This window comes from Sagittula sp. NFXS13 (assembly GCF_040148795.1).
In the GTDB taxonomy this organism is placed as follows: domain Bacteria; phylum Pseudomonadota; class Alphaproteobacteria; order Rhodobacterales; family Rhodobacteraceae; genus Sagittula; species Sagittula marina.
Genome location: NZ_JAGEMH010000004.1, coordinates 1 through 114,433, shown reverse-complemented (window position 1 = coordinate 114,433; position 114,433 = coordinate 1). Strand labels below are relative to the sequence as shown.

Genomic DNA, 114,433 nt, shown 5'->3' with positions numbered 1-114,433 from the left:
CCAAGGCAATGAAGCAACCTTAACGCAGGCGCGCAGCCGCGATGATTGGCCCATGCCGCGGGGATTGAAGCAGCACGACGACGGGCATATCACCGGGCACCGGAACTTCGGCTTCGAAGGTTCCCGTGCCGTCCCACCGCGCGGCCACATCCCAATCACGCACAATATGTGTATAATTGACTGTTTTTCCGGCATTCTCGCCGCGGCCTATCATGACCTCTTCGGCCGGATCGTACCGCACGACATGCACGTCGCAAGGGCGAACCTGTCCGTCACTGACGGCCCGAATACGCACCATGTCCCCAATGCGTTCCAAGGTGACATGCGCCTTGGGCGCGGCATCCTCGTGTGCTGCAATCAATGCCGAAACGGCCCCCGGACGTGACCCGACCACGTCTTCCATCCCGTTCACAACAATCTGCGGTGTGTAGATCATTTTCCACCCACCGGCCCGGGCATAGCCCCTTTGGCGCTTGGTGAACTTCGGCGATGCGAACCGGTCTTTCCAGCCGATATAATCCCAGTAATCAACGTGAAGCGCCAAGGCGATCACGTCATCGCGGGTGCCGATTTCTTCGAGCAGCGCATCCGCTGGCGGGCAGCTTGAACAGCCTTGCGAGGTGAACAATTCAACCACCACAGGGTTGTCGTCTTCGGCATGGGCGATGCCTGCCGGTAATCCGGCCAGCCCCATCCAGACAGCGGCCCCCAGTGTCAGAACTCTGTTCATCGCATCGCATCCCGCTCTTGCCCCGTCTTCAAACTGTTTATCTCCTGATATGTGATGAAACCAATCAATCATTTGCGAGAGCCTGTGACAAACCGGCTTTGGAAACGATATGAAAAATTGTGTACAACGGCATACAAAACGACGCAGCCCTCTTGAGTTGAACGCTGCCATGCGGCATTAGAGGTGCAAGACACCTAAATCCGTCCACCATCGGAGGCATCCAATGACCATTCAAGTCGGCAACGACAGCGCAAAGACGCGCAAGACGCTCGAAGCAGGCGGCCAAACCGTCGCCTATTACTCGATCCCCGCAGCAGAAGCCGCTGGCCTTGGCGATTTCTCCAAACTGCCCGCCGCCCTCAAGGTTGTGCTGGAGAACATGCTACGCTTCGAAGACGGTAAAACAGTGACACAGGACGACATCAAGGCGTTCTCTGACTGGGCAACCAATGGCGGCAAAGGCGACCGCGAGCTGGCCTACCGCCCTGCCCGCGTGTTGATGCAGGACTTCACCGGCGTTCCCGCCGTGGTTGACCTGGCCGCGATGCGCGACGGCATCAAAGCGCTCGGTGGCGACGCACAAAAGATCAACCCGCTGAACCCCGTGGATCTGGTCATCGACCACTCCGTGATGATCGACGAATTCGGCAATCCCCGCGCGTTCCAGATGAACGTCGACCGTGAATACGAGCGCAACATGGAGCGCTACGAGTTCCTCAAGTGGGGCCAGACCGCGTTCAACAACTTCCGCGTTGTGCCTCCGGGCACGGGCATCTGCCACCAGGTGAACCTGGAATATCTCGCGCAAACCGTCTGGACCGACACCGACCAGAATGGCGAAATGGTTGCCTACCCTGACACGCTTGTCGGCACTGACAGCCACACGACCATGGTCAACGGCGCAGCCGTTCTGGGCTGGGGCGTCGGCGGGATCGAAGCCGAAGCCGCCATGCTGGGACAGCCGATCTCCATGCTGATCCCCGAAGTCGTCGGCTTCAAACTGACCGGCGAAATGGTCGAAGGCACAACCGGAACCGACCTTGTCCTCAAGGTCGTCGAAATGCTGCGCGAGCACGGCGTTGTGTCCAAGTTCGTCGAATTCTACGGCGACGGCCTCGACAACCTGCCGCTGGCACAGCGGGCCACCATCGCGAACATGGCGCCGGAATACGGTGCAACCTGTGGTTTCTTCCCGATCGACGACGAGACGCTGCGCTACATGCACGTGTCCGGTCGTGAAGAGGACCGCATCGCACTGGTCGAAGCCTACGCCAAGGAAAACGGTTTCTGGCGCGGCGCGGACTACGATCCGATCTACTCCTCGACCCTCGAACTGGACATGGGCACCATCGTGCCCGCGATCTCCGGTCCGAAACGTCCGCAGGATTACATCGCGCTGGACAAGGCCGCGCCTGCTTTCGCTGAGTACATCAAAGGTGTCCGCAGCGGCGAAGACGCCTCTGCCGCGCAGGAGGTCACCTGGGAAGGTGAAGGCGGCCAGCCCGAACCGCGCGACATCCCCGGCGACGAAGGCAGCCACAAGCGCGGCTATGTGGAAACCGCTGACGGCAACTACCAGCTGCACGACGGCTCAATCGTGATCGCCTCGATCACGTCGTGCACCAACACCTCCAACCCCTACGTCATGATCGGCGCGGGCTTGGTGGCGAAGAAAGCGCACGAGCTGGGCCTGAACCGCAAACCTTGGGTGAAAACCTCGCTCGCACCGGGATCGCAGGTCGTGTCCGAGTATCTTGAGGCCGCTGGCCTGCAGGAGCACCTCGACGCCATCGGCTTTAACCTTGTGGGCTATGGCTGCACGACCTGTATCGGCAACTCCGGTCCGCTCGACGCCCCTATTTCCAAGGCAATCAACCAGTATGATCTGGTTGCGACCTCGGTTCTTTCGGGCAACCGCAACTTCGAAGGTCGTATTTCGCCTGACGTGCGCGCGAACTACTTGGCATCCCCGCCGCTGGTGGTGGCCTATTCGCTGGTCGGTGACATGAACGTCGACATCACCAAAGATGCGCTAGGTCAGGACAAAGACGGCAATGACGTCTACCTGAAAGACATCTGGCCTTCGAACGCCGAGATTGCAGCGCTGGTCGAAAAAACCGTTACGCGCGAAAGCTTCCAAGAGAAGTACGCCGACGTCTTCAAGGGCGACGAAAAATGGCAGGGCGTCGAAGTCAACGGCGGCGAAACCTACGACTGGCCAGCTGCTTCGACCTACGTTCAGAACCCGCCCTACTTCCAGGACATGGGCAAAGAGCCGGGCACCATCTCCAACATCGACGGCGCGCGTGTTCTGGCGATCCTGGGCGATATGGTCACAACCGACCACATCTCCCCCGCTGGCTCCTTCAAGGAAAGCACGCCTGCCGGTCAGTACCTGACAGAGCGTCAGGTGCCGGTGCGTGAGTTCAACTCCTACGGCTCTCGTCGTGGCAACCACGAAGTCATGATGCGGGGCACCTTCGCTAACATCCGCATCAAGAACGAGATGTTGAACGGCGTCGAAGGCGGCTACACCAAGGGCCCTGATGGCAAAGAGACCTCCATCTACGATGCTGCGATGGCCTATCAGGACCAAGGCACTCCCTTGGTTATCTTTGGCGGTGAACAGTACGGCGCGGGCTCCTCGCGTGACTGGGCGGCCAAAGGCACGGCGCTGCTTGGCGTCAAAGCGGTCGTGGCGGAGAGCTTTGAGCGGATCCACCGCTCCAACCTAGTTGGTATGGGCGTTATCCCGTTCGAATTCACCGGCGGCGACACCCGTAAATCGCTGGGCCTGAAAGGTGACGAAACCATCGACATCAAAGGTCTGGACGATGTGAAGCCAGGTCAGGAAACGCCTTGCACCATCACTTTTGCGGATGGCTCCACCAAGGAGATCACCCTGAAGTGCCGGATCGATACCGCCATCGAGGTGGAATACATCGAGCACGGTGGCGTTCTGCACTACGTCCTGCGCAATCTTGCCAAGGATGCGCCCGTCGCAGCGGAATAAAACACAGCGGCGGTTAACCCTGCCGAAACATTGCACTGAAAGCGCCCCTTCACGGGGCGCTTTTTTCTTGGCGTCTGTTTTGACGCTGGAACGGTCCGCGCCTTCGCCCCTCTTTTCAGTGCGGACCAAAGACGTTGGATCACGGCAGCCAGCAGAGAGTTGTTGCGCTGCCCGATCAGGCAATCGGTCTGGTTATCCTGACCTGCGCAAAGATAGCGGGATGCCCTAGGGTAACCTCATTAATCTTGCGTCGGCGGCACAGTGCCAGAATCAGATCACCAAGGCGACGATCCGCACAATTTTAGATCAACTCAATTTATAGACCACCACATTGCAAAAATAGCGACTTCCAAATGCCACCCCTTAGCCCCAAATCAAATGCACAGAGGCCGCAAAGGCCCTTCGGCAGAATCAGAGGCAGACACATGAAACTCATTACCTTGATCCAGGCGGGCGCACTCCTGATGCTCGCAGTTTTTGGCGCCTATGCGAGCACCGCTCAGAATGCGAGCCACCACTGCTCCGGCAGCCAGACCGAAGCCGTTTGCGAGTTATAAAGACAGCGCAACTGGAACCAAGAAGGGCGCCAAGGGCGCCCTTTAGTCTATCCTCATCAAGCTGATGTCACTCGCCTGCCAGCGCCTTTTGCAACTCAGGCAAAAATCTCTGCTCATAGTCCGACCCGACCAACGGCCCAACAAACTTGAACAGGACCATGCCCTCGCCATCCAGGATGAAAGTCTCTGGCGGGCCGGTCACGCCCCATTCAATCGCCGTGCGCCCTGCGGGATCAAACGCCACTGCCTGAAACGGATTACCGTCTTTCGCCAGATAGGACGTCGCATTGCCCGTCTGATCCTTGAGGTTCACCCCAAGGATGGGAATGCCGTCTTCCGCCATCTCCAGCAAGCGCGGATGTTCGGCACGGCACGGCGGGCACCACGATGCCCAGAAGTTCACCAACGTCACCTCGCCTGACGCCAACAGCTCTGGCGTGATGGCTGGATAGCCCTCTAGCGGGACATCGGTCATCGACGGCGCAGGCTTGCCCTCGAACATGCTTTCGAGATCGTTAGCGCCTTCCCGGCCCAATCCCATGTATGCCACCAGACCGAACGCCGCAAAAATCACCGGCGGCAAGATCATCAGCGGTGACACCTTAGCCATTGCGGCGGCCCTCCACATCGGCCAGCTCACGCTTGACCCGACGCGCACGAACAACGGACATGGCAACCAGCACGCCGATCAGCACCGAAGACACAACATAGGAGGACAGCACCTCCGTCGCATATTTCCCAAGCTCCGGCATCATGCCATCCGCTCCCTCATCAACAGTGCCCGCATGCGGCGGGCGCGAATTTCGGTCTGTGTCCGCAACAGCACCAGCGCAAGGAACAGCAAGGCAAATCCCGCCATGCAGATGAAAAGCGGCACCGCATATACGTTCGACACGCGCTCCGCCGTGTCACCGGCCAGCGCCCCCGCCCGCATCACTGATGCGCCTTGATGCAGCCCCTGGTTCCAGAAGTTGACCGCATAACGCGACAGTATCGCAAACACCGATCCCACGAGACACAGGATCGAGGTCAGGTCAGCGGCGGTGTCATCGTTTTCGATCGCGCCCCAAAGCGCCATGTAGCCGAGGTAGAACAGGAACAGGATCAGAAACGAGGTCAACCGAGGGTCCCACGCCCACCATGTCCCCCACATCGGCTGCCCCCAGATCGCGCCAGTCACCAGCGCAATCACGGTGAACAGGGCGCCCACCGGGGCCGCTGCGCGCGCCGCCAGAGCCGATACATGGTGCCGCCGGACTATCCAGATCAGGGAGGTCACCAACATCATCAGCCAGGCGTTGATCGCCATAAGCGCGGCCGGAACGTGCAGGTAGATGATCTTGACCGTCGCGCCCTGACGATAATCGTCCGGCGTAAAGAAAAAACCCCAGACCAGCCCCACCACCAAAGCGGTCAGAGACAGGCCAGACAGCCAAGGCAAAATCCTGTCGGCCGTGCGGACAAACTTTACCGGATTGGCATATTCCCAGATCGACGCCATGGTTTTTCCTACCCTCTTCCCCTGCCCCATACACCTCAAATATCGGTGAGACGCAATATGTTCGCCGCACCGCGCAGCCTGCCTTCAGGTCGGGGTTTACGCCGACATAGCCTATCGCAGATTGATACGCAGCACCGCCGCGCTGGCAAAGGGCAGAAGCGCAATCACACCAAAACTGATGCCAGCCAACATTGCCAAAGGTGTCGCCACAGCCAGCCCGTCGGCGCCGCGCCGCGCCACCTCTGCACCAAAGATCAGCGTAGGCACGTAGAGCGGCAGAACCAGAAGGCTCATCAACAGTCCGCCGCGTTTCAAGCCCACTGTCAGCGCCGCGCCGAAAGTGCCGATCACCGACAGCGCAGGCGTGCCGAGCAGCAAGCTGACCAGCACCCAAACGTAGCCCTCCAACGGCAGGCTCAGCAGCACGCCCAGCATCGGGGCGATAAAAACCAGCGGCAGTCCCGTGGTTATCCAATGCGCCAAGGCCTTGACGCTGACGACGCCCTCCATGGGCAATGGCGCGGTGGCCAGCAGGTCAAGCGAGCCATCTTCCCAATCCAAGGCCAGGATCCGGTCCAGCGACAGCAGGCAAGCCAGAAGCGCGCCGATCCACAGCACCCCCGGCGCAATCCGCGACAGCAGGTCGGTTTGCGGACCAACGCCAAAGGGCACGAGCACCGTTACGATCAGAAAGAACACCAGCCCAAGGCCAAAGCCTCCGCCCGCACGCACGGCCAAACGCAAATCGCGGAGCAGCAGGGCAATCATAGAAACGCCTCGTCTTCCAAAGCGGCGCGAGGACGGGCTTTGAACGGACCAACGTCAAGGACACCTGCCTCCAGCCCCAGATCTATATGTGTGGCCATCAGCGCGGAGCCACCACCCGACAAATGCGCGCGCACGGCGTCGGCGAACAGGCCCACCGAAACGGCGTCCAACGAGACTGTCGGTTCATCCAGCACCCAAACGGGTCGCCCTGTGACCATCAATCTTGCCAGCCCCAGCCGCCGTTTCTGACCCGCACTCAGAGATCCGGCAAGCCGGTCGCGCAATGCGGACAGATCGAAAGCTTGCACAGCATCCTCGATCCCACTTGTTCCAAAAACCGACGCCCAAAAGCTCAGGTTCTCCGTGACGGTCAGCATGGTTTTCAGCCCGTCGGCATGGGCCGCATACGCTATCCGTTCGCCGGCGCCCTCTAGCGTACCTTGCATCGGTGGCTGCAACCCCGCCACCGTGCGCAAGAGCGTTGTCTTACCTGCACCGTTGGGGCCGCGCAGCACCAAAGCCGCACCATCTTTCAATGTAAAATTGAGGCTTTCCAGCACCGGGATGCCACCGCGCGATACGGTCAGATCCTGTGCTGTCAGCATACCCGAGCGCGCCCGATCACACCGGCAGTGCGGCCAGCGCCACGCGCCGACCTTCGGAAATCAGTACATTATAGGTGCGGCAGGCAGCGGGAGAGTTCATCACTTCAACCCCCAGCCCCGCCTCTTCGAGCTGATGGCGCAGTTCGGTGGGCAAATGCGCAATCTCCGCACCTGTGCCCACGAACAGCACATCGACCTCACCGACAAAGCCCAACAGGCTGTCAGTGTCCTCCATACCGCCCCAGACGGCTTTGCCTTTGTCCCAAAGCAGCAGGGCGCCGTCATGGACCTCTCCCGCCACGCGGAAAAAGCCCGGCCCGTAGCCATCCACGGGCCGCGCATCGGTAAAGACGATCTCGTTCAGGCGCATCTGGTGCCTCCTTTTACGCGTCCACGTCGCCGAACTGGGTGCCCGCAGGACCAGGCTCATCGGGCTTGGTCCAGTCGCGCTTGACCCCGAGCTTCACTAGAAAGGTCGAAGCCACGAAGATCGACGAATAGGTGCCGACAAACACGCCCCAGATCATCGCAAAGACAAACCCACGGATCACGTCGCCGCCCAGCACAAACAGCGCAATCAGCGCGATAAGTGTGGTCAGAGAGGTCATGATTGTCCGGCTCATAGTCTCGTTGATGGACATGTTGAGAACCTCTTTGAGGTCCTTGGATTTATACTTGATCAGGTTCTCGCGCACACGGTCGAACACCACCACGGTATCGTTCAACGAATAGCCGACGATGGTCAAAAGCGCTGCGATGATGGCGAGGTCGAACTTGATCTGCAACTCGGAAAAGATCCCGATGGTCAGCGCCACATCGTGCACAAGGGCGACGACCGCCCCCACCGCGAACTGCCATTCGAACCTCAACCAGATGTAGATGAGCACCGCGCCAATGGCGAGCGCCACGGCAAGTGATGCGGTCTGGATCAACTCGCCGGAAACCTTGGGTCCGACTGATTCCACGGAAACAAACCGAATGTCTGGCGCGACTTCGGCCAATGCAGCCTCCGCGCTTTCGATGACCTCGGTGCTCACCGCTTCTTCGCCGTCCTGCGCACCGATGCGCACCATGGCAACGTTCTGGTCATCGCGGAAACTGGGGTCGAAGACCTCGGAAATCACGACATCGCCCATCCCAAGCGCGTCCAATGCGCTTCGGTATTCGCCCACATCCACCGGTGTCGAGGTTTCAGTTCGGATCGTTGTCCCGCCGCGAAAATCGATGCCATAGTTCAGCCCCTGCATAAAGAAGCTGATCAAAGCGATCACGACGAGCACCCCAGAAATACCCAGCCAAATGGTGGCCCGCTTGAAATAGTCCAGATTCAGATCGTCTTTTACCAGTCGCAAGCGCATATCAGACCTCAATCGTCTTGGGGCGGCGGCGTTCGAACCAGACCACGATCAACAGACGCGTGACAAAGATCGCCGTGAACACCGATGTGATGATGCCAAATCCCAGCGTGACCGCAAAGCCGCGCACAGGACCTGACCCCATAACGTACAGGATCACCGCCGTGATGAACGTGGTGATGTTAGCGTCGACAATAGCCGACAGGGCTTTTTCATAGCCAAGCTCAATGGCGCGGGCCGGACCTTTGGCAGTCTTCAGCTCTTCGCGGATACGCTCGAAAATCAGCACGTTGGCGTCCACCGCCATGCCGACCGTCAGCACGATACCTGCAATACCCGGCAGCGTCAGTGTCGCCCCGATCATCGACAACAGGCCAAACATCATCGCGACGTTCAAAATCAACGCAATGTTGGCAAACACGCCAAACAAGCCATAGCTCGCCAGCATGAAGATCAGCACAGCCGCGAATGCGACAATTGTCGCCATCTTGCCCGCGTCGATGCTGTCCTGGCCCAGTTCCGGGCCGATTGTCCGCTCTTCGAGGAAATCCAGACCCGCGGGCAATGCGCCTGCGCGCAACAGAACCGCAAGGTTGGTCGATTCCTCGATGGTGAAATCACCGGTGATGATACCCGCACCGCCGCCGATGTGGCTTTGGATCACAGGGGCGCTGATGACCTCATCGTCCAGCACGATGGCGAAAGGAGAGCCGATGTTGGCAGCCGTATATTCGCCAAACTTGCGTCCGCCAGAGCCATTGAACTGAAAACTCACCGACGGGCGACCGTTCTGGTCAAAGGTCGGCTGCGCGTTGGTCAGCTCTTCGCCGGTCACGACTGGAGATTGTTCAAGGATGTAAAACACACCCTCCTGGTCCAGCGAGGGCAGAATTTCATTTCCCGCTCCAGGAGCGTCGTTGGCGTTGCTCGCCCGGCCCACCACAGGCTGAAATGTCAGCTGCGCGGTTGTGCCGATGATGTCCTTGAGCTCGGCTGCGGAGCCGATACCCGGCACCTGGATCAGGATGCGATCCGCGCCTTGACGTTGGATCGTCGGCTCGCGGGTCCCCACCTCGTCAATACGGCGACGGATGATTTCCAGCGACTGCTGCATGGTGCGGTCATCCGTGGCCTGTTTTTCGGCCTCCGTCAGGGTGATGACCAATTCGTCGCCGTCGCCGCGCGCCTCGAAGTCATGGCTGCCCTGCCCGGTCAATGAAACAACCGGCTGGCGCAACGCGTTCACCAGTTCGATGGCGCGTTCCATGGCGTCGGGCTGCGACACCAGCCGCACGCGCAATTCGCCCTGGTCCACCGCAGCGGAATTCCAACGGATGGTGCCGATTTCGTCACGTTCGGCGCGCAGCACGCGCAGAACTTCGGGCCAAAGCGCTTCCATCCGGCTTTTGTAGACGTCTTCCATGCGCACTTCTGCCAGAAGATGCGCACCGCCGCGCAGATCGAGCCCGAGGTTCACCAGCCCCGATGGAAGGAACCCGGGCCAAAGCGCCTCGGCCTCGCGATTGGCGGTGGTGTCCGCGCCGCCCTCGATGGCCTTGACCGCATCGTTGTGGGTCTCAACTCGGGAATAGAACAGGTTCGGCATGGCCAAGAGCAGGCCCACCACGACGGTGAGCCAGATCAGCCAGCGCTTCCAGGCGTCGATCTGCAACATGATTTATCAGGCCTCGGCGGGTTCGGTCTTGGATTTCACCGTCGCGATGGTAGAGCGCATTAAACGCACTTTCACACCTTCGGCGATTTCCACTTCGACTTCGTTCTCGTCCTTGACCTTCATCACCTTGCCGATGATCCCGCCTTGCGTGACGATGATGTCGTTGCGGCGGATCGCTTCGATCATCGCCTTGTGCTGTTTCATCTTCTTCTGCTGCGGACGAATGAGAAGAAAGTACATGATGGCGAAAATCAGGGCCATCATCACAAAAGATGACATGGTTTGCTGGTCCATGGGATGCTCCTTGCTGGATCGGTCAAAACAGCGGGGCATCCCCCGCGAAAGTGGGCGATACCTATGCGTCCCTCGCGCCGGATGCAAGGCAGACGCCGCGCGTCGTGATGACATCTGTACCGGGCGCGCATGTGGACTATCGTGGGCAGCATGTTGCGCTGGTTGCTTTTGACTTTGATCGCCCTGCCCGCCCACGCCGATGATGCGGTCGGTCGGCTGAACATTGCAGGCTATCGCCAGCGTGAGATGTGCACCGCCACGCTGATCGCGCCAGACACGGCGCTGACCGCTGCGCACTGCGTGACGACCCCGGAGGATGGCTATCTCAAGCGGTTGGAGAATATGATTTTTGTTGCCGCATGGGACGGCGCCACCCACAAGGGCAGCGCGCGGATCGCCTCTGTCGAGGTACATCCGAAGGCCTATGAAGACGGTCGGTTCAACCTGCGCCATGATATCGCAGTGGTTCGGCTTTCAAACCGCCTGAAACCAGCGCCGATGCCCTTGGACCGGGGCGGTTTGCCCGGACCACTGACGCTGGTGGGCTACCAACGCTCCGCACCACACCGCCAATTGGAGACCGACTTTTGTTACGGCGACGAAAACTCCGGCCTCTGGCGGATCCGCTGTCGGGTGGAAAGCGGGCAATCCGGCGGGCCGGTTCTGTCTGGTGACGGTGCGACCCGCAAACTGGTCGCCGTCATCGCAGCCGTGGTTGAGGAGGAAGCACTGGTGGTCCCGATCGACAACTGGGTTCGCTCGCTCCTAACCGACTGATCGCCGCAGATCGCGGCGCATCAGGGAAACTCCGCCCCAAGGGCCGCGCCAAAGGAGGTCACAGCGACAAACCGTCCAGCACACGGATTGTGCCATTCATATCCCGCGCCAGAGAATTCGCAAAGATCACAGCGTCCTGACCTGCCACAGACACCACAACACCATCTTGTGTGTCGCGCAAATCTGCCTCTGGCGCGCTGCCGTCCGGGTTCAACAGGCTGGGATCATAGAGGAGAATCTCCAGCGTCTCGCCCCGGTCAAAATCTGTGATCGTGACCACCTCATCCTGTGGCTCATCCACGATAGCGGTAAAGAAATCGGTCGCACCATTGCCGCTCAGTGTGTCGCCGTCGTCACCGATCAACCAATCCGCGCCACCGCCGCCCGACACCCTGTCGGGTGCAAAGGGCGCATCCGGATGAAGGTCCACGGTGCTGACCGTGTCATTGCCCGCCCCGCCGTCGACCAGATTGGCCCCGCCGGTTGCCAGAATACGGTCGTTGCCACTCTCGCCATTGATCGTGTCATCATCCCAATCGGGGTTCACCAGACCGGCGGGTGTGCTGACGCTGTCTTGGTCCCAAGGGAAATCAGAGACAAAATCATCGCCGCCGCCCGCATTCACCAGATCGTCGCCGGAATGCGGCATGATCATCTGCGCCGATGCATCACCGTTGATAACATCGTCGTAATCGCTGCCCGCGATACTGTCGCCGTCTTCGATCACCTCTTCGCCCGGCTCGGGTACGTCTTCCATAACAGATTGAAGGGCCATCAGGACCGCCGCCCCAATGACCGCAAGCAGGCCAAACCCCATTGCAGTGCTCCTCGATTCCCGGTCTGCCTCATGTCGCCGGGCTATGGCGGAACCTTGCCAATCATTTGGAAAAATCCGGTTAAGTCGGAAACACAGCGTCGCGGATCCTCAAAAACAGCCAGCGCATCGCATCAGGCTGGCCCTACCGTCCTGCGAAAAGATCGGGCATAAGCAGGGCGACTCAATGACATCCATGGGAGAATGAGATGCACGACATCCGCGCCATCCGCGAGAACCCGGAAACCTGGGATGCGGCCCTCAGCCGCCGCGGCAAGGAGCCGATGTCTTCTTCCGTGCTCGCGCTGGACGAAGAGCGCCGCGCCGCCATCCTCGCCGCCGAGACTGCACAAGCGGATCAAAAAAAGGCCGCCAAGGAAGTCGGCGCGGCCAAGGCCTCCGGCAACGACGCTGAATTTGAGCGCCTGCGCGCGCTTGTTGGTGAGAAAAAAGCCGAAGTCTCCGAGATGCAGGAAAAGGCCAAGGCGCTCGACGCGCAGTTGACCGGCCTGCTGATGGGCATCGACAACCTGCCGCTGCCCGAGGTGCCGGAGGGTGCCGATGAAAACGACAATGTCGAGGTCAAGCGTTGGGGCGAACCGCGCGCCTTGGACTTCACGCCAAAGGAACACTACGATCTGGCCGGTGTGAAACCCGGTATGGATTTCGAAACCGCTGCCAAACTCTCGGGCGCGCGTTTTGTCGTCCTGCAAGGCGCCGTTGCCCGCATCAGCCGCGCCCTGACGCAGTTCATGCTCGACACGCATATCGATGACCACGGGCTGACCGAGACATGGACCCCCGTGCTGGTCCGCCCGGAAATGATGTACGGCACTGGCCAGTTGCCAAAGTTTGGCGAAGACAGCTACGAGACCACCAACGGATGGTGGCTGATCCCGACATCCGAGGTGACGCTCACCAACACCGTTAACGGCGAAACCCTGGATGAAGGCGACCTGCCCCGCCGCCTGACGGCCTATTCGCAGTGCTTCCGGTCCGAGGCAGGCTCCGCCGGACGGGACACCGCCGGGATGCTGCGCCAACACCAGTTCGAAAAGGTCGAGATGGTCACCATCTGTCATCCGGACGAGGCCATCGCCGAGCACGACCGCATGACTGGCTGCGCCGAGGCAATCCTGGAAAAGCTGGACTTGCCTTACCGCACAGTCGTGCTGTGCACCGGTGACATGGGCTTTGGCGCGCAAAAGACACACGACATCGAGGTCTGGCTGCCAGGCCAAAACAGCTACCGCGAGATTTCCTCTGTGTCCACCTGCGGACAATTTCAGGCGCGGCGTATGAACGCACGGTTCAAGCCCGCCGGCGGTGGCAAGCTGGGTTTCGTGGCCACTTTGAACGGCTCCGGTCTGGCGGTTGGGCGCTGTCTGATCGCGGTGCTGGAAAACGGGCAACAGGCGGACGGTTCCGTCGATCTTCCGGAGGCGCTGCACCCATACCTGGGCGGCAAAACCCGCCTCACCGCCGAAGGCACCCTCGCCTGACCACGATCCAGCCAAACGGGGCGCGACCAATCGCGGGGAACCGCAACCGCCTCGTTTCGTTGACAAGACATACGCCGTCGGATTGACTGATGCCGCGCCGCAGCCTGCCTGAATTCAGGCTTTCGGGAACCGGAGAACACCACATGACCAATCGCCTCTGGGCCTATCTGACGCTGCTTGCAACATTGGCCTTTCTCGGCTCCTATTTTATTGTACCGGGTTTCAACGGCTTTGAGCCGAGCCAATTTCCAAACCGCATCGAACACCCGCCTGTTCAACCGGCTGGCTACGCCTTCTCAATTTGGGGGCTGATCTACGTTTGGCTGTTCGTGGCGGCCGTAGTGGGTGCCGTACGGCGCGCCGATGATCCAGATTGGGCCGACTTCCGTCCTTGGATTACCCTCAGTCTGGCCATCGGGGCGACATGGTTGCCCGTGGCCTCCGTCTCTCCCTTGCTCTCCATTCCGGTGATCTTTGTTATGATGGCCGCCGCGCTGAAGGCGCTGTTTTCCGTGGGCGTCACCGACCGCTGGCTGCAACAAGCCCCGGTGGCCATCTATGCAGGATGGCTCACCGCTGCTGCTTTTGTCGGGCTGGGCGTGGTGATGGGCGGCTATGGCCTCCTGCCTCCGACGCCAGCGGCGCTTGTTTGCCTTGTTATGGCTTTGGCCGTGGCGTTGGTGGTGCAATACCGATTGCACCGCGCCCCGGAATATGGCGTCACCGTCATCTGGGCGCTGGTTGGCGTGATCGTACAAAACACCGGGCCGCTCAACGCCGCCGTGGCGGGTCTGAGCATCCTCGGCATCGTTGCCATTCTTGGCCTGCGCAGCACGGACACCGAATAACGCCCGTAGACGCTCTGCAGATGCGCACTGCACCTTTGCGTATCTGCAGTTGGACTGAGCGCGGAAACAGACCACCTTACTTGTCAGCAAAGACACTGACAGAGGTTCCCGATGTTTCCCGACGACTTCCTAGTGAACGACCGCTGGCCCGCCAAAGACCCCTCGGTCATCCAGCTTTATTCCTACCCCACGCCCAACGGCGTAAAAGTTTCCACCATGCTCGAAGAGACCGGCTTGCCCTACGAGCCGCACTTTGTGTCGCTCTCCGACGAGGACGTGCGCAGCCCGGAGTTCTTGTCGATCTCTCCGAACAACAAGATCCCCGCCATCGTTGATCCCAACGGTCCCAACGGCCCGGTGAGCCTGTTCGAAAGCGGCGCGATTCTGATCCACCTCGCCGAAAAGTCGGGGAAATTCCTGCCCTCTGGTGCAGACCGTCTGAAAGTCATCCAGTGGTTGATGTGGCAGATGGGTGGCCTTGGGCCGATGCTTGGCCAGCTTGGATACTTCCACGCTTTCAAAGGCAAAGAGATCGACGATCCGCGCCCCAAGGAGCGCTTCGTCAATGAGGCCCGTCGTCTTCTCGGCGTACTGGACAAGCGGCTCAACGGTCAGGAATGGGTGGCAGGAGATTACTCCATCGCCGATATGGCCATCGTGCCGTGGCTGGAAACCATCCACCGATTTTACGACGCCGCCGATTTGCTGGGGTGGGACAATTTCGAAAACCTCGAAGGGTACCGCCAGCGTTTCATGGCACGAGATGCCGTGAAAAAAGCATGGGATATCCCACACGTTCCAGAGTAACCGGCCCGCATTCCACGCAAAACAAAAAGGCAGCGCTCCCCATGAGCGCTGCCTTTTTTGATTTTCAGACCAAAGGCATCAGCCGCCCCTAGTCTTGTTTCTTTTGCAATTTGCCCAAGTGTTTGCCCAATGCGCCGGGCTTCTTCGGACGGCGCCCCTTGAACGGGTTCTTGTCAGACTGGCCGCGCATGTACAGCCGGATCGGCGTGCCCGGCATGTCGAAGTCCTCGCGCAGACCGTTCACAAGATAGCGCGAATAGCTCTCAGGCAGCTTGTCCGGGTGCGAACACATCACGACAAAGCCCGGCGGTCGCGTCTTCGCCTGTGTCATGTAACGCAGCTTGATACGCTTGCCTTGCGGCGCGGGCGGCGGGTGCCGGGTGATCATCGAGTCGAGCCAGCGGTTCAGCTGTCCGGTGGACACGCGGCGGTTCCAGGTCACATAGGCTTCGACGATGGCCTGTTGCAGCTTGTCCAGCCCCTTGCCCGTCCGGGCGGAGACGGTCACCAGCGGTGCACCGCGCAGCTGCGGCAGGACATGCTCGAACTGATCGCGCAGCCATTTGAGCTTTTCCTGCTTCTCGTCCTCGATGTCCCACTTGTTCACCGCAACGACAACAGCGCGGCCTTCGCGCTCGGCCAGGTCTGCGATCTTGAGATCCTGGGTCTCGAACGGGATCGCCGCGTCCAGCAAAACCACAACCACTTCGGCGAACTTTACCGCACGAACGCCGTCAGAGACTGAAAGCTTCTCAAGCTTTTCCTGAACCTTCGCACGACGCCGCATGCCGGCGGTGTCGAAGATGCGCACATGCGTGCCGTTCCACTCGTGGCTGAGCGAGATCGCATCGCGGGTGATCCCGGCCTCCGGGCCTGTCAGCAGGCGTTCCTCACCGATAATCTGGTTGATCAGAGTGGATTTGCCCGCGTTTGGACGGCCGACAACGGCGATCTGCAATGGCTTCTCTGCCGTGGGCATCTGGATGGCGTTTTCGTCCGCCGCCTCAGCCTCTTCCTCGGAAAGCGACACATCGGTGTCCGGCGCATCCGCCTCAGCACGTTCCTCGAACTCGGCGGCAAAGGGTTGCAGCACCGAATACAGGTCCGCTATGCCCTCACCATGCTCTGCCGACAGACGCAACGGCTCGCCCAGACCCAGCTCGTAAGCCTCGAAGACACCGGCTTCGGCGGCATTACCCTCGGCCTTGTTGGCGGCAAGGATCACATGCTTCGCGCGTTTGCGCAGAATCTCCGCAAACACACGGTCGTCAGGCAACAGCCCCGTGCGTGCGTCAACGATAAACAGGCAGATATCCGCCATGTCCACCGCACGTTCCGTCAGGCGGCGCATCCGCGCCGGCAGCGAATCGTCGGTTTCATTTTCCAGACCGGCGGTGTCGACGACGGTGAACCGCAAATCGCCGATCCGCGCGGCGCCTTCTCTCAGGTCGCGCGTCACACCCGGTTGGTCATCGACCAGCGCAATGCGACGCCCCACTAGGCGGTTGAAGAGGGTCGACTTGCCCACATTGGGGCGACCGACAATGGCGAGAGTGAAGGACATGCAATAGGGCTCCGCGGATCAAGCCGCGCATCTAGCGCATTTCGCGGCGCAGCGAAAGCCCCTCACGCAAGGGGCGTCGCTTTGCCAGATCAGCGCCAGGCGTGCAGCACGCCTTTCTTTGACACGACATACAGGGTGTTGTTGGCCACAACCGGGCGCGTGGTGGCGCCACCGGGCACCTCAAGCGTCGACAAAAGCGCGCCGCTGACCGGGTCAAAGGATCGGATGAACCCGTCAGAGCCTGCAACAAGCAGCCGTCCGCCAGCCATCACCGGGCCACGGTTGGCATATGCGGAATCGCGGCGCTTGTTGGGTTTGCGCGTCGGCTTGTAGCCCGGAAGCTCCACCTCCCAGATCGCCTCGCCAGAGGACGCGTCGAGGCGCACCAACTGGTTGCGATCCGACACAAAGAAAACCGAGTCGCCCGCTGGCCACAACGGCCCAAGCGCGCCGTAATCCGCCGTCCACAAGCGGTCGCCGGTGTAGACGCTCATCGCCGCAACGCTGCCTGCGTGATTGCCTGCATAGACGGTATCGCCCGCAATCAGCGGATCGCCGGTCACATCGTTCACCGCCGCTACGGCGACACCGTTGCGCCGCCCGAGCAGATCAGAACTCCACAACCGCAGGCCGCCTTTGCGGAACACCCCAGACACGCCACCGCTACCAAAGGAAAACACCACATGCTGATCGCCGATTGCTGGCGCAGGGGCACCGGCCACATTGTTGATGCTGCCCTGCCCTTCGGTCTGCCAACGAATACGGCCGTCCTCGGCTTCGATGGCCCAGCCTGTGGTGTCGCCGGAGACAACATAAACCAGCCCGTCGGCGTAACTCGGTGCGCCCGTGGCAGTGCCACCCAGCTTTTGCTCCCACAGCTCCGTGCCGGTGGCCGGATCAAGCGCCACGACCGACCCGAAGCCAGACGAAACGAACAGCGCATTGCCACCGCGCGCCAGACCGCCGCCCTGACCGGCACCGGCATTTTCGCGCGCTGGTGTCAGATCGACGGACCAGAGCGGCTGACCCGCGATAGAGGTCGCGCGCACCACGCTGTGCGAATCCATCGTGTAGATCACACCGTCAGCGATCACCGGGTCGGCGAGCAGACGGCTGCGGCGGGTGTCCCCGGTCCCGATGGATGTCGAGAACAACGGCTGCGGCGCTGCGGCCAAGGCTGCGTTGGTGACGCGAACCGAGGGGCTTACAGCACTTTGCCGCCAGTCTGTATTCGTCACGGCAGCGGGCAGCGACATGGCGCGCGCCTGGTTCACCACCTCGGAGCTATCGCCACCGGCGCGGGTCTGCAAAACGTCACGGACGTTCAGACGCTCACCCGCAAGGATCGGATCGTTGTTTCCGCAGCCTGCCAGCGCCAGAACGCTGACGCACGTCAGGATGAAAGCCTTGCGCTGCATCGTCTTACCTCTTCCAGCCCGTCAGACCGCTTTCGGCCTGTTCACTTTGGCTTTTCGCAGCGCCTGAAAGGCCGCGTCCAGCGCTGTACTCTTGCGTGTTGCCGCAGACCCTCAGGCCTGTTCCGGCAACTCGCCACCCAATGCCACAATCAACTGACTTGCGCGACGACGCAAGCCTGCGCTCACCTCCGCGTCAGAGATCACCGACTGCAACCGATCCACCGCGCCTTCACGGTCACCGGTTTCGATGTCGATCAAGGCCAGTTGCTCCACGGCCAGCAGCCGCAGCGGTTGACCAGCGACGGCCAGCGATTCAAAACCCGCGCGGCGGTCTTCGACCGACAGAACGTCTTTGCCCAATGCCAAGGCCTTGAAGCTGGCGATCTGGCGATAGATCTGCTCCGCCTCGGCGTCATTCGCCACGGTTTGCAAACGCGTGACCGCAGCCTCGATCTCTCCGGCCTCGGCCTGCGCTTCGGCGGCAAGCATTTCTGCAAGGACGCGGGACCCAACCGTTGGTGCGGTGATGGCGTCAAAGGCCTCGGCCTGCGCGGCGCTGTCCTCGGTCTCCATCGCCGCAAGAATCTGGTCGCCCAGCGCCTGCGCCTGCGCACGATCCTGAGCCTGCGCGTATTCGCGATAGGCAGTGCCGCCCACCAGGAGCAGCACGATCAGCACGGCAATCCAGCCATATTTGCGCATCGTCGCAAAAAGCCGGTCGCGTTTGACCTCTTCGGTCACCTCGTCGATAAAACTGTCGGTGTCGCTCACCTGAGCCCCCCTCGGAATTTTGCCCTCTCTTACAGGCTGACCGGTCCGTTGCCAACACCCGCCCAACAGCGCAATCCGCTTTCTGCCAAGAGGCTCTCAGCGACCATTTCCGGGGCACAACTGCCAAAATCTGTCAGGTAACCTGTCGCAAACAGCCGCTTTATATGCACGGCCTGCCCGTCACGCTTGCGTGACGCCTAGCAGCAGCCTAATAAACTGAACCAAGCAGTTCAATCCAATCCGCCTTCACGTGCGTATCTGATAGTAACTGGATTTATATAACAGACGGCCGCGATTTTGGCGGCGCGACAATCGGGAAGACTTTGAATGCGCATTGTATCGATCATCACCGCGATCATCGTTGCGGGGCTTTTGTACCTGCTTGTGATGGAACGTGAGACGCTCATGGCGTGGACGGGCGCAGAGGCTCCCGCCGAGACGGATGTGCCGGAGGAGGCGCAGGTCGATACAGCGACGGCCATACAAAATGTCACCGTCAACTCAGTGCGCGTCATGGCCCGCCGCTCCGTCGCGCAAGAGCTCGACAGTGCCGTCATCTTGCGGGGCGAGACGCAGGCTGTGCGTCAGGTCGAGGTGCGCGCCGAAACCTCTGGCAAGGTGGTCTCTGATCCGCTGCGCAACGGTACGCTGGTCGAGGCCGGGCAACTGCTGTGCGAAATCGATCCCGGTACTCGGGAGGTATCCAAACGCGAGGCTCTGGCGAAACTGGCAGAGGCAAAGGCCCTGTTGCCGGAATCCCGCGCCCGCCTGGCGGAGGCAAAGGCACAGGTTCCGGCCGCTGAGGCCGCTATTCTGGAAGCCGAAGCAAATATCCCCGCCGCAGAGGCCGCCCTTTCAGAAGCCCGCGCCGGGGTGCCCGCTGCCGAGGCCGCTCTGACCGAGGCAGAAGCCCGCGTGCCGGAGGTCGAATCCCGCCTGATCGAAGCCGAATCCCGCGTCCCCGAAGCCAAGGCGCGCCTGCGCGAAGCAGAAGCCGCCGTGCCCGCCGCGCAAGCCGCACTGGAAGAAGCACAATCGCGCGTTCCGGAGGCCGAAGCTCGGGTCCAACAGGCCGAAGCGCAGGTCCGCGAGGCCGAGATCAACCTCAACGCCTCGCAAAGCCTCGCCCGTGACGGCTTTACTGCGCAAACCCGGCTCGCCTCCGCCGAGGCCGCGTTCGAAACCGCAAAGGCGCAGGTGCAGACCGCACAGGCCGGGCTTCTGGCTGCGGCATCCGGCATCCAAGCCGCCAAAAGCAACGTCGAAACGGCCCGCGCCTCGGTCCAGGCCGCGCAATCCGGCATCCGTAACGCCGAGGCCGGTGTGATCGCCGCGCGCACCCAGATTGCGAATGCCAAGGCAGGCGTGCAAAGCGCCCGCAGCCAGATCGAAGGGGCGCGCGCCCGCGTGTCCTCCGCCCTCTCAGGCGTCGAAGGGGCGAAGACCGCCATCGCCTCGACCAAGTCGCAACTGGAAGGCGCGCAAGCCGGCGTGCAGGCTGCCATGACGGGCGAGGAAACCGCGCTCTCCGCCATTCAATCCGCCGAGGCAGGTGTCGCAGCTGCCGACACGGAAATTGATCGCCTGTCGATCCATGCACCTTTTGGCGGGCTTCTGGAAACCGATACCGCCGAGCTGGGCGCGCTGATGCAGCCCGGGTCCGCCTGCGCCACTGTCATCCAGCTGAACCCGGTGAAGATCGTCGCCTACGCCCCCGAAGCTTCCGTTGCGCGCATAGAGGTCGGCGCGCAGGCGGGCGCGCGCCTGGTGAGCGGACGCGAAGTCACTGGTGACGTCAGCTTTGTCTCCCGTTCTGCTGATCCGGCAACACGCACCTTCCGTGTGGAACTGGAGGTGCCGAACGAAGACCTTTCGATCCGGGACGGCCAAACCGCCGACATCGCCATTGAGGCTGAAGGCGCGCAGGCTCATCTGGTGCCGCAATCCGCACTGACGTTGAACGATGAGGGCGACCTTGGCCTGCGCACCGTCTCTGACACGGAAACCGCCGCCTTCATGCCCGTGACCGTCCTGCGCGACACACGACAAGGTGTCTGGGTCACCGGGCTGCCAGATACGGTCGACATCATCATCCTCGGTCAGGAATACGTCACCGACGGCGTGCCCCTTGCACCCAGCTTCGAGGAGGTCATTCAATGACCGGCATTATCGACTGGGCCGCCGCACGCGCCCGGATGGTCATCGCCTTCATCGTCTTGTCCTTGCTGGCAGGCGGCTGGGCTTACGCGACCCTCCCCAAAGAGGGCGAACCGGACATCGAGATCCCTGCGCTTTTCGTCTCTGTCCCTTTTCCCGGCATCTCTGCCTCCGACAGTGAAAAGCTGCTGGTCAAACCGATGGAAACCGAGCTGTCCGATCTGGACGGTCTGAAGTCCATGTCCGGCACTGCGTCCGAAGGCTATGCCGGTCTCGCACTGGAATTCGAATTCGGCTGGGACAAGACCAAGATCATCGCCGATGTACGCGACAGCATGAACAACGCCGAGGCCAAATTTCCCGAAGGCGCCGAGCAGTATTCCATCAACGAAATCAACTTTTCTGAATTTCCGATTCTGATCGTGAACCTCACCGGCCCGGTGCCGGAACGGACCATGGCACAGGTTGCCAAAGACCTGCAGGACCGCGTCGAATCCCTCGATAGCGTGCTGGAGGCCGGGATCGCCGGCAACCGCGACGAGATGGTCGAGGTCGTCATCGATCCGCTGCGGCTGGAAAGCTACAACATCACAGCGCTCGAACTGATCAATGTCGTTCAGAACAACAACCAGCTGATCGCCGCCGGTGAAATCGAAACTGACCAAGGCACCTTTGCGGTCAAAATCCCGGCCTCCTTCGAGGAAAGTCAGGACATCTACAACCTGCCGGTCAAAACCAACGGCCAGCGCACCGTGACCCTTGGTGAACTGGCCGAGATCCGCCTGACCTTCGAGGACCGCATCGGCACTGCCCGCTTCAATGGCGCGACCACTGTGGCGCTACAGGTGGTCAAACGCAAAGGGTTCAACATCATTGATACCGCCGACGCCGTACGCGCGGTGATCGCCGAGGCAGAGGCTGACTGGCCCGAAGAACTGCAAGCGGTGCTAGACGTCGGCGCATCGAACGATCAATCGCGTCAGGTGGCGTCGATGGTCTCGCAACTCGAAGGGTCGGTGCTGACCGCCATTGCCCTGGTGATGATCGTGGTGCTGGCCTCGCTTGGCCTGCGGCCCGCTTTGCTGGTGGGTTTTGCGATTCCGACCTCCTTCTTGCTGTGCTTTCTGCTGCTGGCGCTGATGGATGTGTCGGTGTCCAACATCGTGATGTTCGGCCTGATCCTTGCCGTGGGGATGCTGGTCGACGGGGCCATCGTGGTTGTCGAATACGCCGACAAGCGCATCGAAGAAGGCTCAGGCCCCATGCACGCCTATGTCGAGGCCGGGCACCGTATGTTCTGGCCCGTGGTATCGTCAACCGCGACCACACTCTGTGCCTTTTTGCCGATGCTGTTCTGGCCGGGGGTCGCAGGGCAATTCATGGGCATGTTGCCGGTCACGCTGATTTTCGTACTGTCCGCATCGCTGGTGGTGGCGCTGATCTACCTTCCCGTGATGGGCGGCGTCTCAGGCCGCTGGTCCCGGCAGATCCACACCATGGGCCAGGCTTTGCGCAAGGCCGCACCCTGGTGGCTGCGCATCGCCTTGGTCGCCGTGGCTCTGGTCGGCGTCTACACCGGCGCGATGATGGTTCTGAACCCGTCCTACATCGCCCCGACAGAGGCGACCGGCTTTGGCGCACGCTTGCCCGGCATCGTCATCTTCCTGCTGTTTGCCGTTCTGGCCTCTGTGTCGATGGACGCCGCCGCCCCCCAGCGCAAACCGCGCCGGATTCAAGGCAGCTATCGGCGCTCCGCCTTTGGGTCGTTCATGCATTTCATCGCGGGCAACCCGATCATGCCGCTGGTGACGATCGCTGGCGTCGTGGGCTTCGTGATCTTCACCTTTGGCTACTACGGGCAAAACAACAACGGCACAGAGTTCTTTGTCGACAGCGAGCCCGAGCAGGCCATTGTCTACGTGCGCGCACGGGGCAACCTGTCACTGTCCGAAAAGGACGCGATCGTAAAGCGGGCGGAGGACGTCGTCCTGTCGCATCCCGGCATCCTTAACGCCTTTGCTTTTGCCGGCGACGGCGGCCTGAACAACAACACCGGCGGGGCAGAAGCCCCCAAGGACACCATCGGTCAGGTCCAGCTTGAAACGATCCCCTGGGAAGATCGCGCCGATTACGCGGCCGCCCACCCCGACGAGGTGACGCTGGACGACCTGGACGGCGACACGATCATCACCGAGCTCACCGCGAAGCTGGAACAGATCCCGGGTATCGAGATCGAAATCCTCGCACAGGCGCGCGGCCCGGCGTCGGCGAAACCCGTTCATCTGCGTCTGAAAGGCGATAACTGGGACGATTTGATCACGGCCACGGCCGCCGCCCGCGCCAAGTTCGAGGACATGCCCGGCCTGACGCTGGTCGAGGACACGCGCCCCCTGCCCGGCATTGACTGGCAGATCGACGTGGACGTTGAAAAAGCCGGTCTTTATGGCGCGGACGTCGCCACAGTGGGGGGCATGGTGCAGCTTGTGACGCGGGGGATTCTGCTCGACACCATGCGCGTCGACAGCTCGGACGAAGAAATCGAAATCCGCGTGCGCCTGCCCGAGGACGACCGTGTGCTGTCCACGCTCGACACACTCAAGGTCCGCACAAACACCGGACTGATCCCGCTGTCGAACTTCATCACCCGCACGCCGGTGGAACAGCTGGCCGAGATCAATCGCATCGACCAGACCCGCTACTTCGACGTGAAGGCCGGCGTGGCCGACGGCATGGTCCGCTTCGACACGGGGACAGGAAAAGACGCCACGCTGATAGCCTATGGCCAGACTGAAAAGACGGGCGACAAGGTGTCCTTTACTCTGGGGGACAAGACCTATGCCGTAAGCCCTGCCGACTTGCCGGCCTTGCAAGCGGCCGAAGGCCTGCAAGCTGTCCCTGTCACCGCCAACGAACGCATCGCCGAAGTCGACAGATGGCTCGAAGGCAATCCGCTGCCCGTCGGGATCACAACCGAATGGACCGGCGACCAGGAGGATCAGGCGGAATCCCAGGCCTTTTTGCAGTCGGCCTTTGCCGGAGCGCTGGGGTTGATGTTCATCATCCTGCTGGCGCAGTTCAACTCCTTTTACAACTCGGTGCTGGTGTTGCTGGCTGTCATCATGTCGGTGGCCGGCGTGCTGTGGGGCATGTTGATCATGGGGCAGTCATTCTCGGTCATCATGACGGGGGTTGGCATCGTGGCGCTGGCGGGGATCGTGGTGAACAACAATATCGTTCTCATCGACACCTATCAGGAATACGAGCGCTACATGCCAAGGCTGGAAGCGATTGTGCGCACGGCAGAGGACCGCATTCGCCCGGTGCTGCTGACGACAATCACCACCATGGCGGGTCTGGCCCCGATGATGTTCGGCCTTTCGCTGGACTTCTTCGGCGGCGGCTATTCCGTCGACAGCCCCACGGCGCTTTGGTGGAAGAACCTTGCCACAGCGGTGGTCTTTGGCCTCGCCACGGCGACGATTCTGACGCTGGTTTTCACCCCATCCATGCTGGCGGTGCGCATCTGGGCCGCGACCTATGCCAAGTGGATCGCAACGCAGCTCGCACGCCTGTCCTTTGGCCGTGGATCACGCATCGCCCGCGACTGGGCGCTGGCTCGCGAAGCAAAGCGCATCAAGGCACCTGAAATATTGTGGGAAGAAATTGACCGCCCGTCCTCCCCGACGGAGGCACAAACGTTGCGCGCTGCGGAATAGCCCTGTGGTCTTGGCAAGCATGGATGGGGTGCTGCCTTCGGACAATTCGGGAAGCAAAGAAGCTGGCGACAGTGCTCGTCAAAGCCAAAAGCGATGCCTGTATTTTCTTTCAAAGGCCCGATTTCAGCGGGCTGAGGAGGACGTCTTTTTCAGCCTTTCCGCGCGGCAGCGGTTTGAGCAGTAGCGCACATCTTCCCAGACTTTCACCCACGCCTTGCGCCAAGTGAACGTACGCCCGCAGGTGGCGCAGGTCTTTTCCGGCAGATTCGATTTCTTCACACCACGTGGCACAGCCCACCCTCCGAATAGAAAACGGGCACGGACTCGCTCAGTCCATGCCCGTTTCCTGTACGTGCCAATAGTTCAAAAGGATCAGTCGACTTCACCAGCCGGGATGGCGTTGTCCGGTTCGGTCACTTCGATGCCGGGACCGACTTCAACCTGTGACTCCGCCTCTTCCGGCCCATCGGACGCAAAAAACAGATATCCAACAAAAATCAGAAGAATCACTGCCACAAAGCCGAGTACCAGTTTCATTCCGCCCAGCGCCCCTTTGTGACGGCGTTCCTGGGTTTTGATATTGGTGTCGGGTGCTGACATCTGTGTCTCCTCGGCGATGAACAAATTCATGCGGCGTGGTTGCCGCTGATTGGTTACAGGCCTAACACTTCAGCAACGGCGCGGGTTCCATCGTGTCACCAAAAAAGGAGCACACCATGAAGGATCAAGTCCCCACCGCCCCGGAGACAGTCTTCCTCAAGGACTACACCCCCTTCGGCTGGATCGTCGAGGCTGTGCACCTCACCTTTCGCCTGTCTCCCGACGCAACACGTGTCCTGGCAAGCATCCACTTTGCACCGAACCCTGATGCCCCGGCGCAGGATTTCTTTTTGCACGGCGAAGACCTGAAATTGATCGAAGCCAGGATCGACGGCGTGGCCATCACGCCAGAGGTCACCGCGCGCGGCCTTACGGCGCAAGTGCCTGCCGGCCGCTTCCTGTGGGAATCCGAGGTCGAGATAGCGCCTGCGCAGAACACCGCGCTTGAGGGCCTTTACATGTCGGGCGGCATGTATTGCACCCAATGCGAGGCAGAAGGCTTTCGCAAGATCACCTACTATCCCGACCGCCCGGACGTGATGGCCACCTTCACTGTCCGGATCGAAGGCAAGGAGCCGGTCAAGCTGTCGAACGGGGACCCCGGCGACACCGGCGACACGTTTGCCGAATGGCACGACCCCTGGCCCAAGCCTGCGTATCTGTTCGCGCTCGTCGCCGGAGATCTGGTGAACCATCCCGATCACTTTACCACTGTCTCCGGCAAGGATGTGGAGTTGAACATCTGGGTCCGGCCCGGCGACGAGGACAAATGCGCCTTTGGCATGGACGCGCTGAAAAAGTCGATGAAATGGGATGAGGACGTTTACGGACGCGAATACGATCTTGATATCTTCAACATTGTGGCCGTCGACGACTTCAACATGGGCGCAATGGAGAACAAGGGGCTCAATATCTTCAACTCGTCTTGTGTGCTCGCCTCCCCCGAGACCTCCACGGACGCAAACTTCGAGCGTATCGAGGCGATCATCGCCCATGAGTACTTTCACAACTGGACAGGCAATCGCATCACCTGCCGCGACTGGTTCCAACTGTGCCTGAAGGAGGGGCTGACCGTCTATCGTGACAGCCAGTTCACCTCTGATATGCGCTCTGCCCCGGTGAAACGGATCGAGGATGTGATGGTTCTGCGCGCGCGCCAGTTCCCGGAGGACCAAGGACCGCTGTCGCACCCCGTGCGCCCTGAAAGCTTTCAGGAAATCAACAACTTCTACACCGCAACCGTCTATGAGAAAGGCGCCGAAGTCATCGGCATGCTGAAGCTGCTGGTGGGCGACGAGGCCTACGGCACGGCGCTCGACCTCTACTTTGAACGCCACGACGGCGACGCCGCCACCATTGAGGACTGGCTGCGCGTGTTCGAGGATGCCACCGGCCGCGATTTGGCGCAGTTCAAGCTCTGGTATTCGCAATCCGGCACGCCCCGCGTTTCCGTCACCGAGGATTTCGCCGAGGGCAGCTATACTTTGACCTTCAAACAGCACTCCCCCGACACGCCGAACCAGACAGACAAGCAGCCGCAGGTCATTCCCATGGCTGTTGGCCTGCTGAACCCCAATGGGGATGAAGTCGTGCCCACGACTGTGCTGGAACTCACCGAAACCACGCAGAGTTTTACCTTTGACGGGTTGTCGGCAAAGCCTGTGCCCTCGCTGCTGCGCGGCTTCTCTGCCCCGATCGTGCTGGAACGGACCACAACCGCGCAGGAAAAGGCGTTCCTGCTGGCGCATGACACCGACAGCTTCAACCGTTGGGAAGCCAACCGCGACCTCTCCCGCGAATGCCTTCTGGCGATGATCCTAGACGGCGCGGGTCCAGACACCGCATGGCTCGACGGCTTGGAAAACGTGCTGCGCGACGAAAGCTTAGACCCTGCCTATCGCGCCCTGATGCTGGCCGGGCCAAGCAATTCCGAGATGGCGCAGGTGTTACACGAACGCGGCCACACTCCCGATCCCGATGCGATCTACAACGCGGGGGAAACCCTGTCGCAGTTCCGCGCCGAACGCTGGGTGGATCTCTTGCCGCGCCTTTCCGAGGAGGCGCGCGTCACCGCCCCCTACGCCCCCGACGCAGAGCAATCGGGAAAGCGCTCGCTTGGCTCCGCAGTGCTTTCGCTGCAAACACGTCTGGATGGTGGAAAGGCCGCACAGGCGCAATTCGAGAGCGCCGACAACATGACCCATCAACTGAGCGCCTTGGCGCAGCTGGTGCGCGCGGGCAAGGGCGACACCGCCCTCGCCGCCTTCTACGACCAATGGCAGAACGACCGCCTGGTGATCGACAAGTGGTTCGGCCTGCAAATCGCCGCCTTGCCCCCCGAACAGGCCGTGGCCCGCACCGAAGCCCTGACAAACCACAAGGATTTCACCATCAAGAACCCCAACCGCTTCCGCGCGACACTGGGGGCTCTGTCCGGGTATCATGCGGCCTTCCACCAAAAGGATGGCGCGGGTTACGCATTGGTGGCGGACAAGCTGATCGCGCTGGACGACTTGAACCCGCAAACGACGGCCCGCATGTGTTCTGTCTTCCAGACGTGGACTCGCTACGATACGGACCGACAGGCGCTGATCCGCACCCAGCTGGAGCGTATCAAGTCAAAGCCAAACCTGAGCCGCGACACAGATGAGATGGTAAGCCGTATCCTAGGCTGACACACCGACAGGAACGTGCCCGTCATGGCGCAGACCGTGCAGTGGGATACGGGTGATCCGAGTTGGTCTTGACCAAAGTGGCCGCGATGAATTTCATCGCGGCCACTTTTTGACACGCAAGGAAAAGCCACATATATGCGACGCCATTTCCTAGCACATACTTCGCGAACCGCCATTCAGGCAAAGTTCAATACTCTCGGCACCTCGGTAACACGCCGCGTTTTATCAACATGCTTGGTGGGACGCTCTCCGACCGATCCAGATGCGTAACACCCTCCATACCTTCAGTGCGGACTTGCCGCTGCTACCCGTAGCAGTTTAATTGGCCTCAGCTTTCAGGCGTGTTGCCACATGCCTGATGAGCTGTTGCCCAAGGAACAGGAGCGGGGATGACTGGACTTCTAATTGTGACCGGTGCCTCCGCAGGAATTGGCGCTGCCACCGCGCGCAATGCGGCCTTCAACGGGTGGTCGCGGATCGTGGTGCACTATGGTCAGGACAAGGCCGGAGCGGAGGACACCGCCGCCGTGGTCGAAAGCATGGGCGCGCGGGCCTATCTTTTTCAGGCTGACGTGACAAAGCCCAAGGCCGTCGCGCGCATGTTCGTGAAACTGGCCGAGATGAAGCCCGGGCGCGTCGGTCTGCTCAACAACGCTGGCATCGTTTCGCCGCCCGGATCGATCATGGATTTGACACCGGAGCGTGTCGAAAAGGTCTTTGCCGTCAACTGCTTTGGCGCGATCGAGGTGGCGCGCCAGACCGTTGGCCTGATACGGGACTGGGGAAAAGGCGGCGCCATCGTGAACATCTCAAGCGCGGCGGCTCGGCTCGGAGCGCCCGACATGTACATTGACTACGCAGCGACCAAAGGGGCCATTGATACCTTCACGCTTGGCCTCGCCGATGAACTCGCGCCTGAGGGCATCCGCGTGAACGGCATTCGCCCCGGCATTATCGATACCGGCATCCACGCCAAAGGCGGCGTGCCCGATCGACTCGAAAAGATTGGCAAATCACCCCCCATGGGCCGGCCCGGCACAGCAGATGAAATCGCCGAAGCCGCGCTCTGGCTGTTGTCGGAACGGGCATCTTACGTGACGCGCTCGGTCCTTGATGTCACAGGTGGGCGCTGATATCGCCTAGCCAAGACGCTGTTTTTCACTCTGCGCATGGTCGTCGGCTCGCAAAGTGTTATATATCTGTGCAACTGGACTTATGGCGGCGTGTCTGTCATGAAATCTTTAACAAAAATGTGATCTCGGCAGATATATGAAAGACCGCATAGACCCTTTGATCGAGGAACGCGCGCCCTGGTTCAACCGGGACACCGTGGCCGTTGCTGCGTGGCGCCGTATTCTGGAGCGTCTGTTGCAGTACCAGCGCACGCTCGACGTGGCGGGTGAGCTCGAACATATCAGCGCGCAGGATGGCTTTCGCCTGCTGGGTGACATTATTTACCGCGATGTGCAGATCACCGGATTGGACAACATCCCGCGTCAAGGTCCGGCCCTGATCGTGTCGAACCACCCCACCGGGCTGGCCGATGGCGTAATGTTGTACAATGCTTTGGCTGACATTCGCCCGGACGCCTACTTCTTCGCCAACAAGGACGTTGTGCGCGTTCTCCCACAGCTCGATGATATCGTTTGCCCGGTGGAATGGCGCAAGGAGCAACGCTCTCACGCCAAAACGCGTGAGACGATGGCCTACTGCCGCGACGCGGTGGAAAAGGGCCGGCTTGGGGTGATTTTCCCCTCCGGGCGCTTGGCCAAACGGCGTGGGCTGTCTCTGCATGAACGGCCCTGGATGGCCTCCGCTGCGATGATCGCGCGCAAGCTGGACCTGCCGGTGATCCCGGTCAACATCCGCGCGCGCAACTCGGCCATGTTCTACCTGTTCGATATCCTGCATCCCACGCTGCGAGACATATCCCTCTTCCACGAGACACTGAACAAAGCACGCCAGCCCTTCCGCATCACCATTGGTGAGCCGATTTCTCCCTCAGCACTGCCGGCAAAGTCCGAAGAGGGTATCGAAATGCTGCGACGCGCCACCTTGGCCTTGGGTGGGCCGAAGGCCCCGGCGGTGTCATTGCTGGACGCCACGCGCCGCCCCAGCTGGCGCAAAGCCTGATAAAACCCGAAAGGCCCCCGAATCGGGGGCCCTTTTGTAATCTGCGCCGCGTTCGACGATCAACTTTCAGATTGTGTGCTGATCACAGGGATCGCATCGTAGGCTTCCTGGAACTTTTCGATCTGCGGACCCAACGTTTGTGGCAAAAGCCGTTCCGCGTAGGCACGGGCGAGCACCGCAACTGGGCGCACCAATGGCCGAATATCTGCGAACTCCGCCATCTGGGCATTCTGCTTTTCCTGTTCGAAGCGCACCATCAGCCCCTCATCGCGGGCGACAGGACGCAGCGATTTGCCCAAGCCTTGGCAGTAGGACTGCGACTTCGTCCAGTTCATGATGTCCTGACGTTTGCGGCGCGAGTGGAATGGCCCCCAGTCAGCTGCCACACCACGCATGTTAGAGCTGACAACCTGATCGCGCTCCACCGTCACCGCCATGATTCGCAAAGCGCAGGACAGGTTATCCTCAGGATCTTTGAGGGCATTTCCGGACCGAGCCTTGCAGCCATAACCGCGCGCCGTCCCTGGCAGGATTTGCGTCAAACCATACCAAAGACCTCCGCCTCCGACGGCCGTGGGACGATGGGTGCTTTCATGCCACGCCACCGAAGAAATCAACCCAACCCAAAAGGCTTCGCGCTGTTCGCGGCTTGCGGTTGTATACGCAGGGCAGTAGTTATCGATATCCGCGGGTACGATATCGGGTAGATTGTGGGCATGGGATCGCAAGGCCTTGAGAGAGGCCATGGTCCAGCTTTTACGGCCGGGTTTTTCATCCCAGCGGGCTTCGGGCACCGTAAAACGGCGAGTGACGGGGCGCAACGAAACAGAGACCGCCTGGTCCGAAATGACTTCAGGCGCGTTTAACTCGGCCTGCATTGGCAACGGATTTGCATCCGCTGTCGACACGACCGACAATGTCCCGATGAGCGTGATAAGGGCAGCAACACGCAACATGACGCCGGGAACCTGCCTACAATTGTCGTAAAATTCAAGTCTGCCTTGATCGCCTGGTTGGCAGAGCCTTGCCGAACTATGGCGGAATACGGCGCATGGACCAGTGCCCTGCAGCGCCAGCGCCCCACATCCGCGGATGCCCAAGCCTCGCCGAACAATGAACGACGGCCGGTCGCTTGTTCTTCTAGAACGCGCCTTCTTTTGGTCCATTTGAGCAGCCAATGTGCAGCTCTGAAACTCTTTCAAACCACGTATATTCCATTGGCTTTTGTCATATTGTCCGCATTCGTAATTAGAGGAGCCCCATGAATCTGCATCGGCCCACAACGCCACATCCCGTCTTTGACCCTGCGCGCTTGGCCTTGGTCCGGAGTGCGGGTGAAAAGGCCGTTCCGCCTTTGCGCCCGCGTGTGGATATTCCGGTCCGCGACCCCTGCCCCGATGCCGAAGACCGCGCACGTCATCACAGCCGTGGGCGGTTTCTGGCCCGCCAGGAGGCTTGGGATCAGCTGGCCAAGGAGATGCGCGAAGCCGAATCGGCAAAGCTGCTCACCCCCGGGCTGGCCCCCGTGACCATGTGTTTGGCCGAAGGCGCGCGGTCCGATGTCTGCACTGCCGCCCGCAAGGCTGTCGCCCGCGGCGAACCGCAGCGGGTCGTGACCACGCTGCGCGCTTTCGAGGCCAGCCTCGCTGACGAAGACCCCGAAGACTTGCCTTTGCTCTATTACATCCTTGCCATGGCGCATGTGGAAACCGCCGGTGCCTGGCGCGGTGCATCTCCTGCGGCGAAGCTCGCGCAGCAACGGCGCAGCGCCTATGTCCAGCACATGCGCGCGGCTCAGGCGCTCGCTGACCGCTTCGATCCGTTCGAACATAACACGATCCTCTGGGCCGCGTTGCGCTGCGCGGTGCTGGAGGCCGACGCAAACCCTGCGTCACGGATGGCCGACGACTACGAAGATTTCATCGAAATGGATCCGCGCCTGCCCGCCTCCATGCGTGCCCTTGGCCGCAACGCACGTCCTCGCCGCTTTGGCAGTTGGGAGGTCTTGGAAAACGAGGCGCGTCGCGTGGCCATGCAAACCGCAGACGTCTGGGGCGTCGGTGGCTACACTTGGGTGTACATCGGCGCTTTGGAACGCGATGCCGGGGCCTTCCGCCGCCTCGACGCGGAACTCTTCATTGCAGGTTTACACGACGTTCTGGCGCGCTTTCCGACGCAGGACATGGCCAATCGGCTTGCGGCCTTCACCGGGCTGACGGTCGGCGGTCCCTCTGAACCCGGCTCCTCGCGTCGCCGCGTGGCGGACGCCCTTGGCTGGATCACACAAGACCACCTGCGCGAACTACACCCCGTCATCTGGGCCGAGGCGCCAACCCCCGGTCGCCCCCTGCCCGGCGACAGCACTCAGGACCCGTCCAAGCGGGGCCGCATCCGGGCGAACTCTGCGCTGGGGGAATTCTATGCGCCGGCATTGAACGCCGGCCGCCGATTGGTGTTCTCCGCTGACGGTGTGCGCATGTTGAAGGGCGACTGAGCCACGCGGACCTTGCCCCCGCGCCCCTCCTGAATTATTCCGCCTCTCAACTCTGCCCCTATCCGCCCGAGCCCGAGAGGACGTGCCATGCTGGACCTGACCTATGAGACCCCCAAGCCCAAGGTGATCGCGGGCGCGAAGCACGACTGGGAACTGGTGATCGGTATGGAGGTCCACGCCCAGATCGCCACCGAGGCCAAGCTGTTTTCCGGCGCATCGACAAAATTCGGTGCCGAGCCGAACTCCAACGTGTCTTTCGTCGACGCCGCCATGCCGGGGATGTTGCCGGTCATCAACGAATACTGCATCGAACAAGCGGTACGCACGGGTCTGGGTCTGAAGGCCGAGATCAATTTGAAGTCGGCGTTTGACCGTAAGAACTACTTCTACCCCGACCTGCCTCAGGGCTATCAAATCTCTCAACTTTATCACCCACTGGTGGGCGAAGGCGAAATTCTGGTGGATATGGAGCCGGGAATCGCGCGTCTGGTGCGCGTTGAACGCATTCACGTCGAACAGGATGCAGGCAAATCGATCCACGATATGGACCCGAACATGTCCTTCGTCGATCTCAACCGTACCGGTGTCGCGCTGATGGAGATCGTCTCCCGCCCCGACATCCGTGGTCCGGAGGAAGCCGCCGCCTACATTGCCAAGCTGCGGCAGATCCTGCGCTATCTGGGCACCTGTGATGGCAACATGCAGAATGGTAATCTGCGCGCAGATGTGAACGTGTCCATCTGCCGCCCCGGCCAATACGAGAAGTATCAGGAAACGCAGGACTTCTCGCATCTCGGCACGCGCTGCGAGATCAAGAACATGAACTCCATGCGCTTTATCCAGATGGCGATCGACGTGGAGGCCAAGCGGCAGATTGCCATCATCGAGGCCGGCGGCACGATTGATCAGGAAACCCGTCTGTACGACCCGGACAAGAACGAAACGCGCTCCATGCGGTCCAAGGAAGAAGCGCATGATTACCGCTACTTCCCCTGCCCCGATCTGCTGCCGCTGGAGATAGAGCAAGGCTGGGTCGATGACATCGAAGCGTCTCTGCCGGAACTCCCCGACGAGAAGAAAGCGCGCTTCATCAAGGACTTTGGCCTGTCGGAATACGATGCCAACGTGCTGACCGCCGAAGTGGTGAACGCCGGCTATTTCGAGCAGGTCGTAACGGAGGCAGGCGACGGCAAGCTGTCCGCGAACTGGGTCATCAATGAGCTCTTTGGCCGCCTGAAAAAGGACGACAAGGACATCAAGGACAGCCCGGTCAGCCCCATGCAGCTCGCCGGTGTTATCAAGCTGATCAAATCGGACGCCATCTCCGGCAAGATTGCCAAGGATTTGTTTGAAATTGTCTACACCGAAGGCGGCGACCCGGAAGTCATCGTCGAAGAACGTGGCATGAAACAGGTCACCGACACCGGCGCAATCGAAGCCGCGGTGGACGAGATCATCGCCGCCAACCCGGCGCAGGTCGAAAAAGCCAAACAGAACCCCAAACTGGCAGGCTGGTTCGTTGGGCAGGTCATGAAAGCCACGGGCGGCAAGGCCAACCCCAAGGCCGTAAACGAGCTTGTCGCGGCGAAGCTCGCTCAAGCATAACGGACTCCGCCTGAAACAGTATTTTGAACGGGGTCTCCACGAGGCCCCGTTTTTTCTTGCCGTCGGCATCCATACCCCTGTTCACGGCACGCTCAGCGGCAACCGCCGCGCCGATTCAACAGGGACGCTCACGGCGACCACAGTCTGGGCCCCTCCTCCCGATGGACAGGACCACAAAGACCGTAGGCAATCCTCACCCACGCCTGCGCAGAAACCGTAAACACGCCAATCCACCTCGGATCGGCCTTCGCGCGCAGCCCTGACGGTCACACTTTTGGCGCGTGCCAGCTCCGAGATGACTGCCTATCCCCAACCGTCAGGCGGAGGCTTGCCATCCCTTCTCACGATGTTGCGCGCGCGGCATTTTTTTTGTCGTCAAGACCTGTAATCGCGGCCCGAATTGTCTAAAGTCCAGCGTCCGAGTCGAGAGAGGTTGAAATGAGCAGATCCGATCCCTTCGGTTTCGATATGTCGATCAAGTCCGCCAAGAAAAAGAACCCGCGCGGGCGGCGTGGCATGACCGGCGAGTCCGAAACCTCGCAGCGCGTGTGCGAACACGAGGGCTGCGACCAGCCGGGCAAGTTCCGGGCCCCCAAGGCCCCCGATGTGTTGGATGATTTCTATTGGTTCTGCAAGGACCACGTCCGCGAATACAACGCCAAGTGGTCCTTCTTTGATGGCAAGACCGAAGCTGAAATGAACGCCCAGGAATCCTCCGACAAGGTCTGGGAAAGAAAGACAAAAGACTGGCGCGACCCGGAGGCAAAGGCTTGGGCGCGGCTGGGAATCGAGGACCCGCATCAGGTTCTCGGTGACAATGCAACGCGCAACCCTGGCCGCGCCAAGGCCGGTGGCACCCGCAAACTGCCTCCGACCGAGCGTAAGGCGCTGGAGATTCTCGATGCCAAGGACAACATGACCAAGGCCGAGATTCGCAAGGCTTACAAGAAGTTGATCAAGGTGCTGCACCCCGACATCAATGGTGGGGATCGCAGCCAGGAAGATCAGCTGCAAGAAGTCGTCTGGGCATGGGACCAGATCAAGGATTCGCGCTCTTTCAAATAGGGCGCGGGCCAAGATGGTCAGGTCTGGCTTTGCCGATCTTCAATCTGAAAAACGGCCCGCTCCTGCGTAAGGGGCGGGCCGTTTGCCATATGGAACGACAAGGAGAGCTGTGAACCACTTGGGAAGCGCGCGGCGCACCACCACCTATGGTTGAAAAAATTGTAGACAGGCGGTTCAGCATATCCTAGCCTTGGATCAGGTCGTTTCGGGTATTGTCCGAACATCTCCCACCACTCACAGAAGTGCCGTAGACCACGGGCCTCGCGATCGCGCCGGGCCCGTGGCGTCGCGTCAGGCCGGCTTGAACGTCAAGGATACGCCGTTCAGGCAGTGTCGTTCGCCCGTCGGCTCCGGCCCATCGTCAAAAATATGCCCCAGGTGGGATCCGCAGCGGCGGCAATGCACCTCTGTGCGGACCATGAAGAATTTGCGATCGGCTTTCGTCTCCACTGCATTGTCCAATGGCTTCCAGAATGACGGCCAGCCGGTGCCGCTCTCGTATTTCGTCTCGGATGGGTACAACGGCAGATCACAGCCCTTGCACAGGAACGTGCCGTCACGCTTTTCGTCATTGAGCGGCGAGGTGAAAGCTCGCTCTGTGCCTTCTTTGCGCATGACCTTGTATTCAAGGTCGTTCAACATGGCGCGCCATTCCTGTTCGGCGCGCGTCACCTCGAAACCGCCAGCGGCTTGGGGGCGGGTGGTCAGGGCGGCAGCCAGCACAGAGGCCGCGCCAGTCCCCAGGAAAATACGTCTGTTCATGTGGCTCCTCCAGAGTTTGTTCCAAGGTGGGAGCGGAATGCCAATCAGGCAAGCCACGTCCCCGTGAGCGTATTCCACGTGTCGACCCAGCACAGCCTTGCACGTCATGTCGAAGGCACCAACGTCCTCCCGCAAACACGCCAAAGCGCTTGCGGGAGGACGAAGATGACCGGGGTACTGCCCCCCGGCCTTTGAGGGCCTTATTGCTTGGGCAGCAGAACGCGGTCGATGACGTGGATCACACCATTTGATTGCTGAACGTCGGCCACGGTCACGGTCGCTTCGCGGCCGTTTTCGTCGGTCAGCGTGATCATGTCCCCGTCCATCTTCGCCTGCAGGGTGCAGCCGCCAACGGTCGGAACCGGGTGCATGCCGCCATCATCCGCAATCATGCCGGCAATTGCGTCGGACATCGCATTGGCAGGCACCACGTGGCAGGTCAGGATTTTCGCCAATTGGTCCTTGTTTTCGTCCATCATCAGCGCGCCGAGGCTTTCTTCGGAGATCATGCCAAACGCTTTGTCAGTCGGCGCGAACACGGTAAACGGACCTTCGGAATTCAGCGTATCCACCAAGCCCGCCTGCTGCACAGCAGCAACCAGAGTGGTGTGGATCGGGGAGTTCACGGCATTTTCGACGATGGTCTTGTCAGCGAACATGGCCGCGCCGCCCACCATCGGGTTACCGGTCTCGGAATGGCTTTCGGCCATTGCGCCGGTTGCGGTCAGGGCGGCTGCGATGATGCTCAGTGTCAGGGTTTTCATAGGGTGTTCCTCCAGGTCAGATTATTCAGTGCCGCGAACCACTTTGGCCTCACGGTTGCCTAGAGCCACGAAAGACACGCGCATGAAGTTTCGAGAAATTTCAATTATTCACTTCACGCTCGCGTGTTCTTGCGCCACGCGACGCCAAGCCGCTTTTCAGAGCGCGCGCGGCGTTTTTGTATGCGGGTTATGCTGCAAGTCAGGCATGATGTGCCCATGACCTATGTTTTGCCCCGCGCGCCTGACACCGCCCCTATGACAAAACGGATCGCTGACCGGCGGCTCCGTTTCAGGCCGTCGGCGTGCGCTGGCCCCAAACACTCTGCCCAGCCTCCAGAAGGAAGTGCCTCCTGATGTTTCTCTCCGTCTTCGACATGTTCAAGGTGGGCATCGGCCCATCGTCGTCCCACACAATGGGCCCGATGGTCGCCGGGGCGCGGTTTCTCGACAAGCTGCGCGCCCTGCCCTTCGCCGCCCACGGCGTGCGCGCGTCGCTTTATGGCTCGCTGGCCTTCACCGGTGTGGGCCATGCAACCGACCGCGCGACGGTGCTTGGGTTGGCGGGCTTCACGCCAGAAGCCTACGACAACGACAAGGCAGAGGAGACATTGGCCAAAATCCGCGAGACCGGCCAACTGACGCCGGGTGGCTTGTCGCCGCTGGCCTTCGATCCGGAGAATGGTCTGCGCTTTGATTTCGGTCCGGCCCTGCCCGGTCATGCCAATGGCATGGTGCTCGAAGCCCTCGATGCCCAAGGCGACGTGATCTTGCAGGAAACGTATTACTCCGTCGGTGGTGGCTTCGTGTTGACCGCGGACGAGCTGGCCGCTGGTAAGGACACAGACGACGGCGCGCCCGTGCCCTATCCGTTCAAATCGGCCAACGAGATGCTGGAGATGGCGCAAAGCTCAGGCAAAAGCATAGCCGAGATGAAGCGCGCCAATGAAATTTCCCGTGGCAGCAGCGCACGTCTTGACGATGGAATCGCGCGCATCTGGCAGGTGATGGAGGATTGCATCGACCGGGGCCTTGAAGGTCAGGGCATCCTGCCCGGTGGCCTGAGCGTCAAGCGGCGCGCGCGCAACATCCATGAACAGCTGTTGGCAGAGCGCGGCACCAACATGGCCGTGCCCCACGTGTGCAACGACTGGATGAGCGTCTACGCCATGGCGGTGAATGAGGAGAACGCCGCCGGTGGGCAGGTCGTCACCGCCCCGACCAATGGCGCGGCGGGCGTGGTGCCTGCTGTGATCCGCTACTGGCTGGACCATGTGCCCGGCGCGACACGCTCCCGCATTCCCGAATTTCTGCTGACGGCAGCCGCCATCGGTGGCCTGGTGAAATACAACGCATCGATTTCTGGCGCAGAAGCAGGATGCCAGGCGGAGGTCGGAAGCGCCGCGGCCATGGCCGCGGCAGGTCTTTCCGCCGTCATGGGCGCGACCCCGCAACAGGTGGAAAACGCGGCTGAGATCGCGCTGGAACACCACCTCGGCATGACCTGTGATCCGGTCAAGGGGCTGGTGCAGGTGCCTTGTATCGAACGCAACGGTCTGGGCGCGATCAAGGCCGTCTCTGCTGCGTCTTTGGCGATCAGGGGCGACGGCACCCACTTTGTGCCGCTCGACTCCGCCATCGAAACCATGCGCCAGACCGGACAGGACATGCATGAAAAGTACAAGGAAACCTCTCTCGGAGGGCTTGCTGTGAACATCCCCAATTGCTGACCAAACGTGGGAAGAGGGCGCTGTCGCCGCATAAAGGTACACCCGAAGCTCCACCGCCGCAAAGCAAGCAGGACTAATCTTCAGATCTTCGGGCTCTAGATATATCTGGGGTGCCCACAAATCGTGTTTGGCCTCATTGATCCCAAACGTCTCCATCTAGGCAGCTATCGAAGGTAATCCGGGGTCTTTAGAGGGGCAGCGCCGCTTGCTCATTGTCGCTGTCTCGCACGGTGCCGCTGTGTCGTCGGCTCTGAAAAACTGGGGCATGCGCCATTTCCGGGTGGCCCCGGTGGTTTCCGGAACTTAAGGTCTTAGAAGGTGGCCATGATTGCGGTGAATGCCTTCCCGAAATGGTCGATGATCCTTGTGGTGATGTGCCCTAAGCCGCAAAGGATTGCGTAGGCCGCACGGCCGGTCGTGGAAACGCTGCCAGCCCAAGAGATACAATCATCTGGAAGTCTGATGCTTATCAAAGTTGGCGATGCCCGCACCTCGAATATTGATCTGGTTCTGGCGGGCCTGCTCTCTTCAATCGCGGGTGCGCTGAACGCTGTCGGATTTCTTATCGCCGGAACCTTCACGGCAAACATGACGGGAAACATCTCGGCCTTCGCCGACCACATCGCGAATGGCGCGCTCACAATCGCATTTTCCTTTTTGGGGTTGGTGGCGGCCTTTATCTGCGGTGCAGCCATGGCGGCCCTGGCTATTCAAGCTGGTGAACGCCGGCAACTCCGGTCAATCTACGCGCTGGTGATTTCAGCCGAGGCCGTCGTTCTTTTACTGGTCGGCACCGAGCTTGCCATGACATCCGCCACAGAGCACGAGACATTTCTGGTCATTGTCCTCAGTTTTGTGATGGGTCTTCAAAACGCTGCGACGACGATGATTTCGCGGGCGCGCGTTCGAACGACCCATGTGTCGGGAATGGCGACCGATATTGGCATAGAGTTTGCGGCACTGCTCGGAGGGGAAGCGTCACGACAAGAAGCCACGCCAAAGCTCCGCCTACACAGTCTGACACTGGCCTGTTTTGCTTTCGGGGGCTTTTGCGGGGCGCTGTTGTTTCAAATCGTAGGAAGCTGGCTGTTCATCATCGCCGCTCTGTCTTTGCTGTTCATAGCAGTGCCCGAAGCCGTCAGAGCGCACCGTTCTTGAGGCCACCACGCAACGACCCTTTGGTTTATACGGCTCCAAACCGGACGTCGAAGCGCCGTTGGCATAGCGTGAAAGATCCCGCTTAGCCGACCACTCCTATGTCCCCCGCGGTACGGGGCTGCGTCGCCCTAGGCTGCCGCGCAGATTGCATTGTCCGCACCTAAACGCTGATCTTGCACAGCATGAACTTCGCCCCCTGCCCTTTTGCCGTGACAAAGCGGATTTCGCCGTGCCCTTTGTACCGCAGCGCATCACCCGGAGCGAGGTAATGCGCTTCGTTGTCGACGACGGCATGCAGGTACCCCGTCAACATCAACAGATGATGCTCCTGTCCGGCCACTTCCGGCGCTTCCTGTACCCAATGCGTGCCTGGGGTGATCTTGCACTCGACAACTTCGCCCGACAACGCGGCCGACGCCGGAGAAACAATCCGCCGCGAAAGACCGGTTTCACCATCGCGCCATAACGCCTGATCATCACGTCGGATCTGGGCAGCGAATCCGTCCTCCATCATCGACATCAGACGCGACAAGGTCATCTCATGCGCTGCCGCAAGGCGGTTCAGCACATCTGCCGAAGGGCTGACCTCGGCATTCTCAAGCCGTGACAGAGCGGCACGAGACACGCCACTGGCCGCAGCCAGTTGATCCAAAGTCCAACCACGGGCCGCGCGCAGGACAGACAGCCGCGCAGCCAGGCGAACCGTCAGTTCGCTCTTCATTCGTTACATCCCCCCGGGAATCTATCCCGTTCCCGAGACTAGCTTGGATTCGCGAAAAAACGCAACCGCAGGGGATCGCCGCATCGGGTGATCCGCCTCATAGAGGGTAGAAGGTCTGGCCCCCTCTTGCAGACGCAATACGTTGGGCGCACCTATGCAAACCTCCCCCGGGTTCAAGCCGCCACCCTCGGACAAGGCTGGCACGCCATTGACCTGCGCGGATCGGGGCCCGTACATCTTGATACGGACACATCCGTACATATCGATACGGACAAACGCGTGATGTGCCCCTTGCGCACTCTGCTAAACGACCACATCAAACCAACCCGCCGGCACCAGAAACAAGCGGCCAGCCAGCACTTTCCGTTGGCTCGCAGCCCGCAAACCGAGGGCCACGCACTTTCCGCCAAGATCGAAATTTCGGTGAAGCGTCGCATTCTGGACAGACAGGACAAAGGCTTCGACCGACAGATGCTCGCCAATCGACATTCAGCGCAGGATCACCTTTGCGCTATTCAGGCCGCCGAAATCCGCCAATCAGATCGACTTTCGGCGGTTCAGATCATCACCGAAAGCCTCATTTCCCGAAGACATCGCATTCAGAAAGGTCAAAACCCGCCAAGCCGCGCCAAAACACCGTTGTGATCTGATCCGAGGGTCGGCATCTGTTCTACGCTGCCCAGACCGCTCGTCGTCAGAACATGGTCAATCCCAAGGTGCATCGGCACCGGCATATCCCCGAACGTATGCAGATGCTTGCCCACACGTTGGGTCCCAGAGGCCCGTGCCACCCGTTTCACCGTCCATGACCATGCCACGGAGTTGAAGTCACCCGCCAAAATGACCGGCCCCTCCAGCGCAAGAAGCTCATCCATCAGCCTGTCCACCTGATCTGGCTGGCGATAGGGCCAAGGCCAGGCGACATGCAAAGAAATGAGCCAGACCGGCCCGCTTGGTGTCTTGATCTGCACCCCCGCCAAACCATCCGGCGTCGAGCAGAACGCCGTTCCCGGCACCGAGGGAAACCGTGACAGGACCGCCTCGGTACTTTGCGATTGGGCTCGGCAAAGCTGCTGCGTTGGATAGGTCGCGCGCAACGCATCCGTAATGGCTTCATTGCGTTTCGAGACCTCCTGCAAGGTGATGAAGTCAGGTTCCAGCTCTGAAATCTGTGCCAGAAATGCAGCGTCCTCGGTCCGATTATACAGCAGGTTCTGCTGATAGAGCAGAAACTGCCCCGGCTCCAACCTTTGCGACGGCAGGCGCATCCACACATGCCAGCCCAACACCCCCAGCGCGACCAAGACCAGAGGCCAGCGCAACCACCGCGACCAATCCGTCCAGATCACCGCCAAAGCCGCCACGACAAGCAGCCCAACCCGGAAAACTGCAAGGCTGTCCCCGACGGGATGAATGCGCGCTCCGTAACTGGCGACCACAGCCAGCCAAGCCAAGACCGCTACCGCCTTAAGCACCACCTGCATCATTCTCACCTTCCCGTGACGCGCAAGCCCATTGACTTGCACAGGCCAACCGCCGCGACCATTGTTTGACAAGACACATCAAGGACACACCATGCCCAGCGAACGCATCACCTTTCCCGGCCACGCGGGTCATGCGCTGGCCGCTCGACTGGATATGCCACGCGGGCCGCATCTGGCCACGGCGCTTTTCGCCCATTGCTTCACCTGCGGCAAGGACATCCACGCAGCCCGCCGTATTGCCCAGCGGCTCGCCGCCATGGGGATCGCCGTGCTGCGCTTCGACTTCACCGGGCTGGGCCACAGTCAGGGCGAGTTCGCCAACACCACGCTCCGCTCGAACGTCGACGATATCGTGCAGGCTGCCAAATACCTCGACGGGCGCGATATGGCCCCCTCGTTACTGATTGGTCATTCTTTGGGCGGCGCTGCTGTTTTGCGCGCCGCCGGGCGAATCGCGGCCGCCAAGGCCGTGGTCACGATTGGCAGCCCGTTTGACCCCGACCATGTCACCCACACCTTCTCAGACGCATTGCCGCTGATCGCCGCCTCAGGAGAGGCGCAGGTGGATCTCGGCGGGCGTCCCTTCACCATCGGGCAGGCCTTTGTCGACGATCTGGCGCAGCACGACCTCGGCATGACGCTGGCCAATCTCGACCGTGCGCTGCTGGTGATGCATGCCCCCGGCGACACGGTCGTGGGTGTGTCCAACGCCACGCAAATCTTCATGGCTGCCAAACACCCCAAAAGCTTTGTCACGCTGGATGACGCCGACCACCTCGTCAGCCGTCCCGAAGATGCCGAATACGCCGCTGGGGTCATCGCGGCCTGGGCGCGACGGTACATCAACCTCACGCCGCCCGCCCCGCCCCCGGGTGCGCCGGAGGACGTCACCCGCGTGACCGAGGCAGATCCCCACGGCTTCCTTCAGGACGTGATGTCAGGTCCGCACCATCACGCCCTTGCTGACGAACCAGAGGCCTACGGCGGCACCAACCGTGGCATGTCGCCCTATGGCTTTGTGGCAGCGGGGCTCGGGGCATGCACCTCGATGACCATCCGCATGTACGCGAGGCGCAAAGGCTGGCCGCTTGAGAGCGTCTCCGTCGATGTCACCCACGACAAGGTCCACGCACAGGACGCCAGCGGCAGCGAGAGCCGCATTGATCGATTCACCCGGCATATCACCCTCAGTGGCGATCTCACGCAGGAGGAGCGCGCCCGCCTGATGGAAATCGCAGACCGCTGCCCGGTCCACCGCACGTTGGAAACCGGCGCACAGATTGACACGGAAATGACCTGAGGCCCTGACAACCGCGACGTGCAGGGAGAACTTGAAGCACGCTGGCCGATCGTCGCCATATCCCGACACGCATCCTTGCCTCATGCGACATTCTCAAGGCGCTCACCGGTGGCCACACATGCGTCTGGCCACCCCACACAGCTCAATGTCCATGCAGCGTCCTGTGATGAGGCCAGTCATCGCCCTGCGCACCGGGATCACTCACGCGGGACAGCCCGTCAGGATATGCGCTGCTGCAACCAATCAATCGGGTGTCCCACTGAGGTGAAAGCGAAAGCCTGCTAATCGGTACAATCCATGCGAGCACACCACATGACCGCACTGGCCGCCCCGAGTAAAACAGCAAAAAGGCCGGACCACCTGGGTCCGGCCTTTTCTTGAAACCGTAGGGCTGAACTCAACCCGTCTCCTGGCTCAGCCGCGTGCGCGGCCGACCAGCTTCCATGCCGCAGGCAGGATCAGGGCGGCCAGCGCCAGCTTGACTGCATCACCAATCAGAAACGGTGTCAGGCCCCACTCAAGGATGGGCTTGTCCCAACCGTACAGCATACCCAGCCAGATCAGGCCCGGCACATACAGGATCGCGTTGCCCAGCAGCATTGCGAAACCCATTTTGGGAGCCGAGCGATCCCAGCCGGCACGGGCCAAAACGCCCATTGCGGCAACGGCGATCACGTATCCAACCAGATAGCCGCCGGTGCTGCCCATCATGTAGTCGATGCCGTTGAGATCAGCGGTCGAGCTTTGGAAAATGTCGAACCCGATCATGCCGAGGATCATGTAGCCCATGATTGTCGTCAGACCGAGGCGCGGGCCGTAGGCGGCGCCAATGGTCAGCACGGCAAACGTGCCCATGTTCATCGCAACGGGCGAGCCGGGCACCGGAACTTTGATCTTGGCCAACACGACAAGCATCGCAATCCCAAGCACGACCAGCGCAGCTTGCTTCACGCGCAGGGCCGCACCTTCGGTCGCACCGAAAGTATCGACCAGCACGTCACGGTCAAAAGTAAGTGTCATGGGTTCCCCCTATCCTGTCGAAAATATTTGCTCGTTTGTGCCCGATGGTTGAACGCCTCGCAAGTATATTGCGCGAATGCACATGCAGAAAATATGCAAACTTGAACTTTGCAGATGCAAATATCACGTGGTGAAGGGGGGTTGATCTTTCCTGAGTGTCGAAGCACATCGCTGCCAAGGCCCAGCATCGACCGGATACAAATTTCAGAGCCGCGCTTCCAGCCAGACCTGCGCCTGCGTCAACGCAAAGTGCACCCGTGCGGCATCTCCGGCCCCCATGCGCGACCGCAAGAGAAACTGATACCACCGCAGATCCAATGTCTTCAACGCATCGAAGACCGCCATCATCCAGCGCTCGTCAAAGCTCCGGCTCTCATCGCCGGGCAGCGCAATTTCAATCGGCCTGTCCAGCGCCTTCTCCAGCTGTGCCCGCAACCGTGTCAGCGAATGCCCCTCTTCGGCGTACATCAACTCGTAACGCAGAATCTCCAGACGCGGGTCCGGCGCGCGCAGCTGAGGGAACTCGGCGGTCCAATGCGCCGCTGCGGTTTTGGGATGGGACATGGCACAGCCTCCTATTTCCGACAAAATTAATCAGATAAATTGTCAGCTGACAACCCATGCGATGCCGCGCGCATCACAAAAGAAATAAGCGCTCCCTCAGCCCCTGCGATTTGTAGTTGGATGAAAGTGAGGCTTCGCACCTTAGCGCCTGCATCGTCTTCTGCGACTCATACCTCTCTGTTGCGTACCTCCGGAGGTCCATGTTCGAACTGCACGACGCTACGGTCAAAAGATCGGGATCTGCGCCCGCGATGACGTCAATAATGGGCTCTCACGCATCCATAGTTCGCTGCTCAACATGATCGGCGAAAAGGCGGAATCAGGCGTCTTTCGGACCGAGGAAGAGATGCTTGAATGGATGAACCGCCCCGAGACGCGGTTTGACCAAATCGAAGAAACCGACAGCCTGAAGCTCATAGATATGAGCGATACCCCCACGTTCATCGCCGGAAAACATTAAGCCCCAAACGCAAAAGGCCCCGCCGTGTCCGGCGAGGCCCCCTGTCATGTGACCAAGGTCGGTTTAGTCGATCTTGGTCAGCAACTCGCCCACGGTCGCCTTCGCGTCGCCGTAGTACATGCGGGTGTTCTCCTTGAAGAACAGCGGGTTCTCGATACCGGAATAGCCGGTGCCCTGTCCACGCTTGGACACGAAGACCTGCTTGGCTTTCCAGACTTCCAGAACCGGCATCCCCGCGATGGGAGAGTTCGGATCGTCCTGTGCCGCCGGGTTCACGATGTCGTTGGAGCCGATGACAATGACAACATCCGTATCCGGGAAGTCGTCGTTGATCTCGTCCATCTCCATGACGATGTCGTAGGGCACTTTGGCTTCGGCCAGCAGCACGTTCATGTGCCCTGGCAGACGACCCGCAACCGGGTGGATCGCAAAGCGCACGTTCTTGCCTTTGGCGCGCAGCTTGCGCGTCAGTTCGGCCACGTTCTGCTGCGCCTGCGCCACGGCCATGCCGTAACCCGGCACGATCACAACGCTGTCGGCCTCGTCCAGAGCATTCGCCACACCGTCCGCGTCGATGGCGATCTGCTCGCCTTCAACTTCCATCGCCGGACCGGATGTGCCGCCGAAGCCGCCCAGGATCACAGAGATGAACGAGCGGTTCATCGCCTTACACATGATGTAGGACAGGATCGCACCGGAGGAGCCCACAAGCGCACCGACCACGATCAGCAGGTCGTTGCCCAGCGAGAAACCAATCGCCGCAGCCGCCCAGCCAGAGTAGCTGTTCAGCATCGAAACCACGACCGGCATGTCGGCGCCGCCGATGCCCATGATCAGGTGGTAGCCGATGAAGAACGCCAGCAAAGACATCACGAGCAGGGTCCAACCGCCGCCTGTGCTCATGTAAACGAGCAGCAGGATCACCGACAGGATTGCGGCCGTCGCGTTCAGCAGGTGACCGCCCGGCAGCTTTTTCGCGACCGAGGTCAGCTTGCCCGCCAGTTTGCCATAGGCCACCACAGAACCGGTGAAGGTCACCGCACCGATGAAGACACCGAGGAAAACCTCGACCTTCAGGATGTTCAGCTCAACCGGAGACTTGTGCGCCACAGTGGCCGAGAAGCCCTTGAGCGCCGCGATGGCCGCTTCGTCGCCTGCTTGGTGCAGCGCCTGGATGTTGTTCATCACCAGCTCAGCGTTGTAGCCGACAAAGACCGCCGCCAAACCAACCAGCGCGTGCATGCCGGCGACCAGTTCCGGCATCTGGGTCATCTCGACCCGCGAGGCCAGCAGGTAGCCAATCACACCGCCAGCGGCGATGAGGATGATCGACAGGACCCACAGGCCAGAGCCGGGTCCGATCAGGGTTGCAAAGACCGCCAGCGCCATGCCGACGATACCGTACCAGACCGCGCGCTTTGCACTCTCTTGACCGGACAGACCGCCCAGCGAGAGGATGAAGAGCACGGCCGCGACCACATAGGCCGCCGTGGTAAATCCGAATTCCATTGTTCTATGTCCCCCTTACGACTTCTGGAACATGGCGAGCATGCGCCGTGTCACGAGGAAGCCACCGAAGATGTTGATACCGGCGAAGAAGACGGAAATCGCAGCCAGCAGCACCACGAGGAAGCCGCCACCCGATCCGATTTGCGTCAGCGCACCGAGAATGATGATCGAAGAAATCGCGTTGGTCACAGCCATCAGCGGGGTGTGCAGCGAATGCGACACGTTCCAGATGACCTGGAACCCGATGAAGACGGACAGAACGAAGACGATGAAGTGCTGCATGAACGAGGCCGGGGCCACGAGGCCGATGGCCAGCAAGATGGCGGCACCGACGACCAGCAAGGTCACCTGCTGCTTGGTCTGCGCCTTGAAGGCGGCAACCTCGTTGGCGCGCTTTTCTTCGGGCGTCAGTTCCTTGGGCTTCTCTTTTTTCTGCGCCGCGATGGCTGCCACTTTAGGCGGCGGCGGTGGGAAGGTGATTTCACCCTGATGCGTTACGGTTGCGCCGCGAATGACATCATCGTCCATGTTATGGTTGATCTGACCGTCCTTCTCGGGCGTCAGGTCGGTCATCATGTGACGGATGTTGGTCGCATACAGCGTGGAGGCCTGCGTCGCCATCCGGGAGGGGAAGTCCGTGTAGCCGACAATGGTCACGCCATTGTCCGTCACAATCTTCTCGTCCTTGACGGTCAGCTTGCAGTTGCCGCCCTTCTCCGCTGCGAGGTCGACGATGACCGATCCCGGCTTCATGGCCTTGACCATGTCCTCGGTCCACAGCTCGGGCGCTTCGCGGTTGGGGATCAGCGCCGTGGTGATGACGATGTCCACCTCCGGAGCCAGTTCACGGAACTTGGCCAGCTGCGCTTCGCGGAACTCAGGGGAGGACACAGAGGCATAGCCACCGGTCGCCGCGCCGTCTTGCTGTTCCTCTTCGAAGTCGAGGTAGACGAATTCCGCGCCCATGGATTCGACCTGCTCGGCCACTTCGGGCCGCACGTCAAAAGCGTAGGTGATCGCGCCAAGCGAAGTCGACGTTCCGATCGCCGCAAGCCCTGCAACGCCCGCACCGACAACCAGCACCTTGGCCGGGGGCACCTTGCCCGCTGCTGTGATCTGGCCGGTGAAGAAGCGTCCAAAGTTGTTGCTTGCTTCGATGACACCACGGTAGCCCGCGATGTTGGCCATCGACGACAACGCGTCCATCTTCTGCGCACGGCTGATGCGCGGCACCATTTCCATGGCGATGACGTTGGCGCCTTTTTCCTTGGCCTTGTTCAGGCCTTCCTCGTTCCCGCCGGGATTGAAGAATGTAATCAGCGTCTTGTCCGCGCTGAGGTAGTCCAGTTCGTCCAGCGTGGGAATGCGGACCTTGGCGATGATGTCGGACTGGGCCCACAGTTCATCGGCGCTGTTCACGATTGTCACGCCCGCGTCGCGGTATTTCTCGTCCGAGAACTCCGCCTTTGCGCCTGCGCCGGATTCAATGAGGCACTCATAACCCAGCTTCTGCAAGGCCAGCGCCGAGTCGGGCGTCATCGCCACCCGGTTCTCGCCGGCCTCGACCTCTTTTGGTGTCCCGATTTTCACGTTTCTCTTCCCCCTTATTCAGGAATTCTTGACCGCAGAGCGGTCGTTCCGCCCATGACATTACCACGATACAGGGAAGGGTCTACAGACCTGACCTATCTCCTGACACATGTATCTGGCGCTTCTAGACCACAGGTTGACGGAAAGTTAAAGCCATCCTCTCGTTTGTTGCGCAAAATATACTCATACGGCAACAAACTTGCGCGCACCCGGGGAGGGCTCAGGTCACCTCGGATGCGCGACAACGATACATAAGTTGGCACGCAAACATTCGGGGCTCGGAATTTATACGCCTTATCAAAGCGTAAGCCTGTCTCTTGATCTGCGGGACGGATCAAGGCCCCGGTCAGCCCGGCGGCTCGATGCCAAGAGGGCGGCGGCGGTCAGATCCAGCGGCGGGTGTCTTTCTCGTAGCGGGTGAAATCTCGCGGGAAACGGTGCCTCAAGCCTCGCTCCTCGGACAGGATAAACCGCGTCTCGATCACCCAGACAAAGATCGGGATCAGGGGCAATGCCAGCACCGCGTCCCAGTACAGGATCAGGCCAGTCAGGATCAGCACGTCCCCCAGATAGATCGGGTTGCGGGACCGCTTGAATATACCGGAGGTGACCAGGCGCGACGCCTGACGGTTGGGGACAACGGTGGTGCGGTGGCGTCGCATCTCAAAAATGGCAAGTGCGGCGAGGATGATGCCGCCGCCCACAAGAAGCCCGCCAATCAGGTCCGCCCAAACAGGTCCAAAGCTGCCGACGGGGTACACGGTCGGTTGCAGCCACGCCAGCAACAGCGCACCCGCGAACCAGACCTGAGGCCAATCGGGAAACCCGTCCAACTGCTTCATCGCTCTGCCTTTCTTCGTCACTCAGGTCAGGAAGGGATGCGCCAACTGCACAAATCCCCTGCCCCATCGCAATCAGCAATGGCGTCGGCCCGCAAGACGAACTTCGTAAGAAATACCTCGGTAAACTTATTCAATCAGCCGTTTTATTCCCATTCCATTTCTTCAAAGACCCGGCCTGCGTTTTTTGTGGCCAGTTCCTCGAAGGTGTCCAGATGCGCCCAGCGCGCCTGATCGACGTAAAAAGCGCCGGCAAGATCGCCGCCTTCATCAATATGCGCGCCAATCTGGTCTCGCAAATCCCGCAGATAGCCAACGGTGCCTTCGGTCACGGCGGCCATATTCGTCGGGTGGCCGTGGCCGGGGATCACATAGATCGCGCCAAGGTCGGTGAATGGCCCCTCAAAAGTCTCGATCCAGCACCCGGTGCAGGTGTCGGCAAAAATCGGCGGCATCCGCTCGTGAAAGGCAATGTCGCCTGCGATCACGACATCCCCCTGTGGTATCCAGACTTGGGTGTCGCCGGGCCCATGCGCGGGGCCAAGATGCAGCACGTCCAGCGTGACATCACCCATCTCGATGACCTTTCGGTCGTCGAACGACAGGTTCGGCACGGCGACGGTGGTGCCTTCAGCCTTGTCTTGATTGTAGCGTTGCATCCCTTGCAGGATGAAATCGCCGTTTTCCTCGATCTCTGCGATGGCCTCGGCATGGGCCAGCACATCAACCCCGAGCGCGCGCCAGTAGGCGTTGCCCAGTATGGCATGTCCCTGCCCGTTCTCGTTGATGACCAGCTTGACCGGCTGGTCGGTGACCGCCTTGATCTCGTCATGCAGCGCCTCGGCCAGTCGCACGGAGGCCCCGCCGTTGATGACCACGACCCCGTCACCGGTCACGACAAAGGACAGGTTGTTGTTGTGGCCCGCGTTTTCATAGGTCGGCGGGGCGGTCGCGCCGATGGCAGACCAGACGCCGGGGATGAACTCCACCGGCTTGTTGTAGAGTTCTGACTGCGGATATTTGTCCGCGATGTCCTCATGCGCCGTGGCCATGCCAGCCAACAGCGCCAATACGCCTGCCAATGCGATCCTCATCACGCGATCCTCCTCTACCATTCATAAACATTCACATGTGTGCATTCAAAAGCCAAGCGTCATCGGCTTGTCCCCGCGCCTTGGACCGGTACAGTTTGGCGCAAAGGGGAGGACACCATGCTGACAGGGAAACACGCGCTGGTCACAGGCGGTGGCACAGGGATTGGATTGGCCATCGCCCGTGCGCTGGCCAAACAGGGGGCAAAGGTTACGATCACCGGTCGCCGGTTGGACACGCTGGAGGCCGTGGCAGGCGATGGTCTTCACCCGCTGCGCATGGATGTGCAGGACGAGGCATCGGTCACGGATGGCATCGCAGCGGCCGTCGCCGCCCGTGGTCCCATCCAGATCTGCGTGCCCAATGCGGGCCTCGCCGAAGGGCGCGCCCTCATGAAGACCGACATGGATTTCTGGCGCAACATGATGGCGACGAACGTGGATGGCGCCTTCCTGACGATCCGCGAATCGTTGAAGTCCATGACCACCACCGACTGGGGCCGGGTGATTGCCGTATCCTCGATCGCGGGGCTGAAGGGGCTGAAAGGCGCGCCGACCTACACCGCGTCGAAACACGCCATGATCGGGTTGATCCGGGGGCTGGCGGCGGATTTTGCAGGCAAGCCCTACACGTTCAATGCGCTTTGCCCGGCTTATGTGGACACCGAAATTGTCAGCCGCAACATCACCTCCATCATGCAGCGCACCGGCATGGACGAGGCTGCCGCGCGCGATCTGATGGTCGGGGTGAACCCGCATGGTCGGCTGATCACGCCCGAGGAGGTGGCCGAGGCTGCGCTGTTTTTGTGTGGCGAAAATTCCGGCAGCATGAACGGTCAGGCACTTCAGATTGCTGGCGGTGAAATGTAACTCTGGGCACTGCGTGGCCTCAACCACGCGCCAAAAGGACACTTTATGACTGATTTTTCCCAAACCCGCGCCTTGTTCGACCTGCCTGCGGGGGTGACATATCTGGACGGCAACTCGCTTGGCCCCCTGCCCCGCGCGACGGCGGCCCGAGTGGCGCAAACCGTGCAGGACGAATGGGGCGCGCATCTGATTTCGGCGTGGAACGCCTGTGGCTGGATGGCCAAGCCGCGCGCCTTGGGCGACCGCATCGGCGCGTTGATCGGCGCAGAACCCGGCCACACGGTGATCGGTGACACGCTGTCGATCAAGGTGTTTCAGGCGCTCGCCGCTGCGCTGAAGCTGAACCCGGATCGACGATTGATCCTGTCAGACACCGGCAACTTTCCGACCGACCTGTATATGGCCGAAGGGCTGCTGAAGCTGCTGCCAGAGGGCTATGAGCTGCGCACAGTCGCCCCCGAGGAAGTGGCCAGCGCCATCACCGAGGAGGTCGCCGTGATGATGATCACCGAGGTGGATTACCGCACGGGCCGCCGCCACGACATGCAGGCGCTGACGCAACTGGCCCATGACAAGGGCGCGCTGACCATCTGGGATCTGGCACATTCCGCCGGGGCCTTTCCGGTCCATCTGGCGGACTGCGGCGCGGATTTCGCTGTGGGCTGCACCTACAAATATCTCAACGCAGGCCCCGGTGCGCCGGCCTTTATCTACGTCGCGCCAAAGCACGCGGCAGAGGCGGAACCTGCGTTGGCGGGCTGGCTGGGACACAAGGCGCCCTTTGCCTTTGACCTTGGCTACACGGCGGGGGATGGCATCGACCGGATGCGCGTCGGCACGCCTCCGGTGATCCAGATGGCCGCGTTGGAGGCCGCCTTGGACATCTGGGAGACGGTGGACCTCGACGCGCTGCGCGCCCGGTCACTGGAGCTTGCCGACCGGTTTATCGCCAAGGTGGAGGCCACGACAGATCTGACGCTGGCCACGCCCCGCGCGCCACGGGATCGTGGCAGTCAGGTGTCGTTTCGCCATCCGGAGGGCTACGCCATCATGCAGGCGCTGATCGCGCGCGGCGTGATCGGTGACTTTCGCGCGCCGGATATCCTGCGGTTCGGCATCACGCCGCTGTACCTGTCGGAGACAGAGATCGACCACGCGGCCGAGGTGCTGGCCGATATTCTGGCCACCAACGCATGGAATGCCCCCGAATACAAAGAACGCAAGGCCGTGACGTAGGCTGCGAAGCCGCATTCCACGACGCCCGGCGCTTGACCTTCGGGCACAACAGCGCATCATCCAGATAAATCCGCGCATTCGGCTGACAACCTCCGCCGAATGCACCACAAAGGACGCAAACCGGCCATACGGGCCGTTCGCGACAAGGAGATCCCCATGGCCTACACCCTCACGGTCAACGGCACGACACACGAGGTCGATTTGCCCGGCGAGGTGCCCCTTTTGTGGGTGCTGCGTGACCAGTTGAACCTGACCGGCACAAAATATGGCTGCGGTGTCGCGTCTTGCGGAGCCTGCATCGTACAAGTGGATGGCCAGGCGCAGCGCTCCTGCGTGTTGCGGCTCGAGGATGTGGACGGCGAAGTGACAACCATCGAAGGTCTGGGCCAGCCAGACACGCTTCATGCGCTGCAACAGGCCTGGATCGACCATCAGGTGCCACAATGCGGCTACTGCCAGTCGGGCCAGATCATGCAGGCCGCAAGCCTTCTGGCCGAACTGCCCAGCCCCAGCGATGAGGATATCGACAACGCCATGGCCGGAAACCTCTGCCGCTGCGGCACCTACCCGCGCATCCGTGCTGCGATCAAATCCGTGGCGGAGGGCGTCTGATGGCTTCTGCTGGTAAAATCCTGCGCCGTACCTTCCTGATCGGCACCGCCGTTGTCGTGGGCGGCGCGGCCTTTGGCGCGTGGGTGGTGGCAAAACCTGCCCCCAACCCCCTGAAGCCAGCGGAGGGTGAAACCGCGCTGAACCCCTTTGTGGTGATCGACGGCGAGGGGATCACGCTTGTCTCCCCCCGTGCGGAAATGGGCCAGGGCACGGAAACCACGTGGGCCGCTCTGATCGCCGAGGAACTGGATGTCACCCTCGATCAGGTGCGCATCATTCACGGGCCACCCGCGAAAGCCTACTACAACCATGCCCTGGTCGGCGAGGCGATGGCGGGCTACGATGCCTCCTCCATCGAACGCTCCATGGGTGAACTGATGGGCCATCTGGGCAAGGTCTTCTCCATGCAGGTCACCGGCGGCTCCACCGCCATGAAAGACGGCTTTGAGCGGATGCGTGTTGTCGGCGCCGCCACACGGGAAATGCTCGTGGCGGCCGCCGCCAAACGGCTAGATGTATCTGCCGCGGAGCTGGTCACAGACAAAGGCCAAGTCATTGCCCCCGATGGCACCAAGATCGCCTATACCGCGCTGGCCGAAGATGCCGCCGAGATGGAACCGCCCCGCGTTGAATTGCGCCAGCCCGAGGAGTGGAAAATCCTTGGCACGAAATTCCGGCGCACCGACATTCCGGCGAAATCCACCGGCACCGCGACCTTTGCCATCGACACCCGCCTGCCCGGCCAGCGCTTTGCCGCGCTGCGCCTGTCCCCCACCCGCGCGGGCATCAAATCGTTCGACGCCTTCGAGGTCAGCCGCATGCCCGGTGTCGAAAAGGTCGTGGACCTTGGCGACGGGTTGGCCGTGGTGGCCAACAACACTTGGATCGCCCAGCGCGCGGTGAACGAGATCCCGGTCACATGGGAAGACGCCGCTTATCTGCCCAGCGACGCCGCCATATCCGAGGCGCTCGAAGCCGGTTTCGAGCTGGCCGCGGATTCCATGTTGCGTGACGACGGCGACGTGTCGACCCTGCCCATGGGCACAAAGCGGATCGAGGCAGCGTACTCTGTCCCGTTCCTGGCCCACGCCACCATGGAGCCGCAGTCCGCGAATGCGTGGTTCGATGGCGGCAAGCTGAAGGTCTGGACCGGCTCGCAGATGCCGACCTTTGCCCTGCGCGTCGCTGCCGAAGAAGCCGGGCTGGATGAGGCCGATGTGGAATTCAACGTCACCTACCTCGGCGGCGGCTTTGGGCGGCGCGGCGAGGTGGACTTTACCCGCTATGCCACACGCATCGCCAAGGAGATGCCCGGCACCCCCGTTTTGCTGACCTATTCGCGCGAAGAGGACATGACCCAGGACTTCTACCGCCCGGCGGCCAAGGCGCGCTTTGCCGGGGCGGTCAAGGATGGCAAGGCGGTGATGCTGGATGCGCAGGTGTCCTCGGCCCCGGTGATCGGTCCGGCGCTGGACCGCGCGGCGGGCTTTTCCCCCGGTGGCCCGGATGCGGCCATCACCGAAGGCACAGCGAACCAGCCCTACGCCATCCCGAATTACCGGGCGCGCGGGTATGCGGTGCCGGACCTTCCGCCGGTGGGCTTCTGGCGGTCCGTGGGCAATTCGCTGAACGGCTTTTTCATGGAAAGTTTCATGGATGAGATGGCCGTGGCCGCAGGGGTCGATCCGCTGCAATTCCGCATGGACCTGACGCGCGACGAATTCCTGCCCGCGTGGGAAGTGCTGAACACGGTCAAGCAGATGTCCGGCTGGACCGGTGAAACGCCGGACGGTGTCGGGCGCGGTGTGGCCATGTGCTACAGCTTTGGCACGCCGGTCGCGATGGTAATCGAAGTGGCCGATCAGGACGGCGCGGTGAAAATCACCAAGGCGTGGATCGCCGCCGACCCCGGTGTCGCGCTGAACCCCGACAACATCAAGGCGCAGCTTGTTGGCGCTATGGTCTATGGCCTGTCAGCCGCGATCAGCGAAGAGATCACCTTCGCCGATGGGGCGGTGCAGCAAAAGAACTTCCCTGACTACGAGCCGCTGCGGATCACCCAGATGCCGGAGACCAAGGTCAGCATACTTGAGGTGCAGGATCATTTGGGCGGTATTGGCGAAGTGGCCACGCCCCCGGCAGCGCCTGCCCTGGCAAATGCGCTGTATGACTTGCGCGGCGAACGCTATCGCAGTCTGCCGCTGAAAAAGCATGTCGATTTCAAGATCTGACAGATCGCTTCGACAGATACAAAGCACGCTCGCCCCATTCGGGGCGAGCGTTTGCTTTTTGGCCAGAAACATCGCGGAAAAGACGTCTCTGCGCTGCCCTCAGACAGATTTGGGAAGCGTTTTTTCGTACATGAAACGCTGGTTTACCAGTGAATGAGCCGCCCCTTGGTCAGGGTTTGATGACCTCGTTTTTCACCTGCCCCCAGACCAGCAGCGTAAAGACGGCCGTACCACCGGCGACATTGCCCGCCAGCACCGGAATGAAGAACCGCCAGATCGCCTCTCCCACACCCATCTGGCCGAACCAGACGAGAACGCCAGCCTCCACCGATCCGGCGATGACGTGGGCAAACCCTGCTGCCGACATCAGCCATGTCATCACAAGCACCACCCAGAACGCATTGCTTTGGGCTGCGGGGATGATCCAGACGACTGCGGCGATGATGATTCCCGCGGGGATGGCGCGAAAGAAGTTTTCGCCGAAACTGCCGTCCGTGGCATGTCTGGACACGGCCAGCAGACTTTCGGTCATGTGTGCGGGCAAGAAGTGCGGCATATACAGGAAACCGCTGGCGATGATGGTTCCGACGATATTTGCCGCCAGCACGATGGTCCACAACCGCAGCATCCGATTCAGGCACGTCAAGGATTGATCCGCCACCAAAGGCAAAACCGTCGTGATCGTGTTCTCGGTGAAAAGCTGCATCCGGCCAAAGATGACGACCATGAAACCGACGGAATAACCCAGGGCTTCGATCAGGATGGTCCATTCGGCATCGGGCAAATGCGATTTCAGAACCGTCTGCGCGATCACCGACAAGCTGATGAGGATGCCCGCCGCCACGCCTGACCAGATCAGCGACACCGTGGGGCGCGCCAGTTCCTCGCGCCCATCACGACGAATGACCTCGTAAATCAGGCGGGCCGACAGCCGGGATGCCTGCGTGACAGAGGTTTCCTCTGATGGTTCGCGAACCGCGTCTGACTCGGCGGGGTCTTTTTGCTGTAAATGGATGTCTTGGGGAGCGTTTTGATCGTTCATCTAGCCTGAACCTTTGACCCGCCGAATGGTTCCCCAGCTAAAATTAACGTCACACGAACGGGTTATGCCGTGCGCAGCAAGCCACCCGCACGGCGCACGCGAGACCAGTCATGGACCGCCTCCCCAAATGCGGTGAACAGCGGGCGCGAGACCGGGTCGTTGGCCGCATCCCACTCGGGGTGCCACTGCACAGACATGGTAAATCCTTTCGCCCCGTCGACATATATCGCTTCCGGAGTGCCGTCGGGCGCGACGCCCTCCACCACGATGCGTTGGCCGGGCTCTTTGATCCCCTGACCGTGAAGAGTATTTGTCATGACCTCCGGCGCGCCGAACAATTTGTGGAATTTTCCGCCCTCGGTGAGCGTCACCTTGTGGCGCAGGGCGAATTTCTCCTCCAGCGTGCCGTCCGGGGGCATACGGTGGTTCATCCGCCCCGGCAGGTCGCGTATTTCCGGGTAAAGCGTACCGCCCATGGCGACGTTGACCTCCTGGAAACCCCGGCAGATGCCAAAGAACGGCTGGCCGCGTTCCACGCAGGCCCGCACAAGCGGCAGCGCGATGGCATCGCGGGCGCGGTCGTGATCCCCATGCGCCTCTGTCCAGTTCTCTCCGTATTCCTCGGGGTGGACATTGGGGCGTCCGCCGGTCAGCAGGAATCCATCGCAAGTCTCCAGCAATTCGTCGACCGAAACCAGCCGAGGGTCGGCGGGGATCAGCAGCGGGATGCAATTCGACACGCAGGCCACCGCCTCCGAGTTCATCGTTCCGCCCGCGTGCGCCGGGTACTGGTCATTGATGAGATGGGAATTGCCGATGATGCCGACGATGGGCCGCGTCATGTGAAAAAGCTCCTTGTTTGCAAGATATATAGTCCAAGATCTTTGCAAGAAAAAGGTGAACGCCGCACGAGCCCCCCTGCGCCAGCGCGCAAAAGTCCCGTGACGACTTAATTTGCCACTTTGGAAGGCAGCGAGCGAGGCACCGGTTAACCATTCACGTGCATAGGAAATGATAACTGTGCGGGGGTCTGTTAAGATCGCGTTAAGGATCGTTTAAGCACACGCCAGGCTGCCGTCACGACGCGCGTCCCCCGATCCGCAACAAAAGGTGGGAAAGCCATGACCAGACAAACCATGTCGCAGGTTCTGCTGCGCGATCTTGTGACGCCTGCGGACCTGACACCCATACTGGGCAAAACCACGCGACCGGACGTGCTGCTGGAACATCTGATCGAAGAACGCACCACCGTGGGCCTGCAGTTGCAGCGCATCGAGGGGTTGATGGCCTGCCTCGCTGGCGATCTCGAAGAGTATGCCGGGGGACGCATGAGCAAGGATGTCCTGATCTCCGAAATGTCGAGGACCGTGCATGTCATGGCGATGGAGATGTTCTACGACGAGACCCAGGCGTTGGCCGCGGAATAACCGGAGGTGTCGGATGGACGCCCCCGGATCGTGGGGGGGCGTCCTGATCCCTGTCACTCTGCGGCAAAGGCCACGTCGCGCAGGGGATCGTTTTCTTCGGTGATGGTCGTCGTCACCTGCGGACAGCGCAGGCACGCAGCCGACCCTTCTTGCCCGTGCCAGCGACAGGTCTTGCGTATGGCGCAGGCCGGCAATCGCGTCTCCACCGGGGACAGTTTCGCAGCGATCCGCGTGGCCAATTGACAGCGTTCCCCATCGAAATGGCCGCAGCGCTTTTGCGCACAGGGCGCGGCGAAGCGGTAGACCAGGGTCGGCGGCACATCACCAGTGGCCGCGAGCACCGCATCTGTGACCGGCACAGTCCCGGCCACATAGGCCACGTCTTGCCCCGGTCGGTGCACGCCAAGAACCTGCGCGCCCGCCATATCCGGCTGCGCTGAGGGACAAAGCTGCCCCGTCATTTGAAATGTGCCATGAACTCTTTGTCGACGGGGAAGTACCCCATGGTGATCCCGCCGCGGATCACCTTGACCTCTGGCTGTGCTTCGCGGGCGACCGGCCCCATGATCTTCGTGATCTTGTCGGAGACCTCAAGCATCTCGCGGGGTTCAAATTTCTCCCAGTTCGGATCCTTGATCCAGATACCCACGGTGCCGAACTCTCGCCAGACACCAATTTTATAGTCCCCGAGGTCCGAGGACTTTCCCAGCACCTCTGCGGCGGCGCGTTCAGCGTGTTTCATGACGTCATCGACGGAAATAGTGTCAGCCATGCGACTCATCCTTGTGAAATTGATTTGCAAAAATCCCCGTGGAAATGTCACGGGGTGCACCTACCTTGCCACAAGCAAGACGAATAATCAACTTTAGGGTGTAAATTGAAAACTGAACTCGCCGAAACTTCTGTTGTCACCCCTATCTCGCTGGACAGATGGCATCGGTCAGACACATACCGCTGGTTCAGAGACTACGGGCGGCCGCATTACGCCATCACCTGCCGCGTGGATGTCACGCGCCTGATGGCGCGTAAGGCGGAGGGCGTGTCACCGTATATCGGTTGTCTCTATGCCGTTGGGCATGGCTTGAATGCGGTGCCGGAGTTGAGGGTCAGGTTTCGCGCCGATGGCACCGTGGTGCGGCACGAAAGTATCGGGCTTTCGTTTACTGTGCCGCGGGACACCGGTGGTTTTGCCTATAGCTATCAGCCGTTTGTGGATGAGTTTGACGTGTTTGACCGTGCCGCGCGGGCGAATATTGCCAAGGTCCGCAGCGCCAAAGATATTCGGGAGCACGCAGAGCGGACCGATGCGGTGGCCTATCTGTCCTGTCTGCCATGGCTGGATTTCACCGCGCTCGATCACGCAGTGCCCGGCCCTGACGACTGCATACCACGCCTCTCCTGGGGCAAGATCGTCGAACAAGACGGGCGGGCCGACATGTCGCTGAACGTTCAAGTGCACCATGCCGTCACAGACGGCGAGCATGTCGGCGCGTTGGTCTCGGAAATCCAGACAGCACTGGACGGCTTCTGATTTCACGAGGGCCTTGGGTGACAAGGCCCTCGTCGCATGTGGGCGATCACTGATGGATCAGGCGGCCTCTGCATCCTCGGATTTCTGGCGTTGCCACAGATTTGCGTACCGGCCATTGCGTTCCAGCAGCGCGTCGTGTGTGCCTTCCTCTACCACCAGTCCGTTTTCCAGAACCACGATGCGGTCTGCGTCAGCGATGGTGGACAGTCGGTGCGCGATGGTCAGCACGGTGCGCCCCTCGCCCGCGCGCTTCAACGCGCCTTGGATGCTGGCCTCGGTTTCAGTGTCCAGCGCACTGGTCGCCTCGTCCAGCAACAGGATTGGCGGGTTTTTCAACAAGGTGCGCGCGATGCCCACCCTCTGCTTTTCGCCGCCAGAAAGCTTCAGCCCTCGTTCGCCCACCGGGGTCTCGTACCCCTCTGGCAGCGAGATGATAAACTCGTGGATCTGAGCCGCGCGGGCGGCGGCGATGATCTCTTCCTCGGTGGCCCCATCGCGCCCGTAGGCGATGTTGTAGCGGATCGAGTCGTTGAACAGCACCGTGTCCTGCGGCACGACACCGATGGCCTGGTGCAGCGTTTCCTGCGTCACGTCGCGCACATCCTGCCCGTCGATGCGCACAGACCCGCCGTTCACATCGTAGAACCGGAACAGCAGCCGTCCGATGGTCGACTTGCCCGAACCTGACGGACCGACCAGCGCGACGCTTTCGCCCGCGCCCACACGCACCGAGATCCCCTTGAGGATCGGCCGCGTGGGATCGTAGCCAAATGTCACATCGGTCAGTTCGACCTCGCCGCCAGAGACGCTCAAGGCCGGCGCGCCGGGTTTGTCAGACACTTCGGCGGGCTGCTCCAGCAGGTCGAACATCTGGCCCATATCCACCAGGGCCTGCCGAATTTCGCGATAGACCGATCCGAGGAAGTTCAACGGCATGGTGATCTGGATCATGTAGGCGTTGACCAGCACGAAATCCCCGACCGTCAGCGCGCCGTTTTGCACACCGATCGCCGCCATGACCATGACGACCACCAGCCCCGCGGTGATGATGACGGCCTGCCCGGTGTTCAGGAAAGCCAAGGAAGTAGCAGTCTTGATCGCGGCTGTCTCGTAGCCTTGCATGGCATGATCGTAGCGCCGCGCTTCGCGCGCTTCGGCCCCGAAGTACTTCACCGTTTCAAAGTTGAGAAGGCTATCGATGGCCTTCTGGTTGGCGTCGGTGTCTTGGGCATTCATGGTGCGGCGCAGCTTCACGCGCCATTCCGTGACCTTGAAGGTGAACGCCACGTAGATGGCGATCACAGCCGTCACGACGACCAGATACCAGATGTCCAGCATCCAGGCGAGCATGATGCCCACCAGCAGCAGCTCCAGGATCAGCGGCCCGATGGAGAACAGCAAGAAGCGGAGCAAAAACTCCACCCCCTTCACACCGCGTTCGATGATCCGGCTGAGGCCGCCGGTCTTGCGCGTGATGTGATAGCGCATGGACAGCTTGTGGATGTGCTGGAAAGTCTCCAACGCCAGTTGACGCAGCGCGCCCTGTGCCACCTTGGCAAAGATACCGTCGCGCAGCTGTTGGAAGGCCACCGTCAGAAGGCGCGTCATGCCATAGGCCAGTGTCAGACCAACAGCGCCTATGGCGATGTCGGGCACGTCGCCGCCAAGCTTGTCCACCGCCTCCTTGTACAGAAGCGGCGTGGTGACAGCGATGACCTTGGCCAGAACCAAAAGCACCATCGCGATCACGACGCGCCAACGCACCCACCTCTTGTCCGCCCCTTCGGGCCAAAGGTAGGGGGCCATGCGTTTGATGGTGCGCAGACCGGAGGCGCGTTCTTCGCGGGCGATCTCTGCCGCGTCAATATCTGTATCGGGAGGCATCGGGGCTCCTGGCTGGGGGCCGCGACGGCCCGGCTGGGATGGGGAATGGCGGCACACTGTCGGCTTTTCGCTTACCTAGGCCGGACTGCGCGGGATGACCACCCCTGCCCCGCTGCGCGCATCACTCCGTAGCGGGTTGTGTACTGGCCTGCTGCGTCGAAGGCAGATCAAAGATCTGACCGGGGTAGATCAGATCGGGATCGCGGATGCGGTCGCGGTTGGCGCGAAAGATCTTCACGTATTCGATGCCGTTGCCATAACGATCCTCGGAGATCGCCCAGAGCGAATGACCGGGCTGAACGGTGATCTCGGACACAGGTCCAGCGCCTTCGGCGAGCTGTTCCAGAACGGCGCGGTCCTCGCGCAGAAAGGGGCTTTCGACGCGGGCCATGACGGTGCCTTCGGCGTCGACCTGATCGACGCGCAGCGTGTAGGTGCCGGTGTCCACCTCTGGCAGTTGCACGCGCCAGTCCCCGCCGCTGATCCGCGACGTGGTGAGCGGGCGATTGTCGAGATAGACGCGCACAAAGGCCTCGTCCACACCGCGGCCTGCGAGGATCACCTCGCCTGCCGTGTCATAGCTGATGGAATCAAGCGCCACGTCACCGGGCAAAAGCGGGGCCTTGTCCAGCGCTTCGACGCCGGCGGGACCGGCCACAAGGATGCCGGGACGGCGTGGGACCTGCGGGCTGTCGGTTCTGCCCGGTTCGCTGCGCGTGGTGACGGCCGGGTCCTCGATCATGTCGGTCTCTGGCGCGTTGGGGACGGTCGGGGCCTGCGGCATGAGGGCCGTGGTCTCGGGGGTCGCGCTCCGTGCCGGGCGTGTGTCCACATTTGGTGCGCTTCCCGGTGTGGCGGAGGACACTTCGGGTGATGGATCAACGACCGCCACGGCATCGGAGCCCCGCGGCAGGGTCGGCACGCTGTCATCCTGCGGGGAGGCCATGCCGGATGTGGTGTCGTTCGCACGCGGTGCAGGGGCGGATTGCGCAGTGAAGGGCGTGGTGCCGGGAGCCGGTTCTGCGTCGAGATCTTCGGGACGCAAAACAGCCACCTCATCTGAATCTCCGGGCGCCTGCGGAGCGGTCCCCGCAGCGGAGGGCGCCGACATTCCGTCCGGCGCCAGGCTCGCCACCTGCGGCTCGGGGGCTGTGGGCACATCGGTGCCGGGGATGATCAGCTCAGTCTCGGACAGCCGTTCCTGACCGTCCCGGGTGACACGCGCGCGGACAAGGCGCGTCGGCCCGGTGCGCGGCAGATCGATCAACGTGGCATAACTGCCGTCGCGTTCAGTCTGCACCTGCGTCACCGGCGCACCGTCGAAAAGCACTTCGACAATTTCACCGGGGCCGCTGCGGCCCGTGACCATGATGCTGCTGCCCGGCAACAAGCGCATGGCGATGGATGGCGCGTCCGATGTCACCTCCGGGGCGGCGTTCGATAGTGATGTCGTGTTGGTGTCGCGGGGAGGCATCTGGGCAGTATCATCTGTTGTGGTGGCCCTCGCCTCAGCCGTCGAGTCAGCGCCTTCGGCAGATCGAGCAACGGAGCTGGCAGTCTGGTCCCCTGTCACAGCGGACTGGTCGACAGGATTAACAAGTGCTTCGTCCGTCCCGGCAGAGGGGGCAGCGGTCTCGGCAGTCTTTTCGTCTGTTTCGGCGGACTGGCTGACGGACACACCAGACGGCTGATCAGTTTCGGCAGACGTAGTCGAGGCCTCCGAGACGCTGCCAGAGGCTAGACCAGCGTCTCGCTGCTCCGGCACGGCGTCGAACGGCCAGTCGATCACACCGGTCGCCAAGGCCAAGGCCAAAACGCCCACCACTGCCACGCCACCCAGCGCGCTGTTCTTCAATGCATTGCTCATGGCAGTCTTTCGTTTCGATCTCTTGTTTCGGTCAGCCCCCAGCCGACTGTCACAGATTAGTTGAGCGTGTATAAACCAAGGGGTACCAACGGTCAAAAGCCCATTATTTCCCTGAAGGTGCTCTGCCATGTCTCAAAAGTCTATCTGCGTTTACTGCGGCTCCCGCTCCGGCACTGATTCTGCCTTTGCCGAGGAAGCCGCGCGGCTGGGCGGTGCGCTGGCCTCCGAAGGCTGGCGCCTGGTATATGGGGCCGGTGACGTCGGGCTGATGGGCACCGTCGCGCGCGCGGCACAGGACGCAGGGGCGGACACCTTTGGCGTCATCCCGACACATCTGATGGCGATGGAAGTGGGCAAGACAGATCTGACGCGATTCATCGTGACCGAGACCATGCACGAGCGGAAGAAGGTGATGGTGATGAACGCTGACGCTGTGGTTGTAATGCCCGGCGGGCCGGGATCTCTGGACGAGTTCTTTGAGGTGCTCACATGGCGGCAGCTTGGCCTGCATGACAAACCCATCGTGCTGATGGATGTGAATGGCTACTGGGGCCCGCTCAAGGCGCTGCTCGATCACGTGGTCGACAACGGCTTTGCCGATGCGTCTCTGCTGGATTTCGTTCAGCGCGGGAATTCGGCGGCAGAGGTCATGACGCTTCTGCGGCGCGCTCTTTCCTGAGCCACCGACTGCCCGGAATACAGCGCCAAAGCCGTCCAGATCAGGCCAAAGGCCGCGAGCTGGAACGTGTTCAGCGCCTCGCCGAACAGCACAACGGCGCAGAAGAATTGCAAGGTCGGGTTGATGTACTGCAACAGCCCGACCGTCACCATGTTCACCCGCTGCGCGGCCGCGGAAAACAGAATCAACGGCAGCGCCGTCAGCAAGCCGGAGAACATCAGCAGCGCTGACGTGCCAAGGTCCGCGCCAAAGACACCGTCGCCCCGGCCATGCACAACCGCCAGCCAGCAGAGAGCAATGGGAGAGAGCACCAGCACTTCGGCAGTGACCGACACCATCGGCCCAACTGTCAGCTGCTTTTTCACCAAACCATACAGGCCGAACGTCGCCGCCAGCGTCAGCGAAATCCAGGGCGCGACGCCCAGCCCGATGGTCAGCTGGGCCACCGCCACCACGGCGAGCGCCACAGCAAACCATTGCAGAGGCTTGAGTTTTTCGCCCAGCACCACGGTCCCGATCAGCACCGCGACCAGCGGGAACATATAGTACCCAAGCGAGGTCTGCGTAACGTGTCCTTGTTGGACCGAAAAGATGAACAAGAACCAGTTGGCGGAGATCATGAGCGCTGCAAAGGCGATCACCACCACTGCGCGCGCAGATCCCAGCGCCGCGCGCAGTCGTGCCAGCTTACCCTGCATCGCAAGGATCGACGCGAAGACCACCAGCGACCAGAGCGTGCGGTGCGCCAGCAATTCCAGCGGCGGCACATCCTTGAGCAGCTTGTAGTAGATTGGTGACAGTCCCCAGATCGTGCAGGCGCCGATCATGGCGAGGATACCTTGGAATTGGGGGGACATGCGCGCTCCGACAGTGTTGGGGAAAGGTTTAGGCCCGCCGCAGGCCCCCTGCAACCCGCTGTCCGTAAAGGATCGGAAGGTCCATCCCACAGGTCTGCCCTGCAAAGCGCTGACAAGGAGTGGTCCGTGCGCCAGGCGCTTCATTGCAAAGGTTGCATCCGGGAAGGTCGGTGCCACTGCTGATCCCACGAGGCTCACCCAGCCTCGTCAGGTGCGCGTCACGCCCCTGCCCGTCCCTGGTCAAGACTTGCTGCATCGGGATGGGGCCAAGTGGACTGTCTTAGATCGGGCGATGCCTCGAAACGACACAAAGAGCGCTGCAAACAAGGCTCACCGGATCTAGACGCACTGTACACAGACTGCCGTCAACTTGGTCGAAAACGGCATGACGGTCAGGGTCGGCACCGACCACCAACGATGGAAGCCCGCGCCTGCGCAATCGCGGGCAGAGCGTGAAACGAAAAAGGGGCGCAGCCTGCGCCACGCCCCTTCTCAATCGAATACTGGTGAGGATTACAGGCGCGAGGCCACGTTTTCCCAGTTCACCAAGTTGTCGAGGAAGTTCTTCAGATACGCCGGACGCTTGTTGCGGAAGTCGATGTAGTAGGAGTGCTCCCACACGTCGCAGCCCAGAAGCGCGGTCTGGCCGAAGCAAAGCGGGTTCACGCCATTTTCGGTCTTGGTGACCTTCAGGCCGCCATCGGTGTCTTTAACCAGCCATGCCCAGCCGGAGCCGAACTGACCGCCGCCTGCTGCCGCGAACTCGTCTTTGAATTTGTCGACCGAGCCAAAGGACTCCTTGATCGCCGCTTCAAGCTCGGAGGGCATAGCCTCGTTGCCTGGGCCCATCATTTCCCAGAACTGCGAGTGGTTCCAGTGCTGCGAGGCGTTGTTGAAGATACCGGACTGGGCGACGGCGTTGGCGTCGTATGTGCCCTTTACGATCTCTTCGACGGATTTGCCCGCCCATTCAGTGCCTTCGATCAGCTTGTTGCCGTTATCGACATAGGCCTTGTGGTGGATGTCGTGGTGATACTCCATTGTCTCCTGGCTCATGCCGGAAGACGCCAGCGCATCGTGCGCATAGGGAAGATCGGGAAGTTCGAATGCCATTTGGTCACCCTCTCCTGTTTGTTAACTCTCGCCTACTTACCTGTTCCGGTAGGACCCCAACGTCAAGTGATCCTGTGCAATTTAGACGGAAGCGGCACCGCGCAAGCCCTGTGTAAAGCTGCAAAGGCACCGGTTTAAGCAACAAAATTAACTCTCCAGACGATCCACTTTGCACGTTCCACCGCGTGTGAAATTGTTGGAATACCCGCGCGGCGTTGCCACAACCGAGAAGACCCCATTGGATTTCACGTAAGTGCCCCGGAAACCCATGGTCACTGGGCTGACATTTAGAGTGATCTGAACATCCCACGCAAATGTGGTGCGCTTGCCGTTGTCGGTCACGACCCGGCCCGTCACTGGAATACCATCGTTGAACGCAAGAATCATCGGGTCAGACACGACAACGCGCTCTGCATCGCGATTATAGGCGATGAAGATGAGCGGCTGAATCCAGTCGCCATCGCCAGCGCCCTTGATGATGCACTTGTACCCGACCACATCCGGTGCCGCCAAAGCTCCGCTGGCTGCCAGAACCAAACCGGCAACCAGGCCAAAACACCGTTTCATAGGGATATCCTTTGTCTTTGCCGCCTCACTATCTGCTTGCGAGGCGGCAAAGACAACCGAACGAGCATTACTTCTGAAAGTAAGCCACTTCGCTCTTTTCGTCGGCGGCAACCGCCAGCAATTTGGCCATGTATTCGCGCACGGACCGAAAGCAGAAGACACGCGCCGTGCGGTCATCCTGCAACCAGAACCCCGCCGCGACCTGACCGAACCGTGTACGACGCAGTTCGCCCGGCGCAAACGCGTCGGGGTGCATGTCCACCGGCGCTAATTTGGCGATGGTTTCGCGCACCACGCGGCCTTCGATCTGAAAGTGCGCCCGCGCGTCGGACACATCCACCACCAGCGCGTGCTGATCCGCAAGTTTCGCGGCCAGATCTGCGCAAGCGCTGTTTGCATCCGAACGCGGCAGCAAGATGGCAAGTTCGTCCGGCGACAGCCACAACACACCGCGGCCGTCACGCACGACCGCCTGACGCTGATCGGGGAAATCCACTCCGGCCAGCGCAGCCACCGCCTCCCGGAAAGCGGCGGCGGAGAAATCACCGCGCACCACCAGCATGCCCTGGCCTTCGATCTCGCGGATCGACACCAGCCCGTCGAAGTTTTTCAGGTCAGACATTCTGCTTCTCTCCTTCGGGGTCGTAGAACACCGCATTTACGATCTTGGCGTCGACCACGGTTTCGCCGTCGTCCTTCATGAAGGGGATGACCTCGCCCATGCGCTGCGGCCCGTTGTGGACCAGACCCATGGCGATCCCCTTGTCGAGCGTCGGCGAATAGTAGGTTGAAGTCACGCGCCCTTGGGTGTTGCGCTGGCCATTGGCGTTCTTGCCCGCAGCCACCGCATAGGCACCATCCGGCAGGACGGAACCATCGACGGTTTCCAAACCCACCAGCTGCCAGCGGTCGGCATTGTCCATGAAGCGACGCGTTTGCGCCCGCTTGCCGATGTAGTCGTCTTTCTTCTTGGAGATCGCCCAGTGCAGCCCCAGATCCTGCGGGATCACGGTGCCGTCGGTTTCGTCCCCGATCATGATGAAGCCCTTTTCGGCCCGCATGACGTGCAGCGCCTCGGTGCCGTAGGGCGTCGCATTGAACGCTTTGCCCTCTTCCATCAGCTTGTCCCAAAGCGCACGGCCCTGGCTTGCCGGGACCGACACCTCGTAGGACAGCTCGCCCGAGAAGGAGATCCGGTAAACCCGAACGGGGAAGCCCGCCAGCTCGCCGTCTTTCCATTCCATGAAGGCCATCGCCTCCTTCGACACGTCCATGCCGCCGAGCTTCTCCAGAAGCTTGCGCGCATTGGGACCGACCACGCCAATCTGGGCATATTGCTCGGTCACGTTGGCGGTGTAGACTTTCCAGTCCCACCATTCCGTTTGCAGCCATTCTTCCATGTGGGCGTGGATCCGATCCGCGCCGCCGGTGGTGGTGTGGCAAAGGAACGTATCCTCGTCGATCCGCGCCACGACGCCGTCGTCCGACAGGAAGCCGTTCTCGGAGCACATCAGGCCGTAGCGGCATTTGCCCGGCTTCAGGGTGCTCATCATGTTGGTGTAGAGCATGTCCATGAAGCGGCCCGCATCCGGCCCCTTGACGATGATCTTGCCCAGCGTCGACGCATCGAGCAAACCGACGCTTTCGCGGGTGGCCTTGATCTCGCGGATGACAGCGGTTTCCCGAGTCTCGCCATCGCGCAGATATGTATAAGGCCGCCGCCAGTCGCCGACCGGCTCCAGGTCCGCACCATGCGCAATGCTCCAATCGGAGATCGGCGTCTTGCGCACCGGATGGAACAGATCACCCCGCGCATCGCCGGTGATCGCCCCCATCGAAATAGTTGTGTACGGCGGACGGAAGGTGGTGGTGCCCACGTTCGGAATATCCGCACCAAGTGCGCCTGACAAGATCGCCAAGCCGTTGATGTTGCTCAGCTTCCCTTGGTCCGTCGCCATGCCAAGCGTGGTATAACGCTTGGTGTGCTCGACACTCTCGTAGCCCTCTCGGGCGGCGAGTTGTACGTCGGAGACTTTCACATCGTTTTGGAAATCCAGCCACGCCTTGAGACGCAGACCATAATGTGCACCGGACGGCATCAGCCACACGGGTTCCAGCGCGACCTCGTCTGCATCGGTGCCCATTGGTGCGTCAGAAACAGCGTCGAGCCCCGCCGACATTTTGCCTGCTTTATCAGCGTCTTCGAGCAGCTCCTTCAGACGAAGATGGCCAGAGGCCGCCCCCGCAGTGATCACGTTTGGCTGACCATCGTCGCCGATGGGCGCGCGGCTCGGATCAGGTTTGAAGAATGCCTTATCCGCATCCCACGTCAGCTTACCGCCATTATGTGACCAGAGGTGCACAACAGGCGACCAGCCACCGGACATGGCCACTGCGTCGCAGTCGATGTCCTCCAGCACGTTGCCCTCGCCGTTTTGACGGCAGAGCGAGACGCCGGACACGCGTTTGCCACCATGAACCTTGGCAATGCCATGACCCATTTCCACTCGAATACCAAGGGCTTGCGCCTCTTTCATCAGCGCGCCCCCGCCCTCGTGACGTGCGTCGATGATACAGGGCACGGCCAGGCCCGCCTGCTTCAACGCGATGGCGGTGCGATAGGCGTCATCGTTGTTGGTCACGACCACGGTGCGGTCGCCCGGTGAAACGCCATAGTTCACAAGGTAATCGCGCACGGCAGAGGCCAGCATGACACCCGGAATGTCGTTGCCCGCAAAGGACAGCGGACGTTCCAGCGCGCCTGTGGCGGTCACAATCTGCTTGGCACGGATGCGCCACAAACGATGCCGTGGGCCGCCGATTTCCGGAGCGTGATCGTTTACGCGCTCGTAGCCCAGAACATAGCCGTGGTCATAGACCCCTGCCCCCATCATGCGGGTGCGGATGCGGACATTCTCCATGCCTTCAAGGGCTTGCAGCGTATCGTTCACCCAGGTGTCGACAGGTTTTCCGTCGATCTCGCCACCGTCAACCACGGCGCGGCCACCCCAATGGGCGGTCTGCTCGATCAGCATGACGCGCTTTCCGGACACTGCCGCCGCTTTCGCCGCTTGCAGACCGGCCACACCGCCGCCGACCACCAGCACATCGACGAAGGCGTAGAAATGCTCGTAGTGATCGGGATCACGCGTTTCTGGATCCGGCGCCTTGCCCAGGCCCGCCGACTGGCGGATGAAGGGTTCGTAGATGTGCTTCCAGAACGGGCGCGGGTGGATGAAGGTTTTGTAGTAAAAACCAGCGGTCAGGAACCGCCCCAACAGCCCGTTTACGGCACCGACGTCGTATTCCAGCGACGGCCAGTGGTTCTGCGAGGTCGCGGTCAGTCCGTGGAACAGCTCGGTGGTGGTGGCGCGCTGGTTCGGCTCGTGCTTGTTGCCCTCGCCCAGGTTGACGATGGCGTTGGGCTCTTCGACGCCAGAGGCGACGATGCCACGCGGACGGTGATACTTGAACGAGCGGCCCACCAGCATCTGATTTGCGCTCAAAAGAGCCGAGGCCAGAGTGTCCCCGGCGTGGCCCTGAAAGCGCTTGCCGTTGAAGGTGAATTCAATCGTTTTGGAGCGGTCGATCAGGCGACCGCCTTTGGCGACACGGGTGCTCATGCGTCAGCACCTCCCCTGTGGATAGGTTGGATATATGCAAGAATGTGGATCATTTCTACCTCACCCCTCGCCATTCATGTCGCGCCAGGACCAGCCCGGACGTTTCTTGGAAATCGTTTCCCTGATCTCTGCTGTCGGCTCGGTGGTCTGTGCCGAATAGGTGCCAAAGACTTCGTTGCTGACCGTGCAGCGCGCCGCGTGGAACCACTTGCCGCAGCCATAGACATGCCGCCAGCGTTCAAAGTGCACGCCTTTGGGGTTCTCGCGAGTGAACAGGTAGCTTTCGAAATCATCATCCGACGAGCCGGGGCCAAAGCGCGTCAGATGCGCTTCGCCGCCTGCGGCCAGTTCGGTTTCCTCGGCGGCCACGCCGCAGTAGGGACAGGTGAAAATCAGCATGTCCAGTCTCCTTAGTGAGCCACGCCGGCGGCAACGCTTTCGTCGATGAAGCGGCCCTCCGCGAAGCGTTCCAGCCCGAAGTCGGCACAAAGTGGCGAATGCCCTTTGGCCATGAGTTCCGCAAAGGCCCAGCCCGAACCGGGCGTCGCCTTGAAACCGCCAGTGCCCCAGCCCCCATTGATGAAGATACCGTCTACCGGCGTCTTCGACAGGATCGGCGACCGGTCGCCTGTCATGTCCACGATGCCGCCCCACTGGCGCAGCATCTTCAGGCGGGAGACCATCGGGAAAGTCTCGACCAGCGCCGCGACGGTATGTTCGATGTGATGGAACGAGCCGCGCTGCGTGAAGGCGTTGAAGCTGTCGGTGCCGCCGCCGATGACCATCTCGCCCTTGTCGGACTGCGACATGTAACCGTGCACGGTATTGGCCATGACGACGCAATCCATGATCGGCTTGATCGGCTCCGACACCAGCGCCTGCAGCGGCACACTTTCGATCGGCAGACGGAAGCCTGCCATGCGTGCCAGTTCACCGGAGTGACCTGCGACCACGATGCCCAGTTTGTTGCAGCCGATGTGCCCCTTGGATGTGTCGACGCCAGTCACCTGGCCGTTTTCACGGGTGATGCCGGTGACTTCGCACTGCTGGATGATGTCCATTCCCATCGAGGAACAGGCACGGGCATAGCCCCAGGCCACAGCGTCGTGGCGCGCAGAGCCCCCGCGCTCTTGCCACAGGCCACCCAGCACCGGGTAGCGCGGTCCATCGAGGTTGATGATCGGCACGATCTCCTTGACCTCTTTGGGAGAGATAAACCGTGTCTCCACCCCTTGCAGAGCATTGGCATGCGCCGTGCGCTGGTAGCCGCGAACCTCATGTTCCGTCTGCGCCAGCATCAGCACGCCGCGCGGGCTGAACATGACGTTGTAGTTGAGATCCTGCGACATCGCCTCGTACAGCGAGCGCGACTTTTCGTACAGCGCTGCGGAGGGGTCCTGCAGGTAGTTCGAACGGATGATGGTGGTGTTGCGGCCCGTGTTGCCGCCCCCCAGCCAGCCCTTTTCGATCACCGCGACATTGGTGATGCCGAAGTTTTTCCCAAGGTAATAAGCGGTTGCGAGGCCGTGACCCCCGGCACCAACGATAACTACGTCGTAACGTTTTTTCGGCTGGGCTTTGCGCCACGCGCGGTCCCATCCTTTGTTATCGGAGAACAGGGCTTCGCGGGCGATGGCAAAGGCAGAATATCGTTTCATGTCTCGATTCCCGGGTCGTTTGGCCGTTTCTTGCACCCAATCGGTGCAATCAGCGACATGCAACCGTCATAATATCACGCAGTTGCGACATGGCGTATCACAGGGCTGCGACATCCCGTATCACAGGGTTGCGACATGGTCCCGCGCTGGCGGCATTTGCCCTTTCAAGAGGCGCTTTGAGTATCTAGATCAGTATATGAAACATGGGAGGAAACATGCTGTTCTGGATCCTGACAGGCGCCGTGGCGCTGGTGGTGGCCGCGGGGCTGGCGTTTTCGGTTATCCGAGGCAAACGCGAAACCGGCCCGGCCGAGGCCTTTGACCTACAGGTCTACCGTGACCAGCTGATCGAAATTGACGCCGACGCCGCGCGGGGCAAGATCGACCCCGAAGAGGCCGAGCGCCTGCGGGTGGAAATTTCACGCCGTCTGCTGGCCGCCGACGCCAAGGTCCAGGGCGACAGTGTCGCCAGCGCCCAGCCCGCGGGCGCCAGCGGAGCTGTGGCCGCGCTGATGGCCGTGGCGCTGATTGGCGGCGGTTTCGGCCTGTACACCCTGCTGGGCGCGCAAGGCTACGAAGACTTGCCGCTGCAAAAGCGGCTCGCCGCAGCGCAGCGCACCTTGAATGATCGAGGATCTCAGGCCGAGGCCGAAGCCAACATCCCCACCCTGCCCCCAGCCGATGTCCCCGACGACTACGGCGCGTTGGTGGAGCGACTGCGCACAGCCACCCAGGAACGTCCAGACGATCTTCAAGGTCAGCTTCTGCTCGCCCGGTCCGAGGCAGCCCTGGGCAATTACAAGGCGGCCTATGCGGCGCAGCAAAACATCATCCGTCTCAAGGGAGATGACGCCAGCGCCCGAGACTATGCCGATCTGGCCGATATGATGGTGCTTGCGGCGGGCGGCTATGTCTCGCCAGAGGCGCAAAAGGCGCTGGAACGCGCTTTGTCCATGGACGCTCGTAATGGTGTTGCGCGGTTTTACGGTGGCTTGATGATGGCGCAAACCGGGCGACCGGACATCGGCTTCCGCATGTGGGAGGCGCTTTTGCGCGACAGTCAGCCATCTGATCCCTGGGTCGAGCCGCTGCGCGCCCAGATCGAGGAGATGGCCATGCGCGCCGGGCAGAACCGTTTCACCTTACCGCCACTGGACGGCGGACCGGGCCCGTCAGCCGAGGACATCGCCAACGCCGCCGACATGTCGCCTGAGGACCGCCAGGCCATGATCCGCGGCATGGTCGACCAATTGTCCAACCGGCTCGCCACCGAAGGGGGGCCGCCGCAGGACTGGGCACGTCTGATTTCCTCGCTCGCCACCCTGGGCGACACCGATCAGGCCGCCGCCATCTGGACCGAGGCGCAGCGCGTGTTCGAGGGCAACGAGGACGCACTTGCCCCCCTGCGAACGGCCGCCGAACGCGCCGGAGTTGCAGAATGATCCACGACGAGATCACCGAGTTCGCCACCGCCCTGCCCCCGATGGGCGCGCTCATGGGACTGGACCTTGGGACAAAGACCATCGGTGTTGCCGTGACGGACGGGCTGCGCAGCGTTGCGACCCCGCTGGAGACCGTGAAGCGCAAGAAGTTCACGCTGGATGCCGACCGGCTGGCCGCGATCGTCACGAACCGCACCATCACCGGCATTGTTCTTGGCCTGCCGCGCAACATGGACGGCTCCGAAGGGCCCCGGTGCCAGTCGACCCGTGCCTTCGCGCGCAATCTGGCGCAGCGCATTGATCTGCCCATCGGGTTTTGGGACGAACGTTTGTCGACCGTCGCCGCCGAGCGCGCGTTGCTGGAGGCTGACACCTCCCGCGCGCGGCGCGCCGAAGTGATTGACCATGTGGCTGCCTCGTTCATCCTGCAAGGCGCGCTGGACCGGCTGCGCGTGTTGAGGACGACATGAGCGAAGACATCTGGAAACGGGACGAGGTCGAAAGCCCCTGCATCAACATCTGTGTCATTCACCCTCGCGAGGGCATTTGCACCGGATGCCTGCGCACGTTGGATGAGATTGCAGGATGGGGCAGTAAGTCGCCCGAGAGCCGCGCCGCCATTCTGGACGCTCTGCCGACCCGCCGCGCCGCGCTAAAGAAGCGCCGCGGAGGACGGGCCGCCCGCCTGAAAGACACGAAGGCCTGAGAGGGAAAGCCCCAAGGCCCGAAACAGACGCTTGCCTTAATGACTCCGAGATGAGAGCCCCGCGATAAAGCCAGCCGATCCGACTGCATTCAACGGCGCCATCACAAAGCGTTTCTTCCAGTGCCAAAATGCGTTGGTTCCCTCAGGCAGGCTGACAAGGGGAACATTGCGGGGACAGCCATTTCCTTACCCGCGATGCCGACGTCCAATCACCTTGCCAATCACGAGATCCGTGAAAAAGAACCTTTCTCAACGCATCTAAACGATGCGACCTCACACATCCAACTCTTCCACGAACTTTGCATTGTCCTGAATATACTGGAAACGCAGCTCCGGCTTTTTCCCCATCAGGCGCTCCACAAGGTCGCCGGTTTCGCCGGGCTCGTCCTCATCGATTGTGACGCGAATCAACGTGCGGGTCGCGGGATCCATTGTCGTTTCCTTGAGGTCTTTGGCATCCATTTCCCCAAGACCCTTGAACCGCTGAACATCAATTTTACCCTTGCCGCCCAACCCTTTGACCATCGCCGCCTCCTTTGCTGCATCGTCCGCCACATAAAGGCGCTTCGGGCCTTGCGTCAGACGGTAGAGCGGCGGACACGCGAGGTAGAGGTGGCCATTGTCGATCAGCGGCCGCATCTGCGTAAAGAAAAACGTCATCAAAAGCGCGGCAATGTGGGCACCGTCCACGTCCGCGTCCGTCATGATGATAATCTTTTCGTAACGCAGGTCGTCGAGATTGAACTTTGTGCCGAGCCCCACGCCCAATGCCTCACAGAGGTCCCGGATTTCGGCGTTTGATGTCAGCTTGTTGGAGGCCGCACCAAGAACGTTCAGAATCTTCCCCTTGAGCGGAAGCAAGGCCTGCGTCTCGCGGAACCGCGCGCCTTTTGCAGAGCCACCCGCAGAATCACCCTCGACGATAAACAGCTCCGTGCCTTCACGCGCCTTGTTGGAGCAGTCGGTCAATTTGCCGGGAAGGCGCAGCTTTTTCGTCGCGGTCTTGCGCGCGGTTTCCTTCTCCTGACGGCGCCGAAGGCGTTCTTCGGCCCGCAAGATCAAAAAGTCGAGGATGGCTCCGGCGGATTTGGTATCGGAGGCCAACCAATTGTCGAAGTGGTCCCGGACAGCGTTTTCCACCAGACGTTGCGCTTCCACCGTCGCCAGCCGGTCCTTGGTTTGGCCGACGAATTCCGGTTCGCGAATGAAGCAGGACACGAGAGCACATCCGCCGGTGATCAAGTCGTCGCGGTTGATTTGCGCGGCCTTCTTGTTGTTCACCAGCTCGCCGTAGGCCCGCACGCCCTTCAGGATGGCCGCCCAGAACCCTGCCTCGTGGGTGCCGCCCTCAGGCGTGGGGACGGTGTTACAGTAGGACTGGATGAAGCCATCGCGCGACGGGGTCCAGTTGATGGCCCACTCGACCTTTCCCGGAACCTGAAACCGCTCCTTGAAATCGACCACACCGGCAAAGGGGCTTTCTGCATAGGTGGTTGATTTACCGAGCGTTTCCGTAAGGTAGTCAGCCAGACCGCCGGGGAAGTGGAAGGTCGCCTCTTTCGGGGTTTCCTGATCGTCGATTTCTGATTTCCAGCGAATTTCCACGCCGGAAAACAGGTAAGCCTTGGAGCGGACCATCTTGAACAGACGGGCCGGTTTGAAACGGTGTGCGCCAAAGATCTGCTCATCCGCGTGAAAGGTGACGGAAGTGCCACGCCGGTTCGGCGCCGCACCGATCTGCTCCACAGGGCCAAGCGGAATGCCGCGAGAAAAACGCTGTTCATAAAGCGCTTTGTTTTTTGCAACTTGCACGACCATTGAATCGGACAATGCGTTCACCACGGACGCGCCGACGCCGTGCAGGCCGCCAGAGGTCTCATAAGCGTCGCCAGAGAATTTACCACCTGCGTGAAGGGTACAGAGGATGACCTCCAACGCGGATTTGCCGGGAAATTTCGGATGCGGGTCGATCGGGATGCCGCGGCCATTGTCGCGAATCTCCATGGAGTAATCCGCGTGCAGAAAAATCTCGATTCGATTGGCGTGGCCTGCGACCGCCTCGTCCATGGAGTTGTCGAGCACCTCGGCGACAAGGTGGTGCAGTGCCCGTTCGTCAGTGCCGCCAATGTACATCCCGGGACGTTTCCGGACAGGTTCCAGACCTTCGAGAACCTCGATGGACGAGGCGTCGTATTCGTTTTCCGAAGCGGAATGAAGGAGATCGTCTGCCATAATGTGCCCGGTTTGTTCTTTGTGGTTGGAGGCCAGTATTGCATGCGTGGAGGAGAGGCACAACAAACGCAAGACGAGACCTTTTTCGGTGGGAAAAGTCCGGGCTGTCGCGACATTCCGTCTTTGCGGGCCAACCAGTGCCCCCGCAACGTTTGCCTTACGAGTGCTTGGACCCGGCTCACGGCCACGCCAGCACACACCAATCCACTTCAAGCCGCGTCAGAGTACACTCACCTGATTGCGGATTGTCCCGCTCCACCCGGTGTCGCACTGGGCCACCGTGCGTATTTACCATCACTGCTGTGAGAAGAGCCACCGGGAGACCATCCAAAAATTTTGCCTCGCATCTGAGCATGGACATTATCGAAGTCCATTTCCTGTCCGCCACAGATCACTGGATCATCAACAGAGACAGCGCGCCGAGTTTCCACGTATGATGTCGCGGGTAAGGCAGACCCTTCGGGCTGTCCCTCCGTTCAGCGACGAGAAGACGCTCCCCATGGCCGGCGTGCCCCATGCATCGCCCGCTTGGCGCACTGAATCCGTGAAGCAGCCGCCGCTGGGCCGGGTCACTGGTCTATCGGGCAGTGTTACCACGTCGTCGCAACACCCCAACCTTTGAGGTGCAGATGACGACCGGCTGAATCCGCCGTGCGTTCCTTGATGCCGGTGATGGAGCAGCACATCTGGAAACGTCAGCGACACCGGCAGTCAAAACGTTTTGCCCCCGCAGATTTTGCGAGGGCATTCTGGTGTTAGAGGCAAAGATTCGAACGGCCTCTTGAAGGCCGCCCAAGACATTCGGCAAAAGGATCGTCCAATCACGCGCAGTTGGTGCGTGTGACCATGGTCAAGCTCAGACCCCCTGCAGGGCCACATCAGCGGGGTTGACGACGGTGGCAGACGTCATGAACGCCACAACTTCGTCGCCCACAAGAGCACGCGCCACGAACGTCCCATCGGCCAGCGCTTCGATCTCTGTGGTCGCATCGTCGAGGTCTGCTTCCGGGATCTGGAACAAGATCATGTCCTGGCCACTGGCAAAGTCGGTGATGCTTCCCTCGGTTGTGCCGTCCGCAACAAAGGTGTCGGCGCCCGCGCCGCCAGTGAACACGCCACTGCCGCCAAAGGTGTCGTTGCCCGTACCGCCGATCAGCGTCCCATCGCCCACAAGTGTATCCGCCCCGGCGCCGCCATCGACCGTGCTGTCACTGTTCTCGCTGGCAAAGACGTCGTCACCATCACCAAGCATCACATCATAGGACACCAGCGAAGAATCCGCCTCATCGCCCACGATGGCGACGGAGTCGTCACCCTCACCCGTGTCGATGGTGCCCAGACCGCCAGTCACCTGAACCGAGTCATCGCCCTCCCCGCCAACCACGCTGTTCGTGCCAAAACCCGGATCGAAGAAGTCGTCGCCGTCGCCACCCAGCAGGGTGTCGTTGCCGCCACCGCCGACCAGCGTATCGTTCCCGATGCCGCCGTCGATCAGATCCGCGCCGGTGCCACCGATCATCCTGTCGCCACCGCCGGCACCTATCAGCGTGTCATCGCCTGCATCGCCAACCAGCTTGTCATTGTTGGGACCGCCATCCAGCGAGTCATCGCCGTCACCACCCACCAACTTGTCCTCGCCGAGGTTGCCGATCAGGGTATCGTCACCGTCTTCGCCACGCAGCGTGTCGTCGCCTGCGTTGCCGTAGGCAAGGTCATCGCCGGTGTCGGCATAGATAAGGTCATCTCCGCCTGCGCCCATCAGCGTGTCCGCGCCAGCACCACCATCGATGGTGTCGCTGCCAGAGCCGGCATCAACCATATCATCGCCCCCGAGCGCATAGAAAAGTGTGCTTTCGCTATCCAATGCGACATCATCCGCCGCGTTGGTGCCAAACCCGGGGTCAACTTCGGTCTCTGGGTCTGTCTCAGGGGTTGGGCCGCTGTCCGGCAAACCATCGTCGCTATCATCCGACGAGTCGTCCCAGAGGCTTCCGATGCCCGCCAGAAGCAACATGGGCAAGAGGGTGAGCATCAGCATGACATTTATCCTTTTTACACACGCAAACGCGCTGCAGATCGCACGTATGATCAATCGTTAACAAGATGTTGCCAAATTCTATACCAAGAATTGAGATATAGGGGAAATAAGTGGACACGCGCCCGCAGTTGTTTCCAAGCCTGAAACATTGGATCGAGAAGTGACGAATTGGACGGGCTGATGCCGCAGACCTTGACCTGTCGGCAACAGCCCGAGCCCGAAGCAAGCCTGTATGCTGATGTCGATTCCCCCACCCCGGGGCCTGTTCGATCCGGGCTCAAAGGCCGTGCGTCGCGGCTCAGGCGGCCTCTGCCAGCACGGCTGCAAGCGCATCCTCGACCACGCCCGGTCCGGCTCCGGGCTTGTGCGCCTCGGTCGACAATATCTGCCGCCAGCGACGTGCTCCGGGGCGTCCGGCAAAAAGGCCCAGCATGTGTCGCGTCACCTGGTTCAGCTTGCCACCCTTTGCGATGTGACCGGCAATATACGGCAGCATTCTGGCCACCACCTCTTCGCGGGTCTGATGCGGGGTGTCGCCCCACAGCGCATCCGCCTTGCCCAAAATGTCCCACGGTTGATGATAGGCCACGCGCCCGATCATCACCCCGTCCAGGCCATCATGCAGAAAGCCCTGTGTCTCGGCCAGGGTCCGTATCCCGCCATTGACCGACAAATGCATATTCGGAAACTCCGTCCGCATACGTCGCACCAGGTCGTAATCCAGCGGCGGGACATCGCGGTTTTCCTTTGGGGACAAACCTTGCAGCCACGCCTTGCGCGCGTGGATCGTGACACGCGTGCATCCAGCCCTCTGCAAGCGTTCCAGAAAATCCGGCAACACGATTTCAGGATCCTGATCATCGACCCCGATCCGGCATTTCACCGTGACATCGACATCCACGGCGTCCTGCACGGCCTTGATGCAATCGACCACGGTCTCCGGGTACTTCATCAGCACCGCGCCGAAAGTTCCGGATTGCACACGATCCGACGGGCAGCCGCAGTTCAGGTTGACCTCGTCATAGCCCGCCTGCGCCCCCAACCTTGCGGCCTGCGCCAATTCCTGCGCATCTGAGCCACCCAACTGCAAGGCCACGGGGTGTTCTTCGGGATCGAAGTCCAACAAATGCAATGCGCCCCCCCGAACCAACGCAGGCGCAGTCACCATTTCAGTGTAAAGCAAAGTCCTGGTCGACATCAGACGGTGAAAATATCGGCAATGGCGATCCGTCCAATCCATCATCGGGGCGACAGAGAGGCGGGCGGCGTCCGCCACATTGCAATTCCCTTGTTTCATTGGCTGGTCCTCCGTCGATGGCGGCTACGATTTGCGATCTCTCGCCACTACTCGCGACGATTTTGGCAGCCGGTGCTACAAATTCAGCACTCGGAACGCGTCTTGTACCACCGGAGCTTACAGAGGTCACGCACTCACCGACAGGGAGGCTACCAAGATTTTTCGCTCCCCGATGTCCGAGCGAAATCAGTCGCCCCCATCGTCCTTCCAACAAGGAAAGGGGTGAAAACCGCAACCATCACGACACGCACCAAAACGAACGGCAAGCCGAGCGTCACCGCTCAGGTGCGCATCAATAAGAATGGAAAGGTGACCTCCTCGAAATCGGAAGCCTTTCCGCAGCGGAAGCTGGCGGAGAAATATGCTGCTCACACTTAAAATCATGGCATTTCGTTGGGTACGCTGATCGCCCGGTAGCGTCTATGTGCGCAATGCGGGACAAGACAGCGCAGGTCTCACCAGTGGAAATGCGGTTCTTTGCACGTCAAGGCTTTCTGCCGCCCACGTCAGCCCATCGCGTCCTTTTTGGAATTCACACCACGACAGAGATTAGATTTGTGCAGCCTACCGGCAATCTCGCTGTTTGGCCGCGGCGGCTTCTGCGGCGCGCACTCAGGCGGCTTGAAACGATCGCCCGGACATAGTCGGACGCGCCAACCGGCGTAGACTGGCCGCGGTGCTCGCAGTCACTCTCCAGCGCTTTGTCGAAAATCCCGAACGGACATTTAGCGCCGGGGGGGGGAAATCGTTCTGGAAGCCCTGCGCCGGTCAACTCCCGATCTGGACCTGTCACGGATGTGTTCCGCTCCTTTGACCACGTATCGTTGGCAAAGGCGAATGCAGACGGGATCAAGAGCGACCGCAGAATTCCGCGCCAAAGCAGTGCGGTGGCTTTGACCACCGGGCTGCCGCGCAAGCAGGTGACCGCAGGTTCTGGGATCGGCTTCTCGACGCTGAACCGCTGGATACAGCGGGAACGGCGCAATTCTGAGAAACCACCCGTCCAGTCCGATCCGGAACCCGAGATCGCCGAGCTGCGGAAAGAGAACCGTATGCGCCCGGAGGAGAGGGATGCGCTTTTGGCCTGATGGCGTATGCGTCGCTCTCAACCCGGCGGCGGGTTACCCCCCCCTCTCGTGCAACTAGACGTGGCGATGCAGGCACTTGGATTAAATTGCTGCTCCGGCGGCCTGCGCTTTCGTCGCGCTCCAACGACGAACGTGTCCCAAGAGGGGTCCTTGAAACCCGGACAAAAGCGCACCGTCACATCGTGCGATTCAATTGACGCAACGGCCCCCGCCGGGGTGTTTGTGGCATCAAAGGGCTGGCACAACCTTCGATTTTTGCGTCCCCAGCCCGGATATGCCCAAAGTCACGATCTCGCCCCCATGCAGATATGTCTGCGGGGATTGGCCCATGCCGACGCCCGGCGGCGTCCCGGTCGAAATTACATCCCCAGCCTGCAAGCTCATGAACTGGCTGCAGTAAGACACCAGATGCGGGACCTTGAAAATCAGCGTCGCGGTTGAACCGGTCTGCATCCTTTTGCCGTCCACATCCAGCCACATGTCCATGGCGTTCATGTCGGCAATTTCATCAGCGGTCACAAGCCACGGCCCCGTTGGCCCGAATGTGTCGCAGCCTTTGCCCTTGTCCCATGTCCCTGCCCGGTTGAGCTGGAAATCACGCTCGGACACATCGTTGATCACGCAAAAGCCCGCGACGTGGTTCATCGCGTCAGCCTCGTCGATATAGGCCCCCGGCTCACCGATCACGACGCCGAGCTCGACCTCCCAATCAGTTTTGACCGAACCGCGTGGAACCTGAATGTCGTCGTTCGGGCCGACAACGGAAGAAGTCCATTTGTTGAAAATGATGGGCTCTTCCGGGATCGGCATGCCCGCCTCTTCAGCGTGATCCGCGTAGTTCAGGCCGATGCAAATGAACTTGCCGATCCCGCCCACGCAGGCCCCAAGGCGCAGGTCGTCTTGTGGCGTCCCCTCGACCAAGGGCAAAGCCTCGGGATCCAGCGCATGCAACGCCTTCAAACCAGACGGTCGCAGTGTATCGCCAGCAATGTCCGAAACCACACCCGACAAATCACGCACGCGCCCCGCGGCATCCAGCAGTCCCGGCTTTTCTGCGCCGAGCGCCCCATAGCGAAGAAGTTTCATATCATATCCTTGTTTGATTGAGGAATCCTGCTTTACACAGTTGCGTCGCGCGCAGCCCAAATCGCGCCGCGGCGGATGATCTCCGTGACCTGAGGCACCTTGAGATCATCAAGTTCGTGACCGATCGAGCAGTAGAAAACCCGGCCCTTGTCCCAGCGACGTTTCCAGACCACGGGAATCACGGAGCCTTCGATCCACCAAAGATGGTCGCCGGAAAACGTCGTTGTCGCCAGGACATCATTTGATGGGTCGACGAGCATATAATACTGCTCCGTCGTCAGCCGAAAGCTCTTGATCCCTTCGACGATCGGGTCATCGGGTTTGCAGATGGTGACGTCGTAATCAATATAGTCTTCGCGCGGTTGAAGGTTGTCGGGCCATCCCGGTGGATGCGCGACAAACTGCCCTCCGATCAGGAAATGATAGGTCGGGCGGTCGCGAAACGCGTCCCCCATATGCCCGTGCCATCCTGCAATGCCACAGCCGTCGCCGATCAACTTCAACAAGCCGTCCTCTTGCGGTTTGGTCATGTTGCCGAACTCGTCCTGATGCCCTGACCGCGCCGACGACCAGATCGGCGTGATCAAATCGACATCGGCCAAATCCCATGGCTGCGCCAAGGGCTCCAGTGTGTCGTAGACGTCGACCGCGAAGCCGTTGGCCTCGAGCAGGTCTTTGTACCAATCCGCAAAGTGGGTCGGCGTGTGGCCCTCCCAACCGCCGACAAACAGGGCCGCTTTCATCGCGTTTCCTTTCGCATGAAGGTCAAGATCGACGCCATGTCGCGGGCGCCATAGCCGGCCTGTTCCGCCTCGATCAGTTTGGCCAGGGTGACTTCGCCTTGTGGCATCGCAGTGCCCAGCCGCTGTGCCAGGCGCGCCGTGACGTCCATGTCCTTGCGCGCCAGTGAGACGGTAAACGTCACGTCATGGTCGGCCTCGTTCAAATACAGCGGGCGTCGGTATCTCAGCATCGGCGCACAGGCGGCGGAGGCTTCGATCACGTCGAATGCCACCTCGGGCGCGATACCGGCGGCTTCTGCAAGGGTCATGGCCTCGGCAAGCGTTTGATTGATCCCGTGGATCAAGGAGTTCACCGCCAGTTTCATCACCGCGCCCGCCCCGGTCGCGCCAAGATATATGGTGTCACGGCCCATCGCATCGAACACGGCAGCAAGCTCTGCATCCGCTTCGCGACATCCAGCCATGATCAGCAAATCAGCGTTTTCGGCCGCCTGCGTCGCCCCTGAGACCGGCGCATCAATCACCCGCATGTCCTGTGGAGCCTGTTCAGCCAGTGCGCGGATGTGGTCCGGGCTCATGGTGCCCATTTCAAGCAGCGTTACGCCCCCTCCCCCCGCGAACAAGCCGTCCTCGCCAAAATGCACCGCATCTGACGCCGCATCATTGGCCAGCATGGTGACAACGATATCGGCCCCGCGAACAAGCTCCGCAGGCGTCGCGACCGCAGTGCCACCCTCCGACGCGGCAAAATCACTGGCCGTCTGATGGGTCCTGTTCCAGACGCACACCTCGTGACCCGCCGCAATCAGGTTGCGAGCCATATGCGCGCCCATTCGGCCCAATCCGGCAAACCCCACACGCATCTCAGGCGACCTTCTCAGTGGCCGTGATCCCCGAAATCGCCTGAATCAAGCTCTCCTCGGTGACCTCTTCCGAGGTGAACGTCCTCATCACCCGACCCGAGAACATCGCCACGATGCGGTCGCTGACATGCAGCACTTCGGGCATTTCGGAACTGACAACGATGACGGCATAGCCCTGCGCAGCCAGATCGCGGATCAGGTTGTGAATCTCGGACTTTGACCCAACGTCGATGCCGCGTGTCGGCTCGTCCACGATCAGCACCTTGGGGTGCATGGACAGCCATTTCGCAATCACGATCTTCTGCTGGTTGCCGCCGGACAGGTTGCCCACCGTCTGCTTCCAACCCGGCGTCCGAATGTCCAGCTTTTCCTTGTACTTGTCGAAAATCGCCGTTTCAGCGCCCGGCGCCACGAAGGGACCGGAGGACAGCTCACCAACCTGCGGCAACGTCATGTTGTCCCGGCAATTCATACCCAAGACCAAGCCCTGGCCCTTGCGATCCTCCGGGACCAGCGAAATGCCCTTGCTGATCGCATCCGCTGGCGAGGATATGCGCACCTCTTCACCATCCAACAGAATTTTGCCGCCGCTCGGATCACGCAGGCCAAAAAGCGTCTCGACGATCTCGGTCCGCCCGGCGCCGACCAATCCGTAAAAGCCCAAAACCTCGCCTCGGCGCACGTCAAAGCTGACGTCCTTGAACATGTGTCCGCAGGACAGCCCGCGCACCTCAAGCGCCACATCGCCCAGTTCGTGATGGCTTTCGTTGCGCGACAGATCAAGCGCGCGCCCGATCATCAACTGAGTGACTTCCTCTTCTGTGGTGTTCCGGGTTTCGAGAGTGCCGCGATACGACCCGTCACGCAGAACGCTGATCCGATCGGTGATCTTGAAAATCTCTTCCATCCGGTGGGAAATATAGATGATCCCCACGCCCTGACGTTGCAGATCCGAAATCACGTCGAACAAAACGACCTTCTCCGCATCCGTCAAAGAGGCCGTGGGTTCGTCAAAAATGACGGCCTTGGCATCCACGGTCAGCGCGCGGGCAATCTCGACCATCTGCTGGTTGGCAATGGACAGATCGCCAACGATGGTCTTGGCGTTGAACCCTACTTTGAGCTTTGCGAGGATCGCGTCGGTTTGTGCATAAAGCTTCTCCCAATCGACCCGCCCAAAGGAGCGGCGCGGCAGCTCGCCCAGATAGATGTTCTCGGCCACGGTCAGCTCTTCGGCGAGGCTGAGTTCCTGGTGGATGAACACGATGCCCTTCGATTTCGCCTGCAAGGGCGAGGTCATGACGGTCTGCACTTCTTGCACGATGATCCGGCCTGCCTGCGGCTGGTAGATCCCGCCCAGGACCTTCATCAAGGTTGATTTTCCGGCTCCGTTTTCTCCCATCAGGGCGTGGACCTCGCCCGGCATCACCGAGAGTGAAACGCCATCAAGCGCGCGGACGCCGGGAAAGGTCTTGACGATCCCTTCGAGGCGCAAGGCGGGTGTCTGATCGCTCATAACTTCAACTCCTCTTTGCCTTTGGTGTTCAACTGGCGGTCCAGGAACAGGACCGCGATCAGGATCAAGCCGATCACAAGGTTCACGGTCGACGTGTCGGCCCCAATGTGACCCAGTCCCTTGCGCAGCAACTGGATGGCCAGAACACCGCCCAGGGTGGAGACAATCGACCCTGCCCCACCGGTCAGCTTCGTGCCGCCCAGCACGACGGCGGTGATGACCCAAAGCTCATAAAGCTGCCCATCGTTTGGATTGACCGACCCGGATTCAGAGTAGAACACCACGGCAGACAGGGCGGCGAGAAAACCGATGATCATGAAATTGATCAGCATGTGCGGACCAACCTTGATGCCGGCGTTCACCGCTGCATCCCGATTGTCGCCAATGGCATAGGCGTTGCGCCCGTGGACCGTGCGGGTCATCAGATACCACATCACCAGCGTCACGATGGCCAGAAACCAGGTCGCCGTATGCAGCCCGAGGAATTGCGCTTCGGCGAAATCCACCAGTGTCCAGTTCAGGCTCGAGGTCGGGGTTTCCCCGTTGTACATGAACACCAGCCCGCGAAAGCCCAGCATTGCCCCCAGAGTCACGATGAACGCGTCGACGCCGGTCTTCCACACGATAAATCCGTTGATCGCCCCAAGACCAACCCCGGTCAGCAAGGCCAAGGCCCATGACACCGGGATCACCCAATCGCCCAGCCCCGCAAATACCGTCCAAGTCAGACTGTCGAGCAGGATCACCGCAGACAGTGCAAAGATCGCCCCGACGCTCAGGTCGATATTCCCGTTGACCATGATGATGGTCATGCCCATGGCGATGATGCCGATGGGGGCCGATTGCTTGAGCAACAACAACATGTTGTCCACATCCATGAAGGCCTTGTCGGAGAGCGACATGAATTCGCCCGCCACGCTGAAGAAGATCAGCTCAATAACGATAAAGCCCCAAATCGCGCCGTTCTTGAGAAACTTGGACAGGTTTCCAGCTTCCATTTTTCCGCTCCCTTACGCGATTGTAGACAAAAGCTTGCCGCGCTTGGCTGCAATATCGAGCCAGACTGCAAGAATGATGATGGCCCATGTCACGACGAACTGGACATAGAACTGGAGGCCGACCAGCAGCAGACCGTTCTGGATGAACCCCAGGATCAGCACGCCGATGACAGTTTTGAAGATCGTTCCAGACCCGCCCAGCAACGATGCGCCGCCCAGGATCACGGCGGCCAGCACGTCAAGCTCAAGTCCCTGGCCGACGGTGTTTTGCGACCCCAGCGACCGGCTCGCCTGGATAAGCCCCGCCACGGCCACGCAAAACGACGACATCACGTAACACAAGAAGACGATGCGCGCCCGCTTGATGCCCGAAAAGGTCGCGGCGGTTCCGTTGCCGCCAACCGCATAGACTTTGCGTCCAAATGGCGTTTTCGCCAACACGATCCCCAAGAGCGCCGCCAAAAGCAGGAAAATCAGGATGGGCACGGGGATACCAAGCGCCGAGCCCTGGCCAAAGACGCTGAACCACGTCCCTTCCTTGTCGGCGATATCCATGTTCTGACCGCCAGAATACGTCAGCGTCAGACCGTGTATCGCAGAGAGCATCCCCAGCGTCACAATCAGCGAGTTCAGTTTGAGGTAGCCCACCAGAAACCCGATGAAGGCCCCCAGACACAGCGTCATGACAAACATCGCGGGGATAGCCAGCACGGGGCCGATCTTGTCATGCAGATCCAGAACCACAATGGTCGAAAACGACATCATCGACCCGACGGACAGGTCCAGATTGCCGCTGATGACCACAAAGGTCACACCAAGCGCCATGACCCCCAGAATGGCAGAGGATCGCACCACGCCCATCACATTTTCAGGACTCAGAAACCGTCCGTTCGCCAACGTGAACCCGATGATGAACACGGCAAATGCAATCAAGATGCCCTGCCGCGCCAAAAATCGTCCTATGCCTGCTTTAGACATGCTCTCCATATTCCCCTCCCACGGGCCAAGGCCCAGCCACTGACGCTTCTGGATCAGACCAGGGTCATTCCGCCGTCGATCATGACGATCTGGCCGGTCATGTAGTCACTGTCTCTGGACGCCAGATATGTCGTCGTTCCGGTGATATCGTCCGGCTTGGCAACGCGCCCGCGCAGGATCTCGGACGAGAACTCTTCCATCGCTTGTCCCGGACGCTCTGCGGCACCGATCTTCATCAGGTCCTGATCGACCTGTTCCCACATTTCCGTGGCCACGACCCCGGGCGCAAACCCCGTGACGGTGATGTTGTGCTTGGCCAGATCGCGCGCGCCCGACTGGGTCAGCGCCACAACGGCGAATTTACTGGCACAATACGGGGCAACATTGTCGAACCCCTGCCGGCTGGCAATGGATGCGGTGTTGATGATCTTGCCGCCCGTGCCTTGGGCGATCATCTGACTGGCCGCTTCCTGCATGCCGATCATGCACCCCAAGCCATTGACGCCCATAATGAAATTCCAGTTGTCTTCGGTCACATCCAAGAAATTCATCGGACGGTTCACACCGGCATTGTTGAACTTGACATCAAGCTTGCCAAAGCGCTCGACCGTATGCGCGATCATCGCCTTGACGGACCCTCGATCCGTGACGTCGACCTGCGCATAGGTCACCTTGCCGCCTTGTTGCGCCGATTTCTCCGCGTTGGCTGTTGCCACTTGCGCAACCTTGTCGCCGTTGATGTCCGCAAAACAAACGTCGGCACCTTCGTCCAACAACGCCTCGGCAATCGCGCGTCCGATGCCTTGTGCGGCGCCCGTCACAATACAAGACCGCCCTGTCACACGCCCCATGACACGTCCCCCGGTAGATTTATGTTGATGATAAAGCGAAGCGGGGCGCCGCAGCGCCCCTCAACACGGGAGGTGATCAGAACACCGGCTTTGTGAATTCCGTCATGTTGTCCTGTGTGATCTTGGGCGTGTCGAAGTAGTTGAGGAACGGCAGCTCCTCACCGCTGATCAGGTCGATCGCGGACTGAAGCGCGGCTTCTGCGTCATCAACTGGCGACTGGTAGATGGACCCCCAGTATTCGCCACGCTCCATCGCCTCGTAGCCAACGGCAAAGTTGGTGGCCCCCACAAAGGTGATCCCTTCGGCACGGTCGGCCGCCAGTGCCGCGTTCAATGCGCCGACACCCATGTTGTCATCACCGGCATAAACACCGTCGATGTCGTCATATTTGACAAGGAACGCTTCCATGACCTGCTGGGATTTTTCGCGGTTCCAGTCGCCGGGCTGGGTCTCGACCAGCGTCACATTCGGGCAGACCTCTGGCAGGCGGTCGTCAAAGCCCTTCTGACGCTCGATGGCGGTAGTGTATCCTGGCTGACCGGAAATCTGCACGACGCGCGCTTCGTCTTCGATGCCCAGCGCCTTGAAGCGGTCACACATGATTTCTGCGGACCGCGATCCTTGCGTGATGTTGTCCGGACCGGAGAAGGTCGAAACAAAGTCGAACCCGGCTTCGGCGATGTTGGAATTTGTAACGATAACAGGGATATCGGCGGAATGGGCCTTGCGAACGGCGGGGATGACCGCTTCGCCGTTGGTTGGCCAGATGATGATGGCGTCGACGTCCTGCTGGATCAGATCTTCCATCTGCGCGATCTGGCGGGCGACGTCGCCGCCGGCATCCAGAACCACGACTTCAACATTATCATTGGCTTCGGCTGCGGCGATAAAAGCGTTTTCGTAGGTGGTTTGATAGCTGTCGACGCCGACGTTGTTTTGCGTGATGCCGATGCGCATCGGGCTGTGGCTTTCGGCATAAGCTGCGCCCGCGACGCTCAATGCTGCGGTGGCCGCCGTCGCAGTCAGGATTGTGCGTAGAGTCATGGTGATCTCCTCCAAGAACATTTTAGACATTTCGTCTGCTCCCCACTCTCCCGATGGGGAATCATCATCCGGCGTGCCGGTATGATCGCAGGTACCTTGCACCCACGGCTCTTTGCTGCCCTCCCTGAATAACGTCCATTCTCGACAATAAAATATCCAAATTGGATTTTTTCGCGATACATTCCGGATTCATTCTCACGCTAGATGGATCAAAGCTCATGTCGATTCCCAAAAAATCCGAATTGAACAAAGCAAGCGACCAAAAACAATCAAGACAACGTCAAAATGAAGGAAAGGCAATTGCAAGGGGCATGAACGTCATGAATGAAGAGACTTTCAATCAGCTCATGCCGCCCCAAGCGAGGGCCGACATGCTGAGCGTGCTGTCCTTTATAGAAGAGTTCGGCGACGAACTTGAAAACTCTTCCGACCTATTGGCTCTCACCCCGAATTTGCGCATTTCGGCGCATCTGATCCGCGGCCATCTTGAAGGCCGGCTGATCACAATGACCTCTTTGATCGGCGCCAGTCGCGCACCCTACGCAACGGCCAACCGGCGCATCAAGGACATGCAAGAGGCGGGTCTGATTGACCAACGTCCACGCACTGCGACCGGCAAGAGTTTTTCCCTGCATCCCAGCGTTCACCTGATGGAACAATGGACACAGTTGGCCAGCCGCGTGCACCGGATGGCAAGCGCGCATTTCAACGGCGGCGCCACGACCGACACGACCGAATACTACTACGGTGAGTCCTACATGAAGGCGAAATCAATCCCGCCGATGGAGGTGCTGGCAGAGCCGCTCAAGCTCGCGGGAGGGCTGCGGGTTCTGGTCCACGGGGACCCGACCTTCATGGTGATGGACAACCTCAAACGGCAATTCGAACAGACAATCGGCACGCAAATTCACCAACGCGCTTTTTCCATCGACCGCCTGCGCGAAGAAACAATGCGCAATGCAAACCGCAAATCGAGCAATTACGACATTATCGCCGTCGATTTGCCTTGGGTCGGTGGTTTCGCTGAAAGCAACGTTTTGATGCCGCTCGACGATGTCATGGATATTGCCCGCATCGATCCGTCCGATTTTCACACGGCTGGTTGGCAAGCGGCCCATTGGAACGGTCGCGCGTTTGGCATTCCCGCGCAAACAACGCCAGAGCTGTTGTTTTATCGCAAGGATCTTTTCACCCGCGCGGGCATCGCACCACCGGCAACGACGCATGAATTGCTGAACGCGGCCAAGGCTTTGCACAATCCGCAACGTGGACTTCACGGGATCGCCTGGAATGCGGCACGCGGCACGGCATTGGGTCACACCGTTCTGATGACATTGGCAGATTTCGGGCAGCCGATCCTTGATCTAAAACCCAATGCGGGGGGCTTTGACACGCAGGATCTGGCGAAACGCAATTACCGCGTCACTATTGATACCGCCGCCGGTTTGCAGGCCGCAGAATTCCTCAACGAGCTGCTCAAGTATTCCCCGCCGGATATTCTATCCATGTCGTGGTATGAGCGCATTCGCCCCTATGCGGCGGGCCGGATTGCCATGGCGTACGGCTATACGCTGCTCGCCCCGTATTTCGAGCTTGACGATGCGTCCCCGGCCAAAGGCCAAACCGGGTATCTGCCGCATCCCGCAGGGCCGAACGGCGCACCGATCGCGCCTGTGGGGGGCTATGTGATGGGCATCCCTGCAAATCTGCCCAAGGAACGTGTTGCAGCGGCGGTCGAGGCCTTGCTGGTCTTCACCTCGCCACCGGCACAAAAACTCTATGTCCAGAACGGCAGTCGGACGAACCCGCGGTATTCCGTCGGATCCGACCCCGATGTGCGGCGCCTGTCGCCCATATTCGAAGCGGTCGACGCCATGTCCTGGCGCGACGAGCTTCAGTTCTGGCCCCGCCCGCCGATCCCCGAAATCTGCGAGATCATCCAGATTTGCGGAGAAGAGTTCCACGACATGCTGCGCGGGATCATCAGCCCGCAAAAAGCACTGCGTCGCGCGCAGGAGAGAGCCGACGCAACCTTGGCACCACCCCCATAATCATGACGTCAGGAGGAGACATCCATGGACCCCAACCGCCTCAAAGGTAAGAATATTCTCATCACCGGAGCCGCCCGCGGCATGGGTGAAGCCAATGCACGCTCCTTCGCTGAACAGGGCGCGAATGTGTGCATCGGCGATCTTGACCTCGAGATGGCTCAAACGGTCGCCGACGACATCAATGCCGCCAATAACGGCAAGGCAATTGCGATCCGGATGGATGTCACCAAGCGCGAAGACAACGTCGCCGCCGTGGCTGCGACCGTCGACGCCTTCGGCTCAATCAACGTGGGCGTGTTCAACGCAGGCCTGAACAAGCCCCGGTTCTTCATGGATATCGACGAAGACAACTGGGACCTGATCATGAACGTCAACACCAAGGCGATGTGGCTTGGCATGCAGGAAACCGCACGCCAGATGATCGCCCAAGGCCCGATGGAAGATCACCCCTACAAGCTGATCAACGTGGGCTCCATCGCCTCCCGCAAGCCGTTGGTGGATGTCACAGTTTACTGTACATCGAAATACGGCTGCCTCGCTCTGACGCATTGTGGCGCAATCGGACTGGCCAAGCATGGCATCACCGTGAACGGCTACGCGCCGGGCGTCGTTGTGACCCCTCTGTGGGAACAGCTGGACAAAGACCTCGTGGACATCGGCTTCAAGCAAAAAGAAGGCCAGGCCTACGACGACATCGTGCGCGATGCGCTTCAGATCAAGCGCGTGTCCTACCCCAAGGACATTGTCGGAACCGCGTCATTCCTAGCGAGCAATGACAGCGACTACATGACCGGCCAGATGATCCACGTCGATGGCGGCTGGTGCATCCAGTAACCGGCCACGAATTTCAAATCCGTATGTCAAACGGGGCTCACGCTCCCGAAGGAGACTTCCATGTCAGAACGTCCAGGCAATGCCCTCATGCCAAACCTGCTCACACCGCAGGATCTTGACCCCAATTGGGAGTGGCGCGAAAAGCTGCCCGCCCATGGCCACATGTCCGTGGATTTCGAACGCCGGATCGACCACGACCGCCTGCGCCGCTACCGTTTGGCCCGGACCCGTCAGTCGCTTCAAAATTCAAACGCGGGCACGCTGCTGCTGTTCGACGTGAACAACATCCGCTACGTATCCGCCACCAAGATCGGCGAATGGGAACGCGACAAGATGTGCCGCTTCTGCCTGCTGACAGGGGACGACAGCCCCTATGTCTGGGACTTTGGGTCCGCCGCAGAACACCACAAGCGCCATTCCGACTGGCTGGAGCCAAGCCATTGCCTCGCTGGCGTTGTGGGCATGCGCGGCACCATCCCGCCGGAATTCGGCCTGATGCAGAAATACGCCAAGCAGATCGCCGGATTGATCCGCGACGCCGGAATGGCCGATATGCCCGTCGGCGTGGATTATGCCGAAACGGCCATGTTCCACGCGCTGCAACAAGAAGGTCTGAATGTGGTGGATGGCCAACAGATCATGTTGGCGGCGCGTGAAATCAAGAATACGGACGAAATCCAGCTTTTGACCCAGGCGGCGGCCATGGTCGATGGCGTCTATCACATGATCTACGAAGAGCTGAAACCGGGCGTGCGCGAAAACGATATCGTCGCCCTGTCCAACAAGATGCTCTACGAAATGGGCTCGGACGATGTGGAAGCGATCAACGCCATTTCCGGCGAACGCTGCAATCCGCACCCGCACAACTTCACCGACCGCCTGATCCGGCCCGGCGATCAGGCGTTCTTTGATATCCTGCAATCCTATCAAGGCTATCGGACCTGCTACTACCGCACGTTCAACGTCGGTCGCGCGACACCCTCGCAGAACGACGCCTATGTGAAGGCCCGCGAATGGATCAATGCCTCCATCGCGATGATCAAACCCGGTGTGTCCACTGACAAGGTGGCCGAAGTCTGGCCAACGGCGGAATCCCTCGGCTTTGCGAGCGAAGATCAGGCCTTTGGTCTGCAATTCGGTCACGGGCTGGGCCTTGCACTGCACGAACGGCCCATCATCTCCCGCGCGGTGTCGATGGATCACCCGATGGAGATCCAGACCGGCATGGTCTTCGCCCTGGAAACCTACTGCCCCGCAAGCGACGGCTATTCCGCCGCCCGGATCGAGGAGGAAGTCGTCGTGACAGAGAACGGCTGCGAGGTCATCAGCCTCTTCCCTGCCGAAGAACTGCCCATCGCGAACCGCTACTGACATGGGCAACCCGTTTGACCTGAGCGGTCGCAAAGCACTGGTCACCGGCGGGGCAACCGGCATCGGCAAGGGCATAGCCCTCGGCCTTGCCGCCGCCGGGGCGGATGTGGCGCTGACCTACCGCAGCCATCAACCCGACGAAACGCTCGCCAGGATCAAAGCCCTGGGCGTCAAGGGCGCCGCCGTGCAGGCCGACTTTGCCGGCATGGATCAAGCCGCGGCAGACCGTGTGGCGGCCTTTGCCAACGACGCGCTCGGCGGGCTCGACATCCTCGTGAACAACGCCGGGATCATCCACCGCGAGGACAGCACCGACATGCCGCTGGACGATTGGCGGCGCGTGATCTCCGTCAACCTCGACTCCGTCTGGCTGCTGTCCCAGGCAGCAGGCACGCGCATGGTGGCCCAAGGCTCGGGCAAGATCATCATCGTGTCCTCTGTCCTGGCATCACAAGGCGGCTTGCGCGTGCCCGCCTATGTGTCCAGCAAACATGCAGTCGTTGGTCTGACCAAAGCGCTGTGCAACGAATGGGCGCCGCGCGGCGTCAACGTCAACAGCATCGCTCCGGGCTACACCGCCACGGACAACACGCAGGCTCTGCGTGACGATCCGGACCGGTCAAAAGCCCTGCTGGATCGCATACCCGCCGGCCGCTTTGCCGAACCATCTGAAATCGCGGGGGCGGCTGTTTTTCTGGCGTCTGACGCCGCAAGTTACTGCCACGGAACCGTGGTCACCGTCGATGGCGGCTGGCTCGCCCGTTAGGAGAAAACCATGGAACACTCACTCGAAGGCAAAACGGCACTGATCACGGCCGCAGGTGCCGGAATCGGACGCGCCAGCGCCGAGGCGCTCGCGGCGCGCGGTGCCAAGGTCATCGCCACCGATCTGGATGGCGCAGCGGTTGCCGAACTGGCGGAAACCTCGCCCAATATCACGGGACACGCTTTGGACGTCCTCGACGCCACGGCGGTCGACGCAATCGTAGCCTCCGCAGGCACCGTGAATATCCTGCTGAACTGCGCCGGCTGGGTTCATGACGGCACGATCCTGGATTGCGACGAAAATGTCTGGGACCGCGCCTTCGATCTGAACGCAAAGGCCATGTACCGCATCACCGAGGCCGTGCTGCCCGGTATGCTCGCCAACAAAAGCGGCTCAATCATCAATATCGCGTCCATCGTGTCCAGCGAAAAGGGCGCGCCGCGCCGCTTTGCCTACGGCGCGTCAAAGGCCGCCATCATCGGCATGACCAAATCCATCGCGGCTGACTTCGTCAAGGATGGCATCCGCTGTAACGCAATCTGTCCCGGCACCGTGCAGAGCCCGTCATTGAATGATCGCCTGGCCGCCACGGGGGACTACGACAAGGCGCTGGCCGCGTTTCAGGACCGGCAGCCCATGGGCCGCCTTGGCCAGCCCGAAGAAATTGCCGAAATGGTGTGTTACCTCGCAGGCGACCTTGCGGCGTTCACCACCGGGCAGGCCTTTGCCGTCGACGGTGGGTGGTCGATCTGATGGGACTGGATCGTGCCGCCTCGATCGAGGACCTGCGCCTGCGCGCCAAGGGCCGGATTCCGTGCTTTGCCTTCGATCTGGTCGATGGCGGCGCGGAAAGCGAACGCAACATGCGCCGCAATGCCGAGGCCTTCGAAGAGGTCGAGCTGACACCGCGCTACATGGTCGACGTGTCCAAAATCGACACGCGCACGACCATTTTCGGACAGTCCTTTGACCAGCCCTTCGGCATGCCCCCCATCGGGATGCTCAATGCCTTTTGGCCGGGAGCTGACCTCACCCTGGCGCGGCTCTGCAAGGCGCAGAACATCCCCTACACGGCAAGCTCGGCCTCTTCGACCACGCTCGAAGCTCTGGCCGACGCTGCCGATGGCAACGGCTGGTTCCAACTCTACGTCTCTAGCGACACAAACGTGACCGAAGGGTTGATCGCTAGGGCAGAAGCCGCAGGCTACACGACGCTGATGGTCACCGCCGATGTCCCGGCCGCAGGAAAGCGCGACCGCGACATCCGCAATCAGCTTGCCGTGCCCTTCCGCTTTACGCCCGAAGTGATCTTTCAATGCATGTGCAACCCGCGTTGGGCATTGACCAGCCTCAAACACGGCACACCGAATGTGGCCAACTATGCAGACCTTCTGCAAAGCGCGACATCCTATGCAGAGGTGCAAAAAACGCTGATTACGCCAGGGTTCACCTGGGACGACCTCAAACACCTGCGCGAGCGCTGGAAAGGCAGGCTTCTGGTCAAGGGCATCTTGCATCCTCAGGACGCCGTGACCTGCGCCGAATTGGGCTGCGACGGCATTGTCGTGTCGAACCATGGCGGGCGTCAGGTGGACTTTGGTCCGCCCTCCATCGAGGCTCTGCCCGCAATTGCTGACGCGGTCGCGGGCCGCATGACGATCATCCTCGACAGTGGCATCCGTCGCGGCGCCGATATCCTGCGCGCAAGGGCCTTGGGCGCCGACTTCACCTTTGCAGGCCGCGCCTTTGCCTATGGTGTTGGCGCGGGGGGTGACGCAGGCGCGCGGCGTGCGTTTGAGATTTTGCAGCTGGAGCTGGTGCGCGCCTTGGGGCAACTCGGTGTGCCGTCTTTCGAGGCCGTCGGACCGTCTGCACTCAGCACCGTCCAGGCAGCAACGCCTTAAGGCACGCTGGTCGCCGGTTAAGTTGGCCAAAGACTGTGGCGCTCCCGACAGCGCATAGCCTTCGTTAAGGCGCGCGTTGAGAGTGGGACTGCCCCTAGGGTAAAATTTGGGATTTCAGGCATCTTGCCTCCCTGCCAATCGTCTGCCGCGCTCCCGTGACGGCCTGTCCCGCGTATCCCCCGTGGCTGCCGACGATAGGATCAAACGATGAAAGCATCGGCTGAAACACCGGATCGGTCATCCTGAAACTGATGGCCGGTCAGGCGCTCTAGGGTCACAGAGGGAGGCTTGGTCTCTCGCAGATCGCTCTCAAGGCTGCAGGTAGAAATCATAAACCGCCGGTGTTAACCAATCCTGCCGCAACGTCATGCAGTACGACCTGGAAGAGGTTAACAACCGACCGGTTTCTCACCGGGAACCGGTCGGTTCGCGGGTTAATTGGGCTTAACGTCCGGTTCCATCCTGGTAGCCTGGCCACGCCCATCCACAATATATGCCATGCTCAAACCGCGTTAACCTATGCGCGCGCCCTCTTAACCCCGGCGCTTGCCTGTGCTTTGTTGCCCCTCACAGCGCAAAGGAAGCCGACATGAAAATCGACCTCACCGGGCAGACGGTTCTGATCACCGGTGCCGCCGGCGGATTGGGACAGGCTATGGCCGCCACCTTCAGCGAACACGGCGCGAACCTTATCCTCTCCGACCTGGCCATGGGTGAAATGACCGAGGCGGATCAAACCTTTGCAACCACCTGCGACGTGACCGACGCGGCATCGGTCCGCGCGATGATCGCGGCAGGTGTCGACCGCTTCGGCCCCATCGACATTGCGATCAACAACGCTGGTATCTCCGGCCCACACGGCAAGCTCACTGAGTTGTCAGCCGACGACTGGTCCCGCCTGCTCGCGGTCAACTTGACCGGGCTTTTCAATAGTTTGCAGGCTGAAATCCCCGCCATGCGCGATCACGGCCGCATCCTGAACATCGCCTCACTGGCCGGCATCTCCGGCGCGCCGGGCCTTGCCGCCTATGCCGCGACGAAACACGGCGTGGTGGGCCTCACCCGATCCCTCGCGCATGAGCTCAAGCGCCAGAAAATCCGGGTTAATGCCCTGTGCCCCAGCTTCACAGATACGCCGATGCTTGACGCGATGGGACTTGAAAAATCCCGCCTTCACAGTCCCTTGAACGCACTTGGCCGTTTTGGCACCGCGCAAGAGATGGCCGATGCCGCGCTCTGGATCATCTCTCCTGCCAACAGCTTCATGACCGGTCAGGCGATCACATTGGATGGCGGCATCTCGGCGCTGTGACCTTTCAACCAAAGCGCAAGCGCGGTAAGCTTCGTCCAGCCTGAACCGGAGCCTCCCTTGACCACCGTCACCCCAAAACTGGACCAGTACGACCTCGCCATCCTGCACGCGCTGCAAAGGGATGGGCGCATGACAAAAGTCGCCTTGGCAGAGCGTGTGAACCTCTCCCCCAGCCCCTGCTGGGAGCGATTGAAAAAGCTGGAAAGCGCCGGTTTCATAACGGGTTACACAGCGCAGGTGGATATTCGCAAGATCGCCCCCGTGACCGAAGTCCTTGTGCAGATCACCCTGTCTGGCCATCGGGCCGAAGATTTCCGGACGTTCGAGACCGCCATGCAGGCCCGTGCAGAGGTGCGCGGCGCCTGGGCGCTGGGCGGTGGCGTGGATTACATCCTGCGGCTGGTCGTGTCGGATGTGGATGCCTATCAAAGGTTGATGGACGATCTGCTCGCGGACGACCGGTTAGGGATCGAGAAATACTTTGGCTACATCGTGACAAAAACGATCAAAACCGCCCCGGACCCGTTGCCCCCTGTCAAAGGTTAACAGACAGATCCTCTGCACCGCAGCCCCTGCTCCGAGGAAACCACTGTTTGACCGCTCCAGTTCAAACACACCCTCTGCCCCGCTTGCCCTAGACTGAGGTCAAATCCGCCTCAACCCAAGGACAGCGACATGCTCGACCACATCCCCCACGACACCAAGCTGACCGACCGCCGCCTGCAACGCAGCTTTGGCTACATCGACGGCAAATGGACCGCTGGCACCGGCAGCGCGACTTTCACCGTTACCGATCCGGCGACAGGACAACCCGTTGGCAGCGTTGCAAAACTCGACGGCGCACAGGCAACGCAGGCGGTGGATGCTGCACAGGCCGCCTTTGCCAGCTGGTCTGTGACACTTCCCCAGGACCGTGCCGCGGTTCTGCGCCGCTGGTACGATCTGGTCATGGAGGCCAAAGAAGATCTGGCCCGCCTGATGGTGGCCGAACAGGGCAAGCCGCTGTCCGAGGCGCGCGGCGAAATCGACTACGCGGCATCATTCATCGAATTCTATGCCGAAGAAACACGCCGCCCCAACATCGAGGGCGTCACCAGCCACCTGCCCGACGCCGAGGTCGAGCTGTGGCGCGAACCCGTGGGCGTCGTTGCCTTGATCACGCCGTGGAACTTTCCCACCGCCATGCTGACCCGCAAGGCCGCTGCGGCCCTGGCCGCCGGCTGTACCATCGTGGCGCATCCTTCGGCAGAAACGCCCTACTCCGCCCTCGCGCTGGCAGAGCTGGCAGAGCGCGCCGGCATGCCCGCCGGTGTCTTCAACGTGGTGCCGGGCCACGCGCCGGAAATCGTGGAGACTTGGACGCAGGACCACCGCGTGCGCGCCCTGTCCTTTACCGGCTCGACCGAGGTCGGTCGCCTGCTATATCGTCAATGTGCCGGAACCATGAAGAAGCTGGTGATGGAGCTTGGTGGACACGCCCCCGTCATTATCTTCGACGATGCCGATCTGGACCGCGCCGTAGAGGAAACCATCAAGGCCAAATTCGCCACGACGGGGCAGGATTGCCTTGGCGCGAACCGGATCTTTGTGGCGCGTGGGATCTATGACGCCTTTGTCGAGAAATTCACTGAGGCCAGCAAGGCGCTGACCATCGGCGCCGGGATGGAAGACCGCGACCTTGGCCCCCTGATGAACGAAGCCGCTGTTGCCAAACAGGAATCTCAGGTGGCAGACGCGCTGGCCAAAGGCGCGCGGCTGACCTGTGGCGGCGCGCGCCTGGACCGGGGGCCGCTGTTTTATCCGGCCACTGTGTTGGCCGATGTGCCCGAAAATGCGGACATCCTGCGCGAGGAAACCTTTGGTCCCGTGGCGGCGCTGGTGCCATTTGACGACGAGGCCGATGTGCTCGCCCGCGCCAATGAAACCGAATACGGGCTGGTCGCCTACGTGCACACCATGAACCCGCGCCGAATCTATCGCGCCACCCGCGCGTTGCAGTTCGGCATGGTCGCGGTCAACCGCACCAAGGTGACCGGCGCCCCGATCCCCTTTGGCGGGATGAAGCAATCCGGCCTTGGCCGTGAAGGCGCACGGCAGGGGTTGGAGGCTTTCACCGAGATCAAATACGTCTGCCGCGATTGGGGCTGACCCGAGATCACGGACGGGGCGTCACTCGCCCCGTGCCGCCTTCAAGGCTGCGCGCAGCACCTCGCGATCCCCCACATGATTGGCCAAAAGCAGGATCAGCCGGGCATTAACCGTCTGGCTTTCCTCGCCTGACAGACCGTCATGCGCCGCGATCAGTTCCGCGTAAAACCCATCGGGGTCCGCGATATTCGGTTGAGTATTCAAGAGCATTTCCGTCATCGTTCAGACCTTCCCCATGGCGCGCGAAAGCGCCTCTGATACGGCTTCGGCGTCATAGCTGGACCAGCGCGCCGCGACGTGTTGATCCGGCCGGATCAGGTAGACCGCAGTGGTCGCGTCGCCTAGATATCGCTGTGCCAACGCCCCCTCCGGATCGCTTTCCGTCGAGACGGAAACCACAGGCAAAACGCTCTGCGGCACCTCCGTATTCACCGCCAGCAATTTGAAGCCGTGGCCGAGGCCATCCAGCAGAAACCCGTCAGAGACCGGCGCATCGGGACACGGGCTGCCGGGCCGCGTGCGGGCAGGCCCTCCCTCCAGCGCGTCAGGCGTGTTCAGCGACGAACCATCGTAGGTGCAGGGCACGGACAACCGACCGGAATTGACCAGCGGCCGGGCAAAGGCATGGGTTTCGGCCAGATCCAGAACTGCGTTGCGGAAGGTGTGGCTCACCTTGGATTTCGGCGTGATGAAATCGGTGGATCGCGTTGAATTCAGAATGTTTTCATCAGCGCCGTGAACGCGCTCAGTGTCATAGCTGTCGAGCAGCGTCTCTGGCGCCTCACCCCGGATCACCGCGCCAAGCTTCCAGCCAAGGTTGTCGACATCCTGCATCCCGGAATTCGCGCCGCGCGCGCCAAAGGGTGACACCTGATGCGCGGCATCCCCGGCAAAGATCACCCGGTTGTGCCGGAACTTCTTCATGCGGCGACATTGGAAAGTGTAGATAGAGGTCCAGACGATCTCGTATTCGACATCGCCAAGCATGGCGTCGAGCCGCGCGCGCACGTTTTCTTCCTGCAATTCGGTCTTCCGGTCCACGTCCCAGCCAATCTGGAAGTCCACCCGCCAGATGCCATCTGGTTGCCGGTGCAACAGGGTCGAGGCCCCCGATTTGAAGTGCGGTTCAAACCAGAACCAGCGCTCTGTCGGGAAATCATCGTTCACCATGCGGATGTCCGCGATGAGAAAACTATCCTCGAACACACGCCCGTCGAAGTCCAGTCCCATCATGCCGCGCAGCGGGCTGGACGCGCCGTCGGCCCCGATCAGCCACTCCGCCTCGATGGTGTAGGGCCCCTCTGGGGTGGTGATATGCACCAAAGCGCTGCTGTCAGAAACCTCCACCTGATCGACGCGGTTGCGGCCACGGATTTCGATGGGCGCGCCCTCGGCCTGAGCCTGCCGCACCCGTTCCACCAGAAAGCGCTCGAAATACGGTTGCTGCAAGTTAATGAACGCCGGAAAGCGGTGGCCTTCTTCGGGCAGCAGGTTGAATTCAAACACCTTGCGGTCGTCGTGAAAGACCTTGCCGAGGTTCCAGATGATGCCCTTGTCCAGCATTGCCTGACCACAACCGTAGCGATGCGCGATCTCCAGCGAGCGTTTGGCAAAACAGATGGCGCGCGATCCCTGCCCGATCCCCTCGTGATCGTCGAGCACCACAACAGGGATGCCCTGCAGCCCGAGGTCGAGCGCCGTGGCGATGCCGACGGGGCCGCCGCCCAGGACCACGACGGGGTGGCGCACAGGCGCGGCGGCATCCTGATCGGCGCTGCGGGCGTAAGGGTACAGCTTGAACGCAAGCTGGTAGCGGTCATGGATCATCTCGGCTCCTCCTCTATCGACGATGTCACCGGGAAGAGCTCTCTCCAAAGCCCTTCCCGATGTACTGTTCAGACGTCGTCAGTCCTGCAGGGCATTCCACATGTCCTTGTCACGCTGCGCGGTCCAGACACGGGGCGTGTCGATGCCACGGGCCTCGTCGTACGCGCGGGCGACGTTGAAGGGCAGGCAATGCTCGTAGATGGCATAGTCGCTGAACTTGGGGTCGCATTCTGCGCGGCAAGCATCCCACGCTTCTTTGAGCGTGCCGCCACGGGCAACGACCTTGGCGATGGGTTTGTAGGTGGATTTGACGAAATCGGCCGTGCTGGCGAGCGCCTCGGCCACCATCTCTTCGCCCACGAGCGCGTCGCCGCGCCCCGGAGCGATGGATTTGGGCTCGAACTCCGCGATGTTCATCAGTGTATCTTCCCAGTCAGAGAAGTGACCGTCTCCGCAATAGCAGGCGGAATGATATTCGACGATATCACCAGTGAACATGACCTCCTGATCCGGCACCCAGACCACGGCGTCGCCGGCGGTATGGGCGCGGCCCAGATGCATGATGTCGACGCGGCGATTGCCAAGGTAAACGGTCATGGAGTCGCTGAAGGTCGTGGTCGGCCACGTCAGGCCGGGGATCTCCTCGTGGCCCTGAAACAGGCGTGGGAAGCGTTCGAACTCACTGTCCCAATCCTCCTGCCCGCGCTCGGCCACCATGGCGCGCGCGGTGTCCGACATGATGATTTCCCGCGCGCCATAGGCAGAGGCCCCCAGCACGCGCACCGCATGGTAATGCGTCATGACGAGGTGGCTGATCGGCTTGTCCGTGACCTCGCGGACGTGTTCGATCACCTTGCGCGCAAGGCGCGGTGTGGCCTGCGCCTCGACGATCATGACGCTGTCGTCGCCAATGATGACGCCGGTATTGGGATCACCCTCGGCGGTGAAGGCATAAAGCCCCTCGCCAACCTGTGTGAAGCTGGTCTTCTTCTCTGCCATGTCGCCTGCGGATGCGAATGCCTTGGCCATATTTTCCGTGTCCTTCTGTCGGGTGCGCCTGTTGACGGCGCGGATTTGAGTTTTTGCGAAGCCGAGAAACGGCTTAGCGCTTGTACGGGTCGTCCAGTGCGGGCAGCACCGTGCCCACGCAGGCACCGAAGCCTACGCGATAGCCATCACCAATGGCCGCGCCACGCAAGGTCAGCGTGTCGCCGTCTTCGATGAAGCTGCGGGTTTCGCCAGTTTCAAGCGTGATTGGCTCCTGGCCGCCCCAGGTGATTTCCAAAAGTGCGCCGCGCTGGTCCTTTTCCGGACCTGAAATGGTGCCGGAACCAAGCAGATCACCGACGCGCATCGGGCAACCGGAGGTGCTGTGATGCGCCAGTTGCTGCGCCGAAGAGTAGTACATTTCACGATAGTTGGTGCGCGCTATGACCGTTTCGGATTTGCCTTCGGGGGCCATTCCGACCTCCAGCGCAATGTCGTACAACATCGGGCCGGGTTCCGTCAGGTGGTCAAGCAGGGGACGTTCGCGGTTGGGCGTGTCCACCCGGAACTCTTCCAATGCCGCTTTGGGCACGATCCAAGGCGAGACAGTGGTGGCTGTCGCCTTCGCCTGAAACGGGCCGAGCGGCTGGTATTCCCAAGCCTGAATGTCGCGCGCGGACCAGTCGTTCAGCAGCACATACCCAAAGATCATGTCGTCTGCTTCTGCAACTGTCACCGGCCCTTCGGATGGCTGACCCACGATCGCGCCCATTTCCAACTCGATGTCGAAGCGTTTGCAGGGGGCGAAGACCGGCAGCTCGGCATCAGGAGATTTGAGTTGTCCCCAGGGGCGGCGCACATCAGTGCCCGAGACCACCACAGACGAGGCGCGACCGTTGTAGCCGATGGGCATCGACAACCAATTCGGCGGCAGCGCATTTTCCGGCCCGCGAAACATGGTGCCAACGTTGCTGGCATGGTTTTTCGAGGCGTAAAAATCGGTGAACTCCGAGACGGTGAATGGCATGAGCATCTGCGTGCCCACTTGTGGCACCATGTAGCCCGTCAGCCCCTGCGGATCTGCGTAGGTTTCTGACAGAAGCTCTGTCAGCGCCTCGCGAAGGCCGGCCCAGATCTCTGACCCGAGTGTCATGAACTCGCTCCAGTCGCCGAAAAAGAAGACCTCCTCCTCCTCGGGCACGGCAAGCACGCCATCGGCCTCCAGCGCGGTCACATCAAGGATCATATCCCCGATGGCCACACCGCAATGCGGCTCTCCCGCGTCGCTGACGAAAGCGCCGTAAGGCAAGTTGTTGAGTGGGAAATCGGTGTCGGGCGTGTTTGCGCTTTCGACCCAGCTTTTGTTCAGGGGCATATGGCCTCCTTCATCGGGGCATCGGGTTGATTTTCGGGCAGCGCCGCGCGGATCGCGGAGATATCACGTGCGGCGCTGTCAATTTCGGTCAGGCGGGTCAGCGGCGCAAGGTCCAGCCCCCAACGGCGGGCATTGACCATCTGCGCCACCAGGCACAGGTCGGCCTGCGTCAGCTCATCGCCAAAGCTGAACCGCCCTTCTTTTGCAATCAAGCGTTGGTACGCGGCAAGACCACGCGCCATCCAGTGACATATCCAATCTGTCGCCGCCAGATCATCAAAGCCGCGCGATTTGAGATGCGCTAAAACCTTGAGATTGTTCACCGGATGAATGTCCGACGCAATGGTCTGCGCCGCAGCGCGCACATGTGCACGCGCAACCGGGTCCGCGGGCAGCAAAGGTGGCTCCGGATGCGTCTCTTCGAGCCAGTCGAGGATCGCAATGGATTGTGTCAGCGCGGTACCATCTTTCAGGACAAGCGTTGGCACCGCTTCCACGGGGTTCAAGGCTGCGTAGTCGGGCGCGCGTTGCGCCCCTTTCAGCAGGTTGACCGGTGCGATGTCGTAGGCCACACCCTTCAGGTTAAGCGCCGCGCGCACCCGCATGGACGTCGTGGAACGCCAGTAGCTGTACAGGATCATCGCACAGGCCCTCCCCTTGGTTCCGACGTGCAAGATTGCGGATTGCCGCTCATTTGGTGCCGGGCGTGCCGTCGAACTTCCTCTCCAGACTGTCCCAGCAGTCGATGTAATCGCCCTGCAACGGCGCTTCCTTGCCAGCGAATTCCGTCAGATGCTGCGGAAAGCGGGTCTCGAACATGAAGGACATGGTGCTTTCAAGCTTCCGCGGCCCGAGGTTGGAATTCGACGCGCCCTCAAACGCATCACGGTCCGGTCCATGCGGCAGCATCATGTTGTGCAGCGACATGCCGCCGGGGGCAAAGCCCTGCGGTTTGGCGTCATACTGGCCGTAGATGTTGCCCATCAGTTCGGACATGATGTTCTTGTGATACCACGGCGGGCGGAACGTATTTTCTGCCACCATCCAGCGTTCACGAAACAGAACGAAGTCGATATTGGCCGTGCCCGGAGACCCCGACGGCGCGGTCAGGACGGTAAAGATCGACGGGTCGGGATGGTCGAACAAAATGGCGCCGACCGGGCAATAGGTGGTCAGGTCGTATTTGTAAGGCGCGTAGTTGCCATGCCAGGCCACCACGTCCAGCGGGCTTTGCGCGATCTTTGTCTCGTGAAACTGTCCGCACCATTTGATCGTCAGGGTCGAGGGCACCTCGCGATCCTCAAACGCCGCCACGGGCGCCTTGAAATCACGCGGGTTGGCCATGGCATTGGCCCCGATCGGACCACGGGCCGGCAATTCGAACTTCTGGCCGTAGTTTTCACAGACGAAGCCGCGGCATGGCCCGTCGAGCACCTCGACCCGATAGACAAGACCGCGCGGCAGAATGGCGATCTCCTTGGGGGCCACGTCAAGCACGCCAAGCTCGGTGCAAAAGCGCAAGCGCCCCTCCTGCGGCACAACCAGCAACTCGGAATCCGCCGAGTAGAAGTAGCTGTCCACCATGCTTTCGGTCACAAGGTAGATGTGACTGGCCATGCCCACTTGGGTATTCACGTCTCCTGCGGTGGTCATGGTGCGCATTCCGGTCAGCCAGGTGAGCGGCTCATCGGTATGCGGCACCGCGTCCCAACGGTATTGCCCCAGAGAGATCACATCCGCAGGCTGGTGGGGCGCCGTTTTCCAGTAGGGAAGATCGACCCGCGTATAGCGCGTGGAGTGTTTGACCGATGGCCGAATGCGATACACCCAGGTGCGCTCCGGCGGATGCACAGTAAAGGCCGTGCCCGAGAGTTGCTCACCGTACAGGCCGTAGTTGCACTTTTGCGGCGAATTCATGCCCTGTGGAAGCGCATCTGGCAGGGCCTCCGACTCAAAGTCATTGCCAAAGCCCGGCATGTAACCCTCGTGCGGACCGGCACCCTGCGGCGCTCGGATCATACCCTGCGGCAAATCTTGCGTGGTCATCCCGTCTCCTCCCTGGTGACTGCGGTTGCCGTGAATATTCGTTGCATATGCAATGAAGTCAACCATAATGTTGTAAAGGCGGTTCACCTTTGCGCCCGCGCCCGGTTTGGGTCAAAAGGAATGCCATGACAAACAAGCCTCCCCTGCCCGACTTCGATCTAAGCCATTTCACGCCGTATCGGCTGGCCGTCGCCGCCGACCGTACGTCCGAAGAACTGGCACGGCAGTATCGGGCACGGTTTGGCGTCTCGATCCCGGAATGGCGCGTGCTTGTGCACTTGGCCAAACCCGTGGACGGCGCACAGACAGTCTCTGTGCGCGACATCGAAGCGCGGGTGGCCATGGAAAAAAGCAAGGTCAGCCGCGCGGCATCCCGGCTGGAGGCAGCCGGCCTGATCGTCAAGGCACAGGATGCAGGTGACCGGCGGCTGGTGCGGCTTGCGCTGACTGACAAGGGGCGCGCCCTGATGGCGGACCTTCTGCCCTTGGCGATGGCCTACCAGCAAGAAATCGAGGCGCGGCTGGCCGACGCCTTCGCCGGGTTGGAAGATGGACTGGAAGCACTGCTGCGCGAGGTGTCTGCACGCTGAGCCACTTTTTTTCTTTGCGTTCCGGCGGCGAGGAGCATCTCGGCCCGGCCTCCCAGAGCACTGCGTCAGTCCTACGCGCGCAAGCGGCCAGACCCAATAGCGCTGAAAGCAACCATCACGGCGGCCGTGCCCAGACAAGCAGGCAACCCGCCAATCTGGTAGCTCACCCCCGACAATAGCGTGCCCAAGAGCCTCCCCGCCGCGTTGGCCATATAGTAGAACCCCACGTCCATGGTGACCCGATCCCCGTGAGAGAACGCGAGGATCAGATAGCTGTGAAGCGACGAATTCACCGCAAAAACGGCGCCGAACACCAGCAGTCCCGCGATGATCGTCGCGGTCAGCCACGCGGCAGCCCCCCCCGCGACACCCACCAATACGGCAAGCACCAGCGGCACCGGAACCAGCGCCATGGCCCAGCCCTTTGCAGCAGTGACAAGCTCCGCCTCGGGGCGCGTCGCCGCACGCAACACCCTGGGCGCGTAGGCCTGAACCGCACCGTACAGGATCGTCCATACCGCCATGAAGCTGCCGATGATGAAGAACGCGGCGCGGTTGCCAGCCTCCGATCCGTCAGAGAGCACGGCGTAAAAATAGACCGGGATCCCCACCACGAACCACACATCGCGGGCACCAAAGAGAAACACCCGCGCCGCCGAAAGCCAGTTCACGTTCCGATCCTTCGAAAAGACGGACGTGAATTTGACCCCCTTCTTGCCCATCGGCAGCCCGCCCGGCATTCGCAACACAATCAGCAGCAGGACCGCCATGAGGATCGCTGCCATCGCGTAAATTGACGGGCGGAACCCGGCAAATGCCAGCATCACCGCTCCAAGCAGAAACCCGATACCCTTGACCGCGTTCTTGGAGCCCGTAAGCAGCGCGACCCAACGAAACAGACCGCCTTGCCCGCTGGGGGCCAGAAACTTGACAGCGGATTTGGCGGACATCTTGGACAGATCCTTGGCCACGCCAGACACCCCTTGTACCAGCATGACAAAGACCACCGACGCGCTAAGCCCCCAGGCAGGATCCAGTTGTGCCAGCGCCAGCAGCGCCACAACCTGCAAGCCAAGCCCCGCGTAAAGCGTCGAGGTCAGACCAAACCGCGCCGCGATCCACCCGGCGGAGAGGTTGGTGATGACACCTGCCACTTCGTAAAGCACAAACAGGTAGGCAAGCTGAACCGGGCTGAACCCGAGCGTGTGAAAATGCAGCAGCACAAGCATCCTGAGCGCGCCATCGGTCAGCATAAAGACCCAATAGGCCGCAGTGACAGTGATGTAGGCCGCGAGCGGACGCGCCGATGTTAATGTCATTTTGATCTGCACCCTGTTGTTGTTTGGGGCTCCGCCCCGAGCGCCCTGCGTTGGCTCCCCCGGCAGTCTTTATGCACGCAAAGGCGCAACCTGCGCTTTGAGGCTTCTTTGCTTTGGCACGTACTCATTCCGAGGCCGCAAAAAGACCGCCGATTAAAGGTTACGACCAACCATCAAGGCCACATCTGCCAATCGCTGTGCGTAGCCCCATTCGTTATCGTACCAAGCGTAGACCTTCACCTGCGTGCCATTGATCACCATGGTCGACGGTGCGTCCACGATGCTCGACCGTGCGTCGTTGAGGTAGTCGCAAGACACAAGCGGGCGTTCCTCGTAACCCAGAATGCCCGCGAGAGGCCCTTCGGCAGCGGCCTGAAACAGGGCGTTGACCTCCTCAACCGTGGTCTCCCGCTCGACCTCAAAGACACAATCGGTCAACGACGCATTCAGCAACGGCACCCGTATTGCATGGCCGTTCAAACGACCTTTCAGTTCAGGGTAGATCAATGTAATCGCGGTGGCCGAACCTGTGGACGTGGGGATCAGCGAGTTCAGTGCAGACCGCGCGCGGCGAAGGTCCTTGGCCGGGCGATCTACAAGCGTCTGGGTGTTCGTCACGTCGTGGATGGTGGTGATCGACCCATGTTTGATCCCCAGCCCCTCGTGAATGACCTTCACCACTGGGGCGAGGCAATTCGTGGTACACGACGCGGCCGTGACGATATCATGCACGGCCGGATCATAGGTGTCGTCGTTCACGCCCATCACGATATTGGCGGTCTTGCCGTCCTTCACCGGGGCAGAGACCACAACCTTTTTCACGCCGGCGTCAAAATACGGCTGGATGCGCTCCGCCGTCTTGAAATAGCCGGTGCAATCTATCACGACGTCCACCCCGTCGAGCGGCAGCTTTGCGAGGCTCTTTTCGCCAAAGACAGGCAAGCGCGTGCCGTTGATGGTCAGGCTGTCCGCATCGTGCTCAAATGTTGCGTCCCAGCGACCATGCACCGTATCGAATTCCAGCAGATGCGCATGCATTTCCGGATCACCCACCGCGTCGTTGATCCAGGCAATGTCGATCCCGGCCTCAAGCAGCGGCTTCAAAGCCAGTTTCCCCATTCGGCCAAGGCCATTCAACGCGTAAACAGTCATAGGTCTTCTTTCTCACGTGCGATATCGTCGATCTGCCGCTGCAGGCTGGCCCGGTCGAGCGTGTCGACCGGCAGCGCAGCAAAGGCTTTGATCCGGTGTTTCAGTCCGCCGTATGCCTGTTGAAAGGCGAGGCGTTTTTCCGCCGCGGTGCCGGTGGCCGCGACAGGATCGGGCTGGCCCCAATGACCGGTGATCGGCTGTCCGGGCCACGGCGGGCATTCTTCGTTCGCCGCCGTGTCGCAGACGGTAAAGACGAAATCCATCTGTGGCGCGCTCTGCTCCTGAAACTCTGATACATGTTTGGCGCGCAGCGCGCCGGTGTCATGTCCTTTGGCGCGCAACAGCTCCAAAGCGAAAGGATTCAGCGTCGACTGTGGGCGCGTCCCCGCAGAGAACACGTTGAACCTGTCTCCCGCCCAATCTCGCAGGATCGTCTCGGCAAAAATGGACCGGGCAGAATTGCCCGAACACACAAACAGCACATTCCAGGTTTTCGTCATGTTCGCCTCAGGCAGTTTTTTGTCAAAACAGGTCTCTACGCGTCCCCGGCAACAGTCAGCGATCAGATAATCGGTCAGCGCCCCCGCCCCGCCCAGATCCGCCGCATAGCGTAACGACGTCCCGTGACGGGACTGTGTCACCAAACCCGCCTGTCGCAATTGGGTCAGCGCCGCGGACAGCGACGAGGCCGGCAACCCCAGAGCCTGCGCCAGATCCCCCGCTGCCACCTGTTCGGGATACCGCCGCATAAGCAGGCGGAACAGGCGCAGGCGGCGTGGGTGCGCCAAGGCTGTCAGCTGAGTTATCGCTTCTTTTTCCATATTTCCGGAATAACAGAATAATAAGATTCGGAAAAGACCTTTCTCGCCCGGAACGCAAACAAATCCGAAGCGTTCAGATGCGATGACCGGCACACCTCAGCCACAAAGGCCAGGTGATACGAGACCGTCGTCACGGAGATACAAGAATGCAAATCTTTCACTGCCCCTCCTGCAATGCGCGGCTCTGGTTCCACAACACGGCCTGCACCTGCGGGACGCAGGTTTATTTTGACCCCGACGCGCAAACCATGACACCGCACGGGACGGCCTGTAAAAACCGCGCCGACATCGGCTGCAACTGGACCGCAGAAACGCAAGCCGACACCGGTGGGCTTTGCCGCTCCTGTGCGATGACCGAAACGGTCCCTGACCTGCGCGAGCCGGACAACCTGCCGCTGTGGCAGCGCACCGAAGAAGCCAAGCGATGGGTGCTTGCCAATGTCATGCGCTGGGACTGGTTCACCGCCAATGACCAGGGCAGGCGCCCGGTGTTCAAACTGCTCTCGGAACAGACAGCCGAGGGTGAGGCGCAGGTCACCATGGGACATGCTGCCGGCACGATCACAATCAACGTGTCCGAAGCCTCCGACGCGGAACTTGCGCAGCGCCAGGAAGACATGGGCGAGCTGTATCGGACCATGATCGGCCACATGCGCCACGAGCTGGCGCACTTCTTGTTCGAGCGGCTGGCAGAGGATCAAGGCTTTCTCAGCGACTTCCGCGCGCGTTTCGGGGACGAGCGTGCGGACTATGGCGAGGCATTGAAACAACACTACGCCAATCCAAAGAGTCCGGGCCAGACGTATATCACCGATTACGCCACCGCGCACCCACACGAGGATTGGGCGGAAACCATCGCACACCTGCTGCACCTGACTGACCTGCTGGACAGTGCGGCGGCGTCAGGATTGTCCCTGCCCTCGGGTCCACCATCGGGCTACGACGCCTACCGCGAAAGCGACACAGAGCGGTTGCTGACGCTCGCGGTCGATCTGTCCATGGCGATCAACCACGTCAACCGCGCACTGGATCTGTCTGACGTGTACCCCTTTGTGCTGTCGGATCCGGTACGCTCGAAACTGGGATTTGCGCATCAGGCCATGCGCCACGTCTGACCGTTGCGGTCGCCGGACACGGCCCGGCGACCTGGCTTCATGCCAAAGACGGCAACCACAGCACGATGGCCGGGAAAGCCACCAGCAGCGCAATCGTCACGGCATCCGCGACAAAGAACGGCATGACGCCCCGAAACACATCCTGCACCGACAGTTCGGGGCGCACGCCCGCCACCACAAAGCAGTTCAGGCCAATGGGCGGCGTGATCAGACAGAACTCCGCCATCTTCACCACCAGAATGCCGAACCAGATCGCGCACATCGTCCCGTTCATGCCAAAGGCACTGTCCGCCGCAGACACAAACTCGCCCCCGTTCAGCGCCATGACTGCCGGATACACCACCGGCAAGGTCAGCAGCAGCATACCGATGGCATCCATGAACATCCCCAGCACGGCGTAGGCCAGCAGAATGCAAATCAGGATCAGCATCGGCGGATAATCCAGTGACGTGATCCAATCCGAAAACACCTTCGGCAACTGCGCAAACCCGAGGAACCGCACGTAGATCAGCACACCCCAGATGATGGTAAAGATCATGATCGACAGCTTGGCGGTTTCCACCAGGGCATCCTTCAGCTCCGGCCAACGCATCCCGCGCCACAGCGCCATGAGAAAGACGATAAAGGCCCCGATGGCGCCCCCTTCGGTCGGCGTGCCCCAGGCATCGCCGCCAAACGGATTGTACACAAAGAAGACGATGATCACGACCACGGCAACGATGGGAAGCGCCGGCGGCAGGCTTTCAAACCGCTGTTTCCACGTGAACCCCGTGACCGGTGGTCCGAAATTCGGGATGGTCAGCGCAAGTCCCACGATCAACGCCGCGTAGACAAAGGCCGAGAACATGCCGGGAATAAACCCCGCCAACAGAAGTTTGCCCACGTCCTGTTCGACAATGATCGCATAGATCACGAGGATCGCGGAGGGCGGGATAAGAGACGCCAGCGTTCCGCCCGCCGCAACGACCCCCGCCGCAAAACGCTTGTCGTAGCCGACTTTGAGCATTTCCGGAATGGCGATGCGGGCAAAGACCGCCGCCGTTGCCACCGACGCGCCGGACACGGCGGCAAAGCCTGCGGTGGCAAACACCGTCGACACGGCCAGCCCGCCCGGCAACCAGGCGATCCACCGCTTTGCCGCCTCGAACAGCGCACGGGTCAGGCCTGCGTAATAGGCAAGATAGCCGATCAGGATAAACGTCGGGATCAAAGACAGCGCCTGGTTCGTGACCTTGCCGTGAGGCACCTGCCCCGCTGTCAGGAACGCTTTGCCGAGTGCGCCGTCCCACATCTCCCGCCGTTCGTTGAAGTAGAAGAAGCGATCCGGTGCGTAGCCCGTCTTGGACCAGAAAATCCAGATCAGCCCGACAAACCCCGCCATGGCCGCCGCATAGGCCACGCGCATCCCCAAAATTACCATCACCAGCATCCCGCCAGTGACCCAAAGCCCGATGTCGGTGCTTGTCATCGCGCCCCTCCCCTGCTCTGCGCTGTCTCGCGCATTATCCGTCGCCCACGACGCGCGTTACGCGTCATGACCGGTCATATGTTCCGCTTCGGCCTGCGCCTGCTCCGCCGCCGACAGCACCAGCGGCACCGCCACCGGGCGTTCCAACCCCAACCAGAACGCGCGACCAAAGCCCACCATCTGCAAAATCATCCGCAGGCACACCACGCCAAAGGCCACCGGCACCACCAGCTTGGCAGGCCAGATCGGCAAACCGATATCGATCGTGCTGTCCCGGCTCCAATTCTGGGCGGCGAAATCGAACGATCTGTCGAAATGCGCCCACGCGCCGACGACCAGAAACACCATCAGCACCAAGGCGAAAAAGGTGGTCACTAGCTCAAGCAGCCAGAGGGACCGCCCGCTCAGCTGGCCAATCACGATGTCCATGCGAATATGCCCGCCCTGGCGCTGCACATAAGAAATGCCGAAAATCGCGATCAGCGGCATGGCCATCTCGATCCAGTCGACATAGCCGCGCAGAGGCGCCTCGAACAGCTCGCGCCCGCCCACAGACCGCACCGCCAGAACCATCAGCGCAAAAGCCCCGAGGCCCGACACAAAGGCCATGCCCCATTCCAGCTTTGCCAACCTCTGGTCGAGGCGCGACAACAGGCTGTCGTCCTCCAGAACAGATGCTGCTCCGGCCATAGGTCATCCTCCCGCATTGCAGGTCATCTTGTCAGGTAAAGGGGTCCGGGCCCGCCGAACCCCAGCCGTGGATCAGTTGCCGCGCTGCTCTGCCAGCGTTGTCTGCACGAGGTCATACAGCTCCTGCGCCGGAAGCCCCTGCGCGCTCATGTCCGCGATCCAGGCATCATGGATCGGCTGCCCGGCCACATCCTTGAATTTGGCCAGTTCCTCGTCAGAAATCTCGACCTTCTGGACGTCTTTCTCGGCCAGCACTTCGTCCCAGCGTTTCAGAAGCTCGCCATAGTTGGACAGGTAGTAGTCGATTGCCTCGGGCACGCTTTCGTCCAGCGCAGCGCGTTCTTCGTCGGACAGCATGTCATAGGCGTCGATGTTCACAACCACCGGGCAGTTCACCGTGCCGGGGTTCAGGTTCGCGGTCCACCAGTCCGCTTCGTTGATGGTGCCGAACGACAGATGTGCGTGCTGGGCAAAGGCCACCGTGTCCACGACGCCACTTTCCATCGCCTGATAGGCCTCGGAGGAGGTCACAGAGGTCGGCACGGCACCGACCGCCTCGAACGCCTGGCCAATGCCGCCGGTGGCGCGCACACGCATCCCATCAAATTCCGACAGCTCACTGCGGGCCTCTCCCGTGCCCACAATGTTGTACTGCGGCATGGGCGAGGTCATCAGCATCATGGCGTTCCACTGAGCCATCTCGTCCGCCACCGCCGGGTGATCATAGACCGCATGGCTGACGGCGACCTCTTCATCCAGCGTTTGAACGCCAAGGAAAGGCAGCTCCAGCACGGTGATCGCGCGGTTCTTGTCGGGGTGATAGCCGGCGCAGAACTGCGCCATCTCAAACGCACCGATGGAGATACCGTCGAGGTTCTCACGGTTTTTGGACAGGCCGCCGTAGCTGATATTCATGGTGAACGCGCCGTCGGTCTTTTCTTCGAGCAGTTCGGCCAGCTTGTGGATGTGCTCGGTAAACGCGCGGCGTTTGCCCCAGACAGAGACATTCCATTCGGTGGCAGCCGCCTCGGTGGCAAAGCTCAGCGCCAACGCCGAGACGCACAATTTCGTCGTGAAATTCATGATAGTCCTCCCTTTGCGAGGCATGGTTCTGCCCCGTCTCCTTTGCGGCGGTAAACCCGCTCTGAACACGAGCCTAGTGGAACCGCGCCACGGCGCAAGACATTTGGCGCCTCAATGGAGATTCGAAGAAAGCGGCCAATGTTAGCGACAGACACACGTTCAGGCAGGCGCGGCGGAACGTTTTGTCGCACCCTCAGAACTGAAATTCTGCGGCGCAGAAATGGGCACCGAGTTTAAAACACACGCGTTACGCGAAATCCGCAAGCCACGGTAAAACAAGGATGTTAGCGTCATCGCCGCAAATTAATTTACTGATTGTCACTTGATGATCGACAGGATTTACAAATTTTCCGTTATTTAAATGGGTGTTATAGATAAATTTTCGACTTCGCGTATGGTAACCCCCTGATGGTGACGCAACGACAGGCACGCCATCTGGTCAGAAATGGAGGGGGAGATTTCCATGAACGAACAGAGCAATCCCACCGACGCCGCAACCTATGCGCCTTCGGCCGAGTTGACAAAAAGCGCCCACGTTGACGCCGCGCGGTACGACGCGCTGTATGCGAGTTCGGTTGCGGATCCGGAGGCCTTCTGGGGCGAGCAGGCGAAGCGGCTCGACTGGATGAAGCAGCCGACCGAGATCAAGAACACCGATTTCACCCTCGGCCAGGTCAGCATCGAATGGTTCCGCGATGGCACGCTCAACGTCGCCGCCAACTGCATCGACCGCCACCTTGAGACCCGCGGCAACCAGACCGCCATCATCTTTGAACCCGACGACCCCAACGAGGCCGCCCAGTCGATCACCTACAACGACCTGCATCGCCGCGTCTGCCGCATGGCCAACGTGCTGGAAACCATGGGCGTGCGCAAAGGTGACCGGGTCATCATCTACCTGCCGATGATCCCCGAGGCCGCCTATGCCATGCTCGCCTGCGCCCGCATCGGCGCGATCCATTCCATCGTTTTCGCCGGTTTCTCCCCCGACGCGCTGTCCGCCCGTGTAAACGGCTGTGACGCCAAGGTCGTGATCACCGCGGACGAAGCCCCGCGCGGCG

106 protein-coding genes (1 of these 106 cut by a window edge) are annotated in these 114,433 nt (G+C 60.9%); 43 read left to right on the top strand and 63 right to left on the bottom strand.

The genetic code is table 11. The annotated features are described in order from the left end of the window. On the top strand, positions 1–23 hold the 3' portion of the coding sequence (locus J4E08_RS11335) for a lysophospholipid acyltransferase family protein (protein ID WP_349538587.1). It extends 895 nt beyond the left edge of the window; the window shows 23 of its 918 coding nt (coding positions 896–918); its start codon lies beyond the left edge, outside the window; the stop codon is at positions 21–23. Here the strand turns inward: J4E08_RS11335 and J4E08_RS11330 are convergent. Continuing rightward, on the bottom strand, positions 20–730 hold the full coding sequence (locus tag J4E08_RS11330) for a DUF1223 domain-containing protein (protein ID WP_349538586.1): 711 nt from the start codon (positions 728–730) through the stop codon (positions 20–22). The two genes, J4E08_RS11335 and J4E08_RS11330, sit on opposite strands and share 4 nt — an antisense overlap. Positions 731–953: 223 nt before the next feature. On the opposite strand from J4E08_RS11330, the gene acnA reads away from it, so the two are divergent. Both acnA and J4E08_RS11320 read left to right on the top strand, forming a co-directional pair. Then, positions 954–3,743 carry an aconitate hydratase AcnA gene (gene acnA / locus J4E08_RS11325; protein ID WP_349538585.1) on the top strand — a complete coding sequence of 930 codons (2,790 nt, stop codon included), beginning with the start codon at positions 954–956 and terminating at the stop codon, positions 3,741–3,743. A gap of 425 nt (positions 3,744–4,168) precedes the next feature. Then, positions 4,169–4,300 (top strand): hypothetical protein, encoded by a 132-nt coding sequence (locus J4E08_RS11320; RefSeq protein ID WP_281374839.1) that lies wholly within the window; start codon positions 4,169–4,171, stop codon positions 4,298–4,300. 67 nt (positions 4,301–4,367) lie between these two features. Here the strand turns inward: J4E08_RS11320 and J4E08_RS11315 are convergent, their stop codons facing one another. The 9 genes from J4E08_RS11315 to yajC form a co-directional block, all read right to left on the bottom strand. Then, positions 4,368–4,910 carry a DsbE family thiol:disulfide interchange protein gene (locus J4E08_RS11315; protein WP_183967235.1) on the bottom strand — a complete coding sequence of 181 codons (543 nt, stop codon included), beginning with the start codon at positions 4,908–4,910 and terminating at the stop codon, positions 4,368–4,370. Then, positions 4,903–5,055, bottom strand: coding sequence for a heme exporter protein CcmD (gene ccmD, locus J4E08_RS11310; protein WP_349538584.1), 153 nt, complete (start codon positions 5,053–5,055; stop codon positions 4,903–4,905). The genes J4E08_RS11315 and ccmD overlap by 8 nt, the downstream gene beginning before the upstream one ends. Further along, positions 5,052–5,801: a heme ABC transporter permease gene (locus tag J4E08_RS11305; protein WP_349538583.1), complete on the bottom strand. Its 750-nt coding sequence runs from the start codon at positions 5,799–5,801 to the stop codon at positions 5,052–5,054. Before J4E08_RS11305 ends, ccmD begins: the two co-directional genes overlap by 4 nt. 111 nt (positions 5,802–5,912) lie before the next feature. Beyond that, on the bottom strand, positions 5,913–6,569 hold the full coding sequence (gene ccmB / locus J4E08_RS11300; protein ID WP_349538582.1) for a heme exporter protein CcmB: 657 nt from the start codon (positions 6,567–6,569) through the stop codon (positions 5,913–5,915). Next, positions 6,566–7,174, bottom strand: a complete 609-nt coding sequence (gene ccmA / locus J4E08_RS11295; RefSeq protein WP_349538581.1) for a heme ABC exporter ATP-binding protein CcmA — start codon at positions 7,172–7,174, stop codon at positions 6,566–6,568. The genes ccmB and ccmA overlap by 4 nt, the downstream gene beginning before the upstream one ends. Positions 7,175–7,190: 16 nt before the next feature. Continuing rightward, positions 7,191–7,544: an Mth938-like domain-containing protein gene (locus tag J4E08_RS11290; protein ID WP_349538580.1), complete on the bottom strand. Its 354-nt coding sequence runs from the start codon at positions 7,542–7,544 to the stop codon at positions 7,191–7,193. Positions 7,545–7,557: 13 nt separating this feature from the next. Then, positions 7,558–8,532, bottom strand: coding sequence for a protein translocase subunit SecF (gene secF / locus J4E08_RS11285; RefSeq protein ID WP_183967226.1), 975 nt, complete (start codon positions 8,530–8,532; stop codon positions 7,558–7,560). A 1-nt stretch (position 8,533) separates the two neighbouring features. Beyond that, on the bottom strand, positions 8,534–10,204 hold the full coding sequence (secD, locus tag J4E08_RS11280; RefSeq protein ID WP_183967225.1) for a protein translocase subunit SecD: 1,671 nt from the start codon (positions 10,202–10,204) through the stop codon (positions 8,534–8,536). Between the two features lie 6 nt (positions 10,205–10,210). Continuing rightward, a complete protein-coding gene (gene yajC, locus J4E08_RS11275) occupies positions 10,211–10,498 on the bottom strand; it encodes a preprotein translocase subunit YajC (protein WP_183967224.1) in 288 nt (95 codons plus the stop codon). Positions 10,499–10,627: 129 nt separating this feature from the next. On the opposite strand from yajC, the gene J4E08_RS11270 reads away from it, so the two are divergent. Then, on the top strand, positions 10,628–11,275 hold the full coding sequence (locus tag J4E08_RS11270; protein ID WP_349538579.1) for a trypsin-like serine peptidase: 648 nt from the start codon (positions 10,628–10,630) through the stop codon (positions 11,273–11,275). A 58-nt stretch (positions 11,276–11,333) separates the two neighbouring features. Here J4E08_RS11270 and J4E08_RS11265 read toward each other — a convergent pair whose 3' ends face one another. Continuing rightward, on the bottom strand, positions 11,334–12,092 hold the full coding sequence (locus J4E08_RS11265; protein ID WP_349538578.1) for a calcium-binding protein: 759 nt from the start codon (positions 12,090–12,092) through the stop codon (positions 11,334–11,336). A 206-nt stretch (positions 12,093–12,298) separates the two neighbouring features. On the opposite strand from J4E08_RS11265, the gene serS reads away from it, so the two are divergent. The 3 genes from serS to J4E08_RS11250 all read left to right on the top strand — a co-directional run bounded on the left by serS (position 12,299) and on the right by J4E08_RS11250 (position 15,246). Beyond that, positions 12,299–13,591 (top strand): serine--tRNA ligase, encoded by a 1,293-nt coding sequence (gene serS, locus J4E08_RS11260; RefSeq protein ID WP_349538577.1) that lies wholly within the window; start codon positions 12,299–12,301, stop codon positions 13,589–13,591. Positions 13,592–13,734: 143 nt separating this feature from the next. After that, on the top strand, positions 13,735–14,439 hold the full coding sequence (locus tag J4E08_RS11255) for a TspO-related membrane protein (protein ID WP_349538576.1): 705 nt from the start codon (positions 13,735–13,737) through the stop codon (positions 14,437–14,439). A gap of 111 nt (positions 14,440–14,550) precedes the next feature. After that, entirely contained in the window at positions 14,551–15,246 is a 696-nt protein-coding gene (locus tag J4E08_RS11250) for a glutathione S-transferase N-terminal domain-containing protein (RefSeq protein WP_349538575.1), read from the top strand. Positions 15,247–15,334: 88 nt separating this feature from the next. Here J4E08_RS11250 and der read toward each other — a convergent pair whose 3' ends face one another. The 3 genes from der to J4E08_RS11235 all read right to left on the bottom strand — a co-directional run bounded on the left by der (position 15,335) and on the right by J4E08_RS11235 (position 18,999). Continuing rightward, positions 15,335–16,810 (bottom strand): ribosome biogenesis GTPase Der, encoded by a 1,476-nt coding sequence (der, locus tag J4E08_RS11245; protein WP_349538574.1) that lies wholly within the window; start codon positions 16,808–16,810, stop codon positions 15,335–15,337. 89 nt (positions 16,811–16,899) lie between these two features. Next, positions 16,900–18,228 (bottom strand): PQQ-like beta-propeller repeat protein, encoded by a 1,329-nt coding sequence (locus J4E08_RS11240; RefSeq protein WP_349538573.1) that lies wholly within the window; start codon positions 18,226–18,228, stop codon positions 16,900–16,902. Between the two features lie 111 nt (positions 18,229–18,339). Then, positions 18,340–18,999 carry a tetratricopeptide repeat protein gene (locus J4E08_RS11235; RefSeq protein WP_183967215.1) on the bottom strand — a complete coding sequence of 220 codons (660 nt, stop codon included), beginning with the start codon at positions 18,997–18,999 and terminating at the stop codon, positions 18,340–18,342. 327 nt (positions 19,000–19,326) lie between these two features. Here J4E08_RS11235 and J4E08_RS11230 point away from each other — a divergent pair, with 327 nt between their 5' ends. Together J4E08_RS11230 and J4E08_RS11225 are read left to right on the top strand one after the other, a co-directional pair. Next, complete coding sequence (locus J4E08_RS11230; protein WP_349538572.1) at positions 19,327–21,159, top strand: efflux RND transporter periplasmic adaptor subunit; 1,833 nt, start codon at positions 19,327–19,329, stop codon at positions 21,157–21,159. Then, on the top strand, positions 21,156–24,872 hold the full coding sequence (locus J4E08_RS11225; protein WP_349538571.1) for an efflux RND transporter permease subunit: 3,717 nt from the start codon (positions 21,156–21,158) through the stop codon (positions 24,870–24,872). The genes J4E08_RS11230 and J4E08_RS11225 overlap by 4 nt, the downstream gene beginning before the upstream one ends. Before the next feature lie 123 nt (positions 24,873–24,995). Here the strand turns inward: J4E08_RS11225 and J4E08_RS11220 are convergent, their stop codons facing one another. Further along, entirely contained in the window at positions 24,996–25,151 is a 156-nt protein-coding gene (locus tag J4E08_RS11220; protein WP_349538719.1) for a DUF2256 domain-containing protein, read from the bottom strand. A gap of 93 nt (positions 25,152–25,244) precedes the next feature. Continuing rightward, positions 25,245–25,502: a hypothetical protein gene (locus tag J4E08_RS11215; RefSeq protein WP_349538570.1), complete on the bottom strand. Its 258-nt coding sequence runs from the start codon at positions 25,500–25,502 to the stop codon at positions 25,245–25,247. 86 nt (positions 25,503–25,588) lie between these two features. Between J4E08_RS11215 and pepN the strand changes: the two genes are divergently transcribed. The 3 genes from pepN to J4E08_RS11200 all read left to right on the top strand — a co-directional run bounded on the left by pepN (position 25,589) and on the right by J4E08_RS11200 (position 30,280). Next, positions 25,589–28,147 carry an aminopeptidase N gene (pepN, locus tag J4E08_RS11210; RefSeq protein ID WP_349538569.1) on the top strand — a complete coding sequence of 853 codons (2,559 nt, stop codon included), beginning with the start codon at positions 25,589–25,591 and terminating at the stop codon, positions 28,145–28,147. 389 nt (positions 28,148–28,536) lie between these two features. Beyond that, positions 28,537–29,280 carry an SDR family oxidoreductase gene (locus J4E08_RS11205; protein ID WP_349538568.1) on the top strand — a complete coding sequence of 248 codons (744 nt, stop codon included), beginning with the start codon at positions 28,537–28,539 and terminating at the stop codon, positions 29,278–29,280. Between the two features lie 136 nt (positions 29,281–29,416). Then, positions 29,417–30,280, top strand: a complete 864-nt coding sequence (locus J4E08_RS11200; protein WP_183967203.1) for a lysophospholipid acyltransferase family protein — start codon at positions 29,417–29,419, stop codon at positions 30,278–30,280. Between the two features lie 59 nt (positions 30,281–30,339). Here J4E08_RS11200 and J4E08_RS11195 read toward each other — a convergent pair whose 3' ends face one another. Next, on the bottom strand, positions 30,340–31,446 hold the full coding sequence (locus J4E08_RS11195; RefSeq protein WP_349538567.1) for a transglycosylase SLT domain-containing protein: 1,107 nt from the start codon (positions 31,444–31,446) through the stop codon (positions 30,340–30,342). A 95-nt stretch (positions 31,447–31,541) separates the two neighbouring features. Between J4E08_RS11195 and J4E08_RS11190 the strand changes: the two genes are divergently transcribed. The 3 genes from J4E08_RS11190 (at position 31,542) to J4E08_RS11180 (ending at position 35,444) form a co-directional block, all read left to right on the top strand. After that, entirely contained in the window at positions 31,542–32,774 is a 1,233-nt protein-coding gene (locus tag J4E08_RS11190) for a hypothetical protein (protein ID WP_349538566.1), read from the top strand. Between the two features lie 87 nt (positions 32,775–32,861). Continuing rightward, complete coding sequence (gene gatB, locus J4E08_RS11185) at positions 32,862–34,379, top strand: Asp-tRNA(Asn)/Glu-tRNA(Gln) amidotransferase subunit GatB (RefSeq protein WP_349538565.1); 1,518 nt, start codon at positions 32,862–32,864, stop codon at positions 34,377–34,379. A gap of 438 nt (positions 34,380–34,817) precedes the next feature. Continuing rightward, a complete protein-coding gene (locus J4E08_RS11180; protein ID WP_183967197.1) occupies positions 34,818–35,444 on the top strand; it encodes a J domain-containing protein in 627 nt (208 codons plus the stop codon). A gap of 291 nt (positions 35,445–35,735) precedes the next feature. Here the strand turns inward: J4E08_RS11180 and msrB are convergent, their stop codons facing one another. Then, positions 35,736–36,206 carry a peptide-methionine (R)-S-oxide reductase MsrB gene (msrB, locus tag J4E08_RS11175; protein WP_349538564.1) on the bottom strand — a complete coding sequence of 157 codons (471 nt, stop codon included), beginning with the start codon at positions 36,204–36,206 and terminating at the stop codon, positions 35,736–35,738. A gap of 200 nt (positions 36,207–36,406) precedes the next feature. Continuing rightward, the gene (locus J4E08_RS11170; RefSeq protein WP_349538563.1) at positions 36,407–36,970 is read right to left on the bottom strand and encodes a fasciclin domain-containing protein; all 564 of its coding nucleotides are present in this window, start codon (positions 36,968–36,970) and stop codon (positions 36,407–36,409) included. Between the two features lie 353 nt (positions 36,971–37,323). Here J4E08_RS11170 and J4E08_RS11165 point away from each other — a divergent pair, with 353 nt between their 5' ends. After that, positions 37,324–38,697, top strand: coding sequence for an L-serine ammonia-lyase (locus tag J4E08_RS11165; RefSeq protein ID WP_183967191.1), 1,374 nt, complete (start codon positions 37,324–37,326; stop codon positions 38,695–38,697). A gap of 417 nt (positions 38,698–39,114) precedes the next feature. Continuing rightward, complete coding sequence (locus J4E08_RS11160) at positions 39,115–39,855, top strand: YoaK family protein (RefSeq protein WP_349538562.1); 741 nt, start codon at positions 39,115–39,117, stop codon at positions 39,853–39,855. 160 nt (positions 39,856–40,015) lie between these two features. Here the strand turns inward: J4E08_RS11160 and J4E08_RS11155 are convergent, their stop codons facing one another. Both J4E08_RS11155 and J4E08_RS11150 read right to left on the bottom strand, forming a co-directional pair. Then, complete coding sequence (locus J4E08_RS11155; RefSeq protein WP_183967187.1) at positions 40,016–40,576, bottom strand: XRE family transcriptional regulator; 561 nt, start codon at positions 40,574–40,576, stop codon at positions 40,016–40,018. A gap of 608 nt (positions 40,577–41,184) precedes the next feature. Continuing rightward, positions 41,185–42,060, bottom strand: coding sequence for an endonuclease/exonuclease/phosphatase family protein (locus J4E08_RS11150; protein ID WP_349538561.1), 876 nt, complete (start codon positions 42,058–42,060; stop codon positions 41,185–41,187). 91 nt (positions 42,061–42,151) lie between these two features. Between J4E08_RS11150 and J4E08_RS11145 the strand changes: the two genes are divergently transcribed. Continuing rightward, a complete protein-coding gene (locus J4E08_RS11145) occupies positions 42,152–43,360 on the top strand; it encodes a bifunctional alpha/beta hydrolase/OsmC family protein (RefSeq protein WP_349538560.1) in 1,209 nt (402 codons plus the stop codon). A 414-nt stretch (positions 43,361–43,774) separates the two neighbouring features. Here J4E08_RS11145 and J4E08_RS11140 read toward each other — a convergent pair whose 3' ends face one another. Both J4E08_RS11140 and J4E08_RS11135 read right to left on the bottom strand, forming a co-directional pair. Beyond that, positions 43,775–44,380, bottom strand: a complete 606-nt coding sequence (locus J4E08_RS11140) for a biotin transporter BioY (protein ID WP_183967183.1) — start codon at positions 44,378–44,380, stop codon at positions 43,775–43,777. A 204-nt stretch (positions 44,381–44,584) separates the two neighbouring features. After that, complete coding sequence (locus J4E08_RS11135; protein ID WP_349538559.1) at positions 44,585–44,944, bottom strand: hypothetical protein; 360 nt, start codon at positions 44,942–44,944, stop codon at positions 44,585–44,587. Positions 44,945–45,242: 298 nt separating this feature from the next. Here J4E08_RS11135 and J4E08_RS11130 point away from each other — a divergent pair, with 298 nt between their 5' ends. Continuing rightward, positions 45,243–45,404 carry a hypothetical protein gene (locus J4E08_RS11130; protein WP_349538558.1) on the top strand — a complete coding sequence of 54 codons (162 nt, stop codon included), beginning with the start codon at positions 45,243–45,245 and terminating at the stop codon, positions 45,402–45,404. A gap of 63 nt (positions 45,405–45,467) precedes the next feature. Here J4E08_RS11130 and J4E08_RS11125 read toward each other — a convergent pair whose 3' ends face one another. The 4 genes from J4E08_RS11125 to J4E08_RS11110 all read right to left on the bottom strand — a co-directional run bounded on the left by J4E08_RS11125 (position 45,468) and on the right by J4E08_RS11110 (position 50,436). Continuing rightward, positions 45,468–46,913, bottom strand: a complete 1,446-nt coding sequence (locus J4E08_RS11125; protein ID WP_349538557.1) for an NAD(P)(+) transhydrogenase (Re/Si-specific) subunit beta — start codon at positions 46,911–46,913, stop codon at positions 45,468–45,470. A 15-nt stretch (positions 46,914–46,928) separates the two neighbouring features. Beyond that, positions 46,929–48,503 (bottom strand): Re/Si-specific NAD(P)(+) transhydrogenase subunit alpha, encoded by a 1,575-nt coding sequence (locus J4E08_RS11120; protein ID WP_183967180.1) that lies wholly within the window; start codon positions 48,501–48,503, stop codon positions 46,929–46,931. Between the two features lie 383 nt (positions 48,504–48,886). Continuing rightward, entirely contained in the window at positions 48,887–49,345 is a 459-nt protein-coding gene (locus J4E08_RS11115; RefSeq protein ID WP_349538556.1) for a methyltransferase family protein, read from the bottom strand. Positions 49,346–49,488: 143 nt separating this feature from the next. Next, on the bottom strand, positions 49,489–50,436 hold the full coding sequence (locus J4E08_RS11110) for an MBL fold metallo-hydrolase (protein ID WP_349538555.1): 948 nt from the start codon (positions 50,434–50,436) through the stop codon (positions 49,489–49,491). A gap of 117 nt (positions 50,437–50,553) precedes the next feature. Here J4E08_RS11110 and J4E08_RS11105 point away from each other — a divergent pair, with 117 nt between their 5' ends. The 4 genes from J4E08_RS11105 to J4E08_RS11090 all read left to right on the top strand — a co-directional run bounded on the left by J4E08_RS11105 (position 50,554) and on the right by J4E08_RS11090 (position 55,382). After that, positions 50,554–51,303: an SDR family NAD(P)-dependent oxidoreductase gene (locus tag J4E08_RS11105; RefSeq protein ID WP_349538553.1), complete on the top strand. Its 750-nt coding sequence runs from the start codon at positions 50,554–50,556 to the stop codon at positions 51,301–51,303. A 45-nt stretch (positions 51,304–51,348) separates the two neighbouring features. Next, entirely contained in the window at positions 51,349–52,539 is a 1,191-nt protein-coding gene (kynU, locus tag J4E08_RS11100) for a kynureninase (protein WP_349538552.1), read from the top strand. 156 nt (positions 52,540–52,695) lie between these two features. Then, on the top strand, positions 52,696–53,151 hold the full coding sequence (locus tag J4E08_RS11095; protein WP_349538551.1) for a (2Fe-2S)-binding protein: 456 nt from the start codon (positions 52,696–52,698) through the stop codon (positions 53,149–53,151). Beyond that, positions 53,151–55,382: a xanthine dehydrogenase family protein molybdopterin-binding subunit gene (locus tag J4E08_RS11090; RefSeq protein WP_349538550.1), complete on the top strand. Its 2,232-nt coding sequence runs from the start codon at positions 53,151–53,153 to the stop codon at positions 55,380–55,382. Before J4E08_RS11095 ends, J4E08_RS11090 begins: the two co-directional genes overlap by 1 nt. 169 nt (positions 55,383–55,551) lie before the next feature. On the opposite strand, the gene J4E08_RS11085 is transcribed toward J4E08_RS11090, so the two are convergent. Together J4E08_RS11085 and J4E08_RS11080 are read right to left on the bottom strand one after the other, a co-directional pair. After that, the gene (locus tag J4E08_RS11085) at positions 55,552–56,424 is read right to left on the bottom strand and encodes a formate/nitrite transporter family protein (protein WP_349538549.1); all 873 of its coding nucleotides are present in this window, start codon (positions 56,422–56,424) and stop codon (positions 55,552–55,554) included. Between the two features lie 62 nt (positions 56,425–56,486). Next, a complete protein-coding gene (locus J4E08_RS11080; RefSeq protein ID WP_349538548.1) occupies positions 56,487–57,266 on the bottom strand; it encodes a gamma-glutamyl-gamma-aminobutyrate hydrolase family protein in 780 nt (259 codons plus the stop codon). A gap of 279 nt (positions 57,267–57,545) precedes the next feature. On the opposite strand from J4E08_RS11080, the gene J4E08_RS11075 reads away from it, so the two are divergent. Continuing rightward, the gene (locus J4E08_RS11075; RefSeq protein WP_349538547.1) at positions 57,546–57,851 is read left to right on the top strand and encodes a hypothetical protein; all 306 of its coding nucleotides are present in this window, start codon (positions 57,546–57,548) and stop codon (positions 57,849–57,851) included. A 53-nt stretch (positions 57,852–57,904) separates the two neighbouring features. Here the strand turns inward: J4E08_RS11075 and J4E08_RS11070 are convergent, their stop codons facing one another. Both J4E08_RS11070 and J4E08_RS11065 read right to left on the bottom strand, forming a co-directional pair. Then, the gene (locus J4E08_RS11070; RefSeq protein ID WP_349538546.1) at positions 57,905–58,312 is read right to left on the bottom strand and encodes a hypothetical protein; all 408 of its coding nucleotides are present in this window, start codon (positions 58,310–58,312) and stop codon (positions 57,905–57,907) included. Further along, complete coding sequence (locus J4E08_RS11065; protein ID WP_349538545.1) at positions 58,309–58,623, bottom strand: hypothetical protein; 315 nt, start codon at positions 58,621–58,623, stop codon at positions 58,309–58,311. The genes J4E08_RS11070 and J4E08_RS11065 overlap by 4 nt, the downstream gene beginning before the upstream one ends. A gap of 105 nt (positions 58,624–58,728) precedes the next feature. Between J4E08_RS11065 and J4E08_RS11060 the strand changes: the two genes are divergently transcribed. Continuing rightward, positions 58,729–59,382, top strand: a complete 654-nt coding sequence (locus tag J4E08_RS11060; RefSeq protein ID WP_349538544.1) for a CatA-like O-acetyltransferase — start codon at positions 58,729–58,731, stop codon at positions 59,380–59,382. A 57-nt stretch (positions 59,383–59,439) separates the two neighbouring features. Here J4E08_RS11060 and J4E08_RS11055 read toward each other — a convergent pair whose 3' ends face one another. Then, positions 59,440–61,266, bottom strand: coding sequence for an ABCB family ABC transporter ATP-binding protein/permease (locus J4E08_RS11055; RefSeq protein ID WP_349538543.1), 1,827 nt, complete (start codon positions 61,264–61,266; stop codon positions 59,440–59,442). Between the two features lie 121 nt (positions 61,267–61,387). After that, positions 61,388–63,133 (bottom strand): LysM peptidoglycan-binding domain-containing protein, encoded by a 1,746-nt coding sequence (locus J4E08_RS11050; RefSeq protein ID WP_349538542.1) that lies wholly within the window; start codon positions 63,131–63,133, stop codon positions 61,388–61,390. Between the two features lie 127 nt (positions 63,134–63,260). Between J4E08_RS11050 and J4E08_RS11045 the strand changes: the two genes are divergently transcribed. Further along, a complete protein-coding gene (locus tag J4E08_RS11045) occupies positions 63,261–63,812 on the top strand; it encodes an LOG family protein (protein WP_183967165.1) in 552 nt (183 codons plus the stop codon). On the opposite strand, the gene rarD is transcribed toward J4E08_RS11045, so the two are convergent. From rarD to J4E08_RS11010, 7 genes are all read right to left on the bottom strand, one after another. Further along, positions 63,755–64,669 carry an EamA family transporter RarD gene (gene rarD, locus J4E08_RS11040; protein WP_349538541.1) on the bottom strand — a complete coding sequence of 305 codons (915 nt, stop codon included), beginning with the start codon at positions 64,667–64,669 and terminating at the stop codon, positions 63,755–63,757. The two genes, J4E08_RS11045 and rarD, sit on opposite strands and share 58 nt — an antisense overlap. Positions 64,670–65,182: 513 nt before the next feature. Then, entirely contained in the window at positions 65,183–65,782 is a 600-nt protein-coding gene (locus tag J4E08_RS11035) for a superoxide dismutase (protein ID WP_349538540.1), read from the bottom strand. Between the two features lie 147 nt (positions 65,783–65,929). Then, a complete protein-coding gene (locus tag J4E08_RS11030) occupies positions 65,930–66,349 on the bottom strand; it encodes a hypothetical protein (protein ID WP_349538539.1) in 420 nt (139 codons plus the stop codon). Positions 66,350–66,416: 67 nt separating this feature from the next. After that, on the bottom strand, positions 66,417–66,971 hold the full coding sequence (locus tag J4E08_RS11025; protein ID WP_349538538.1) for a sarcosine oxidase subunit gamma: 555 nt from the start codon (positions 66,969–66,971) through the stop codon (positions 66,417–66,419). Next, a complete protein-coding gene (locus J4E08_RS11020) occupies positions 66,964–69,972 on the bottom strand; it encodes a sarcosine oxidase subunit alpha family protein (protein WP_349538537.1) in 3,009 nt (1,002 codons plus the stop codon). Before J4E08_RS11020 ends, J4E08_RS11025 begins: the two co-directional genes overlap by 8 nt. A 60-nt stretch (positions 69,973–70,032) precedes the next feature. Then, complete coding sequence (locus J4E08_RS11015) at positions 70,033–70,371, bottom strand: sarcosine oxidase subunit delta (RefSeq protein WP_183967154.1); 339 nt, start codon at positions 70,369–70,371, stop codon at positions 70,033–70,035. An 11-nt stretch (positions 70,372–70,382) separates the two neighbouring features. Next, complete coding sequence (locus J4E08_RS11010; RefSeq protein ID WP_349538536.1) at positions 70,383–71,630, bottom strand: sarcosine oxidase subunit beta family protein; 1,248 nt, start codon at positions 71,628–71,630, stop codon at positions 70,383–70,385. Between the two features lie 215 nt (positions 71,631–71,845). Between J4E08_RS11010 and ccmI the strand changes: the two genes are divergently transcribed. The 3 genes from ccmI to J4E08_RS10995 are packed head-to-tail and all read left to right on the top strand — an operon-like array spanning position 71,846 to position 73,778. Next, positions 71,846–73,072 (top strand): c-type cytochrome biogenesis protein CcmI, encoded by a 1,227-nt coding sequence (gene ccmI / locus J4E08_RS11005; protein WP_349538535.1) that lies wholly within the window; start codon positions 71,846–71,848, stop codon positions 73,070–73,072. After that, the gene (gene ruvX / locus J4E08_RS11000) at positions 73,069–73,542 is read left to right on the top strand and encodes a Holliday junction resolvase RuvX (RefSeq protein ID WP_349538534.1); all 474 of its coding nucleotides are present in this window, start codon (positions 73,069–73,071) and stop codon (positions 73,540–73,542) included. The genes ccmI and ruvX overlap by 4 nt, the downstream gene beginning before the upstream one ends. Then, entirely contained in the window at positions 73,539–73,778 is a 240-nt protein-coding gene (locus tag J4E08_RS10995) for a DUF1289 domain-containing protein (RefSeq protein ID WP_349538533.1), read from the top strand. The genes ruvX and J4E08_RS10995 overlap by 4 nt, the downstream gene beginning before the upstream one ends. A gap of 273 nt (positions 73,779–74,051) precedes the next feature. Here the strand turns inward: J4E08_RS10995 and parE are convergent, their stop codons facing one another. From parE to dusA, 3 genes are all read right to left on the bottom strand, one after another. Beyond that, positions 74,052–76,010, bottom strand: coding sequence for a DNA topoisomerase IV subunit B (parE, locus tag J4E08_RS10990; protein WP_349538531.1), 1,959 nt, complete (start codon positions 76,008–76,010; stop codon positions 74,052–74,054). A gap of 856 nt (positions 76,011–76,866) precedes the next feature. Beyond that, complete coding sequence (locus J4E08_RS10985; RefSeq protein ID WP_349538529.1) at positions 76,867–78,048, bottom strand: calcium-binding protein; 1,182 nt, start codon at positions 78,046–78,048, stop codon at positions 76,867–76,869. 298 nt (positions 78,049–78,346) lie between these two features. Continuing rightward, a complete protein-coding gene (dusA, locus tag J4E08_RS10980; RefSeq protein WP_349538528.1) occupies positions 78,347–79,345 on the bottom strand; it encodes a tRNA dihydrouridine(20/20a) synthase DusA in 999 nt (332 codons plus the stop codon). 222 nt (positions 79,346–79,567) lie between these two features. On the opposite strand from dusA, the gene J4E08_RS10975 reads away from it, so the two are divergent. Together J4E08_RS10975 and J4E08_RS10970 are read left to right on the top strand one after the other, a co-directional pair. Next, entirely contained in the window at positions 79,568–79,723 is a 156-nt protein-coding gene (locus tag J4E08_RS10975; protein WP_349538527.1) for a hypothetical protein, read from the top strand. A gap of 419 nt (positions 79,724–80,142) precedes the next feature. Next, positions 80,143–80,433, top strand: a complete 291-nt coding sequence (locus J4E08_RS10970) for a hypothetical protein (RefSeq protein WP_349538526.1) — start codon at positions 80,143–80,145, stop codon at positions 80,431–80,433. 228 nt (positions 80,434–80,661) lie between these two features. On the opposite strand, the gene J4E08_RS10965 is transcribed toward J4E08_RS10970, so the two are convergent. From J4E08_RS10965 to J4E08_RS10930, 8 genes are all read right to left on the bottom strand, one after another. Next, complete coding sequence (locus J4E08_RS10965; protein ID WP_349538525.1) at positions 80,662–81,519, bottom strand: fumarylacetoacetate hydrolase family protein; 858 nt, start codon at positions 81,517–81,519, stop codon at positions 80,662–80,664. A gap of 32 nt (positions 81,520–81,551) precedes the next feature. Next, on the bottom strand, positions 81,552–82,262 hold the full coding sequence (locus tag J4E08_RS10960) for a ThuA domain-containing protein (RefSeq protein ID WP_349538524.1): 711 nt from the start codon (positions 82,260–82,262) through the stop codon (positions 81,552–81,554). Continuing rightward, the gene (locus J4E08_RS10955; protein ID WP_349538523.1) at positions 82,259–83,125 is read right to left on the bottom strand and encodes an NAD(P)-dependent oxidoreductase; all 867 of its coding nucleotides are present in this window, start codon (positions 83,123–83,125) and stop codon (positions 82,259–82,261) included. Before J4E08_RS10955 ends, J4E08_RS10960 begins: the two co-directional genes overlap by 4 nt. Before the next feature lies 1 nt (position 83,126). Further along, the gene (locus J4E08_RS10950; RefSeq protein WP_349538522.1) at positions 83,127–84,641 is read right to left on the bottom strand and encodes a sugar ABC transporter ATP-binding protein; all 1,515 of its coding nucleotides are present in this window, start codon (positions 84,639–84,641) and stop codon (positions 83,127–83,129) included. After that, on the bottom strand, positions 84,638–85,639 hold the full coding sequence (locus J4E08_RS10945) for an ABC transporter permease (protein WP_349538521.1): 1,002 nt from the start codon (positions 85,637–85,639) through the stop codon (positions 84,638–84,640). The genes J4E08_RS10950 and J4E08_RS10945 overlap by 4 nt, the downstream gene beginning before the upstream one ends. 12 nt (positions 85,640–85,651) lie before the next feature. Further along, positions 85,652–86,626 (bottom strand): ABC transporter permease, encoded by a 975-nt coding sequence (locus tag J4E08_RS10940; RefSeq protein WP_183967128.1) that lies wholly within the window; start codon positions 86,624–86,626, stop codon positions 85,652–85,654. Positions 86,627–86,670: 44 nt separating this feature from the next. Further along, complete coding sequence (locus tag J4E08_RS10935; RefSeq protein WP_349538520.1) at positions 86,671–87,468, bottom strand: SDR family NAD(P)-dependent oxidoreductase; 798 nt, start codon at positions 87,466–87,468, stop codon at positions 86,671–86,673. A gap of 76 nt (positions 87,469–87,544) precedes the next feature. Then, positions 87,545–88,513: a sugar ABC transporter substrate-binding protein gene (locus tag J4E08_RS10930; protein ID WP_349538519.1), complete on the bottom strand. Its 969-nt coding sequence runs from the start codon at positions 88,511–88,513 to the stop codon at positions 87,545–87,547. Between the two features lie 311 nt (positions 88,514–88,824). Between J4E08_RS10930 and J4E08_RS10925 the strand changes: the two genes are divergently transcribed. The 9 genes from J4E08_RS10925 (at position 88,825) to J4E08_RS10885 (ending at position 98,899) form a co-directional block, all read left to right on the top strand. Next, positions 88,825–90,564 (top strand): ABC transporter substrate-binding protein, encoded by a 1,740-nt coding sequence (locus J4E08_RS10925; protein ID WP_502949264.1) that lies wholly within the window; start codon positions 88,825–88,827, stop codon positions 90,562–90,564. A gap of 24 nt (positions 90,565–90,588) precedes the next feature. Continuing rightward, positions 90,589–91,398: an SDR family NAD(P)-dependent oxidoreductase gene (locus J4E08_RS10920; protein ID WP_349538517.1), complete on the top strand. Its 810-nt coding sequence runs from the start codon at positions 90,589–90,591 to the stop codon at positions 91,396–91,398. A gap of 60 nt (positions 91,399–91,458) precedes the next feature. Then, the gene (locus J4E08_RS10915) at positions 91,459–92,769 is read left to right on the top strand and encodes a M24 family metallopeptidase (protein ID WP_349538516.1); all 1,311 of its coding nucleotides are present in this window, start codon (positions 91,459–91,461) and stop codon (positions 92,767–92,769) included. Between the two features lies 1 nt (position 92,770). Then, entirely contained in the window at positions 92,771–93,535 is a 765-nt protein-coding gene (locus J4E08_RS10910; RefSeq protein WP_349538515.1) for an SDR family oxidoreductase, read from the top strand. 9 nt (positions 93,536–93,544) lie between these two features. After that, positions 93,545–94,288, top strand: coding sequence for an SDR family oxidoreductase (locus J4E08_RS10905; RefSeq protein ID WP_349538514.1), 744 nt, complete (start codon positions 93,545–93,547; stop codon positions 94,286–94,288). Then, positions 94,288–95,439, top strand: a complete 1,152-nt coding sequence (locus J4E08_RS10900) for an alpha-hydroxy acid oxidase (protein ID WP_349538513.1) — start codon at positions 94,288–94,290, stop codon at positions 95,437–95,439. The genes J4E08_RS10905 and J4E08_RS10900 overlap by 1 nt, the downstream gene beginning before the upstream one ends. 589 nt (positions 95,440–96,028) lie before the next feature. Next, positions 96,029–96,751: an SDR family NAD(P)-dependent oxidoreductase gene (locus J4E08_RS10895; protein ID WP_349538512.1), complete on the top strand. Its 723-nt coding sequence runs from the start codon at positions 96,029–96,031 to the stop codon at positions 96,749–96,751. Between the two features lie 57 nt (positions 96,752–96,808). Then, complete coding sequence (locus J4E08_RS10890; protein WP_349538511.1) at positions 96,809–97,297, top strand: Lrp/AsnC family transcriptional regulator; 489 nt, start codon at positions 96,809–96,811, stop codon at positions 97,295–97,297. Between the two features lie 129 nt (positions 97,298–97,426). Further along, positions 97,427–98,899 (top strand): NAD-dependent succinate-semialdehyde dehydrogenase, encoded by a 1,473-nt coding sequence (locus J4E08_RS10885; RefSeq protein ID WP_349538510.1) that lies wholly within the window; start codon positions 97,427–97,429, stop codon positions 98,897–98,899. Positions 98,900–98,920: 21 nt separating this feature from the next. Here J4E08_RS10885 and J4E08_RS10880 read toward each other — a convergent pair whose 3' ends face one another. From J4E08_RS10880 to hmgA, 6 genes are all read right to left on the bottom strand, one after another. Further along, positions 98,921–99,109, bottom strand: coding sequence for a DUF2783 domain-containing protein (locus tag J4E08_RS10880; RefSeq protein ID WP_349538718.1), 189 nt, complete (start codon positions 99,107–99,109; stop codon positions 98,921–98,923). 12 nt (positions 99,110–99,121) lie between these two features. Further along, positions 99,122–100,726 carry an FAD-dependent oxidoreductase gene (locus tag J4E08_RS10875; protein WP_349538509.1) on the bottom strand — a complete coding sequence of 535 codons (1,605 nt, stop codon included), beginning with the start codon at positions 100,724–100,726 and terminating at the stop codon, positions 99,122–99,124. Positions 100,727–100,804: 78 nt separating this feature from the next. After that, positions 100,805–101,755 (bottom strand): MBL fold metallo-hydrolase, encoded by a 951-nt coding sequence (locus J4E08_RS10870; protein ID WP_349538508.1) that lies wholly within the window; start codon positions 101,753–101,755, stop codon positions 100,805–100,807. Positions 101,756–101,828: 73 nt separating this feature from the next. Further along, positions 101,829–103,088 carry a fumarylacetoacetase gene (gene fahA / locus J4E08_RS10865; RefSeq protein WP_349538507.1) on the bottom strand — a complete coding sequence of 420 codons (1,260 nt, stop codon included), beginning with the start codon at positions 103,086–103,088 and terminating at the stop codon, positions 101,829–101,831. Next, positions 103,079–103,729, bottom strand: coding sequence for a maleylacetoacetate isomerase (gene maiA, locus J4E08_RS10860; protein WP_349538506.1), 651 nt, complete (start codon positions 103,727–103,729; stop codon positions 103,079–103,081). Before maiA ends, fahA begins: the two co-directional genes overlap by 10 nt. Before the next feature lie 49 nt (positions 103,730–103,778). Beyond that, on the bottom strand, positions 103,779–105,134 hold the full coding sequence (gene hmgA / locus J4E08_RS10855; RefSeq protein WP_349538505.1) for a homogentisate 1,2-dioxygenase: 1,356 nt from the start codon (positions 105,132–105,134) through the stop codon (positions 103,779–103,781). Between the two features lie 125 nt (positions 105,135–105,259). Between hmgA and J4E08_RS10850 the strand changes: the two genes are divergently transcribed. After that, positions 105,260–105,724, top strand: coding sequence for a MarR family winged helix-turn-helix transcriptional regulator (locus J4E08_RS10850; RefSeq protein WP_183967092.1), 465 nt, complete (start codon positions 105,260–105,262; stop codon positions 105,722–105,724). 71 nt (positions 105,725–105,795) lie between these two features. On the opposite strand, the gene arsJ is transcribed toward J4E08_RS10850, so the two are convergent. The 3 genes from arsJ to J4E08_RS10835 form a co-directional block, all read right to left on the bottom strand. Beyond that, positions 105,796–107,043 (bottom strand): organoarsenical effux MFS transporter ArsJ, encoded by a 1,248-nt coding sequence (arsJ, locus tag J4E08_RS10845; RefSeq protein WP_349538504.1) that lies wholly within the window; start codon positions 107,041–107,043, stop codon positions 105,796–105,798. A gap of 153 nt (positions 107,044–107,196) precedes the next feature. Continuing rightward, a complete protein-coding gene (locus J4E08_RS10840) occupies positions 107,197–108,195 on the bottom strand; it encodes an ArsJ-associated glyceraldehyde-3-phosphate dehydrogenase (RefSeq protein ID WP_349538503.1) in 999 nt (332 codons plus the stop codon). After that, positions 108,192–109,016 carry an arsenate reductase/protein-tyrosine-phosphatase family protein gene (locus tag J4E08_RS10835; protein ID WP_349538502.1) on the bottom strand — a complete coding sequence of 275 codons (825 nt, stop codon included), beginning with the start codon at positions 109,014–109,016 and terminating at the stop codon, positions 108,192–108,194. Before J4E08_RS10835 ends, J4E08_RS10840 begins: the two co-directional genes overlap by 4 nt. Before the next feature lie 146 nt (positions 109,017–109,162). On the opposite strand from J4E08_RS10835, the gene J4E08_RS10830 reads away from it, so the two are divergent. After that, positions 109,163–110,131, top strand: coding sequence for a zinc-binding metallopeptidase family protein (locus tag J4E08_RS10830; protein WP_183967084.1), 969 nt, complete (start codon positions 109,163–109,165; stop codon positions 110,129–110,131). A 37-nt stretch (positions 110,132–110,168) separates the two neighbouring features. On the opposite strand, the gene J4E08_RS10825 is transcribed toward J4E08_RS10830, so the two are convergent. The 3 genes from J4E08_RS10825 to J4E08_RS10815 form a co-directional block, all read right to left on the bottom strand. Next, positions 110,169–111,599, bottom strand: a complete 1,431-nt coding sequence (locus J4E08_RS10825; RefSeq protein ID WP_349538501.1) for a TRAP transporter large permease — start codon at positions 111,597–111,599, stop codon at positions 110,169–110,171. 57 nt (positions 111,600–111,656) lie between these two features. Next, the gene (locus J4E08_RS10820; RefSeq protein WP_349538500.1) at positions 111,657–112,289 is read right to left on the bottom strand and encodes a TRAP transporter small permease subunit; all 633 of its coding nucleotides are present in this window, start codon (positions 112,287–112,289) and stop codon (positions 111,657–111,659) included. Positions 112,290–112,361: 72 nt separating this feature from the next. Then, entirely contained in the window at positions 112,362–113,372 is a 1,011-nt protein-coding gene (locus tag J4E08_RS10815) for a C4-dicarboxylate TRAP transporter substrate-binding protein (RefSeq protein ID WP_349538499.1), read from the bottom strand. Between the two features lie 463 nt (positions 113,373–113,835). Between J4E08_RS10815 and J4E08_RS10810 the strand changes: the two genes are divergently transcribed. Next, on the top strand, positions 113,836–114,433 hold a 598-nt coding region (locus J4E08_RS10810; protein WP_349538498.1), incomplete at its 3' end, for an AMP-binding protein.

Excerpts from the sequence above, each read along its gene's own strand:
- J4E08_RS10920 (WP_349538517.1), top strand. The coding sequence starts at position 90,589 with ATGGACCCCAACCGCCTCAAAGGTAAGAATATTCTCATCACCGGAGCC.
- J4E08_RS11155 (WP_183967187.1), bottom strand. The coding sequence starts at position 40,576 with ATGAAGAGCGAACTGACGGTTCGCCTGGCTGCGCGGCTGTCTGTCCTG.
- J4E08_RS11170 (WP_349538563.1), bottom strand. The coding sequence starts at position 36,970 with ATGAAAACCCTGACACTGAGCATCATCGCAGCCGCCCTGACCGCAACC.
- J4E08_RS11105 (WP_349538553.1), top strand. The coding sequence starts at position 50,554 with ATGCTGACAGGGAAACACGCGCTGGTCACAGGCGGTGGCACAGGGATT.
- J4E08_RS10935 (WP_349538520.1), bottom strand. The coding sequence starts at position 87,468 with ATGGGGCGTGTGACAGGGCGGTCTTGTATTGTGACGGGCGCCGCACAA.
- J4E08_RS10930 (WP_349538519.1), bottom strand. The coding sequence starts at position 88,513 with ATGACTCTACGCACAATCCTGACTGCGACGGCGGCCACCGCAGCATTG.
- J4E08_RS11330 (WP_349538586.1), bottom strand. The coding sequence starts at position 730 with ATGAACAGAGTTCTGACACTGGGGGCCGCTGTCTGGATGGGGCTGGCC.
- parE (WP_349538531.1), bottom strand. The coding sequence starts at position 76,010 with ATGGCAGACGATCTCCTTCATTCCGCTTCGGAAAACGAATACGACGCC.
- J4E08_RS11200 (WP_183967203.1), top strand. The coding sequence starts at position 29,417 with ATGAAAGACCGCATAGACCCTTTGATCGAGGAACGCGCGCCCTGGTTC.
- J4E08_RS10880 (WP_349538718.1), bottom strand. The coding sequence starts at position 99,109 with ATGCTCTTGAATACTCAACCGAATATCGCGGACCCCGATGGGTTTTAC.
- J4E08_RS10925 (WP_502949264.1), top strand. The coding sequence starts at position 88,825 with ATGAACGTCATGAATGAAGAGACTTTCAATCAGCTCATGCCGCCCCAA.
- J4E08_RS11320 (WP_281374839.1), top strand. The coding sequence starts at position 4,169 with ATGAAACTCATTACCTTGATCCAGGCGGGCGCACTCCTGATGCTCGCA.
- J4E08_RS10905 (WP_349538514.1), top strand. The coding sequence starts at position 93,545 with ATGGAACACTCACTCGAAGGCAAAACGGCACTGATCACGGCCGCAGGT.
- msrB (WP_349538564.1), bottom strand. The coding sequence starts at position 36,206 with ATGAACAGACGTATTTTCCTGGGGACTGGCGCGGCCTCTGTGCTGGCT.
- J4E08_RS11030 (WP_349538539.1), bottom strand. The coding sequence starts at position 66,349 with ATGAAACGGTGTTTTGGCCTGGTTGCCGGTTTGGTTCTGGCAGCCAGC.
- J4E08_RS11075 (WP_349538547.1), top strand. The coding sequence starts at position 57,546 with ATGACCAGACAAACCATGTCGCAGGTTCTGCTGCGCGATCTTGTGACG.
- J4E08_RS11135 (WP_349538559.1), bottom strand. The coding sequence starts at position 44,944 with ATGTCCCATCCCAAAACCGCAGCGGCGCATTGGACCGCCGAGTTCCCT.
- J4E08_RS11055 (WP_349538543.1), bottom strand. The coding sequence starts at position 61,266 with ATGCCTCCCGATACAGATATTGACGCGGCAGAGATCGCCCGCGAAGAA.
- J4E08_RS10985 (WP_349538529.1), bottom strand. The coding sequence starts at position 78,048 with ATGCTGATGCTCACCCTCTTGCCCATGTTGCTTCTGGCGGGCATCGGA.
- J4E08_RS11255 (WP_349538576.1), top strand. The coding sequence starts at position 13,735 with ATGACCAATCGCCTCTGGGCCTATCTGACGCTGCTTGCAACATTGGCC.
- J4E08_RS10875 (WP_349538509.1), bottom strand. The coding sequence starts at position 100,726 with ATGATCCATGACCGCTACCAGCTTGCGTTCAAGCTGTACCCTTACGCC.
- J4E08_RS11035 (WP_349538540.1), bottom strand. The coding sequence starts at position 65,782 with ATGGCATTCGAACTTCCCGATCTTCCCTATGCGCACGATGCGCTGGCG.
- secF (WP_183967226.1), bottom strand. The coding sequence starts at position 8,532 with ATGCGCTTGCGACTGGTAAAAGACGATCTGAATCTGGACTATTTCAAG.
- fahA (WP_349538507.1), bottom strand. The coding sequence starts at position 103,088 with ATGCCCCTGAACAAAAGCTGGGTCGAAAGCGCAAACACGCCCGACACC.
- J4E08_RS11130 (WP_349538558.1), top strand. The coding sequence starts at position 45,243 with ATGATCGGCGAAAAGGCGGAATCAGGCGTCTTTCGGACCGAGGAAGAG.
- J4E08_RS10820 (WP_349538500.1), bottom strand. The coding sequence starts at position 112,289 with ATGGCCGGAGCAGCATCTGTTCTGGAGGACGACAGCCTGTTGTCGCGC.
- J4E08_RS11270 (WP_349538579.1), top strand. The coding sequence starts at position 10,628 with ATGTGGACTATCGTGGGCAGCATGTTGCGCTGGTTGCTTTTGACTTTG.
- ccmA (WP_349538581.1), bottom strand. The coding sequence starts at position 7,174 with ATGCTGACAGCACAGGATCTGACCGTATCGCGCGGTGGCATCCCGGTG.
- J4E08_RS11095 (WP_349538551.1), top strand. The coding sequence starts at position 52,696 with ATGGCCTACACCCTCACGGTCAACGGCACGACACACGAGGTCGATTTG.
- J4E08_RS11190 (WP_349538566.1), top strand. The coding sequence starts at position 31,542 with ATGAATCTGCATCGGCCCACAACGCCACATCCCGTCTTTGACCCTGCG.
- dusA (WP_349538528.1), bottom strand. The coding sequence starts at position 79,345 with ATGAAACAAGGGAATTGCAATGTGGCGGACGCCGCCCGCCTCTCTGTC.
- J4E08_RS10835 (WP_349538502.1), bottom strand. The coding sequence starts at position 109,016 with ATGGAAAAAGAAGCGATAACTCAGCTGACAGCCTTGGCGCACCCACGC.
- J4E08_RS11020 (WP_349538537.1), bottom strand. The coding sequence starts at position 69,972 with ATGAGCACCCGTGTCGCCAAAGGCGGTCGCCTGATCGACCGCTCCAAA.
- maiA (WP_349538506.1), bottom strand. The coding sequence starts at position 103,729 with ATGATCCTGTACAGCTACTGGCGTTCCACGACGTCCATGCGGGTGCGC.
- J4E08_RS10945 (WP_349538521.1), bottom strand. The coding sequence starts at position 85,639 with ATGGAAGCTGGAAACCTGTCCAAGTTTCTCAAGAACGGCGCGATTTGG.
- gatB (WP_349538565.1), top strand. The coding sequence starts at position 32,862 with ATGCTGGACCTGACCTATGAGACCCCCAAGCCCAAGGTGATCGCGGGC.
- J4E08_RS11150 (WP_349538561.1), bottom strand. The coding sequence starts at position 42,060 with ATGCAGGTGGTGCTTAAGGCGGTAGCGGTCTTGGCTTGGCTGGCTGTG.
- J4E08_RS10940 (WP_183967128.1), bottom strand. The coding sequence starts at position 86,626 with ATGGAGAGCATGTCTAAAGCAGGCATAGGACGATTTTTGGCGCGGCAG.
- kynU (WP_349538552.1), top strand. The coding sequence starts at position 51,349 with ATGACTGATTTTTCCCAAACCCGCGCCTTGTTCGACCTGCCTGCGGGG.
- J4E08_RS11080 (WP_349538548.1), bottom strand. The coding sequence starts at position 57,266 with ATGACGCGGCCCATCGTCGGCATCATCGGCAATTCCCATCTCATCAAT.
- J4E08_RS11045 (WP_183967165.1), top strand. The coding sequence starts at position 63,261 with ATGTCTCAAAAGTCTATCTGCGTTTACTGCGGCTCCCGCTCCGGCACT.
- J4E08_RS11115 (WP_349538556.1), bottom strand. The coding sequence starts at position 49,345 with ATGAAGCAGTTGGACGGGTTTCCCGATTGGCCTCAGGTCTGGTTCGCG.
- J4E08_RS10965 (WP_349538525.1), bottom strand. The coding sequence starts at position 81,519 with ATGAAACTTCTTCGCTATGGGGCGCTCGGCGCAGAAAAGCCGGGACTG.
- J4E08_RS11015 (WP_183967154.1), bottom strand. The coding sequence starts at position 70,371 with ATGCTGATTTTCACCTGTCCCTACTGCGGCGTGGCCGCCGAGGAAACC.
- J4E08_RS11070 (WP_349538546.1), bottom strand. The coding sequence starts at position 58,312 with ATGACGGGGCAGCTTTGTCCCTCAGCGCAGCCGGATATGGCGGGCGCG.
- rarD (WP_349538541.1), bottom strand. The coding sequence starts at position 64,669 with ATGTCCCCCCAATTCCAAGGTATCCTCGCCATGATCGGCGCCTGCACG.
- ccmB (WP_349538582.1), bottom strand. The coding sequence starts at position 6,569 with ATGATTGCCCTGCTGCTCCGCGATTTGCGTTTGGCCGTGCGTGCGGGC.
- J4E08_RS11025 (WP_349538538.1), bottom strand. The coding sequence starts at position 66,971 with ATGTCTGACCTGAAAAACTTCGACGGGCTGGTGTCGATCCGCGAGATC.
- J4E08_RS10950 (WP_349538522.1), bottom strand. The coding sequence starts at position 84,641 with ATGAGCGATCAGACACCCGCCTTGCGCCTCGAAGGGATCGTCAAGACC.
- J4E08_RS10995 (WP_349538533.1), top strand. The coding sequence starts at position 73,539 with ATGAGCGAAGACATCTGGAAACGGGACGAGGTCGAAAGCCCCTGCATC.
- J4E08_RS11205 (WP_349538568.1), top strand. The coding sequence starts at position 28,537 with ATGACTGGACTTCTAATTGTGACCGGTGCCTCCGCAGGAATTGGCGCT.
- arsJ (WP_349538504.1), bottom strand. The coding sequence starts at position 107,043 with ATGACATTAACATCGGCGCGTCCGCTCGCGGCCTACATCACTGTCACT.
- J4E08_RS10915 (WP_349538516.1), top strand. The coding sequence starts at position 91,459 with ATGTCAGAACGTCCAGGCAATGCCCTCATGCCAAACCTGCTCACACCG.
- J4E08_RS10870 (WP_349538508.1), bottom strand. The coding sequence starts at position 101,755 with ATGGCCAAGGCATTCGCATCCGCAGGCGACATGGCAGAGAAGAAGACC.
- J4E08_RS11085 (WP_349538549.1), bottom strand. The coding sequence starts at position 56,424 with ATGAACGATCAAAACGCTCCCCAAGACATCCATTTACAGCAAAAAGAC.
- J4E08_RS10840 (WP_349538503.1), bottom strand. The coding sequence starts at position 108,195 with ATGACTGTTTACGCGTTGAATGGCCTTGGCCGAATGGGGAAACTGGCT.
- J4E08_RS11180 (WP_183967197.1), top strand. The coding sequence starts at position 34,818 with ATGAGCAGATCCGATCCCTTCGGTTTCGATATGTCGATCAAGTCCGCC.
- acnA (WP_349538585.1), top strand. The coding sequence starts at position 954 with ATGACCATTCAAGTCGGCAACGACAGCGCAAAGACGCGCAAGACGCTC.
- ccmD (WP_349538584.1), bottom strand. The coding sequence starts at position 5,055 with ATGATGCCGGAGCTTGGGAAATATGCGACGGAGGTGCTGTCCTCCTAT.
- J4E08_RS11050 (WP_349538542.1), bottom strand. The coding sequence starts at position 63,133 with ATGAGCAATGCATTGAAGAACAGCGCGCTGGGTGGCGTGGCAGTGGTG.
- secD (WP_183967225.1), bottom strand. The coding sequence starts at position 10,204 with ATGTTGCAGATCGACGCCTGGAAGCGCTGGCTGATCTGGCTCACCGTC.
- J4E08_RS11215 (WP_349538570.1), bottom strand. The coding sequence starts at position 25,502 with ATGAATTTGTTCATCGCCGAGGAGACACAGATGTCAGCACCCGACACC.
- J4E08_RS10850 (WP_183967092.1), top strand. The coding sequence starts at position 105,260 with ATGACAAACAAGCCTCCCCTGCCCGACTTCGATCTAAGCCATTTCACG.
- serS (WP_349538577.1), top strand. The coding sequence starts at position 12,299 with ATGCACGACATCCGCGCCATCCGCGAGAACCCGGAAACCTGGGATGCG.
- ccmI (WP_349538535.1), top strand. The coding sequence starts at position 71,846 with ATGCTGTTCTGGATCCTGACAGGCGCCGTGGCGCTGGTGGTGGCCGCG.
- J4E08_RS11145 (WP_349538560.1), top strand. The coding sequence starts at position 42,152 with ATGCCCAGCGAACGCATCACCTTTCCCGGCCACGCGGGTCATGCGCTG.
- yajC (WP_183967224.1), bottom strand. The coding sequence starts at position 10,498 with ATGGACCAGCAAACCATGTCATCTTTTGTGATGATGGCCCTGATTTTC.
- J4E08_RS11240 (WP_349538573.1), bottom strand. The coding sequence starts at position 18,228 with ATGCAGCGCAAGGCTTTCATCCTGACGTGCGTCAGCGTTCTGGCGCTG.
- J4E08_RS11110 (WP_349538555.1), bottom strand. The coding sequence starts at position 50,436 with ATGAGGATCGCATTGGCAGGCGTATTGGCGCTGTTGGCTGGCATGGCC.
- J4E08_RS10885 (WP_349538510.1), top strand. The coding sequence starts at position 97,427 with ATGCTCGACCACATCCCCCACGACACCAAGCTGACCGACCGCCGCCTG.
- J4E08_RS11195 (WP_349538567.1), bottom strand. The coding sequence starts at position 31,446 with ATGGACCAAAAGAAGGCGCGTTCTAGAAGAACAAGCGACCGGCCGTCG.
- J4E08_RS10910 (WP_349538515.1), top strand. The coding sequence starts at position 92,771 with ATGGGCAACCCGTTTGACCTGAGCGGTCGCAAAGCACTGGTCACCGGC.
- hmgA (WP_349538505.1), bottom strand. The coding sequence starts at position 105,134 with ATGACCACGCAAGATTTGCCGCAGGGTATGATCCGAGCGCCGCAGGGT.
- J4E08_RS10815 (WP_349538499.1), bottom strand. The coding sequence starts at position 113,372 with ATGAATTTCACGACGAAATTGTGCGTCTCGGCGTTGGCGCTGAGCTTT.
- J4E08_RS11125 (WP_349538557.1), bottom strand. The coding sequence starts at position 46,913 with ATGGAATTCGGATTTACCACGGCGGCCTATGTGGTCGCGGCCGTGCTC.
- J4E08_RS11250 (WP_349538575.1), top strand. The coding sequence starts at position 14,551 with ATGTTTCCCGACGACTTCCTAGTGAACGACCGCTGGCCCGCCAAAGAC.
- J4E08_RS10830 (WP_183967084.1), top strand. The coding sequence starts at position 109,163 with ATGCAAATCTTTCACTGCCCCTCCTGCAATGCGCGGCTCTGGTTCCAC.
- J4E08_RS10955 (WP_349538523.1), bottom strand. The coding sequence starts at position 83,125 with ATGCGTGTGGGGTTTGCCGGATTGGGCCGAATGGGCGCGCATATGGCT.
- J4E08_RS11230 (WP_349538572.1), top strand. The coding sequence starts at position 19,327 with ATGCGCATTGTATCGATCATCACCGCGATCATCGTTGCGGGGCTTTTG.
- J4E08_RS11165 (WP_183967191.1), top strand. The coding sequence starts at position 37,324 with ATGTTTCTCTCCGTCTTCGACATGTTCAAGGTGGGCATCGGCCCATCG.
- J4E08_RS11010 (WP_349538536.1), bottom strand. The coding sequence starts at position 71,630 with ATGAAACGATATTCTGCCTTTGCCATCGCCCGCGAAGCCCTGTTCTCC.
- pepN (WP_349538569.1), top strand. The coding sequence starts at position 25,589 with ATGAAGGATCAAGTCCCCACCGCCCCGGAGACAGTCTTCCTCAAGGAC.
- J4E08_RS11090 (WP_349538550.1), top strand. The coding sequence starts at position 53,151 with ATGGCTTCTGCTGGTAAAATCCTGCGCCGTACCTTCCTGATCGGCACC.
- J4E08_RS11305 (WP_349538583.1), bottom strand. The coding sequence starts at position 5,801 with ATGGCGTCGATCTGGGAATATGCCAATCCGGTAAAGTTTGTCCGCACG.
- J4E08_RS10895 (WP_349538512.1), top strand. The coding sequence starts at position 96,029 with ATGAAAATCGACCTCACCGGGCAGACGGTTCTGATCACCGGTGCCGCC.
- J4E08_RS11315 (WP_183967235.1), bottom strand. The coding sequence starts at position 4,910 with ATGGCTAAGGTGTCACCGCTGATGATCTTGCCGCCGGTGATTTTTGCG.
- J4E08_RS11065 (WP_349538545.1), bottom strand. The coding sequence starts at position 58,623 with ATGGCTGACACTATTTCCGTCGATGACGTCATGAAACACGCTGAACGC.
- J4E08_RS11265 (WP_349538578.1), bottom strand. The coding sequence starts at position 12,092 with ATGGGGTTTGGCCTGCTTGCGGTCATTGGGGCGGCGGTCCTGATGGCC.
- der (WP_349538574.1), bottom strand. The coding sequence starts at position 16,810 with ATGTCCTTCACTCTCGCCATTGTCGGTCGCCCCAATGTGGGCAAGTCG.
- J4E08_RS11290 (WP_349538580.1), bottom strand. The coding sequence starts at position 7,544 with ATGCGCCTGAACGAGATCGTCTTTACCGATGCGCGGCCCGTGGATGGC.
- J4E08_RS10825 (WP_349538501.1), bottom strand. The coding sequence starts at position 111,599 with ATGACAAGCACCGACATCGGGCTTTGGGTCACTGGCGGGATGCTGGTG.
- J4E08_RS11140 (WP_183967183.1), bottom strand. The coding sequence starts at position 44,380 with ATGACACTTACTTTTGACCGTGACGTGCTGGTCGATACTTTCGGTGCG.
- J4E08_RS11225 (WP_349538571.1), top strand. The coding sequence starts at position 21,156 with ATGACCGGCATTATCGACTGGGCCGCCGCACGCGCCCGGATGGTCATC.
- ruvX (WP_349538534.1), top strand. The coding sequence starts at position 73,069 with ATGATCCACGACGAGATCACCGAGTTCGCCACCGCCCTGCCCCCGATG.
- J4E08_RS10900 (WP_349538513.1), top strand. The coding sequence starts at position 94,288 with ATGGGACTGGATCGTGCCGCCTCGATCGAGGACCTGCGCCTGCGCGCC.
- J4E08_RS10960 (WP_349538524.1), bottom strand. The coding sequence starts at position 82,262 with ATGAAAGCGGCCCTGTTTGTCGGCGGTTGGGAGGGCCACACGCCGACC.